This is a genomic window from Streptococcus caledonicus (genome assembly GCF_042656225.1).
Lineage (GTDB): Bacteria > Bacillota > Bacilli > Lactobacillales > Streptococcaceae > Streptococcus > Streptococcus caledonicus.
This window is the reverse complement of record NZ_JBHSOJ010000016.1, coordinates 460871-576213: the sequence shown is the minus strand read 5'-3', so window position 1 is coordinate 576213 and position 115343 is coordinate 460871. Positions and strand designations below refer to the sequence as shown.

Genomic DNA, 115343 nt, shown 5'->3' with positions numbered 1-115343 from the left:
AAACTATCCTAGAATTTCAAAAAGCTCCGGTAGGAGCTTTTTACTTATAAAAACTGTCTCTGTAAAATATCATTCACATCTCGAAGGTAGAACAGTTCAGACGCATTTTTCTCCTCATAGAATTGGATAATATCATCCATAGAGTCTGCCAAATCAATTGTTTTAAAATCAGTTTTTGGAACCCACTTGATTTCTCCTTCTTCAGATGATCTGATGTCCCCTTCAAATTCAGTTGCCTTGTAGAGAAATACAAGATAACGGATACCTTCTCCTCTTGTGTGAAAATGCTTGACACCAATCAATCTTGGATTTTTAATGGTCAATCCTGTCTCTTCATAAACTTCTCGGACAACAGATTCGTGTAAACTTTCGCCTTTCTCAATGTGTCCTCCTGGATATGCTGCGCCATCCCAAGCATAGCGGTCTGGATTTCGGATTTGCATGACAACCTCGCCACGCTCATTTTCAATCATACACATATTCGTTAAAATCACTTCTTCGCTTCTTGGCATAGTCACCCCGATATATTAGTTTTTAATATTATACCATAGAAAAAGGCGCTTAACAACGCCCCTTTTAACTTCCCTTAATAATATTCCCCTTGACGGTAGTTCCATGAGTTAAAGTGGTCTGAGAGGTGCATCATGATTTTATCAATATCAAGCCCTTTACGGATGACCACTGGGCAGTTGTCAATCGAACGGCTACCTGCGCCTTGTTCTGGGATAAGTTTACCATCCTTATCAACCATTGATACCATAACCCCCTGTTCATAGCGCGTTTCTACCGTTTTATCAGGTTGGATAGAAGCGACATAATCATCTGCTTCAATCACAAGGTCAACGGTATTTTCGATACGTTCACCAATACCTTCAACCTTACCACGGTTACCTTTACCAGATGGGTTTGCTGATGAGGCATAAACCATTTTGCCTTCTTTTTCCCACATTTCTTTGGCGATTTGTTCACCAGCCACACCAAACTTAATCACAAAACATGAAGTGCCGCGGACATCAGTCATCAATTCTTCACGACCATCACCGTAAGCCTTTAATTTCTCATAGGCTTCTGGTTTCCAAGGGAGGATACAACCTAGAAGAATGTCTTCATCCCAATGTTTTTGGTAAAAGGCATCAATTTCTGGGGTTAACTGAGCTAGCTCACGGAGCTCTGCCATGCTTCCGCATAAAACAACACCAGGTTTGTTACGGTTACGCTCTTTTGCCTCAAATTTACGCTCAAGGCCAGCACGGTCACTAGTCATGATGATATAGCCGACTTTTGTAGGGGTTACAATACAGCCGCCATCGCCGTTAAGAATATCAAAGCCTTCTTGGTTAAGTTGTCCGTTCCAATGTACGTGTTTAGTCATGATAATTACCTATTTCTTTCTTTTTAATGTGTTGACCATCAGGTTATTCTTACCAATAAGATGGTCGATTTTTTTCATATTCAGCAATAGCATCCGCGTATTCTAGCGTAATGCCAATATCATCCAGTCCCTTGAGTAATTTGTTTTTCCAGTCAGCCTCAATCTCAAAGGAAAACTCACCAACAGGAGATAGGATTTTTTGATCATAGAGGTTAATGGTCACCTCATCTGTCGGTTGCAGCGCTGCTAATTGTTGACGAACCTCCAAGGGCTGCGCAATGGGTAAAATGCCGTTATTGAGGTCATTATTATAGTGAATGTCCCCAAAGGATCCAGCAATGATTACCTTAAAACCATAATCTGCAAGTGCCCAAGCCGCATGTTCACGAGAGGAGCCAGCCCCAAAATTATCTCCTGTGATTAAAATGGTGGCCTTGCGATAAGGTGGTGTATTAAAGATAAACTCAGGATCCTCAGTATAGTTATCGTCTAGATATCGCCACTCATACATGAGGTATTTGCCAAATCCTTTTTTATCAATCAACTTTAGAAACTGCTTGGGAAGGATTTGGTCTGTGTCAATATTATCATTCATCAAAGGGACCGTAGTTCCTGTATAAATGGTAAATGCTTCCATCGTTTAACTCACCTCCAATGTTCTGACGTCTATAAATTTCCCGGCTATTGCGGCTGCAGCTGCCATGGCTGGGCTACAAAGATGTGTTTTAGCTCCTACACCCTGCCGGTCTTCAAAATTACGATTGCTTGTCGAGGCGCAATGTACACCAGCTGGAACCTTGTCTGGATTCATACCCAGACACATGGAACAGCCAGGATCACGCCATTCAAAGCCCGCTTCGATAAAAATGTTATCTAAACCAAGTTGTTCAGCCGCTTGTTTTACAGGTCTAGATCCAGGAACCACAATAGCTGTGACGCCTTTGGCTACTTTTTTCCCAGCGACAATTTTAGCAGCAATTTGCAAGTCACTGAGGCGGGCATTGGTGCAAGAGCCTAGAAAGACATATCCAATGTCTATCCCATCAGCTGTTTGTCCAGGTTTTAAGCCCATGTAGTTATAGGCACGCTCATCATTAAGGTCACGAATGGCTGGAAACGGTTGGTCAAACCGTACCCCCATTGAAGGATTGGTTCCCCAGGTCACCATAGGTGCCAACTCTGATACATCCATCTCAATGACCTTATCATACTGGGCATCTGTATCTGAAATCAATGTCTTCCAGTCAGCTATAGCCACTTCAAAATCTTTAGGTCTATGTTTTTTATCTGCTAGATAATCAAAGGTTGTTTGGTCTGGATTCATAATGCCCATTTTAGAACCAAATTCAATAGACATATTGCAGATGGTCATCCGCTCTTCCATCGTCAATCGGTCAATAGCATCACCCGTGTATTCGACCACATAGCCAACTCCTAGAGCTACACCATATTTGGCGATTAAGGCCAGAATATAATCTTTGGCATAGATGCCTTTAGGTGCTGTTCCTGTAAATCTCACCAATAACTTCTTTGGTTTGACTTGCCAGATGGTTTGGGTAGCAAAAACATGCTCCACTTCTGTCGTTCCAATCCCAAAGGCAATGGCTCCGAAAGCACCATGTGTAGCGGTGTGGCTATCTCCACAAACAATGAATTTTCCAGGCTGGGTTAACCCCATCTCTGGACCAATCATATGGACGATTCCTTGATTTGGGGAGCCATGCGGCGCGTGTGGAATCCCAAATTCCTTCACATTTCGAGCAAGAGCGTCCATTTGGGCTTTGGAAATCACATCCCGAATGTCGTGTATATTAACCGTTGGAACGTTGTGGTCAAAAGTCCCGAAGGTCAAGTCTGGTCTACGAACTTGACGTCCTGCTTCTCTTAAGCCATCAAAAGCTTGCGGGCTTGTTACTTCATGAATGTAATGTTGGTCAACGTACATGAGTTGAGGTTCACCCTCTTTACCCGTAATGACATGACGGTCCCATAATTTATCAAAAATAGATTGTCCACTCATAACTTCCCCTTATCCTTGCTTTACGTACCAAAGTCCATAGCAGATCACTGCCTGAATCAAAATCCCTAGGTACCAAGCAAGTTGAAAATACCACTTTCTAGTCTTATGATGAAACATTTCTCCTCCTAACAAGGCTCCTAATCCACCCGCACATAGGGTCATTAGTAATAGGGATTTTTCAGAAATGCGCCATTTATTTGCAACTGATTTATGTTTGTCAATGCCATAAGTCATGAAAACAATTAAGTTCCATATTAACAAAATAACGATTGCTAGCTTCATTCTAAATTACCTATAATGACTGCAGTCATTTCATCAGTTGTAGTAGCTCCGCCCATATCTTTAGTTAATATACCTTGTGCCAATGTTTTTTCAATAGCTCTTTCAATCATCTCTGCACCTGTTTTTTCATCAAAAGACTCACGAAGCATCATAGCAACGGATAAAATCATAGACATTGGATTTGCAATTCCTTTTCCAGCAATATCTGGAGCCGACCCATGAATAGGTTCATAAAGGCTTGGAGCTGTTGCCGAATGACTAGCTGATGGCATAACACCCAATGTTCCAGGCAAGACCGATGCTTCATCCGATAAAATATCTCCAAAAAGATTTTCTGTAACAATCACATCAAATTGAGCTGGATTTGTTATCATGAGCATAGCTGCGCTATCGACTAATTGATTTTCTAAAATCACATCAGGATAATCTTTTGCGACCTCTTCAGCTACTTTTCGCCATAATTTTGAGGTAGCAAGAACATTTTGTTTATCGATGCTTGTAACCTTTTTGCGCCTTGTCTTAGCTAATTCAAAGGCTTCGACCATGATACGACGAATTTCCTCAGAAGTATAATCGTTGTGGTCACGAGCCCTGTCAGTTTCTAAAATATGCTCACCGAAATAAATTCCGCCAGTCAATTCACGGACAACCACAAAATCTATGTCTTCCAGTCGGTCTGTTTTTAGAGGTGATAGGTGTTTAATAGCATCAAAGATTTTGACAGGTCGAATATTAGCATAGAGACCCAATTCTTTTCGGAGGCTCAAAAGACCTTGTTCTGGTCGAATCGGGCAAGTATCATACTTAGGACTTCCAATTGCTGCAAGTAAAATAGCATCCGCAGCTTTCGCTGCCTCTAATGTCTCACCAGGAAGCGGATGCCCCGTAGCATCAATTCCTGCTCCTCCAAATGGCTGAGCATCTATTTCATAATCAAATCCGATTTTTTCTGCGACAGCTTTTAGAACTTCTAAACCTGCCGCCATGATTTCAGGACCAATTCCGTCCCCTGCTAAGGTTACAATTTTATTTGTCATTCACATACCTTACATTTCTTTTTCTGATAGTCGGTGACCAATCTCACCAGCGTTTTCTTTCTGCACAAAGACATTAGCATTGATATAGGCGATTGCACCAGCTTTCATCACATCAAAATCAATTCCTGACGCATTGAATATCGTACCAGTTTCACTATTTTCAATTGAAACGGTAACACGCGCTTGCGCATCAATCCCATCTGTAACTGCATCCATATTGTAACTGAGCAATTTGACCTCTTGATGAAAGAAGTGGTCAATGGCATTATAGGTGGCTTCTACAGAACCTTTACCTTCAGCTGTAACATTAACAGTTTCTTGATTGTTATTAACCATCGTAACGACTGCTGTCACTGTATCATCAGGATTTGAAGTTAATCTCAAATTGCCAAAATGGAAACCTTCAGGGTTTTCGATTTCATTACCTGCAACAAGAGCAGTAATATCAGCATCCGTAATTTCTTGTTTTTTATCAGCTAAGGCTTTAAATTTAGCAAATAAAACTGAGACTTCATCTTCTTCAAATTCTAAGTCAAGCTCTTTTAATTTCTCAATAAATGCATGACGACCAGATAGTTTTCCAAGTGGAAGTGAATTGCGCTTCACACCAACTAACTCAGGTGTAATAATTTCATAAGTCAATGGATTTTTAAGAACGCCATCCTGATGGATACCAGATTCATGTGAGAAGGCATTACCACCTACAACCGCCTTATTTCGAGGAATTGGAATTCCAGAAAAGCGTGACACCATTTCAGCAGTATTAATGGTTTCTTTTAGAACAATAGCAGAGCTAGCTTGATAATAATCCTCGCGAATACTAAGCGCTACAGCAACTTCCTCAAGAGCTGCATTGCCTGCCCGCTCACCGATTCCATTTAAGGTTCCTTCAATACGACCTGCTCCATTTTTAATAGCAGATAAGGTATTGGCTACTGCCATTCCAAGGTCGTTGTGACAGTGCGGACTAAAAATAATCTCTCTATCTGATTTAACATTTTCAATAAGAAACTTAAAGATATCCCCATATTCTTCAGGTGTTGTAAAACCAACCGTGTCAGGAACATTGATGTAGGTTGCCCCAGCATCAACGGCTGTTTGAACAACCTGAAGAAGAAAATCCAGTTCAGTCCTTGTTGCATCTTCAGGAGAAAATTCAACCACTTCTACCTTAGAACGAGCATAGCTAACATGTTCTTTAATAATGTTTAAAATTTCCTCTTTTGATTTTTTTAATTTAAACTCACGATGTATAGGGCTTGTAGCGATAAAGACATGCATTTGAGGATATTTAGCCTCCTTAATTGCCTCATAACAAGCATCAATATCTGATTTTACAGAACGAGCTAAACCAGATACAGCAGTAGTTTTCATCGTCTTAGCTATTTGCCTAACCGCCTCAAAAGAATCGGGACTAGCTGCTGGGAAACCCGCTTCGATTGCTGAAATTCCCCATTTTTCAAGTTGTTTAGCGATAGCTACTTTTTCCTTTATTGAAAAATTGACTCCTGGAGTTTGTTCTCCGTCTCTTAACGTTGTATCTAAAAATTCTACTTTACGCATCTCAATTACCACTTTCTAAAAACTTAAAAACACCTCACTGGAAACCAAGCGAGGTGTTCACTTCCCGCTTGGTAAGCCAAACAGGACTAATGCTCTTGCACTAGCCCGATATTCTCAATAGCAAAACAGTTGTCATTGTGAATTCCATTTGATTGACTCCTTTGTGTTTCAATTTAATTTAATGAATATTCTATATTTTTCTGATAATTCTGTCAAGTGGAAAATGATAATTATTTTCCTATTTTCTTTAATGAGTACCATACTTTCTCTTTTAAAGCATTATTTCGTTCTAAAAGTGTTATATTCGACTTTCTTTAACATACGAATAGCTAATGTAAAAAGAAGCTGGATTCCAACTTCTTCTACGTTATATCTTATTTACGGTACATTTTGAATTGTAAATAAAGGTCATTGTAAATCCCTAACCATTTTTGACCAAGGTTATCATAAACTTCCAGATTTTCAATGGTTTCTTGGTCTGGGTAGAAGGCCTTATCAGAAGTGATTTCTTCTGGTAAAAGTTCCTTGGCTTTGGTATTAGGTGTCGCATAACCGATATATTCCGCATTCTGTGCAGCGTTTTCAGGAGTTAACATAAAGTTAATAAAAGCATATGCCTCTTTTGGGTGCTTCACAGTCTTAGGAATGACAATATTATCAAACCACAAATTTGACCCTTCGCTTGGAACAACATAGACAAGGTCTTCATTACCATCAAGCATTTCACTAGCTTCTCCAGAGAAGGATACTCCGATGGCTGCGTCTCCCTGAATCATATAATGTTTTAGCTCGTCACCAACGATTGCCTTAACGTTAGGTGTTAATTCGTTCAATTTTGCTTCAACAACAGCCAGTTCCACCTTATCTTTACTATTTAAGCTATAGCCAAAACTATTAAGCCCAAATCCCATGACTTCACGAGCTCCATCAACAAGCAAGATATCATTACGATATTCTTCTCGCCACAGATCTTCCCAGTGTTCAGGAGCTTCTTTTAACATCTTCGTATTGTAAACAATACCTACGGTCCCCCAAAAATAAGGAATCGAATAGTCATTTTTAGGATCAAAACTATGCCCCATAAATTCAGAACCAATATTATCTAATCCCTGTATTTTAGCATGATCCAATTTAACTAACAAGTTCTCTTTGATCATCTTATCAATCATATAGTCAGAAGGAACTGCCAAATCATAAGTAGTCCCACCTTGTTTAATCTTTGTATACATGGCTTCATTGGAATCAAAAGTTTCATATTGCACCTTAATTCCAGTTTCTTTTGTAAATTTATCTAGTAACTCAGGATCAATATAATCTCCCCAATTATAGATGACCAATTTATCTGAGGCACTACCACTACTTTGTTTCATGATAAGGCTAAGGCCGAATAGCAGAGCTACAATAGCTAGAATACCACCGATAAACGAATATAATCTACGCATTCTTATTCTCCCTCTCCTGTGAAATGAAATAGTAACCGATAACTAATAGGATACTAAAGAGAAATACAATAGTGGAAAGAGCATTGATTTCAAGTGAAATGCCTTGACGTGCTCGTGAATAGATTTCGACAGAAAGAGTTGAGAAACCATTTCCAGTCACAAAGAAGGTGACAGCAAAATCATCCAGTGAATAGGTAAAAGCCATGAAATACCCTGCAATAATCCCTGGTGTCAGATAAGGCAACATCACTTCTTTCATCATTTGAAAGCGGGTTGCTCCTAAATCATAGGCCGCATTGACCATATCGTAGTTCATTTCTTTCAGACGTGGCAAGACCATTAAAACCACAATCGGAATAGAAAAGGCCACATGACTAAGTAAAACTGAGAGTTCACCTAATTTAAATCCTATAGTCGTAAAAAGAATTAAGAAACTTGCCCCAATCATAACATCTGGTGCTACCATCAAGACATTGTTAGCTGATAACAAACCATTCTGGAAACGGCGTTGTGTCTGATGGATAAAAATAGCTCCAAAAGTTCCAATAATAGTTGCAATAAGAGCTGATAAGAAGGCAAGAAAGAAAGTTTCTACCAAAATCAACATTAAACGACTATCTCCAAACATTGTTTCATAATGTTCGAGTGTCATTCCTGTAAATGCATTCATATCATCACCTGCATTAAAAGAATAAAAGATCAAGTAGGCGATAGGAATATAGAGGATAAGGAAAACAAGTGCAAGATATAGATTTGCTAATTTTTTCATTGTTGTCTCTCCTTTGTCACCCACATTGTTACAATCATAGCAACAATTAAAATCACACCTATGGTCGCTCCCATTCCCCAGTTTTGAGTGGTTAGGAAATGTTGTTCAATAGCGGTTCCTAAGGTAATGACACGATTTCCTCCAATTAAACGCGTCAACATAAAGAGAGATAAGGATGGAATAAAGACTGCTTGAATACCAGAGCGCACCCCATTAAGCGACAAAGGGAAGGTAACTTTTCGAAATGTTTGAGTATTTGTAGCTCCAAGATCACGACTTGCATTTATCAAATTCTCATCAATATCATCAAGAGCATTAAAAATGGGCAAAATCATAAAAGGTAGTTCAATATATGCCGCTACAAAAATAAATGAAAAATCAGTGAATAAAATTTGCTTTGCACCGATTCCCATAAACTCTAGGAAAGCATTAACTCCACCTTGTTGTCCAAAAATTCCCATAAAGGCGTAAGCTTTTAACAAAAGATTAACCCAAGTTGGTAGAATAACCAGCATTAAAAAAAGCTGTTTATGTTTAAGACGGGTCAAAAAGAGCGCTGTTGGGTAAGCAATCAGAAAGGTCGCTAAGGTGACAATAGCAGCATAAATAATTGAATTGAAACTCATTTTGAGATAAGTCCAACTTGAAAAAAAAGTACCATAGTTTGCTAATGTAAAGTTTCCTTCAATATCAAAAAATGATTTCCAGAGTAGTAAGGCAACAGGAGCTAAAACAAAGAAAATAATCCACAGTAAGTAGGGAATTGAAAATGCAATATTAGAGGTTTTCTTCATGACGTTCCTCCTCAATTGCATTGATAAGTCCGTCTTCTACTTCTTCTACTTCTACGTACTCTTCAATACGAGCATCAAATTCCTCTTCTGTTTCATTGAGACGCATGATATGAATATCTTCTGGCTCAAAATCAAGCCCGATTATTTCTCCAACAATAGCCTTACGTGTTGAATGAATCATCCATTCATTTCCAAGATTGTCATAGGCTATAATTTCATAGTGAACACCACGGAAAAGCTGGGTATCTACGGTAACCTGCAATTTTCCTTCTTCAGGAAGAGTGATACGTAAATCTTCTGGACGAATAACAACTTCAACTGGTTCATTTGGTCTCATACCCCCATCAACAGCTTCAAATCGTTTGCCATTAAATTCAACCAAGTAGTCTTCAATCATGACGCCTGACAAAATATTAGATTCACCGATGAAAGTAGCAACAAAGTGGTTGATTGGCTCATCATAAATATCAACTGGTGTTCCAGACTGAACAATCTCACCGTCATTCATGACAAAAATCCAGTCTGACATAGCAAGAGCTTCTTCTTGATCGTGGGTAACAAAAACAAAGGTAATTCCTAAACGTTGTTGCAATTCACGCAATTCATACTGCATTTCTGTACGCAATTTCAGGTCTAGAGCTGACAGTGGCTCATCCAGAAGCACTACACGAGGTTGATTGATAATGGCACGAGCAATGGCGACACGTTGGCGCTGACCACCAGATAATTTATGAATGGAACGCTTTTCATATCCTTCTAAACGTACCATTTTAAGCGCTTCAGCCACACGTTCAGCAATTTCTTTTTTATCAACTTTTTTAATTACTAAAGGAAATGCCACATTCTCTGCTACTGTCATATGAGGGAAGAGGGCATAGTTCTGAAAGACAGTATGCACATCACGTTTATTCGTTGGCACATCATTGATACGTTTACCATCTAAGTAAACATCACCGCTTGTAGCATCTAATAAACCAGCAATAATGTTTAAAATAGTTGATTTACCAGAACCAGAAGCACCAAGTAGAGTATAAAATTTGCCTTCTTCTAGTTCGAAATTAATATTTTTAAGTACTTGAGTACCACTATCTTCAAATATTTTTGTTACATTTTCAAATGCAATAATCGGATTTGTCAATTAACTTTTCCTCTCTATTTATTTAGCTACGCCAATGATACGAACTTCTGGCTCTAGTGTAACACCCGAGTGTTCTTTTACTTTTTCGACAACAGAAGCAATTAGATTTTCATAATCGGTTGCAGTCCCCTTGTCAACATTTACCATAAATCCTGCATGCTTGGTGGACACCTCAACTCCACCAATACGGTACCCACGAAGCCCTGCATCAGAAATTAAAGCACCAGCAAAGTAGCCGTTAGGACGTTTGAACACAGAACCACAGGATGGCAATTCAAGTGGCTGTTTCAACTCACGTAAGTGAGTCAATCGTGCCATTTCTTGGGTAATTTGAGTGTAGTCTCCAGGTTTTAAAGCAAATTTGGCAGATAGAACTATTGCTCCCGACTCTTGAACGGCAGAATGACGATAACTAAACCTTAAGTCTCTAGCTTCCAAGGTTATAATTTCCCCGTCTTTGGTCAATAACTGAGCTGAAGTTAGCACATGGGCAATTTCACCGCCATAGGCACCAGCATTCATGAAAACAGCTCCGCCTATTGATCCAGGAATACCACAGGCAAACTCAAAGCCTGTCAAGCTATGGCGACTGGCAACTTTAGTTGTCTCAATTAAATTAGCTCCTGCTTCTGCTTCAATAACATATCCAGAAACAGTAATAGTTGCCATTTTTTCTAACATGATAACTATTCCTCGGATACCACCATCACGAACAATTAAATTACTGGCATTTCCTAAAACAGTCCATTCTAAATTATGAGTTTTTGCAAATGTCAACAAGCGTTGCAATTCATATCGTGAACGAGGAAAAGCTAGTAAATCTGCTGGTCCACCAACTTTCGTATAAGTATAATTACTTAAAGGCTCATCAATGCGGACATCAATACCATCTAATTCTTTTTTTATTAAGTTTTTCATCATTTCATCCATACTAAAAAAATCAGCACAAGGCCGATTTTATTATATCAAAATTATGAGTATTTGACGACCAATTGGATGGATAAAATATCTTTAGATAGTTATTGGTAATTTCCTAAAGTAAGTTCCACTGTAGTTTTCGAAGTGATCTTTCTTAGTCTAAAACGGATTTTTATGGTGGAATTAAGTCTGATACGTTTGCGTTAGAAATGATTCTTACTATAACAAAACACAAACACCTTACCCTCTCGGACCGCAATAATATCCAACTTGGATTAGAGCGTGGTGAAACCTTCAAAGCGATTGGACAAACAATCCTAAAAGATCCTACTACCGTTTCCAAAGAGGTCAAACGTAATAGACAAGTCCACTCTGCTACTAGTGATGGGCTTCCTTGCCCTCTCCTTTATAAAGATCCCTTTATCTATAACGAATGTCCTAAGAGAAGATTAAATTGTGGCTATAAGAAAATCTTCTACCTCGCTAAACAGGCTCAAATACAGTACGAACAAATCCTCCTTGAGGCTCGAGAAGGAACATCTCTCAACTCTCAAACGTTCTGGGAAATGGATAAAGTCATCTCCGATGGTGTCAAAAGGGGGCAGCACATCTATCACATCCTTAAAACGCATCACCTTGATGTCAGCTCCTCAACCGTCTATCGACACATCCGTAAAGGATACCTTTCTATCGCGCCTATTGATTTAGCTAGAGCTGTAAAATTTAAACCAAGACGCAAATCTACACTACCTGCTATCCCTAAAGAAGCTAAAAAGGGGCGTTCTTATGACGACTTCCAACAGTATTTGACGCATAACCAACTAACTTCTTGGTTAGAAATGGACACAGTTATGGGACGGATTGGCGGAAAAGTCCTACTCACCTTCACTGTCTCTTTCTGTAACTTTATCTTCGCTAGACTTCTCGACAATAAAACCGCTCTTGAGGTCGCTAAACACTTCTATGTTATCAAGAACACGCTTTATGAGGCTGATAGAGATTTCTTCGAGGTTTTCCCTGTCATTCTAACCGACAATGGCGGGGAGTTTGCCAAAGTTGATGATATCGAAATGGATATTAGAGGCGAGTTAAAACTGTTCTTTTGCGACCCTAATCGCTCTGACCAGAAAGGGAGGATTGAGAAAAATCACACGCTTATTCGCGACATTTTACCCAAGGGAACGTCTTTTGATCACTTAACTCAGGACGATATCAACCTAGTCTGTTCTCATGTCAATAGCGTAAAGCGCGCTGCTTTGAATGGGAAATCTGCTTATGAGCTCTTTACCTTTACCTATGACGAAGAACTAGCGAACCTTCTTGGCGTGTCCTTAATTCCCGCAGAAGACGTCTGCCAGTCGCCCAAATTACTCCAACATAAATTCTAAAAACTAACCTAATAGAATCCACTCAAACGTCTCACACTAACTTCCACCATAGCGGAACTTAATCTGAAACGCTTTCAGATGAGGGGGTTTTGTGCACCCTTTTCGCCAACTTAATTTGCCCAAAAATGCCATGAAATCAGCCATTATAAAAACCAGTGGAACTTACCCTGACACGGATTTCCACTGGTTTTTTCGTTTTTTATCAGGCCAACTTCTACTTTAATAGGTAGTGGAAGTTAGTTTGGGAGTTTAGCCTAGATGGTTATTTTTAAATCAGATAAGCCTAATACCACACCTACTCCATCATATCCATCAAAAAATATATAAAACTCAGAAGGAAACTTATCCACCTGAGTCATCATTTAAAAATTACGGAATTTCAACTTATATTCAAAGTCTTCAATAACCCGATTAACGTTGCGTCGTCCCTTATAAATACCGTATCCAAAGAGTAGCATACCTAACAAACCCAAAATGATTAAAATACCACTTAATATAGTCCATACCAGTGAATCTTTATGGAAAAAATAGAACAAGGTACAACCTATACTAGCTATTAGAAACAATAGATTAAACCATCGTCCTAAATTTTCAATCATATGTTTTTGATAGGCTATTTCAGTTTCATATCCTTTAATCAATTCTTGTTCAGTCATTATACTAGTCTCGCAATCTTGTATTTTTATTAGTAAGAAAGTCCAGGGTTAAAGAAACCAGCTAGTACCCCAACAAACGCAATGACAACCAAGAGAAGCATAACTTTGATGGGTGATAAGTTTTTCTTAGCCATCAACCACCAGCAAAGAACGATGAAGATAGCTGTCAATAAACCAGGATACACAGAATCTAATTGATTTTGAAGAATCAAATATGGTTTTTTAGGATTACCTAATTGGAAAGATGTTTTCACAGATACCCAAGTAGCTGCTACACCACCGATAACCATACCACCAATGATACCAATCGCCTTACGAATGGCTTGACCTTGTGCACCAACAAGAAATTCAACTGCCTTATCTCCAAGTTCATAACCTTTAAAATAAGCAAATTTCATCCCAAAGTAAGCAAGCAAGTTCCAAACTACAGTGTAGAAAATAGCTCCAGCAGGAGAACCATCCGTGGATAGTCCCAAAGCAATGCCCAATAGTACAGGAATTAAAGTACCGACAACAAGTGAGTCACCAATACCTGCTACAGGCCCCATCAAACCAGCACGCATACCATTGATTGTTTCATCATCAACAGATTCACCATTTGCACGAGCTTCTTCAAGACCTGCTGTAATTCCGACAATCAATGTCCCTAATTGTGGCTCAGTATTAAAGAATGCAGTGTAAGTTTGCATTGGTGCTTTTTGATCTTCTTTATTTGGATACAATTCTTCTACGATTGGAAGCATAGAAGTCAAATAACCAAATGTTTGCATGTGTTCTTGAGAGAAACAAGTTAAGTGACCATAGTACCAGTGGTGGAAAGATTTGGTTAAAGTTTTTTTGGAAATTTTACGTTTTTCAGCCATCTTAGATATCCTCCTCTTCATCGTCATCAAATCCAGCACCTGCTACTACTGCTGATGAAGCTTTAATTTTTGCCATATCAATTTCAAAGAAAATAAGTGCAAAGATAAGAGATACTACAGCAGTAGCTACTAGGTTAAGACCAAGTGATGCTGCCAAAGTAAATCCAACAAAGAACGGAACAAAGTCAGTCACTTTATCAACCAATTGTTTTAGCAAGATTGCAATCCCCACACATGGAAGAAGTGCACCAACTGTAAAGAGAGTTTTCATTGCAATACCATCCATAGGAAGAGCTTCCTGCAATGCAGTTACCGCACTCGCACCTAATTTACACATGATCAATGTTGGGATGAATGAGAAGATTACATGTGAAATCCAAGGATAGAGCCAGTCTACTTTATAAAGTTTTTTATAGTTTCCTTCTTCAACAGCTTTCCAACCAATATGTTGCCAAGCCAAGTTCAATGTTGCAGTTCCGTAAAATAGTACAGTACCAATTGTACCTACAAGAGTACCCATTGATTTAGCAAGGTTTGCTGCTTCTTCAGATGAAGCGCTGATACCTTGAGCATGAATGGCAACCATTGCAAGTGGGATACCAATATAAGATACCGCACGTACGTCTGCTGAAACAGTGCCACCAGGGGTAACAAGGGCAATATATACCAACTGCATTGCGACACCACAGATGATACCAGTTTTAACATCACCAAGAATAAGTCCACAGACGAGACCTCCGACAAGCGGACGACCTAAAGTATAGTTACCGATACTTGAGCCACCCAAACCAGGCATTGATGCTAAACAGGCAAACAATCCTAGGAGCGCAGCTTGAAACCAAGAAATAGTCATAAGAATTTCTCCATTCTAAAAATTAAAGCATGTTTTAACCTTGTGTTTAATATTGACTTAGTAGCCAAATTTTGATTTAAAATCTGACCAGTAACCAATTGACACATCTGGTAACAATTGGAATTTTACGCGATATCCAGCTTTTTCAATAGCCTCTATTGCTTCTGCTTCTTCAGGAGTGATTGATTGGTTATTACCAAGTTTAATAGCTCCTGGTCTATCGTTAGCAGGACCAACAATAATTTCTTTAACATCACTTGGAACAAATCCTTGATCAACCAATAATTTCTTCATATCAATTGGGTTTTTAGTGATGACAAAGTAACGTGTATCCGAATCTAAAACTTTTTGTGATTTTTCACCGAAAGTATCAACTGTCCAAACAAAAGTTTTTTTATCAGCTGCAGCTCCTTTATAGGCTTGAGTCAAAACTTTGTTGCTTGCTGCAGCGTCATTAACTGCAATCAATCCATCACATGGATATTCTTTTGCCCAACGTGTTACAGTTTGACCATGAATCATACGGTCGTCAATGCGTACAAATGAAACTACCATTTTTTTACCTCGAATGCTCAGCATTCTTTCCCTTCTTTATTTTTTTATGTCTTAAATATCGTCGTCATCAGATTCTTCTGATTGAATTTTAAATTCTTGTAAAGCTGCTGAAGCTTCTGGCAAAACAGCTTGAACAAAGTCAGTGCCATCCAGAACATCTTTCATCATAACAGATGTTATAGCCATTGGAAGATTCATGCCTCCAAGAATAGTTGCTGAACTCAAAAGACCTTTTTCCTCTAAAATATCACAAGCAGTTGTCAATGGACTACCGCCAACAATATCTGCTAGGACAACAACTTGATCTTCAGCCGTTAAAGCAGAAATTGCTTGACGGAATTCACTTGCAAAATCATCAACAGATTTTCCATTTTGCAAGCCAGTTGCAATAACTGAATCCATCTTATCTTCTGCAAACATTGCCAATGAATTTTTAAGTCCTTTAGCAAAGTCACCATGACTAACAAGTATTAGATACTTCATAAAAGATTCCCTCCTTCTTTCTACACTAGTTTACGCTTTTTGACATCGTTTTCAAAGTGTTCAAAATCATCACTTCCAATGACATTTGTAACACATTTTAGTGACATTTGTCACCGTACCAAAAAAGCCTTATCAGCGAAGCACATTTTACTACCAATAAGACTTTATATTTCATAATAATTTAGATTTTATTTAGTAATTAGCACTTGGCCGAATGTGACGTAGGGAAGAAGCGACCTCCTACAGAGTTCCATCCTTTTTGGCAAACCAACACCTCCTTTGATTTTTAATTTCTAAGCTGAGGCTGCTACTACTCTTCTATTTCTCAGTAACAGACTTTGATAGTCTCTCCCCAGAGTATCAAAGTCTAGTGGACATTTTCACCTCTGTGGAAGGTACTAGTTATGGCGACTTCGTCGCTTGTAATAATTACAAAAAATACCAATAATGGAACATTGTGAAACGAAAGGAAATAAATTGTCACACTGAGACGAGGTTGGGACAAAAATATCTCAAACTTTTTTTTTTGATAGCAATAACAGATTGACGCAGTGGTTGATTGGAAGTCCTAAACCCTTACTGCGCAATCGTTAGCGGCCATCCTATACGAATGTGATGAACGTCGTTCATCTTATTTCTAACCTCCAAAGGTCTCCCAGACCTTCGGAGCTGTGCAGAGGTGGGACAGAAGTCAATTTCTTCGAAATCATGACTTCTGTCCCACTCTCATTTTAAAACGAAATTATAATTATTAGTTCCGAAGCTCTCGGCTGAGTTCCTCTTGAATTTCACCTAAATCACTGTCAATGCTATCTTTTGACAAAGATTGACCAATTAGATAGTCTGCTCTTTCGATTAAATCATTATAGGAGGGAAAATTAGGAGGAGCTTGAGCAGATTCTAAAATATGATTTAAGGTTCTAGACGATAAAGCTGATGTGCCAAAAGTATCGTTTTGTAATATTTCGGAACTTTTCTGACTTGTCATGACAGATTTTAAAACTGAGGCTCCTTGTGACTGGGCGAAAAGATCTTGCTGAGTTTGTTCATCTGCGCTTAACATTTTCAAAAATTCCCATGCTAATTGTGGTTGCTTTGTTTTCGATGAAATACCAAATAGAGACGTCTGCATTTCAGTTGATTTTACAGTAGGCTTACGTGGCATTTCGATACAACTCCATGAAAAGGAAGAATATTTTAAAACATGATAGGGATAAGGTTTATAAGTGCGGTATTCAGCAAGTGTCATAGGCATAAAAGCAACTTTTCCTTTATCAAAATCACTTGGCGCAACCGTATAGTTCCCTGACAATTTTTCCAATTGATGGTACCAAGTAAGAACATCTCGTATCTGAGTTGTATTTATATCCACTTGACTACCATCATTAAGAAATAAAGATATCCCGTTAGCAGCAACCGCATTTTTCCAACTGTAACCGACTGTACCAAATTGATCAATGACCCCGTCTCCATCTGTATCTTTGGTTAATCTCTGACAGAGCTGAAAAAACTCTCCCGTAGTCCAGCCAGGTTGTGGTATCTCAATTCCTTGAGATTCTAATAAATCACGATTGATACACATTAATATTGGATTACTCTCAAATGGAAGAGCATATGAGACATCTCTGTATTGACCCGCTTTGATACTAGCAGTATAATACATGCTAGTATCAATTGTGCGACGAATATTTTTTTCTAAATTAAGAAGCGATCCTGTAGATGCTAAAAGGTTAAAGTCATTCTCAGGTATAATAAAAACATCTGGTTGACTCCCTTGTACAATTCGATCTGAGAGCCAATCTGAATAAGCTTCTTTTGTAATGCCACTCTCATATTTGACCCTTACATTTGGATGACCTTCTTCAAAACGTTTAATAACATCATCCAAAAGAGTATTTTCTTGACCACTAGGAACATCCCAGCTACTGCCTGCATAGATACCAATTGATAAAACTTTTGGAGAGGTCCATTTTAGGTATCCAAAAATTGGTATCGCAATGATAAGAGCGCACAGAAAAATAATAAGTTTAATATGTCTTTTAAATCTAATCATTGTAATTTCTAGTCGTTACTCCAGTTTGAACAGCCCAAATGGCAAGCTGAGTTCTATCTCGTAGTTCAAGTTTTGCCAAACAATGCGATAAATAATTTCGAACAGTTCCCTCAGATAAATACAACTTCACTGCAATTTCTTTATTCGATAAACCATTTCCAATCTGCTGAATAATGCGCCACTCAGCTTTTGACAATGTTTTTATTGCCTCTTCGTTAACTTTTAAACAATTAGAAGTTTGTGGCGTAATTTGAGAAAATAATTTAAAAACTTTACTTGCTATATCCGGATTAAGCATTGCATTCCCACTATTTACCGTCAGTATCGCTTGGTGTAAATCTTTTGTTGAAATTCCTTTTAAAATATAACCTGATGCTCCATATTGCAAAGCACTGAAAATAAATTCATCATCATCAAAAGTCGTCAGAATAATAACTTTAACATCTGGAAAATTCTGTTTAACAAATTTAGTACAAACAACACCATCCATATTTGGCATTCGGATATCCATTAAAATAACATCAACTTCTTGTTTTTTGAGATGTTCTAAAACTTCTAGACCATCACCTGCCGTGGCTACCACTTCAATGTCTGGATAAGCAGACAATACAATACTAATAGAATCACGAATCAGCTCTTGATCATCTGCAACTAAGACTTTTATCATAATTCTTCCCCTTTACGTTTTGGTATAAAAACAGTCGTTTGAAAGCCATTTCGGCTATCAAATTGTATCTGACCACCTATAACTGCTAATCTTTCTTGCATTTGGGTTAAGCCATAGCCATATTTAATGTTTTTACAACCAATACCATCATCATTAATTGTAATAATGAAGTTATTTTCTTTACTATACATACCGATTTCAACATGATCTGCATGGCCATGACGGAGTGAGTTTGTTACAGATTCTTGGATGAGTCTAAATATCAAATCTTCTTTTGCTGTATCTAAATCAACTTTTTGCCAATGATAATCTAGAGTAATAGTCATTTTAGAAAGATTCTCATAGTCTTCAATCAATTTCAAAAGTGCTTCTTTTAAACTACCTCGTTCTAAAGCACCTGGACGGAGTTTTTCTAGCGAACGGCGAACATCTTGGATGCCATCTCTAACAACAGTTGAAACACTAATAAGTTGTCTTTTAGCGTGTTCCTTATCCAAATCTAATAAGACTAGGACTGCGTCAATCCCAGCTGAAATTCCAGTTAGAGCATGCCCCAAAGTATCATGAATTTCCCTAGCAATGCGTTTTCTTTCCCTATCTTCTGCCATTTTCTCTGCTAAAGCAATATAATCTTCTAAATGATTATTGGCACGATCAGCCATCCGTAGTTCTTCTTCGATTTTATGATTTTCAGAAACGGAGTACATGATAAACATGACTAAAGAGAGAATAAACACAACCATATTGATGGTTGTCAAACCATTTTTGATAAACAATAAGATAAATTGATATTGAAAGGGAACGAAACTAATATAAGTATCTAAAGATGGGAGCGGAATAAGAATTGATAGCAAATCAAAATTAGATAACAATAACACGCCAAAACTGATGACAATAAATACTGCCCAATAGCGCTGACTTTTCATACTGTAAAAATCTGTATAACTATAAAAAATATCAGAAAAAACTAATAAAATCAGGCCATTATATGAAAATTGCATGGATGAAATCGTTATAATCAGTAACATTATTTCAACAACTGCCATCCAATCTCTATAATCTGAATCAGCAACCAGTAATTGATGCCGCCAGGTTATAACGACTAATAGCAATCCAAAGAAAACTAATGTATACCAAAACATGGTATCGGGCGAACTAGGGATGACTTCAAGTTTTTCTAAAAGTTGGTGACTCAGTTCTTGCTCTATAATATATCGAGTTGAAAATAGATAGACAGAAACAGTAAAAAGAACAGCCAGAATGTTGATGACAACCAAAATAACATCTAGTATTTTAGCATATCTCTGATAACGTAAACTATTCATCATTGCCACCCAGAAATATTGAATGCTTTAATATTATCTTTAGTCACGAGAGTTACAGGTACAACAATATTGCTCCTAAACGGTAAATGCTCCGCTAACCTATAACTGGCTCTGGCGGCTTCCTCCCCAATAGTATGGGGAGATTGGGCAACTGTCGCTTGAACATCATCAGTAGTTTCTAATAGCATTTTAACATTAGGTGAACCATCTACACCATAAACAGTAATGTTATCTAAATTAGCAACTTCTATTGCCGCCAAAGCTCCCAGGGCACTTTGATCATTCAAAGCCATAACAGTATCAAAAAAAATTCCCGAGTCAATAACTTCCTGTACAGCAGGCATAGCAAGTTCTGTTTGTCCTCTAACTTCTTTAGAAGCTACAATATGGTAATCCTTACGACCACTTAAAGTATCAACAAAGCCTTTTATTCTATCACTACCAGAAACAGTTGTTGCATGCTCTAACAGTAAGATTTCTGCACTAGATTTTATTGCTAAAAGGTTCTCAGCGCACATCACCCCTGCCCGATAGTTATCAGAAAGAATAGTCGTGTTTGCTATGGTAGAATCTGTTAGGCGACTATCTACAGCGACAACTGAAATTCCTTTATGTCTGGCTTCTTTTAATTTGGCAATAATGGAAGCACTACTACTGTCTACAGGATTAATAATGATGACATCACAATTTTCTCTGATAAAGTAATCAAGCTGTTCTACTTGTTTTTCAACATTCAGAGATGGATCACGTAATATTAGGATATCTCCACTCTCATCTACTTCTTTCTTGATTTCAGAATGAAGGGCCTTGTAGAAGTCATTGTTCATGGTCATATAGGTCGCACCAATTTTAACACGTTCATCATTCAAGGGTTGAAATTTATAGAGAATATATAGACTGCTAATACAGCAAAGAAAAATAATTGATAGCAAAACGCCTAACCAATGTTTTCTAACTCGTTTCATACTACACTTTCAACTTTCTATAACAACTCTTCTAAAATCTCTGCTATTCCATCATGATTGTGGTCACTTGTTACTTGTCCAATCATTTCTTGAACTTCTTTAGGACCATTAGCCATGACAAAACCTTTACCTACAGCTTTAAGCATATCTAAATCATTGTAATTATCACCAAAAGCAATCGTATCAGCCATCTCAATTCCATAATGCTGAGCAAATAAGGTGACAGCTCTGCCTTTTTCAATACCTGAAGCCATAACTTCAATATAGTATGGTAAAGAGCGCGCAATGGAAAGCTGAGGAAACAGCTGTTTTAACTTATCTTCAAGAGTAACAATAACTTCAGGTTCTCCCATTAATAGTAATTTATGAACTTCATCTAGATTTTCAATATCTTCTAGAGATACCTCAGTAGAATTTAAAGAAACAACATCTTCTTCACGAGCAATCCAAAAATTACTACGATTTTGAGAAAACCAATAACTTCCACTATAAACATTCCAAGCTACATCTGGAACTTGCTTTTCTAAGAAACGACAAATAGCAACTGCTTCTGACGGTGTCATTACTTTCGAATCAATCACTTTCCCACTAGCATCTTGGACTAAGGCACCATTATAAGAAATAATTGGTGTATCTGGTAAAAAATCTGATATGAGTGGCTTAATGGCCTCTGGCATACGTGCTGAAACTGGTACAAACATATGTCCACTTTTTACTGCCAATATCAGCGCTTTTCGTGTTCTAGGTGTTACGACTAGATCTTTATTGATTAATGTACCGTCAATATCACTAAAAATAATTGTCATTGTGTTTCTCCTAAAAATCACTTACATTTACAATTACCAATATCCTTAATTGACTATAGTATACCATTTTATGAAAAGGTTTTCTATAACTTTCAAAGTAATCCATCCAGCAGCTAGCACATTGTGACATTTGTCATCTTTCTTTTTCTAACGATAAAAGAGAGCAGGACAAAAAACGTTAAATCGTCAAAAAATGACGATTTCGATTTCCCTCGCTCTCTGTTTTATAAGCTCAGGCTGAAACTGTCCAGTGGACAGTTCCACTCCCACATCCGCATAGCTCAAAAGGTTTGGGAACCTTTTGAGGTGGGAATAAGGCGAACGAAGTTCGTCTCAATCGTTAAGGTCTAGGAGACCTTTGGAGGTTGGAAATAAGATGAACGACGTTCATCACATTTGTATAGGATGGCCGATAACGATGCGTGGTCGTCAAATAGTCCATTGGACTATTTGAAGTTCGAGCTTGAAAACGAATGAGAGAGAACAATCCAGTGGATTATTTTAGGTGGACATTGGAAAATAAAGAAGTACCCAGTTACAGACTTACAATCAACCACTGCGTCGATCTGTTATTACTATCAAAAAGAGAAGGTTGAGATATTTTGTCCCAACCTCTATACTAAACAAAAAGCAAAATTAGAATTTTAGAATCTCAAATATTAAAGGACTGACAAATATAGCGAAAATAAAACGTTTCTTTAGTCATAAGCGCCGAACTTTTAAAAAAGAAAACAAAAAGTAATTTTTGAATTTAGTTCAGTATTAGTTTTATCATTTAGTCAGTATTCAGTAGATACGTTCTGACTTGGCTAATAAAATATAAGGAACCTGTGACAACAAAGAGTTCTTCAGTTCTTTCGTTTACTTTGTCTAGCCAATCAGTGAAATGGGGTAATTTCGGATAACACTTAGGGTAATTTTCAAGCGCAACAGCGTTTGGGTAGTCGAAACTTGTTACCGTTAAGCTTTCGAATTCTGATAATTGTTTTAACATACTGTCAATCGGCTTGGTATCAATGGCCGAGAAAAGAATATGAACCCTTTTATCCGCATAATCAGTTTTTAATAAATCAACTAAAACTGCAACACTCTCATCATTGTGTGCTCCGTCAATCATGAGATTATCACGCATCAATTCGGTTCGTCCCAACCAACGTGCTTGAGCTAGAGCTTTCCTTATGACCTCTAGATTGATTTTTGAAAAAGCTGGCGCTAACAAGAAACTCGTCATCATAGCTAGACTAGCGTTAGCCACTTGGTGTTGTCCAGGCATTGCAAGTTGAACTGCTGACAATTGTAGGTCTTCGTAAGAAAAGTCAAAAGCAGAGCTTTTCCCAAAAGCAAAAAAATCTTTATTTAATTGGTAAGTTGGACATGATAGTTTCTCAGAAGTTTCTTTAAAAACCTCCATCACTTCTGCCTTATCCTCAGCAAATATAAAAGGAACCCCTTTTTTGAGAACTCCAACTTTTTGAGTAGCAATTTCTCGATACGTATTGCCAAGAATGTTTTGGTGGTCAAGACCAATCGAGGGGCAAACAACTGCAAGTGGTGTAAACACATTGGTCGAATCGTGGAGCCCACCTAGACCAGCTTCAATAACCGCAATGTCAACAGGGTGCATTTGTCCAAAATAGACAAACATCATCGTTGTAATGATTTCAAACTCAGTTGCAGATTTTAAATCTGTTTCAAGAGGAAGACGATCGACAACAGGTTTTATAATCTCAGCCAATTTGACCAAATCTTCCTTAGAAATCATTTCTCCATTTACAGAAATACGTTCTCTAAAGTCCATGATGTAAGGGGAAGTAAAAGTACCAACTTCATAGCCGGCGGTGGTAAAAATATTTTGGAGATAATTTGTTGTAGAACCTTTGCCATTTGTACCTACAACATGAATACCTTTAAGTTTTTTCTGAGGATTGCCAAGTTCATTGAGCATCCATTCCATACGTTTCACGCCGGGTTTGATTCCAAATTTTAATTGACCGTGAATCCAGTCCAAGGTCTCTTCATAAGTCATATATTTCATAGTTTTAGTATAACAAAAAGACTAGCACTAGGCTAGTCTTCTAAAATTCAATTAGAATTTTTTGCGTTTACGCGCTGCTTCGGATTTACGTTTACGTTTTACAGATGGTTTTTCATAGTGCTCACGTTTACGAGCCTCTTGAAGAGTACCAGCTTTAGTAACCGCACGTTTGAAACGACGAAGTGCATCGTCTAAAGATTCATTTTTACGAACGACTGTTTTTGACATAGATTTCACCTCCTCAAGATAATGTAACGATTGATTTACGTTCTCAATTATTTTAACACAGGGTTATATATGTGTCAAACTTTTTTTACTGCTGCTGCTAATTTTCCATAGAGAATGTAATCAACTTGCTTCAAATCCTTGATTGTCCGACAATCTAAGGAACACATAATGAGACGTAAATCGTCTTTCCATCCGTTAATGATAGCAATCACTTCTTCCACTGAATGCGTCTCAACTAATTCTAAAACGATTCGTGATAGTCCAACCGTTTTAGCCCCTAAGACAAAGCACTTAATCATGTCCAATGGATGTCTAACACCACCTGAAGCCAAAATTTCGACCTCATCTGTTAAGGCTTTCAAATTTAGCAAAGCCCGACCTGTCGTCTGTCCCCACTCATTAAGATAATCTCGATTTCCCCCACGCTGATTTTCAATATAGGCAAAACTTGTCCCGCCACGCCCTGAGATATCAAACGTTTTAATCCCTTTAGATATGGCAAAGCGAACAGTTTTTTCATCCATCCCAAATCCGACTTCTTTGAGAATAATAGGTGCATTTAACTCAGTAGCATAGCTTTCTAAGTTTTTTTTCCAAGAGCGAAACTCTCGCTCCCCTTCTGGCATGAGTAATTCCTGCATGAGATTGACATGAACTTGCAGAAAGAGTGGTTCCATCTGCTCAATGGCTTTTCGCCCAAGTTCAACAGGCTTATCAATTCCAATATTTGTCGCAAGGAGTAAATTTGGAAATTCCTCACGAAAATCAAAGGAATCTGGATGCACATTTTTTAGCGCAGCTGAGTAAGAGCCAGTTACCATGAGAATCCCTGTCGCTGCTGCCACCTGAGCCAGTTTGCGATTGACCTGCCCAGCTTTTGCCGAACCACCTGTCATGGCATTGATATAAAAAGGAAAGTTCCAATCACGACCAGCAAAATGTGTCGTCAAGTCAATCTCAGCTAAATTGTAGCTAGGAAGTGAGCAATGAATCAGCTCAATGTCATCAAAGCTATTATAAGGTGCTTGATACTTTAGGGCATATTTAATATGGTCATCTTTACGATTGGTCATTGGTCACCTCTATCCAGTAGCGTTTTGTCTCTGAGCCAACTGATGGATCGACGTAAGTATTGTCATAGTTTCCACCATTAGCAAGAATCGTTTTTTCTGAGGCTACATTGTTGACATCACAAGTGACAAGCGCTCGCTTGATTCCTAACTTAGCAGCTTTTTTTAAAGCTAGTCTCAACTGTTCCTTAGCATAGCCTTTTCTTCGCTCGCAAGGACGAATAGAATAGCCAATGTGTCCAGCAAAATTGACCAAGAAAGGCTGACTAAGATTGTGTCTGATATTGCAGATACCGACCATTTTGTTATCTGCTTGACGAATACAAAGAAAAGTTGACGAAGGGACACGCCTTTCTTCTAATCCTTCCCCTTTTGCAATAGCCCTGACATGATCTAACCATTCGGTTAAGTCAGCCATTTCTCCTAATCTAGCTCCACCATGCAAGTGTTCATTTGCTTGAAAAAATTCCGACTTATAAGCTGACACTTCTTCTAGCCAGTCTACACTTGGTACGATTAACACTAACTCTTTCATAGGTTCCTTTCTTGATGTAAAAGCTCAATACCGACAGATGCCCATCGTTCAATCAGAAGCTCGCTATCTTTTTTTGAAAAACTGTAAGCAATACCACAATCACCCCCGCCAGAGCCAGAAGATTTGGTGATGGCATCTAATCCATTTTCAGATTCTTTTAGCGCTTTTAATTTGTCAATGTAAATGGCAGAGCTTAGTGACAATAACAGGTCTGAAACGGTTTGTAAACTCATTTTAAGAAGATTGTGATTACCTGTCTGCAAAGCTTCTTTGGTTTTCAGAACAGCAACCTGTGTCTGATTCAGATAATCCAATGTAATGACTGATTTAACTTGGTTAATCATATCTTTTGAAATTGCTGGTTGCCTGGTCCAACCGACTAAAAAATCAGCATGGATGCGTGGCGTCAGCCTCTCGATTGTGTAACCCCAATCCATTGCCATCAGCTCAAAGAGAGATTTGACTGAAATCTGATCTGCTATTTTTTCACGGTTAAAGGATGTATAAGCTACCAAATCATCGTAGGCTATACAGGCAATATCTCCCATAGAACCATTATCACCACGCTTAAGCAAGGTATAGGCTGACAGTTTGAATAGTTCATCTACCGTTAAGGGGATATCAAAATGCTGAGCCAGAGCTTTGATGGTTAATACCGTCACTGAACCACTCGAACCAATTCCAAACTTGAGACTATCTTTTTCCAGTTTACCTGTAATTACCAACGAAAAAGAAGACAATGGCTGACCATGGAACGTTTCAAGCGTTCTCACACTCTCTTGGATGAGGGCGTAATTGTTATCTGGAGACATATTCACTTGATAGTCAAACATGTCTGACATAATTGAAATCTGCTCAGCATCAGTAACTGTTGCTGTCATATAGATGGGAATATTCTTGATGATAGCTGTCTGTCCTGGTGTCAAAACGCTGTATTCACCAGCAATATAAAGTTTTCCGCCAGTTTGAACTGTAGTCATCATAACTCCTTCGTCCGAGAGACAATGATTTGATAGTCTTTAGAAAAATGCTCCGCCAATCGCTCTAAATCTTCTTCTAAGCATAATACCTTGACATTTGGACCAGCATCCATTGTGAAATAGCAGCGCTCCCCTTCTTGGCGAAGCTCCTTGACCCTCCCCATTGCTTGATAAGTTTTTTCTGTTAAGTAGGAAAAGGCAGGGCTAGCAGTTTGTGTCGTTTCGTGCATACGAAGGGCATTGGCTTCCGTTAATTGCCCCACTTTTTCAAAATCATTCTCAGCCAGATAGGTCAGCATATCCTTGTAATCTTGCTCGGATTGCTTAATCCAGTCTGGGAAACTTGTTGAGGTCTCTGTACACAACTTCATCCCTTCTCGGCTAGAAATGGATTTGCGTTGGTCATTAAGAACGAGCATGATCATGGCTAATTTAAGGTCAGTTTTAACACGATAAACATCACCAGAATCCTTGTCCCAAGCAGCAAGTGGTCCAAAGAATGAACGCGATGAAGACCCTGAGGCGAATTTTGCAATCTGTGCCAGCTCAGCTTGTGTTTTCCCAGATTCAAATAGGTCATTTGCTGCTTTGACCAGCGCTGACAAACCTGAGGAACTTGAAGATAGACCTGCTGCTGTAGGCATATTGTTCCAAGTTTCGATTTTGATATATTGAGACTTATCTTTACGAAAGAGGTCTAGAACTTTTGAGACTTTAGTTAATTCTTTTTCCCCTTGCATAACATTGTCAATATACATGACGTCTGCGTCAACATTTTCCAAAAAACTTAACTTGGTCTCCGTATACATATTTTCTAAAGTCAATGAAATACTAGACGTTGAAGGAACCATCTTCTCGGCGTCAGCTTTTCCCCAATATTTTATGATGGCAATATTTGCGTAAGATTTGACGCTTACAGGCTTTCTATCCATGTGTTTATAGCTCCTTCTTCTTCTAATTTTTGTACCAAACTTTTAGCCCGTTCTTTCGTCTCTGCCAAAGCGATGATACAACCACCTAGACCACCACCAGACATCTTAGCACCTAGGGCGCCGTTGTCAATAGCGAAGCTGACTAAGTGATCTGCCTCTGGACTTGATACCGAGAGTTCTTTAAGGTTAACATGTGCTTCTGACATAACAGAGCCCAATTTCATTAGGTCCTTAGATAAGATAGCTGCTTCTGCCTTTTCCACTAAATCGCCTAACCGATGCAAATAAATAAGTGCTTTTTCTTCTAAGGCTTCTACAGCTTGAACAGCCTCCCGCGTATGTCCATGAATGCCGGTATCAGCAATAATTAAGTACGCTCCTAAATCGATTTTAATTTGTGAAAAACCAACATTTCTTATAAATTTAATCGCATGATTGCTCAGACAAGTCTTGGCATCTAGCCCACTCGGATTGGTATGTGCAATAATTTCCGCTTGATTAGCTAACATCTCCAAGACGCTCATGCTCAGAGGTTGATCAAAATAATCAAAAACCGCACGAATTGCTGCAATGGCAACAGCTGCTGAAGACCCCATGCCACGACGCTCTGGCACCATTGACTCAATCTCATAGGTGATTGGCTCATCCTTAATCCCAAGATACCGAAGGGCAGCAAAAATAGCTGTCACAAGCGGGTCTGTGGCATCAAATAAAAGACGTTTGTCGGCTGTTTTAATCCGACAGGTCACTTCAATATTTTTCAAGGGTAAGGCAATTGCTGGGTAGCCATAGACAACTGCATGTTCACCCATCAAAATAATTTTACTGTGAGCCTTACCGACTCCAATTTTACTTTGTTTTATCATACTACTATTTTACCCCAAAACTGCCATTAAGGCGACAAAAAACTATTGCTTCAGACACCTTTAGGCAAGGAAAAACCACTCGACTGAGTGGTTTCATTCTTAAAATTGGCTATCATCAACAGCGTCCAACCAAGCTTTCGTTGCATTAAGTGTTTCTTCAAGCGCACCTTCTTGGAACGGTGATTTGATTCTTGCTGATTCAACCACTTGTAGGAAGGATTGCGTTCCTCCAATTTTACAGATACGCATGTAATCTTCCCAGGCTGTTTCATCATAATCAATCTGCGTGCGTTTCCAAAATTGAAGGGCACAGACTTGAGCTAAAGTGTAGTCAATATAATAGAATGGTGACGCAAAAATGTGTCCCTGACGGTACCAAAAAATACCACGGTCTAACGCCTCTGATTCTGAGTAATCTTTTGAAGGGAGGTACATTTTTTCCAAACGACGCCAAGTGGCTTTACGCTCTGCTGGTGTCATCTTAGGGTTTTCATAAACTTCATGTTGGAAATGGTCAACGAGAACACCATAAGGCAAGAAGAGAAGAGCACCTGATAAGTGACTAAACTTGTACTTCTCTGTTTGTTCCTTGAAGAACAAATCCATCCAAGGCCATGTCATGAACTCCATAGACATTGAGTGAATTTCACAAGTTTCATACGTTGGCCAAATTGCCTCTGGTGTTTCTACCCAACGTGAATTGTAAACTTGGAAAGCATGTCCTGCTTCATGGGTCAAGACATCAACATCCCCACGAGTGCCATTAAAGTTAGAGAAGATAAATGGTGCTTTATAGTCTGGCAAGTAAGTACAGTAGCCACCTGTATCTTTCCCCTCTTTAGCCACCAAGTCTAACAACTCATTTTCAACCATGAAATCAAAGAATTCTCCCGTTTCTGGTGAGAGTTCACGGTACATTTTTTGAGCTTGCTCCACAAGAAACTCTGGTTTGCCTTGAGGCGTTGCATTACCATCAAGGTACTCTAGACCTAAATCATAGTGTTTCAGTTCTTCAACACCGATACGTTTCGCTTGACGTGCACGAAGCTCATCCACAATTGGAACCACATGTTTCAAGATTTCTTGGCGGTAAGTATTGACCATCTCACGATTATAGTCAAAACGGTTCATACTCTTATAGCCATACTCCACATAATCTTTAAAGCCTAGAGTCTTCGCAATCTCATGACGCACTTTGACCAATTCATCATACACGGTATCGAAAGCTTCCTCGTTAGCTTCAAAGAAGGCAGTAACCGTATCATTAGCCTCTTTACGAGTTTCTCGATCTAGCGTTTGTCCAAATGGTCCCATTTGAGAGAGGTTATAAGTTTCCCCACGGAATTCCATTTGTGCCGTGGCCATCAAATTATTGTATCGGTCAACCAATTCATTTTCCTTTTGGAACAATGGAATCGCTTCAGAAGAGAAGGTTGTCAGCTTGTTTTCCGCTAACAGGAAGAAGGTTTCTGGTAAGAAACGTGATAGATCCTCACGGAAGGGACTTTCTAACAAGACACGGTAGTAATTGGTGGTCAGCTCTTCAAAAAGTGGCGAATACTCATTCCAAAAAGCTGTTTCCTCATTATAAAAGGCATCAGTCATGTCAATGGAATGGCGAATGCTCCAAAGTGTTGCCTGAGTGTCAATCGAAAAATTGATGGCTGTAATTTCTTTGGCAACTCTAACGGCTTCTTCTCCAGTTTGAGCATCTGCTAATTGCTGTGTTAAATCTGTTAATTGAACTTTCAACGCCTCATAATCTGGACGAACGTATTTGTAATCTTTAAACGACATCATGTCCTCACTTTCTACATACTCAATCATAGTGCATTTATCATGTTTTTGCAAGGGTTTTCTCATATCAAATCAAAACGAGAGGTCGCCCCTCTCGTTCTAGTATCTAGTTCAAATCGTTGAAAACTGCTTCCATGTGGAGAATAGCTTCCGCTGGAAGTGGATTTTCTTGGTTATCATGGTTAAAGTTAAGAAGATAATTGAGACGAATTTGCATACGGTCACGGAGAAGTTGACGATAAGCATCATCAAAATCAGGAACTTCAAAACCTTCAACGTCTAGGTAATCAAAGCCACGAACATCGCCGAAATCTTTGAATTCACCCGTACCATCAACAACGCTCTCAATAATACCAAGAGTCACTTCTTTTGGAATTTTCTTACCCATATAAGAGCCAGTGTTAATCACATAGCATTGTACACCAGATTCAAAAAGTGATTGGAATTTCTTATAATCTTCAACCAATGGATACACACGGAATGGGTTAGCGTAAGGCTCAATGATGAGACTGTTGAGGCTGTCAGAAGTATTTTCAGCACTCGAACGCATGGTGGTCAAGGTACAACCCATGGTTGCTGCCATAACAGGATCAGATAAACGAACCAATGGTGGTAGCGAATCATCTTTCATAATCCAGAAGATTGATTGAATTGGATCATCAATACGGTCAACACGGTTTGGTGTCGAATAACGTGATTTCACTGTACGACCATTTCCATTTCGCACATCTTCTGTTACAAGGCGGAGCTTACCTTCTTTATCAAGAGCTACACCACAGTTTTGAACCGTCACAAAGTAATCTTGTTCTTTATGTCCAGCGGGATAGTCACTAGTCTTATCAAAGTAAGATGGTTCTAAAGCAATTGATGAGCCATCTTTTTGAGAAATGATGAAGGCATCATCGTGAAGAACATTAATCTCGTACTTGCCATCATGTTTCGCATGAGTGAGGGTAGATTTACCAGAACCTGATAGACCAAAGAATGAAGCAACGTAAGGATCTTGTCCTTTTTTCTTGAAGATTTTAAGACCGCCGTGACAAGAAACATAATTATTACGGGCCGCTGTTCCCCAAGCAAGGGTCAAAGTCGATTTTTTCAATTCACCGAAATAGTGCATCCCAAGAATAACGGCACAGTTATGGTTAGTATCAAAGTAAGCTAGCCCATCAGGATAATCTGGGTGTGACCACTCTGGATCTGAGAAGATATAAATATCTGTTTCTTCATAGCGTGGAGAGTTCTTCAAACGTGCCAAGTAGTCTGCATTCATGATCTGGAAGTTCATCAACCATGAATAAAGGTTGTTGATATCATCTTCTGGCACCATGAGGTGGGCACGAAGCATGAACGCCTCATCAAGACCTACAATAGCATCCGCTTTATAATACTGTCTATGACGACTTTCAAAAATAGCATCACGGACAATTGGCAACAATTTCGCATCTTCCTGTGGGTTATTCCCATAGATGCGACGTGCTTTTGCAGTACGACCAACAATTGCTCCGCCATTTGCCAATAACACTTTCGCATCATCTGGAAGACCAAGTTCTTTAGTATGAGCAACCGGCATATCAAGCACAATAGTATTTGGTGCTTTCAAAGCTAACTGGTAAGCCTCAACTAACGTTTTGATTGGCTTCACATGATTTTCATAAAAAGCAGTCTCAACTGTTGTTTTCAAAGCTGAAAAGTAAGGTGTGTCCTTACGCATAACTTCTTCTGCAAAATGCTGACGTGTAACCATAAGGTTTCCTCCTGAAATTGTAATCGTTTTCTTTAATGCCAGTATACTACTTTTTTTGAGAAAGCGCTACCATTTTTTGGTAAAAAATTTGATTTTCTTGAAAATTATTCTGTCTAACATCATTCGACTTCATTACCGGAGTGAATTGTTACACCCTTTCCATTATAAAAAGAATCATAAAATTCTTGATATTCAGCAACTTTTTCAGCTGAGAATAAATCAGTATCAATAACCTTTACAATTTCCCAACATCCAATAACTGCATTAGGCTCATCTTTCTGTCCCAAGAAAACAGCATCATCTTCAATATAAAACGTAATATTACTCCAGTCATCTGTTTCAAGAGCTTCAAAAATGATTTCTTTCCCTTTAAAAACTTTCCACACCTCTCTGGCAATCTCTCGAAAGCCTTGTTTATCAGTTACGATATCTTCAAGCGTGAGTTTTTGTCCTTTTTCAGTTAAGTAGAGATAATGATTGACTCCTTTTGTCACATATTAATCTGACAAGATACCTGGTTGATCACGTTGAATAGCGACACGGTAAGCCTTGTCACCAATCAAAGGATTAGCCAGTTTTTCTGGATAAATAATTGTAGCCAATTTGACTATTTCTTTCATTTTCGACAACTTCGGTAATGGCTTTGCCAAGTTTTGAAGTGATTACCTTAGGCATTGCGAAAAAGAGATTGCCTGAACCTTCTATGATCAGTTCCTTGTCAAAATCTACAATGGCCACTTCTAAGTAAGTTTTCAAGCGCTGCTCTTTTTCAATACTACTCCAGTAAAAGACACCAACTCCTAGCACAACTAGCAACATCAGAGAAACAATAAATTTCCAGCGTTTAAACATAACATCACATCCTTTCAAGATGATTATATCACTTTGGAATACGTTTACAAAAATAAAAAGACTACTTTCGTAGCCTATTACTATACACCATATAATTCACTCAGAGTTACAAATTGGTAACCTTGATTCACCAGATAATCTAAAATAGTTGGCAGAGCATCTGCTGTTGTTCCGTGGATATCATGCATGAGGATAACAGCACCAGGCCGAACTTGACTTTGGATATTAGCTAAAATGGCTTGTGTGTTGCGATTTTTCCAATCCAAGGTGTCAACATCCCATAAAATTTGCGGATAGCCGACCGTTGCTTGGACTGTTGCATTTGTAGCTCCATAAGGTGGTCTCATGAATTTGACCGGTTTTCCAATTGCCGCTGTAATCACTTTCGTAGTTTCCTCCATCTGCCATTTGATGTCATTAACTGATAAGGATGGTAACGAAGGATGGCTCCAAGTGTGGTTACCTACTTCATGACCTTCAGCAACCTCTCTCTTTAAAATTGCCTCGTTACCAACTACAGAGTTTCCAAGAACAAAAAATGTAGCTTTAGCATTATACTGCTTTAAGGTATCTAAAATACGAGTTGTGCTAGATGGATTTGGCCCATCGTCAAAAGTTAAGGCAACGACTTTACCGGGGAGAACCACTTGTGGATGACCTTGTGCCATAGCAAGCGCTCTTTCTTTTTCTAAACGTGCTTTTTCCTCTTGATATGTACGATAAGCGTTTAAAGCATCACCTTGAAGATATTTAGAATCAAGGTGATCGTATAATTCTTTTAGAGGAAGATAGCAGACTTCGGTACCAGATATTTTTTGTGGCAAATGAATATCTAAAGCATCTGATTTTGGAACAAAAGAGAGTGTTTTCAAATCAATATTTTTAAGTTCTCCCAATTGAGTTTTCGCCGTCTCATCTAGTTTACCTTCATCAGAGAGTTGCTTTTCCATAAAACCAACCCATTTGTTAATGAAAAATGCTGTGTCAGAAACAAGGTCAGTTATTAGAAAAAGTTGACCATCCTCTTTAACATAAAGTTCCTTACCTTCTATCGTTTTTTTTAAGGTTACTTCTTTAGGATTATTAGCATACTCACGACTTTGAAGTTTATACTGTGCTACAGTTGCAAGTTCTGAAGGACTAACTTTACTATCCACAAAAGCGAGTTGCTTAATTTTAGAAGATTTCTCAGAGGAACTGCCATAGTACTCAGCAATGAGAGCTTGCATTTCTTGAGTAACAGCAGGTAGTGGTTCTTTATCTTTACCAATAGGATATGCTGCTAATACATAGGTTTGGTCAATCATCCCAGCTTGAATAGAAACTTTTTGATTTGCTGTCATGGCTTTTTCTTCCTGTGAAATGACTGTTGCAATCCGCTCTTTTTCCCACTCTTTTACCTTTTGCTGATACACCTGATAACCTATAATTACAATAACTAAAACTAGTAATACATTTACAACTCGTAGGATTTTAACCCAGTCTTTCAATGCCTTCCTCCTTGAACTGTATTATACTCATGATACTAAAATCAAGACTATTCGTCAACGAAAAATCTGAACTAATGTGGTTTAAATGTTCACTTTATAACTTAATAGGATAATTAAATTTTAAAACCATAGACTGTTATTAACACGTCTTACTTCCAAACTCAAATGATTGAAATAATAGGCTTTGGATTTTATTTAGTAATTTTTACCCGTTGTGCTAGTGAATCAGGTATAGTCAAGAGAATATTTAGACTCACACCAAATTCACAGTGACTCTCCTCAAGTAAAAGAGAATAGATAAGTAATATGGCCTCTGTTTTAAATTTGAGTGATTGTAAATTTCTGCATCGTAAATCTCCAATTCCAAACTGCTCTAAACTTGAAAATACGGTTTTTATGGGTTTTCTTAAACGGCTTATCCTATGATTTTCAAACCATGAATAGTTCGCTATATTTTTTCGTAGTTGAGAAATTAACTTAATACCATGACGTTCTAGAACTTCTTTTGTTATCTGATCCACATAACCTTTATCACCATAAATGAGTAAAAAAGACTGTTTTCAAGAAGTTCTAAAGCAACATCTCCATCATAAACAGATGCTGGTGTTACAACATAATCAATGGGAAATCCAGTATCACTGACAAGAACAGAAAATTTCAACCCGTAATAATATTGTTTCTTAGTCGCGTTGTAGGCAATGTTTGCGACATCTGATAAGAGAGTTGCTCGTAAGTGACGAATAGGTTGACATAAAGTACAAGGAAAGTTGTCAATTAAACCGAAAGAACAGTTTTGACAACTGTCAGAGACCATAAAGTAGCACATGCGCTGAATGCTTTGAGCAAGATTTTGGCAGATACGACAAAAACGTGAGCGTTCTGGAAAATTATCTGGAAAAAGATTACGACGAATGGCGCGATAAATAGCACTTGCGGTACGACAACCTTCTTGAAAAGCCCAGAGATAGCTGGCGTTAAGAATCACATCGGATTGCTTTTGTAAGTGAACATTCGTCGATTTCTGATGTCATTAGGGACAAAGCGATGATATAAAGTGATAACTTTGGTCAAGATTTTTGAAAAAATGGCTTGTGTTTGAGTGAGATTTGCGAGATAATAATTTTGGCTTTGCATATCATTTCCTCATTTCGTGATTGTTTTGAGTTTATGATATGCAAAGTTTTTTAATTTTACCAGTATTAACTAGCACAACGGGTTATATTATCTAACAATTATCCTAAATGTGGTTTTGGAGTCTTCAAAGGACTAGAAGATCTTTGAAGATGGGAAATAGGTCTGCCGAATTCGGCAGCCATAAGTCTGGTAGACCTTTTTGAATGTCCCTATTTTTTAAGAAAATAACTCAAAAAGTAATTTTTGGGATTTGACTCAATATTTCCAAAAAAATCCCCCAACAATTGTTAGGAGATTAAAAATATTATTTAATATCAAAGACAATAGATTTCACAGTAGTCATTGCTTCAATTGAGTATTTGATACCTTGTGTACCAGCACCAGATTTTTTAGCGCCTAAGAATGGGAAGTTATCTGTACCACGTTGAGTTTTGTTGTTGATGTGAACTGTACCAACTTCTAATTTCTCAGCAATTGAAAAAGCAAGCGGGAAATCATTTGTGAAGACTGAAGCCTGAAGTCCATATTCAGACTTATTAGACAATTCAATAGCTTCTTCAACAGATTTAACACGAATAACTGGAAGGACTGGACCAAATGGTTCTTCCCAAGCAAGACGCATGTCAGATGTTACTCTATCGAAAAGAATTGGACAGATAAGGTTTCCTTCACGAATAATTTCAGTCTTAGCGTCAGCTCCTTTTTCAACAGCATCATTGACAAGACCTTCAACGAAATCAGCAGCACCTGTATCAATAAGTGGTGTGATATCAGCATTATCTTCAGGATTACCGATAGTCAATTTAAGCACTTTTTCACGGATAATTTCAACAAGCTCATCAGCTACTTCTTCTTGAACAAGAACACGTTTCACCGCTGTACAACGTTGACCAGAGTAACCAAAGGCACCATCTACAATATTTTTAGCAGCTAGTTCAAGATCAGCATCTTTCAATACGATAGCTGAGTCCTTACCACCAAGTTCAAGCATGATTGGGCGCATACCAGCCAATTTACCGATACGTTCACCAATTGGAGTTGAACCAGTGAAATTGATAAAGTTTACAGCTTCATGCTCAACAATGTAGTCACCGATAACAGAACCACGACCTGTAATTGTGCTAAACACACCTGCTGGAAGTCCAGCTTCTGCAAAAGCTTCTGCCAAAAGGATTCCTGAAATAGAACCTTGTGTTGGGGGTTTAAGGGCAACCACATTACCTGAAATCAAAGCTGGAGCAATTTTAGAACCAGCAAGATTCACAGGGTAATTAAATGGTGAAATTGCTAGAACAAGTCCCAAAGGTTCGCGACGAACAATAGCAATTTTTTTCTTGCTTGCAGCATCAAAGCTACCGCCTTCAAGAACTTCACCTTCCATACGCACGCCTTCTTCAGCTGCATAGCGGATAATGTCAGCTGTACGAACAACTTCAGAAACTGCTGCTTTGTAACCTTTAGCAACTTCTTGAGATAGAATAGCACCGATTTTTTCAGCATCGCGGACAAGAATATCAGCTGCTTTGTGAAGATAGGCCGCACGTTCAACGTATGAGAGTGCACGCCAAGCTGGTTGAGCAGCCTTAGCTGTTGCATAGACATAATCAACATCCTCTTGACTCATTGCTGGAACAGAACCTAGCTCTTTACCAGTCGCTGGTTCGTAAATTTTAATTTCATTGTCAGAAAGTTTCCATTCACCGTTGACAAGGTTTTTGTATTGTTTAGTCAAAATGATTCTCCTTTAAGTTTAATAGGTATATTGTAGCACATTTTTCAGAATATACAACAATTTCAACACTCAAACTGTACCGATTGGTACAATCTATGTTGTCATTGTAGCACTTTCATTTTTATTGTCAAAAATTTAATACGATATTTAAAAAATTCTTCATAAATACTTATTTTTTAGAAGTAAAAAATTGCAACATAACACTGATTAATTTAACCAGTAAAATCATGACAGTACTTACTAAAACGTAATTAAACAGAATATTTGTCGTATGAATCAGCGGCGTATCTGTCAAGAATCCGTAATTAGCTAAAGTAAGATAATTGACAATAACCAAAGCAAGATTTAAGCCAAGAGTAATGCTGATAACCTGGCACCAACTGAGTTCTTGCTCTCCTTTTTCAAAAAGATAAGCCAGCGACAGGATTAGTAGAGAATAATGTCCGATAAAAAAGAAAGTATTCGTCACATGGACAAGCGGATAGGGGTAAAAAGCAGGGACAGCAACTGCCAAAACGGCGCCAACGACGCCAAGTAACGCAAAGTAATGTTTAAAGATATTTCTAGTTGGAAATAATAAGATAGTAAACATCCCTATGCGACAATGATAAAGAGGTAGCGCTTCGTTTAAGGGAAAGCCAATTCGTACATACCACAAATAGACTAAAAGCATCATGAGGGATAATACACTTCTCACAGCAATGATAAATCGATGAGAACCTCTATAGCGATATCCCAAATAAAAGCAAATCGGAAGACCTAATAGACTCAGTAGGGTTCCAAACAGTGGCAAAGTCAAAACGCTGGTAGGTACGGTACTGAAGAAATCCAAATTACACTCCCTCCAATACTTGAACAACTTGACTTAACTGCATCGAATTAGATCCTTTAAGTAGAATCTGATCATTAGGTTGCAACAATTCAGTAATCTGGACAATCATTTGGGCAAACTGATCTTCTTCTGCTGTTTTCTTAAAATAATAAACATGACCAATCGGGAACATTTGACTGGCTAATTGGGCAAGCTCTGCAATGTCTTCTCCGTAGAAAATGACTGTATCAATCATTTCTGGATTTAAGCTCATGATCATGTGATTATGTAGCATTACAGAATGTTCACCTAATTCTTTCATGTCTGCTAATACAGCAATTTTTTTACCATTTGCATTAGCAGGAACACTTGAAAAAGTTTCTAAAATTAAACGCATAGCTGTTGGATTGGCATTATAGACATCTGATAAAATATCAGCACCATTAGCAGCTTTTTTCCACTCGGTACGATTGCGTGTCAAGTTAAGCTGTGATAAGGCTAAGATAATATTTTCTTCGGTAACCTCTAAAAGTTTTCCGACGTAAGCTGCAACCATAGCATTTGTAGCGTTATACTTTCCTGGTACTGGAAGGGTAATAGCCGAGCTCATGAAATTAGTCTTGAATGTTAAACTTTCTTTTTCTTCTACCAAGTTCAAGACCTTAAGCTCTGCCTTGTCTCCAAAGCGGTGAATGCTTAGACCATCAGGTAGGTAGGTATCTACAATGGTATCTTCTGGTAATAATAAAGTAGCACCGCTTGGCATACCATCTGCTAGCTGCATCTTGCCTTCCGCAATTTTCTCACGCGTTCCAAAGAACTCTAAGTGAGCCTCGCCTATCAACGTAATGACACCAATGCTTGGTTTGGATAACTCAGATAAGAGTTTGATATCGCCAAGGTGATCTTGCCCCATCTCTAAAACGATTTTCTCGGTGTCTTCTGGCATATGAAGAACCGTGTAAGGCAAACCAATTTCATTATTATAGTTGCCCTGTGTCTTATAGGTTTTATAAGTTGTTGCTAGGATATCATGAATCATATCTTTAGTGGTTGTTTTTCCATTAGAGCCTGTGACTGCAATGACTTCAACAGCCATTTTTTCAAGATAATAAGCAGCCAATTCCTGAAATACCTTTAAGCAATCTTCCACTAAAATATGCGGGAAATCAACTTTTCTTTCTGAAAAAGTGACTACAGCACCATTTTCAAAAGCTGTCGCTATAAAATCATGCCCATCACGTGCTCCTTTGAGAGGCAGAAAGATATCTCCTGTCCCTATAAGTCGACTATCAAACTCAATTTTATTCAATGAGAGGTCTTCAAAAATAGACACATCATTTTTTGCTCTCACAACACGCGCAATTTCGTGTAAGGTTAAATCCATATTAGTCCTTTCGTTAACGTACATAGTTCACCATTTTGATGATTGTCTTGACTGAATAGTGCAGCCAGTTTGGCCTATTTTTATCAATCCCGATTACCTAATCTAACCAGTTATATGGTAACTATCATAATACAGCTCCCGTTATTGTTCTAGAAAATTATTGTTATAAAAGATCAAAAAAAGAGCTTAAGCTCTCTCATTATATCATATTTTAAATCAAATGACTTTCTCGCTTGTGAAACATCTCTTGAGCTAGACGAACGAGGGTTTCAATTAAGTCTGGATACTGTAATCCCATATTGTCCCAAAGAAGTGGGTACATTGACCATTGCGTAAAGCCTGGCATGGTATTTAGTTCATTGAGGTAAATTGAACCATCCTCTGTCAAGAAGAAGTCACAACGGGATAGCCCACAACCTCCAATAGCACGGAAAGCTTTTGCAGCATAATCACGCATCTGGTTCATGACTTCTACTGGAATCTCCGCTGGGATAGCCATTGTAATTTTGTTATCAATATATTTGGCTTGATAATCATAAAAGGCAACATCTTTAACTACTTCTCCCGCTTCAGTTGTCTTGACATCAGTATTGCCTAGAAGTCCAACCTCAATTTCACGCGCAACGACTCCCTGTTCGATAAGGATACGGCTGTCATATTTTAGGGCCAGGGAAATAGCAGAGCGAAGACTAGCTTCATCTTCTGCCTTGCTGATTCCTACAGACGACCCCATATTAGCCGGCTTGACAAAAATAGGGAAGGTCAGTTTAACTAAAGTATCAGAAATAACTTTTTCTAAGTCTTCACCTTCGATGAATACCGTATAAGCCACCTGCGGAACACCAGCAGACTCAAGAACACGCTTGGTTGTGATTTTGTCCATCGCAACACTTGATGACAAAATATTAGTCCCTACATAAGGCATTCTCAAAACCTCAAGGAAACCTTGGATGGCACCATCTTCTCCCATTGGACCGTGAAGGACAGGGAAAACAACAGCACCTTCTTCGTAAATATCACTTGGACGAATTTCTTGATCGTCCACAATGGTGTCGTTAGTCATCAACTTTTCGTCAGCACTAGGTGTTTCAGAAAATTCTTGTGTTTTAATGAAACGGCCTGTTTGTGTGATGAAGTAAGTTTTAACAGAAAACTTTTCATAATTAACCGCACGCATAACACTCTCTGCAGAAAGGACCGACACTTCACGCTCCGCAGAACGTCCACCATAAAGCAAAATTAGAGTTTCTTTAGACATTTATTCTCTCTTTTCCATGTATCGTATTTTCTCATTTTATCATAATTTAGCTGTAAATACAAAGTTGATAATAATGTAAGAAATACTGATATTTTTCGTGCAATTTTCCTAAAAAGGAGTATAATATATAAGATATTAAAAGAGAGGTAAAACATATCGACATTCAAGATATGTTTCAGGATGTTTAATCCATGAGAATTATTGTAGTTGGTGCTGGAAAAGTCGGCTCCGCTCTATGCCGCTCATTAGTTGATGAAAAGCATGATGTTACTTTAATTGAAGACAATGAACAAGTTCTTAAACAAATCGTTAAACGTCACGACATGATTGGCATTGTCGGAAATGGAGCTAATTTTAAGATTTTAGAACAGGCTGAGATTAAAAATTGTGATATTTTTGTTGCACTAACAGATAAAGATGAATTGAATATGATTGCAGCTGTACTAGCTAAGAAAATGGGGGCTAAAGAAACTGTCGTTCGTGTTCGGAATCCTGAGTATTCGAATACCTACTTTAAAGATAAGAACTTCTTAGATTTTTCACTCGTAGTCAATCCAGAGCTTTTAACAGCTCGTTATATTGCCAACAGTGTTGAATTCCCAAACGCTAAGTCTGTTGAGCACTTTGTCAATGGACGTGTCATGTTAATGGAATTCAAAATTTCCGACGGTAGCAAGCTTTGTAACCTACAATTAAGCCAATTCCGTAAGAAATTTGGAAATATTCTTGTTTGTGCCATTCAACGTGGACAAGATATTATTATTCCTGATGGAGATGCTACATTACAGACCGGTGATATCATTTTCGTCACAGGAAATCGTGTTGAAATGATTCTTTTTCATAATTTTGTTAAATCAAAGGCAGTGCGTCGCATGCTATTAATTGGTGCAGGTAAGATTTCTTATTACTTGCTCAATATCTTTAGAAATAGCAAAGCACATGTGAATGTTAAGATTATCGAAGTTGATGAAAAACGCGCTCGATGGTTTAGTGAGGAATTCCCTGAAACTCACGTCGTACAGGGAGATGGAACAGCCAAAAGCGTCCTCTTAGAAGAAGGGGTCGAACACTTTGACGCCGTTGCCACACTAACACCGATTGATGAAGAAAACATCATTACATCAATGTTTTTAGAAAAAATTGGTGTCCGCAAAAACATTACCAAAGTTAACCGTACAAGCTTGTTGGAAATTATCGACCGTGAAGAATTTTCAAGTATTGTAACACCAAAACGTATTGCTGTTGACAATATTATGCACTTTATCCGTGGTCGTAAAAATGCTCAAGATGCCTCTAGCCTTGATGCCCTCCACCATGTTGGAGATGGGCGCATAGAGACCCTCCAATTTGAAATCCGTGAAGGTAATCAAATGGTTGGAAAATCACTGGCTGAACTTCGTTTTAAGTCAGATGTGTTGATTGCAGCAATCATTCGTAACGGGAAGCCAATCTATCCAACAGGTGATGACATTTTAGCTATTGATGATAAGCTCGTTGTTATTACGCTTTTGCAGAACATCACAAACTCTTTTGAATTGTTAGCGAGGTAAGTCATGAACCGTTCTATGATTAGATTTCTCCTTGCTAAACTTCTTTTAATTGAGGCTGCGTTACTGTTTGTCCCATTGATTGTAGCAATCATTTATCAAGAAAAGGCAAATATTTTATGGGCAATCTTGGGGACGCAGGCTATTCTACTTATCTTAGGCATGCTAGGCATTATAGCCAAGCCTAAAAATCTTCATATTTACACTAAAGAAGGCTTGCTGATCACAGCCCTAGTCTGGATTCTTTGGTCCTTCTTTGGAGCACTTCCCTTTGTCTTTTCTGGTCAAATTCCAAATATTATTGATGCCTTCTTTGAAGTGTCTTCTGGTTTTACAACAACAGGGGCAACTATTTTACCAAATGTTGCTGTCTTATCTCACTCCTTACTTTTTTGGCGTAGCTTTACCCATTTAATCGGTGGTATGGGGGTACTGGTTTTTGCACTGGCGATTATGGATAATAGTAAAAATGCCCATCTAGAGGTTATGAAAGCCGAAGTTCCTGGACCGGTATTTGGTAAAGTTGTTGCACGATTAAAAAATACTGCCCAAATTTTATATATTATTTATTTGGCAATGTTTGCTATCTTGACACTAATTCTCATCATTTCTGGAATGCCTTTTTACGATAGTTTAGTCACTGCGATGGGGACGGCTGGTACTGGTGGTTTTGCGGTATATAATGATTCGATTGCTCACTATAACAGTTCATTGATTACCAATGTTGTATCCATCGGTATGCTGGTTTTTGGGGTTAATTTCAATCTTTATTATCTCCTTTTAATCCGCAAATTAAAAACCTTTATCGGAGACGAGGAACTTCGTGTTTATCTTGGTATTGTAGCAATGGCGACTGTTATGATTTTTCTAAATGTTAGCCACCTCTATCCAACGGTTCAAAAGGGTTTAGAATTATCATTTTTCCAAGTAACTTCTGTGATTACCACGACTGGTTTTGGAATAACCGATATCACTGCCTGGCCACTTTTTTCACAAGTTATTTTGTTATTATTAATGTTTATTGGTGGCTCTGCTGGGTCAACCGCTGGTGGAATCAAAGTTGCTCGAGCGATGATTATTTCCAAAATTTCGCGACTTCAAGCCCTTTCAAGCCTCTATCCCAACAGAATTATGACCATTCACATCAATCATCAGCCTCTTGATAAAGCAACACAGCATGGTGTCCTTAAATATTTGGGAATCTATGTGCTCATCATGCTAGGCTTGACCCTAAGCCTATCTCTTGATCATGATAATATGATGGTGGTCATTAGCGCTGTAGCCTCAACGTTTAACAATATTGGGCCAATGCTAGGCACCGCAGATACCTTTGCTATCTTTAGCCCATTTTCTAAACTGCTCCTTTCCTTTGCCATGATTGCAGGACGTTTGGAAATCTACCCAATCTTACTTCTATTCATCCCAAAAACCTGGAGCAAATATTAACCCACCAAACCAATTCCAAGCGGAGTTGGTTTTTTGAATGCCAAAAAACACCAGATGATGGTCTGGTGTCACATGTCTATAAAGTCAAATCCTTCAAAAAGGCGTCTAATTCAGCCTGTGCTTCTGGTGTGGTGCCCTTGAGCTGGTGAAGGAGGTCTGTCAGCTGGGCTGACTTGGTCGCAATCTCTTGGTTAGTCTTGTTAATGTTCGCAACAATATCCGTCAATGGTGCTACTTCTTCCTCCTCAAAGGTATCAACGTAGCGAGGGATATTGAGGTTAAAATCATTTTCTTGCAACTCTTCAAAGCTCGCCAGATGGGCAAACTTGTCCATGTCCTCGCGAGACTTGTAAGCCTCTAAGATTTTCTCGATGTGCTTATCTTCCATGAGGTTCTGGTTTTTACCCTTGGTAAATTCTTTAGAGGCATCAATGAAATAAACATCACGAGTGGTTCTATCTTTTTTGAGAACAATAACTGTGGTTGGAATGCTGGTATTGAAGAAAATATTGGCTGGCAGACCAATCACGGTATCAATAGCCCCCTCTTCTAGCAGATGTTGACGGATTTTCCCTTCCGCATTGCCACGGAAAAGAACTCCGTGTGGTAGGACAATGGCCATGACCCCACCATCTTGCTTGAGGTGATAGTAACCGTGCAAGAGAAAGGCAAAGTCCGCTTTTGATTTTGGAGCCAAGGCGCCAAAGGCTGAGAAACGAGGGTCTTGCAAGAAACCACTGTCTGCTGCCCACTTGGCTGAATAAGGTGGGTTCATGAGCACCCCATCAAAGTTGGTTGGCTCCTGTGTTGGCCAGTCTTCATCCAGTGTGTCTGCATTGTGCAAATACTGGTTTTCAATCGGTACACCGTGCAAAATCATGTTCATGCGCGCCAGATTATAGGTCGAGGTATTGAGCTCCTGACCAAAATAAGAAATAGTATTTGGTTCATGGCTATACCGTTTAGCATTCAAGAGCAGAGAACCAGAACCCATTGTGGCATCGTAAAGAGTGAAGCCTTTTTTATCCTCACGACCAAGTAGGGCAATCTGCGTCATTAGCTTAGCCACAGGCTGTGGCGTGTAAAACTCTCCAGCCTTCTTCCCTGAGTCAGTCGCAAATTGACCAATCAGATATTCATAAGCATCTCCAAGCATATCACCAGCGTGACCTGCCACATCCAACACCGCCAATTCTTTCATGACCCCTGAAATAGTTTGGTTTTGTTTTTGAGGCGTCGCCCCTAACTTTTTCGAGTACAAATCAATATCTTCAAAGAGATTTTCAAAGAGCTCATCCGCCTGTTCGATGTTACGGAAACCTTGTGCCAACTCCTCTAGCTGAAAAGTACCGTCATTGACCCGATCCACCAAGGCCGTAAAGGTCAAGTCTGGCTCAATGGCATAGGACATCTCGCCCTTAATCACCGCCAGCAAATCACTATGCGTCTCCTCGTCCTCGTAGTAACCACGATAGAGGCCTAAAGCCTTGTGCAAGTCATCTGTCGGCTCCTCCATGGTCTCAGCCACGTAAAAGAGCATCTTATCCGACAAATACTTGTAAAAGACCATGCCCAAGAGATAGGACTTGTAGTCATTGGCATCCATCTTAGAGCGGAGAATATCCGCCGAATTCCAAAGCGCCTGATACAGCGATTGGGAGGTTTGTAGTTGTTCCATGTTCTTGTCTTTCTAAAGGTTTATTTTTTGAAAATAGCAGAGCTGATAGGAAGTACTCCAAGTAACTTAGATAGTCGTTATTTTACTACTGCTCCAAAGGCACAACAGCTAAGGTCTTTCCAAGACTGGCTAGCACCTTCAAAACCGTATCCAATTGCGGACTGGTTTTTCCAGATTCCATCCGAGCAATCACAGGCTGACTAACACCGCTGAGCTGCTCCAATTTCTTTTGACTGATACCCTTTTCTTGCCTTGCCTTAATTAACTCCAGCATGACAGCCACCCTCAAATCACTTTCACGCAATTCCTCAGGTGTAAAAAGCTTCTCTTGAACATCTTCCCAACGGCTACCAATAGCTGGATTGTTTGTTGTCATACCGTGCCTCGTTTTGTAATAGATATTTGTAGAAATTTTTCTATTTCAATTATAACTCAAAAGTTATCGAACGTAAATACTTTTAAGTTATTGAAACACATTAAGTGCTTATCTTATTATTCGAAAAAGGTATTGATCCGATAAAAGAGTTTTTAAAAATTAGTCCTCTCTTTTATATCTTTCATCTATCTCATATTTGAATTTAAAACCTTCTAGTTCCATTTTATCTAATCGATGTTTCAACATACTTACAGTTTGAGAATTATCTATTTCATTTCCATAATCAAAGCTGTAAGTTTTTTCCCAGACAGTAAATGTTTTATCCGCAGGGATGTAATCAAAATCATCTATATTTTTTCCATTGAAAATAATACCTTGTAAAATCCAAAAAGATATAAATTGAGTATCAGTTAATGAATCAACTACTTCCCAGATGTCATCTGTCCATTCAGAAAATTTTGCCCATAAATTGTTACCGGAAAGGTAAACTGCAAGCACAATATCTTTCCTTTCATCTGAAGAATTCAAAATGTTATCACACTGAATATCAGGGAACAATTCTCCTAGTTCATGAAAACTAAAAATGTGATATTTTTCAAAGAGATATAGCTGTTTAGAAAAATCATAGCCAGCGTTATCTAAAACTTTTTTCCACCCTTCGTAGATTTCATGATTAATTTCATCGTCAGTTTTATTTTCACGCTCTTTAGGAATAGAGTACATCATAGAGTTACCATGCATTCCCATGAATTGTTTAGGAGGCATGATTTCTTTTTGTTTTTCGCGAATAATGTAGGAAATTGTATCACTCGTCTTATAGTCACGTATATACTCTAGAGCCAACTGTAGTAACTTCTCTTTTCTCTCCCTAGTAAAGTTTCCATAATTAGCTGATAAATACTTGTAGAAATCAGTACCACTGCTTGATAATAATTGCTCCTTAAGTAGAACATCACTATTAATTATCTCCTCTAGCTCACTGACTGCTGTGTTTGATACTTGTTCATATAAAAAATATTCACTACGATTATAGGCAAAACACGGTGGATAGCCTTCATTATATTTATATAAGCCATCAATTTGAGAGGTTATTAGAAATTTTGGAACATCTTCTCCCTCATCAATATCTACACCAAAACCATTTATTAAATTTTGATAGAGATTTGAGTGGAATAGATAGGTATAAATTACTAGTAACTGTTGCTCTATTTGAACATGTTCTAACTTACATCGGTCAAAAAATTCCTTGCTAACATAGTCATTGAAATGCTCTCTATCCCTTAAATTTCTCCCCTCATTTATAATGAGTTGTTTAAAATCCTGCGAAAGTATCGTCTCAAATTTTTCTTCTAATGCACCAAAATAGGTCTCCCAAATATTCTTGGGATGCAGTGCAAAAGGCAACGCAATTCTTCTATCAATAATTTTCGAAAGAAAGTTGGTTTTCACTTCGTAGATATTTGAAATATCTCCTACAAACACAATCGGTAATTTCCCTTTAAGAAGACTAAAAATTTTATATGCTTCTTCCTGTTGCCTATCTGTTAAGCGATCAAAATCATCAAAAATTAATACAGATTTATCATGCTTTAATTTATTAAGAAGAAAAATCCAAAAAATATCTGATTTGAATTTAAAAAACTGATAGATAGCTACTAATAAAGCGATAATACCTACAAAGAAAAATAGAAATTTAAATGGGAGTCCAATTTCTTTAATAAGATTTTCAATTCCAAGATTAACAACATTCGTTGACAATATCGAAACTACCACAGATAAAATTGATAAAACTAATATTCCATAATAATATTTGGGATGTAATTTTGAAAAAACAATTTCTAAGGTAGGTCTACTATCATTGATTTTCCATAAGTCAATAAATATCAATTTTTTATTTTTCTTTTCAGAAACCTTATCTAAGAATGTAGTTTTACCAGAACCCCAAGCACCGTTTAAAAAATAGGTCTTATTTTCATCCAATAACTTGGAAAAATTTTCTTCCGCAGTAGAAGTATCAATATTTTCTAACTGTATAACACTATTGTTTTTGCACATAATACCTCACAACATTTAAATAAACATATCCTGTAAAAGTTTTTTCTTCAAGGTTTCCAGTTGCGTGATTTTGTCTTGGTAATTAGAAATAAGCTCATCTAGGTTTGAGAAGAAAGCGCCGATGGCTTGTTGTTCTTCCAATGATGGAAAGAATATTTTAAAATCTCCATACTCTTTACCATTTACTCCTGGTTGACCAGAACGTTGAGAAGTAATTTCAATAAAATTTTTATATTTTCTAGTTAAAGTATTTTGAAAAACAAAATTGGCATCGAATTCTTTAGAAATCCTAATTCTTATTAAAAATCCTGCAAAATAAACTTTGCCATCACTTTCCTTGTAAATATAGCTCTTACCTACGCTAGCACCTGTTCGAGCAAATAGTACATCATTGGGTTCGAGAAGATAATTATCTAAATTAGCTACATCAATATCAGGTGATGTCATGCTCTTTTTTATAAATTTCCTGCTTTCATCATCAATATCAGTAATTCTCAAATACTTATTTTCACCATCAAATTCTTTCGCAGAAGCATTAAGACCATATTCGATACTATCAGAAATATCTTTCAACTTCTTCTCTTCCCACTCACCATCAAATCCATCTAAGCGTATTTCAGGGCTAGTCTGTCCTGCCTTTGGAAACATCTTGGACAGCATGGTCGCCTTAAAAGCTTGATAGTTGGCCAAATTATCCTTATAGGCAGACAAGAGCTCATCAAGTGTTTGGAAGAGAGAGCCGATGGATTGTTGTTCGGGGAGGGAAGAGACAGCTAGAATTCTTTCCTCCATCATGGATTTGGTAACATGAACCATAGTAGATCCATTTGTATTTAGCTTGATTCTCTCTTTATCTTGTTCAAGCAAAGTATAAAAAAATCTTTTATCTATAATTGCTTCGTCTATTAAAACTTTCCAAATGTGATAGTGATAAATAATTTTCTCACCATTCCAAATTTCTGGACCAAAATTAGTTGCCCAGAGATATAGTAGGTCGCCATTGTCAGCATACTTATTCTCTTCTAATTCTAGATTTGAATAATACCATTGTTCATTAGTGTTGAAATTCCCAACACGAAGTACTCGATATTTTCCATTATCTAACAATTCTTCTTGCTTATACGCTCTACCATTTAAAAGTTGAGAAATATCTCCAAGTTGTTTTATCTTCCACTCATCATCAAATTCTTTGAATCTGAGGGTGGGGATAGTTGATTTTGCCATGATTAACTCCAATATATTCTATATGTTTTAAGAAAACTCCCTTGAGTTTCTAAACTCAAGAGAGTCATCAAATCATTAAGTTTACTTCTTCAAAAAAAGTGTTCATATCTATACAACGAACCTCAAGCTCCTTACAAACATCTGGTATTTTAGGATTTTTACTTGGATTTTTACTATTTAAACTAACATTACTAGTTTCGCTAGTAACAACTGTAAGATTTTCAGCTTTTGCAATTGCTATAATCCAAGGATCAGCTATCCTTTCGTGTGCCCATCCTTTATCACCCATTAAAGCTCCGTCAGAATATACATCACTCTCACTAATATAATTTAGCACACTTCCCCAGTCTGCAACGTAATCTTTATGATTGATAATTTCTTTTAAATAGTTTTGTTTTAACCACTCAGAAAGAAAAGACGATTGATAGTTCTCACTTATGACTACATCTGGAATTATGACTTTTGAATTTAGAATAGAAGGTAATTTATTCCAAAAAGATGGAAAAAATTGTACCTTATAGTATCTATCATAAAAATTCAAATAAATGTTAGCATCTAATAAGTACAATATCTATTTAATCCCTTCTACTAATATTTTATAGCCTTTATATTTAACTCCAACGATTTCCATAGCATCAGTCTGAGAAATTTTATTTTGTATAACAGCATTATTTACATACTTAAAGAAAGATTTATCCATTCTAAACTTTAAATTATGATTATAATTTCCCTTTGAAGTTTTCTTATTTATTTTTGAGATTTTTTCAAACTCTACTTCTAATTTCTCAATAATCTCATTATATGCTATGTTACTGATATATTTTAAATCTAGTAGTCTTCTTGCAATAACAAACGGACTCACTTCAAATTTGTTAGAAATTCGATTCAATTGCTCCTCGTAATCTGCCGTTTCTATAAGTAAGGATTTTAATGAATCAGCAGGAACCAAAAACTCACCTGTAATTTTATTGACAAAAGTTTCTAATGGATCTTTAAGGTAAGAATTACTATTTTCCACTAAATCATTATGTCCAAATAATAAGTGAACAAACTCATGTATTATGGTAAACAATTGTCCTGTTTTCGAGTCTTTCTGATTAATAAAAATAATTGGAGCTTTTTTATCTGTTAGTACAAATCCCCGAAATTCCTTCAAATTTAAATTTCTATGTGTATTGTCTTTCACTTTACCATTAAAAAAGACAAAAACACCTAAATTATTCATTTTCTCTCGATAAGACGAAAGTCTATTTTTAACTAATTCTTCACCTAGTAAGCTACGAACTGCATCTAAAACATCCTTTTCTGAAGATTTTATGGAAAAACTACCAATAAAATCTAATTCATCATCAACTTCACTTCTCAAGAAATCTTGTTTTGTTTGAATCTCAGCAATAGTATCTCTTAATTCTGGACTCATATCTGAAATTATGTGAGAGTTAATAGTTCGAAAATTTATCCTTACATCAGCAGTATTTATCTTCTTATTCAGTAGCAACAATCCAGTAGGAATATTTATAATTCTTGCAATGGTAGAAAGTTGATTGAATGTTGGCTGTATTTCCCCAGTCAAAATTTTATCTATTTTGTTCACTTTTGTTCTAATAACATCAAGAGGAGTTTCTGATATCTGAATATAACTTTTTAAATTTTCATAGTTAATATCTATTTTTTTACTCATAAAACACCTCCTTTTACTACGTTTACCAATAGTTTAACAAATTTAACTACTTTTTTCAATTTTTCTAAAAAAATTATGAATACAGTAGACAACAATATATTAAAAATTGAACTTGCCTACGATGCTGTATGTTGTTAATTGAACACGAACCTAATTCCTTCGGAAAAAAAAGATGAATTGTTTTGTCTGTAAACAAACATCGCCAATTCCCTATTTTTCATTTAGGAATTTTCGCTATAGCGAATCGGTTCTTTGTATCTTATGCCTACCTCCTCACTCTCAGTGGTTCTATCACTTCTTCGATGAGTTGGGTGTAGGCTTTTTTGATTTCGATTTTGTATTTGAGGGGGTTGAGCGCTTCTGCGACGTCGGTTTTATAGTCTTGGTAGCGTTGGCTTTGGCTGAGTTCGCTTTCGCCAAGTTGCTTGCTCTCCCCTTTGCGGTAGTTTTTGACGAGATACATGAGTTCGTCTGCGCCGATATACCATTTCTTAGCCAGTTGGGTGACTTCCTTGGTAATCACGGCTTCTATCATTTGGTCGAGGATATTGGTGATGGATTGTCCGCGGTAGCTTTCTGGGTCCATTTGGATTTGGAGCCAGAGGTCGGCGATAACTTGAGCAAGGCCTTGGTTGGTTTTGGCAAGGTCTGCGATATAGGCATCCACGGCTGCAATGTCTTTGGCGGTCAATTCTTTTTGGGCATCATCTGCCTGCGGGATAAAGGCTTGGATGAGTGAAATGATGTACTCGTAGTTAATCTCATCGAGATGGACGGATTCCAACTCATAGAGGATATCGAGTGGTTCATCGTCTGAATCGTCATTATCATCTTTACGTCTCTTGATTTCTTCGAGGACATTTTGGTAGGTGCCCATATAGGTTTCTAGGAGTTCTTCTGTCAATCCTGTTTCTGCAAAGATGGTATCTTGGTCGTATTCGGAATAGACCTTGATAGAGGCAAAATAACGGTCAAATTCTTGATAGGATTTGGCAAATTTCTTGAGTAATTCGGTACTAGCACTGCTGATATCCAGTCCAATCTCGCTGTCTGTCGCTATTTGATTTTGCAGGATGGCTAATTTTTCGTCGAAGACTGCTTTTTCGTCTGCCCATTCAGGGGCTAAAACACTGGTTTCACCGCCGTTGGAATAAAGGCGCAACGCTTTGTCCACGGCTTCTTTAAAAGCATCTGGGGTTTGGAAGGTGATAATCTGACCAAACTTTTTAGCACCATTGAAGATACGGTTGGTTCGGCTAAAGGCCTGAATCAAATCGTGAGGCTGCATGGGCTTGCGGTCGATGAAGAGAGTCGAAAGACAAGGGGCATCAAAACCTGTCAGAAGACGGTTAACCACGATAACCAAGTCCAGTTGCTCTTCACGGAAGAGGTACTTGTCCTTCTTACGAGCCAGGCGATTATTGACATCGGTATTGAAGCCACGCAGGTCTGCTATCGTGTAGTGGGTGCCAAACTCAGCATTGTAATCATAGATAGCTTCCTTCATCTTGTTCTGATTGACCGTTGACTCCTCGTCATTTTCCGTCACGGAGTAAGTGATGGTAAACTTTGGAAAATCTGGGAGGACTTGCTTCACGCGCTCAGAAATCTTCACTCTAGTCTCACCTGCTTTGACGCGTTTTAAGAGGTCATAATATTTCTGCGCCATAGGGATAGACTTCACGGTTAAGATGGCATTAAAGGTCTGTCCGACACCGTTTTGAAAGCCAAGTTGCCCACGGGATTTATTGATGATAGCGTCCAGCACTTCTAGCATGTGCTCCTCGTCCTCATAGGCGCTGTCTGGAATATCTTTTTCAGCGATGTCTTTATTGAGAATGAGGGTGTTTTTATAGTCCACTTTGAAGCCAAGGACAGCCTTGTCATGGATAGCTTCCTTAACGGTGTATTCGTGGAGGCGTTTGCCGTACTGTTCTTCAGTTGTTTGGGCGAGATTCCCGAGTTGTTGGCGTTTGTTTTCTGCAAAGATTGGCGTTCCTGTAAAACCATACCAGAGCGAATGGATAAAGAAGCTTGAGAGTTTAAGCTGAGCCTGTGGGGTCACCGCACGATGGCATTCGTCCACAACAAAGGCGACTTTGAGTTGCTTGATTTTATCTGCTTCCTTGCTGTAGAGCCCGTCTTCAATTTTGCGCATCATGGTTGCCAGTTTTTGAATAGTCGTTACCACCACGCGCTTATCATCTGCCACCAGTCGTTTTACCAACTGATGAGTATTATCCGTCTCGTCAATGTCAATGACATCATTGGCAGCGTAGGAGAGAAAACTTGAGGTCGTCTGCTGATCCAAGTCGCTACGATCCACCACAAAAATGGTCTTGGCAATAGACGGAATCTGTAAAAGATTACGAGCGACCTTATAAGAAGTCAGGGTCTTACCAGAACCAGTTGTGTGCCAGACATAGCCTGACTCTTGCTTACGGCTGGCTTCCTGCACCGCTTCAATGGCATGAACTTGATAAGGACGAAGTAAAATCAAGGCTTTCTTGTCATCGTCAATCACTGAATATTGCATGACCATCTGGTGGGCTCTTGGAATCGAGAGCACCTCTTTGGCAAAGGCAAAAAGATTGAGCACTGGTTGATTGTTGGTATCCACCCACTTGGTCAAGAAAGTATCATTGAGTTTGTTTTCTTTTGCGGCTGCGATATAGCGAGTATCCGTTAGGTTAGACACGACAAACATCTGTAAGCTAGAGTAAATCCCGCGCAGTTTGCCTTCACGGTCGTATTTTTTAATTTGACGAAAAGCATCCATAAACGGATGTTGGGCATTTTTCAGTTCAATCTGAATCAGAGGCAGTCCGTTGATTAACAACGTCACATCGAGTCTTCTGTCTTGGTCTGCTGGTTCTACTTTAGGACGCTCCACTTGATTCACCACTTCATAAGAAGAGGTACCGCCAGCAACATTATCTCGCCAAATGACGGATAAACGGATAGTGCCTAGACTAGCATCCTCACGTTGTACTTGAACTTTGGCAATGCCATTCTCACCCGCCAACCATTTAGCAGCTTCGTAGTAATTGATAAAGTTAAGCTGGTTTTTAACCTGTGCCTTTTCTTGCTCCGTCAAAGGCGTGCCATTTAACACGGCAACGTTATTTTGCTCTAATTTGGCAAAGAAATTGTCCCAGAGGGCATCCTCTGTTTTTAAATCACTCCGATAACTCCATTGACTGTTTCCAGTCGTCAATTGGTCAATGAGTTGTTGTTCAATCGCTAATTCACCTGTGTATGTCATACTGCATTCCTAATCTTAAATAGATACTTCCATTATACCATCGTTCAGCCATTTCCCAAAATCTCTGCCACACGTTTTCGAAGCTCTGGGAGAACGGTTTCTTTAAACCAGGGATTTTTCTTCTGCCAGATATTATTTCTTGGGGATGGATGTACTAGGGGAAAATAGCGGGGCAGGAAATCTTGAAAATGCCTTACTGTATCGGTAAGTTTGGCTGATTTTGGTTGGTTTAGGTAATACTGCTGCGCGTACTTGCCAATGAGAATGACCAGCTCGACTTCAGGCATAAGATCAAACATCGGCGCATGCCATTTTTCTGCAAAGCCCTGTCGTGGTGGAAGGTCACCCGACTTACCTGTGCCTGGGAAATAGAAATCCATAGGCACAACTGCAATCAAGCCTGAGTTGTAAAACATTTCTCTATCAATCCCTAGCCACTCTCTTAGATTGTCCCCAGAGGGGTCGTTAAAGTACATGCCAGTCGCCTCCGCACGACTCCCTGGCGCTTGTCCGACAATGACAATCTTTGCGGTCCTTGGTGCCGCTACCAGAGGAGCAATTCCTCTTTCAGTGAAGTCCTGATTGTCATGGTCAGCCATAATGGCTGAGATAATATCCTCTAGTGTTTTCATTGTATTCTTCCTTTGAGTACGAAAAAAGGTCATAATGACCTTTTTATTTTTAATATTACTTAATCAACTCATAAATTGCTTCGGCATAGATTGCTGCTGAGCGATAAATGTTAGTCAATGGCATGTATTCGTTAGCTTGGTGCATGGTGTTTTCATCTCCTGGGAATTCTGCACCAAAGGCTACACCACGTTTCAAGAGACGCCCAAATGTTCCGCCACCGATTACTTGTTCGTAACCTTCTAAGCCTGTTTGTTTTTCATAAACAGATAGGAGTGTTTGAACGAGTTCATCTTCCATTGGCACATAGTGCGGTGTGTGTTCATGCTCAGAAAGGCTAACAGATGCAACCCCTTCGATTTCTTCCAGTTTCGCTTTGATGGTTTCTTTATCTATTCCTTTTGGATAACGGAAGTTGAGGGCAATTGTATTGTCTTCGCTAGACTTATCAAATGAGAAGACACCTGCGTTCATGCTAAGGGCACCCATTTTGTCATCTGTATGGGCTACGCCAAGTTTTTCACCAGCAAAGTCTTCGTGAAGGATTTCTCCAGCTACTTCAAGATAAGCTTTTGCGCCACCTTCAAAGTCATACACACTCAAGAAACGTGCCAAGTGAGTTGCACCGTTGACACCCGCTTCTGGTGTTGAACCATGGGCTGATTTTCCGTAAATAGTTACAGACAATCGACCTGCTTCTTCAACGACTTCACCACGTAACCCTTCTACTTCAACGTAAGCAGTAAGAGCAGTTTCAACATCATCTTTTGTTAATCCTGAGACAACTGCTGTGGCAGATTCTGGAACCATATTTTCACGCAAACCACCTGCAAAGCTTTCAAGTACTACTTCACCTGCATTGGCACCTGTGAAATGTAGGTACTCGGTGATGTTTCCTTTTTCACCATTGATGATTGGGAATTCGGCGTCTGGCGAGAATCCAAAGTCTGGGTCTTTCAAACCATTGTGGGCAAAGTAGTAATCCATGTCGCCCCATCCAGACTCTTCGTCTGTACCAACGACAAAGCGCACTTTTTTAGAAGTTGGCAAACCAAGTTCTTTGATGATTTTCAAGCCATAGTAACATGCCATTGTTGGCCCTTTGTCATCTGATGACCCACGCGCATAGAGTTTGCCATCTTTGATCACTGGTTTATACGGGTCAGTATCCCAACCACTACCTGCTGGCACTACGTCAAGGTGACCAAAGATACCGAGAACTTCTTCGCCCTCACCAAATTCAAAATCACCAGCGTAGTTGTCAATATTTCGTGTTTTGTAACCGTCACGTTCTGCAATTTCCAAGAATTTTTCCAATGCCTTAACAGGCCCAGGTCCAAATGGATGATCCGCGTCAGCCTTGCTGTCATCACGCTCAGAATTGATTTCCAAAAGGCTAACCAAATCTGCCATCAAATCGTCTTTACGTTTTTCAACTTCTGCTTTAAAATCAATTGTCATTTTTTATTTCTCGTTTCTAATAAAAACTATCTACGTGTGGGGGGCGCCGAACCCCACTGCAATAACTACTTACTTATACTCAATCACTTCATCAACTGGGAGGCGGTAGCTTGGCTCTGGCTTAAGATCAGTGTAACCAACAGTAATCAAGAGTTCTGGACGGAAACGACTGTCAATTTCCAAAACATCATTGACCTTGCTCTTATCAAAACCAAGAATGATGTTTGAGCCAATCTTTTGATCTGTCAAAGCTAGTACAAGATTCATCGCTACCAATCCAGCATTTAGTGCTAAATAATCTGACTTCTGTTGCTCTGTAAACTGAGCAAAGCGTGGTGGCAAGGTTTCCATGTAGTAGCCAATTAAATCATCTGGCAAATTTTTCACACCGACCCGCGCAATTTTGCGTGAACGTTTTACTAAATCAGTATCTGTAAAGAGTGCAATGGTGTATTGAGAAGCTTCAACTTGGTCTTTGTTGGTACTATAAGCCAACTCAGCAAGCTCTGCTTTTTTCTCTTTCACAATGACAAACTTCCACGGCTGAATGTTATTGGCACTTGGCGCCAATGTCGCAATTTCAATAGCTGTGCGCACATCTTTGACATCAACAGGCTGATCATTAAATTGCTTGATTGCATGGCGCTTTTTATTTAATTCTAGGAATTTCATCTGACTTCCTCTTTCTCTTTATAATCACCCTTACATTCTATCATATTTTAAGATTTAGGGAAATGGCGGAACTACACTTTCAAGATTTATCTAGAAACACCATAGCTAGTAAGATAACCAAAGCCACCGAGACAATCATGTAAATCCACCATCCCAAGCGATTTTTCAGATTGATGGTTATCCCAACACCGATACTCCGCTGAACAAACAGAGGATCTGACCAGCTGGTTTTCGACAAGGGATTTAGGAATAAATTTGAAATAACTAAGACCAATAAAAGGACCAAAACAATTAACATAAGGTATGTATTCATCTCAAAATCTCCTCATTAATTCGTCTCTTCTGTCGTATTCAATTTCTCCAAAACAGATTCCGCCACTTTTTCTGGAAGACCAAGTGCTCTAAGATCTTCAATTGTCGCTTTCTGAATGGCTGTGATTGATTTAAAGTGTTTGAGCAGTGCCTGTTTGCGCTTAGGACCCAAACCTTCTATGCCATCTAATTTTGAAGAGAAACTATTCTTACTTCTCACTTGTCTGTGGAAGGTAATAGCAAAGCGGTGAACCTCGTCTTGGATACGATGTAGCAGGAAAAATTCCTGAGAATTTCTTGGAAGGTCAATCGCTTCTAAAGGTTCTCCAAAGAGCAATTCATGCGTTTGGTGCTTGTCATTTTTTTGAAGACCTGCAACAGGAATGACCACATTGAGCTCATTTTTCAGAACATCTTTAGCAATATTGACCTGTCCCTGACCACCATCAATGATAATCAAATCTGGTGGTACCAATCCCTCTCGCTTCACACGGCCATATCGTCTGCGAATAACTTCTCTCATGCTGGCGTAATCATCTGGTCCTTCAACCGTTTGAATCTTATATTTACGGTATTCCTTTTTATTAGGCTTTCCATTTTCAAAAACAACCATGGCAGAAACTGGGCTGGTTCCCATAATGTTGGAGTTATCAAAGGCTTCAATACGGTGTGGGGTTGCAATGCCAAGCAGACTTCCAAGATTTTCAATAGCTCCCTGTGTTTTAACCAAATCTTTTTCCAGTAAACTAAATTTTTGTTCAAGGCTGACGCGGGCATTTTTTGTCGCTAGATTAACCAGTTGTTTTTTCTCACCCTTTTGAGGTTTTGTGACTTTAGCCGTTACCAAGGCTTCAACAGATTCTTGGTCAATATTAGCTGGAATAAAAATCTCGCGAGGCATCAAATGACTACTGTCACTGTAAAACTGCCCCAGATAGGTCAAAAAATCCTCTTCCGGTTCGTTATAGTATGGAAACAGATTGACATCTCGCTGAATAAGCTTTCCTTGACGAACAAAGAAAACTTGTACACACATCCATCCCTTATCGACATAGTAACCGAAAATATCCCTATCCTGCATGTCTTGATTCATAACGCGCTGCTTGGTACGCAGGGTTCCAACTGCTTCTATCAAATCACGGTACTCAGCAGCACGTTCAAATTCCATCTGCTCTGCCATTGCCATCATCTTAGCTTTCAAGTCATTGACAATTTTATCATCATGACCATTTAAGAAGTTTTTAACATCATCTACCAGACCATCCCAGTAGGACTTATCGGTTTTGCAGATGGTATGAGCATTACATTGGCCGATATGATAATAAAAGCAGACTTTATTAGCAGGATTTTTACACTTTTTAAAAGGAAAAATTCGGTCAAGGAGCTTTTTAATCTCATTGGCTGCGCCACTATCAGGATATGGACCAAAATAGAGCCCATCATTTTTCTTGACCTGACGGGTAATTAGCAACCTTGGGTAAAGTTCCTTAGTAATTTTAATAAAAGGGTAAGATTTATCATCTTTGAGTTTGATGTTGTACTTAGGAAGATTTTCTTGAATGAGGTTAATTTCCAAAAGCAGAGCTTCAATATTAGACTCGGTAACAATAAATTCAAAATCTTCGATTTCTGATACCAAAAGCTCTGTCTTGGTATCGTGGCTGCCACGGAAATAGCTACGCACACGATTTTTCAGATTCTTTGCCTTACCCACATAGATAATCACCCCATTTTTATCCTTGTGGAGATAACACCCCGGGCTATCAGGAAGTAATTCTAATTTATGCTTTATCGTATTATTCATAGTCATATTATAACAAAAAAACGAGGAATAACCTCGTTTTTAAGCAGTAAATGAATGTATTACTTTTGGTCGTAACCTAAAGAAATATTAGGATATGTTTGTTCAATCAGAGCAAATAAAGGTTGGAGTTCATCATCTGTTGATTTACCAATATTTTTAAAGAAAACCTTTTGCACTTTCTTCTGATTAACCAAAGTTACCATCAATTGTGAATGGCGTGAGGTCGTAATCAAACCGTAAGCTTTAGTTGAAATGATATGATGATAAAGAGAGGTCACCTGTGTTAGGTCAATGGCGTAGAATTTCACTTTATAAGAAATCAAGTGTGTCTTATAAACCAAGAGCCCTAGACGTTCATCATGGTAAGTAGCTTCCCTAATGATATTGTCCAAGTTGCCATGCAAGTCTGGATAAGCAAGATAAAGCGCCTCATAGTTGCGTTTGTTTTGGCGCACGGTCAATACACCACCTACTAAGCAGGCAATACCAATAAGTCCAGTTACAGCAATGAGGGCATAAGACATCCAGCGTGTACTACTTACTTCACGTAAGGAAGCGTAATAAGTTCGGCTAACACGTCCTTCTAAATCTGTTCCAGCAAATGTCTCCTGAATAAAACTTTCGTAGCCTTCAATACCATTTTCTTGACTAGAGCTTGTCACGAGTTCTACTTCAATGCGTTCTGGTTTTTCAACCAGCTCATCACCTTTAGCAATCAGCTTCTCTAGAACTGGGTCTTTCGCATCTGATTCAAGTCCGATATAACCAAATGTCCCATCCGTATTGTCATATTCTACCAAGTAGAGGTTGCTATTATAGCCTTCAATTGTCGTTAGAGGTTCTGGTATAATCGCTGTCACTACTAGCGCCTTATTACCATTTGATAAGTTACTACTTTGGACTATCTCCCCTTTTCGATAAAGATTATCGACACCTGTCGTTGCCATAAAAGCAACTGTTGAAAGGATTGCAATCCCAAGAAACAAAATCCCTGGGACAAGAGATCTCATTATCCCTTTAAAACGCTTTTCAACCATTTATTTTCTCTTTTTTTATGAGGTACTGTTTCATTGTATCACAAAAGAATACGGGTTTAAAGACATTTTGAAAAATTTGACACAAAATCTCTAAGTGTTACTGCTACTTGATTAGGCCTTTCAAGATAGAGTTGATGGGTGGTGTTTGAAAGAATTTTACTAGTGACATGGTTATTTCCAATTTTACTTAATTGTGTTTGTTTGAAGTCTAAGAATTCAGCTGGGCTATCTGAGAGTATCATCAGTGTTGGAACCGAAAAGTCTGGTTTTGAAATCACAAACTGGCAGTCACGTCTGATTTTTAGGAGATTAAGAATAATTTCTGAATTAAGATTTAACTGGTACTGATTTTCTTTTTTGACATAGGCATAGCGTACTGCTTTTTCCAAGTCCTCACCCCAATAGTCAGTACTTTTCTCCTCTTCGCGCAGTTTTTCTCCCAAATCCGCAAAGGTCTCAGAAGCAAAATAAATCTTAGTGTCCGCCAACTCTTGCTCTAAGGAATACCCAAAAACGTCAAAATCCATAAAGCCACCATCAAGTAAAATGAGATGCGAGACATGAGAAGACTGTTTCGCTAAATAAGCTGCAAAATCCGCTCCTAGAGAAAATCCCATCAAAATAAAAGGAGTCTTTGGAGTCTGCTTGTCAAACCACGCAGTCAAATCTTCTAAGGTTTCTGTAGGGCAATTAAAATTATTAGGATGTCCAGGCAAGGCTAAATAGATCAACTCAAAACCTTGTTCAATCAAAGCCTCCTCCAAACGAGTAACATAATGACGGTTACTACCTAATCCGTCTAAAAAATAAATAGGGGTCATGTATTTCCTCCGAAATTAACGTCATTCTTTTTATGTATTCTTTATTCACCAAATTCCTAATAAGGCTTGCATGTACAAACTGGTAAAGGTTATGATAGTCCAGCAAGTGGCACCAACACCGATAGCTTGACCACCTGTTTTGACTAATGTGACGATGTCTGTATTTAAGCCAATAGCTCCCATGGCCATGACGATAAAGAATTTTGATAAGATTTTAAATTGGTCAAAGAATTCTACTGTCATTCCCAGACTACTAACTAGGGTTGTTAACAGCGAAGCAAATAGGAAATAAAGGAGAAACATCGGAAAAGCTCGCTTAAAGCTAAAAGTTGACTGAGCAGCTCCGCCATTTTTCAAAAACTGATAACTCCGATAAAAGGACAAGCCTAGTGTAATCGGAATAATGGCTAAGGTACGGGTTAATTTGACAATGGTTGCGCCATCTAGGGCGTTGCTACCGTGAATGGCGTCCCAAGCTGTCGCTGTCGCTGTTACAGAAGAGGTATCATTGACTGCCGTTCCCGCAAATAGGGCAAAACCTTCATTAGACAGGCCAAACACCTCTCCCAGCGTTGGAAAAGTAAGCGCAGCTAAGATATTGAACAGGAAGATGACGGAGATTGCCTTAGCAACTTCTTCATCTTTGGCTTCAATAACTGGCGCTGTCGCAGCAATAGCAGAGCCTCCGCAGATAGAAGACCCAACACCGACTAGAGTTGTGGTATTCACATCCAGTTTGAGCCACTTCTGCAAGATATAGGCAGTCAGTAGTGCAGTTACAATAGTGCTGATGATAATCGGTAACGACGTTAATCCAACAGCCCAGACTTGGGAAAGGTTCAAACCAAAGCCTAAGAGTACCACCGCTGTCTGTAACAGGTATTTTGATGTGAAAGTGATTCCTAAACGGGTTTTTTCACGATTTTGATGGAAACGTCCTGCTAACATACCAAGAAAAATCGCAAAAACAGGTGCCCCAACTAAAGGAAGCCACTTCCCAAGCAACCAAGCTGGTATAGCAAGTCCGATACAAAGTAACAAGCCAGGTAATTTTTTCTGTAGTCCAAACATATATTCTCCTTATCTTGTGACCATTATAGACTTTTTTAAAGGCGTTGTAAAACGACAAAAGAATGGAACTAATCCACTCTTTTTGATTGATGTGCCATTGGTGACTAGTGTGTTTTCGCTTCAACAGTTTGTAAAATGTCCACGATTTGGTCATAAGTCTCAACAATATAGGTTGGAATGACTGTACTATCGTTGACTAACCGAAGTGGATTAAACCAAATCGTATCAATCCCAGCATTGCTACCGCCTTGAATATCTGCTGAAAGACTATCTCCAATCATGACGGCTTTTGATACTTCAAACCCTTCCACCTGCTCTGCTATGGTTTCAAAAAACGCTTTGTCAGGTTTATGATGGCCAACTTCATCAGAAATGAAAATCTTCTCAAAGTACGTGGCAAGTCCTGAGTGTGCTAAGCGATCTTTTTGGATAAAGGTCACCCCATTGGTTGCTCCAAAAAGGCGGTAGCCCTGCTGACATAAGATCTCCAAAAACTCTGGAACCCCATCAAACACCTGTCCCTGCTGACTGAGGTGGTGCTGGTAACGTTCTGCCATGTAAGCACCGTCCACCTCTTGATCGAAGTGGGCAAATAACTTAGCAAAGCGCGTGCGGATGAGTTCGGGCTTACTGATTTCCCCAGCAGCCAAATCCTCCCACATGGCCTTATTCATAGGCACATAGTAATCTTTATAAGCTTGAATGTCAGTCACTCCAGCTGCGGCTAATAATGCTTCTAAAGCCACATCCTCAGCCGCATCAAAATCAAGAAGCGTGTGATCAAGGTCGAATAGTAGAAATTTGTAATACAATTTAGGGAGTTTCCTTTCTAGGGTAATACGACAGTCACTTATTAAATAACTTAGCCCAATTTTGCTTAGAACTTAGAATTCTAGCAACGTAGACATTATAGTTCTCAATATAGTAAAAGGCCAAGTAATGCTCAATTGGCATGTAACGATAGCGTTTACCATCATTTGTCAGTTCACCATAGCCTCGTCTAGAAACCAACGGACAGGCTTCTGGAAAAGATTCCAAGGTTTCAAGAGCTGTTAGAACAAGGTCAAGTTTCCCATCAGCCGATTGTTGACTATAAAAATTGAGTAGAATATAGTCGTGAACTTCTCGTAAATCTTTCTTTGCTTGATCTGTAAGAGAAACATGATAACGTTTATGATTAGTCAAGACCAAATTCCTTTCTCACATCCGCTAAAGCAGTCAGCTTACCTTGCTCGATTTCTTGATGACCAATCAGAATCTCCTTTTTCAAATCCTCAAAAGCAACTTGATACTGCGTCTCCTGAGAATCGCTGGTGACGAACTCTTTTGGATCAACTGCTCCAGTCGCAATTTTACGAAGGGCTGCATTGAGCACATCAGACATGGTCACGTTCTCATCCGCCAATATTTGTTTTGTTTGTTGGTAAAAAGCAGAATCTGCTCTGAAATTTACTGGTTGAGTGCTTGCCATAATAATCATCACCTCTTTGTAAAGATATTTCGTAAATACATTTTAACACACACTGTGCTACAAAACAATCAAAACTGACTATGCTATAGTACTAAAGTTCATCACATTACTAAAACAGCAAACGATTTGAAACAATCCAAACGATTACCTATTTCAATCAAAATTGCTAATCTGTCATTATGCTAAGAACTACTTCCTCTAGATATTTATCTTTCAACCATATACGAAAAGCCCTTGAAACCAAGCACTTTCAAGAGTTTTAACTGCTTGGATGTATCGCTTACTTCAACTGATTTCAAAAAAGAGAAGACCAATTTGGTCCTCTCGAGATGTTAGCTAACATCTACCCACTACAGTTGACAATGAGCCGAAATTTCTAAAAATTTCTGTACTCTCAGTCCTGCGCTAGCTTTTTCTTCACAGAAAGTAATAATACACTCACTGCAGCTATTAACGTGTAAAGAATCCACGTAGCTGTTTCATTCCAGACCAGTAGCCCTGATAGGAGGAAGCCTCCAACAGGAATGGCTAATTGAGTAATGGTGGATATAAGCCCCATAACCTGACCAAAGTAATCTTCGGGTATCGCGATTAGCAATTCACTGGTTAGTTTAGGACTTGATTTGGCAAAAATATAGCCGGTCATAAACAAGAGAACCAGCAAAAAATAGCCTTGGTAATTCAAGAGACAGAGAAAACCAAAGAGAGCTACCAAAAGACCATTGCAGATGAGCAAGAAAGGATAGGTTTGCCGGCTAAACCAGTCATTTGGCGTCAAATCACCAGCAACGAGACCTGCTGTTGAGACGAGGTTGAGGGCTATCAAAATCTGCTCATAGCTTAAAATCCCTATGGGATGAGAGAGAAAGTACATGTTAAACATGACATTTTCAGCTCCAGCAAGGGTAAATTGTAAGGTCAAAGCTAAAAGAAGCCGCTTAACTGAAATACCACTGCCTACAGTTTCAAAAGCGCCTTGCAAAACTTTCCAAGCCCCTTTTAGAGACTGTTTCTTAGACTTTTCTGGCTCTTCTTGACTGTTCTGTGCTTCTTTTTCAACTAAGCTATCGTAGTCTTTGAAGATACCGATGAGTAACACTGTTGATAAGAAAAAGGTCAGAGCATTAAGAAAAGCAACCAAGCCATAGTTGTTATGACTAATCGTCAGTAGCCAAACTCCTAGGAATTGCCCTCCGATATTTGAAAGGATTCTAACAAAATGATTGAAAGAAAAGGCTTCGCGTAATTCTTCTTCTCCTAGAAATCGCTTAAAAAGTGGCAGACGTAAATTACTGCTGTAGAGGGCAAGCATATCGCTGATAACATTAATAAGACAGATAAGAGAAAAGGTGACAAAGGTAGCGTTTTGTGTCAACCATGCCACTCCGATAAAAAGCAGAGCTTGGACATAACCTGAAATCAAAAGAGCTCTTGACTTGTTTTTAGTCTTGTCCGATTGAAACCCTACAAAAATCTGGAAATAAATAGGCAACATCATGATGTTGTTAGCGATGAAAAGCATGGTTTTGGAATGGTAGACCTCCGCCACATAGATGACAAAAACCAGATTATAAATGGCACTACCAAGATTGTTTAAAAAGTTAGACATAACCATTCTTCGGAAGAAATGATTTTTTAAGACAAGTTTCATACGCTAGTTTTCTTTCTAAGTCTTTGATACTGATAGATAAAGTCAGCGACTTCCAATTGATCATGAGTTAAATAGATGGAGCAAATCGTCAGTTGCTTCTTGGCAAATTCCAGATACTTAGGATTAGCAGACCATTCATAAACATCTAGTAGTGCATCTATACAGCCAAGCATACCATCTAAAAATCTTGGTCCTTGGGCAAAGTCAAAGCAAAGTGCATCAGCCATCGCCAAGATTTCTTTATCAAATCTCTCACAGTCAATAGTCATCAAAACTTTTATGGCGCCAGCACTGCCATTTATCAGATAGGGTGAGCAGTAACCTGGCTTAAATTGTAAAGATTTTCCTCTATCTACTTCTCTGAGAGCAGCTAGCAATTTTGAAATAGCATACTCGCAGATTCTAACAGTCAGCTAATTAACAAGAAATTGTAACAACATCACATTTTCTTGTTTCAATACTAGAAGTTGTATCAACAGATTTCTTGTTGAGTTCTTCGATAAAATCAGTCATGAGTTTTTCCTCCTTATTTTGATAGTTTAATGATAACAAAAAAGTCCTTTTCAGAACTTTTTTGACTATTTGCAATTTTGAAGAATCTTGTCAATCTCCCTGCGATAATATTGAGCAAAATCGCTAGCGTCAAGCTTAATGAGTGTCTCAATCAAGTCATCAATCTCCTGCTTAGCTTCTGTGCCACCTTGACAATATTCCAAAGTGGCTTGTGCTAATTTAAGGACAATACGCAGATACAATTCTCTATCATCGTCAAAATACTGGTTAATCTGCTTTTCAAAATATTGAGCATCTGAAAATCGTCTTCTTTCAATGCTAATAAATAGGGCAGTCAAAAAAATAGAATGCATGAGTAAACGATTATTGTAATGCTTATCTAAAAAATCCATGCGGTGCAAGAGTTCACGGCAGTAGGTTACCATTAAATCAGATGGGAAAAGGTTGATACTTCTGACAAAAATGTAAAGCTCGTACTGTCCCCAGACACCGTTTTTGAACAGATAATCTTCCACCTCTTTTAACTCTGCCCTCGGCATTTTCTTTCCAAAATCTTCATCCAAAATCGTTGAAATTACCAACTGATTCAAGCGATGGTATTGCTTTTTGCCATCTTTAGTGATAGCCTGCGCTTCTTCCTCCTGAAGTCGGAGAAGAGCATCCATGTCCTTATTATCTCTGTATCTGTTAACTTGCATTTGAAAACGTTGAAAATCAGACATATGAAATCCTCGCAACAGGTGCAAAAATTCCTCGGGATCCAGATAAATATTGTCCAAGGCTTGAAAGAGTTTTTCAGCTGAAATATCCGTCTGCCCATTTTCAAAACGTGATAACATCGAAGTTGAAAATTGATTACCCGTCGCTTCTTTCAACGTAATTCCTCGTTCCTTTCGAAACATGGAAAAAAGTTCTCCAATATGCATGCTCTACTCCTCCATATTGCAAATATCCAATAATGCAAAAATTATTATAACAAAAAAGTACAGAAATTTATAAAAACTTCGAATAGTAGAAATTTATAATACAATTTAAGAATTTTCCTTTCTAGGTGATGAATCATTTAGCGGTTCTGTTCGTTACATTATACCACAATGAAAAAACAACATTAAGATAAGTCATATTTCTCTTTCAGATTATTTCTGTCTCCTTATGTTCCACCACATCTAGTGTAAACTTCTCCTGTATCTTTACGTCTTGTCTTATAGGATAATTTCTGTCCTCAGGGTAGTCACGTGATGAATATAGAGAGACCTTCATCAATACTATTATTTTCATTTTCCCTAACTACGTTCTTTCTGTCACTTCCCAAACCTACACCAACAATTGACTTAGCTCTATCAACGAATCTAGGTAGCCCTGCTCCCCCTGTTCTTTTTACCATATAGTTGGTGCATTTTATGAAACTGAATTTCTAGAATACATTTCATCAGTGATGTCTATCTATTCCTTTTATTGCCTCTTCTCAGATAAACCATGGTAAAGAGTAAAATACCTACCAAGATAGTTGGTATAATAAACCCAGCCGTTGACCCTTGCCCATTTCTAGTTTTCTTTTGGGAAAGTTTTTCGACTCTCTGAGAAACTCCTTGGGTAGATTTGGGTGTTTTCTCAGGTATTTTTTCTATCTGCTCTGTCTTCTTATCTGTCCCTTCCAGATTTTTGTCAATTGTCCTGAGTGTCACCTCTTCTGGCTTATCCTCGACTAAAGCTTGGGTAACAGCCGATTGCTGGCTTGTTATTACTGGCGCCAATAATAAAACTTGAGGCTCTTTTTGCTCACTTTCTGCTGTCAGTCGACTTTCAACATTAGACAGTTCTCTCGCGTTAATGGAGTTTTCTAAGCGATCTATTACTCTATCGCCCTGGCGAGTAAGATTCTCATTTTGAACTTCTTGCAATCCGTTGTCTATTTCAGCTAGTTTCATGGGAGTATGCTTACGATTGACCTTCACTTTGGAGGCTACAGTTTGGTTTCTCTTTGTTTTCTCCTCTTTGGCTTTGCGCTCAGCTTCACGTTGAGCTTCAGCCTGCTTCGCAATTTCTTCTTGCTTGCGTTTGGCTTCTTCTTGACGAGTTTTTTCTTCAGCAAGTGCACGATCGCGTTGGGCTTGCTCTTCTTGCGCTTTGCGCTTAGCTTCGGCTTGACGTTGGGCTTCCACTTGTTTCGCCTTTTCTTCTTGCTCACGCTTCGCTTGTTCTTCAGCAAGTGCACGCTCACGTTTTGCTTGTTCTTCTTGCGCTTTGCGGTCAACTTCAGCCTGACGTTGAGCTTCAGCTTGGCGTTGGGCTTCCACTTGTTTCGCCTTTTCTTCTTGCTCACGCTTCGCTTGTTCTTCAGCAAGTACACGGTCGCGTCTAGCTTGCTCTTCCTGGGCTTTGCGCTCAGCTTCACGTTGAGCTTTAGCCTGCTTCGCAATTTCTTCTTGCTTGCGTTTGGCTTCTTCTTGACGGGCTTTTTCTTCAGCAAGCGCACGGTCGCGTTTAGCTTGCTCCTCCTGGGCTTTGCGCTCAGCTTCGGCACGAAGGATATCCATTTCTGAAAATTCCGGTTTAGCTGGTGCTTCTTCTGGCGCTACTAATTTTCCTGTTTTAGTCTCTTCATCTTTGAAGTACTCTTTCCAGGCTTCCGTACCTTGGGATAAGGTGTTGATGAATCCGATATAGGAACCGAAGCCTTTTTGGTGATGGCTAGTTAATTTGAGTTTTCCTTCATGCTCCTCAACTCTATAGCGCCGGAGACCTACCTGACCGTTTGCTTCTCCTGGCACAGGCTCGCCACCATCATCCGAGTCTGAAACATAGATAGCTATAACTTTTCCAGAATCATCGAAATCTGCTCCCCATGCGGTTACGATATGGCCGGTAGCGTCAGGGTTATGATAATAAGCAACACCTATGGCTTTTCCTTGCTCTAAAGCTGTTTTGATGCTTTGGCTAAATTGGTCGTGGTCATGGATTCTTTCGTAATTTGTCAACGGTGTTCCTCCGAAAACATTTCTGAAGAAATTGATTTGACTTGTTAATTTCTCCTTCTCTACAGGGGGGTTCTGCATGTTAGAGCTTTGGGTATATCCATATCCGTTTATGTATAAATCCAATATTTTATTTGTCCATACAGAACTGTGAGGAAAGGCTTGTTTTACAATGTCAAAGAATCGACTTTGATCCCTATATCCATTATCACCTGTATAGACCTGGCGAGCTTCCCTAAAATCAAACTTTTTATTTTGAATAGTGTATGTGCCGTTGTTATTATTTTCACGCAAATATCGTTCAATATAGTCTTTGTTTTGGTCAACCCACCAATGCAACATATTCGTTGCAACGGCACCGGCACAAAGGTCGCCATCATCATGACCGTTCTTATTGATGTCATACCATCCTTGTCCAGCGGACTGCTTAGTGACAAAGTATTCTACGTCCTTGTCCGTTTCTGTGATCTTAACAAACTCGTGGTCTTCAACATTGACACCCTGTACCCATTTTGTTTCTGTCACTTTTTCGGCAGCTTTTGCTTTAGCTAACTCATTGTTTTGCTTTTGCGCTTCTACTGTCTGTTGTTCAGACTCAGTGTGGCGTTTTTTGCGTGTTCTCTCTGTTTGCTTTGATTTATCTTCTTGAGCAAGATTTTTTTGTTCACGTTTCGCTTGTTGTTCTTCCGCTTTGCGTTGTATTTCCTGAGCTTTGGCTTGTTGTTTGGCTAGTGCTTCTTCTGTTTCAGCCACGCTGTTGGTTAAGTTTACTATCGTGATCTCAGAAGCTAAATAATTGGCATTTGCCTTAGTGCGAATCTCATATTCCCCGTTGACTAAGCCAGTGATACAGTTGCCCTGACAATCAAACCACTGGTTCGTGTTTTTTCGACGGTATTCCATAGATCTGTTAACACCGATTATTTTACCATCTTTTGAGCTTGCTTTAACATTGCTATTTTTTTGAACAATCAAGCGTTGTACAGGAGAGGCGTAGGTGTTTTTAGTTTCTGCAACTCGGACATCAATATCCGCCAATCCAATGTTATTTAATATAACGGAATTGCTGCCTATTTTTTCCCATGCCCCATAGTTCAAGCGATATTCCATGCTAGAGTCAACATGTATTAGCATCCCTTCGTTCTCACCCGTTGCTTTAAATGATGCAGATGGGATTGACGCCCTGTTTACTTGAATTGCCACTTTGGATGGAGCTTGTTTTCTGTGATAGCCACGTTTATTAACAGAGATTTCAACATCTCCTCCGACTACAGTTCTAGGCGTATCTAATTTAAGCCTGTAGACTTTTCCGTCATTATCTACTTTTGTAACCTCAGAGAGTCTGGCACCAGCCACAGTAAAGTTAGATTTATTTAACTCAACAGATGTATTTAAAGTAACTAAAACGCTGGACATCTTTTCTGTATTATCAGGGGACTTAGCTTCTAGACCATCAATTTTGAGTTCTGGTTCGTGCTCTCTATCATTCCAGCTAGGATATAGCTTTACATTAAAACGATAAAATATATAATCGCCATATGAAGTCTTTTGCGTTTCGAACCGGGGGTGAGTCAAGATATTTGCCAGTCTACTATGAATATTAGTCTCTGGTTCACTAGATGGGACCAACAGTTCTAAAACAGCCGATGTCTCCTTGAATACAATTTTATGATATTGCCGCTCTAAAACTTCGGATACTTCTTCAATATTTTTGGCTAAAACCCCTTGTTTAACAACCTTTCCGTCTTTGTCCTTGAGTAACCCTTCGTGTTCAAAACCATAAAATCGATAGTTTTCCCCCATGTTGTCTTCGTGTGATTTGTGATATTTGCGTTTGATAACGGTTGTGGGATTAAAGTCTTTATCACTGATAAGGAAGTACTCGTAGCGATGGTAGTTCAGGTGCGTATGCCCCAAATCATCCCAAGTCGCATCTACGTGGTACCACTTGCCGTCTAATTCAACCATATTCCACAAATGATTCTGGCTACCAACAATTCCACCTTGCTTGGTGTGACATGGGATTCCCATTTTATCCATGAGTAGTTTGAAGGCTTTTGCGTAACCAGCACAAACGGTTTTGTTTTCAACCAAGGCAGAATAAGCACTTTGATCTTTGCCTGGTCGGTCAACATATTGGACGTTATCAACTAGCCAATCATGAGCGGCTTTGGCCTTTTCAACATCTGATAAATTTTCGAATGCTTTGACGATTTCGTCTGCTTTTTTATTAGCCTCCTCATCTTGGCGAATAGCTTCCATCTCCATAGTTCCTGGCAATTTGACTAAGGCACGATACAGATGTTTATTGTGTTCAGCCCAAAGTTCTACTGTCTGTGACTTTTCATGTGTATTAAGTGAAGTGACTGTCCCATCCTTATCAAGACGAAGAAGCTCCTTTTTATCCTCCCCTATAATAGTCTCCTCAGAATTGTAGACCTCTGTTTGTGGATAATCAGTTCGAACATACCAATTGATTTCCTTAACTTCTTCGTTAGTTGTAATATTTGTCAATTTCAACTGTACTTTCTCGTCTTTTTTGACTAGTACTTCAGCCTGAGACAACTGATATCTTTCATCTTCGTAATAGTTCGGAGCAGGAGTTTCTAAAATAGCTTTTTTAACTTCTTCAGGAGATGTGCCAGTTACTTTAGGAGTTTCTTCAGCTGTCATCACACTATCAGCTACAAGAGGCTCATTAGAAACTTTTTCGTCTACTACCACTGGGTTCGTTTGGGGTGTTTCAATAAGCTGATCAATCTCTTCACTAGCCACTGTTTGGCCAAGGCCATCTTGATCTACTGTCGCATTTGAATGTGAGATAAGAGCGACTGTTTCAGGAGCGTTTTCTGCCGCCTGAACAGTCTGCATATTTCCAGCTAAAAAGAAAAAACCAATCAAAACTGATCCAACACAGGCACTCGTTTTTCTAATGGCATAGCGTCTCTGAGGGTCAGCTTTTTGATAAAAATTCATTGAATACTCCTAATCTACTTTCTATATCTTTGAGAATCAAAATTCCTTAATTATTATACCTCTTTTTAGTAAGTCCCAAGCCATCTATATCTATTTTTTATCTATTTTTTCTCCTCATCAAAAAAAAACGATGAATTCAAACTAATCAACCTTTTCCCTTTCTGCCCTATCTTGTTTTTAGAGCAATGAAATTTCCTTAAATGACTCTGGTATTAATTTGTTCTTAGAAAATACTTTTTCCAAAAAACAGAGACACCTCTTAAGGCATCTCTGTGCATATCATTATACTTCTTCCCTCACCCCATACTGATAAGGAATTCCAAGGTTTTCACGGAGGGTCTCCCCTTCATAATCTGTATGAAAAATACCACGCTCTTGAAGGATCGGAACAACTTCCTCAACAAAACGTTTTAAATCTGATTCATAAACGTCTGGCATGACCCAGAAACCATCAGCTGCGCCGCTTTCAAACCATTCTGTCAAGTGATCTGCAATGTCCTCTGGGGTACCGACTGCGGCAGGGTGATAGTCAATAACTGAATGATAGACCACTTCTCGTAAGGTCCAACCTTCACGCGCTACTCGAATGATGTTTTCTGTCCGTGGGTCACTATATGGAGTAATCGTTACGCTGTCAAGAATTTTAGCAGCAATAGGTTTTTCAATATCCGCCATGGTAAATTGAACGCCCAAAGCATAACCGATATGAGCTACCCGTTGATAAAAAGTATCTTCATCGATAAACCTTGCATGGCGCTCTAGGGCGTCCTTTTTACTGTCTCCAATGAGAGGCATGACACCAGCGATAAAGGCAACAGATTCTGGCTGACGACCATTTTTAACAGCTGCTTGGCTAAGTGCTTGGCGCATCTCTTGTCCCTGCTCAATGGTCCAAACTTCACCGACATAGACATCTGCATGCTGACCAGCAAAGGCAACACTATTACCAGAACCACCTGAGTGAAAAATTGGCGGTTGACCTTGTTTTGATGGTGGAATTGGCAAGGTTCCCGATGTTTCAACATACTGGCCTTTTACAGTAACAGACTTGACTTTCCCATAATCCGCAAAAATCTGCTTGTCATGATCTAGTTTAAGCGCATCTTCTTCCCAAGTTGCCCATAAGGCTTGGACTGCTTGTGTAAATTCTGCTGCCTTGCCATAACGGTCAAAGCTAGATGGGAGGTGCACACCATACGCATTAGCACTGACTCCATTAGCACCAGTTACAGCATTCCAAGCCACACGACCTTTACTAATCGCATCTAGCGTCTTGAATTGGCGAGCAACTTCGTAGGGATTGTTCCAAGATGTCGCTCTAGTAATCCCTAAACCAATATGCTTTGTCTGGCTAGCAATGACTGTCGCAATCAATAAAGGATCCAAGCCCATGGTCTGCATATCAGCATCTGCTACTGCTTTTGTTCCTGGAAAATCACCAAAGAACATGAATTGGAATTTTCCTTTTTCAGCTAGTTGTGCCGCTTTGACATCCACTGAAATATCTGGATACTCAGAAAGCCTAACTTCTGGAGCCAACCAAGATTTAAAATTTAAACCAGCGGCTCCAAACATGGCAAGACCGAGTTTCATTTGTTTCTTTTCTGTCATGATAGTTTCCTCATTTTCATCTACTATTAAATAGTTTAGATTAAATCCTCGATACCTGACATGAGTTTGTCCATGATTACTGAGACAGGCTCAATCTTGTCAATCATCGAAATGCCAAGCCCAAATGAAGCAAAGCCCTTGCTGAGATCCCCAAAGAGCATGCCGTTTCTCATACCATTAAATCCAGATTGAGCCTTATGAATTTCCTCAAGACTCGCGCCTTCATTACTAAGTTGCAATAATTTATTTGGCAACTCGCCGGGCAAAGAGCGGTAATAAACAGGTACTGCCCTGTAAAATAAAAGGTCTGAAGCATTTGCTTTAATAGCCTCTTGCTTGATATTTTCTGCCAAAATTGACTCTTGACTCATCAAAAAAGCTGTACCAATAAAAAGACCTTCTGCACCGAGGGCAAAAGCTGCACGGGCAGTTCGTTCATCTGCGATACCACCAGCTGCCATTACAGGGACACGTCCCTTAGCTGCATCGACAATCATAGGGACAATAGAAAACGTTCCTATGATTTTTTCAGGGACAGAACCTCCTTCATCAAATCCAGTCGCTACAATAACATCTGCACCACCTTGGATAGCTTCTTCAGTATTTTCAACAGTTGGGGTATCTGCTCGAAAGACAACCTTTATTCCTTTGGCATGAAATTTCGCAGTCCATTCAGCTGAAAATTTCCCTACCATTATTGCCACTTGAACACCTTCTTCAACCATTAAATCTAGCATTGGTTGCGTAAAACGGTCTGTTTGAGGATGACCAGGTGCTACGTTGATCCCCAGAGGTTTATCCGTAATCTCACGGGCAATTCGGATTTCACGACGCATATTTTCAATGGTATCTTCCACGGTTGTCGCTGCCTCTTTTTGCCCGGCACTAATCCCCAATACACCCAAACCACCAGCAGCGCTAACAGCACCTGCAAAATGCCCATCTGTTAACCACGCCATAGGTCCTTGGATAATTGGTTTCTCGATACCTAAGATTTCTTTTACACGATTTGCCATCTTTTTCTCGCTTTCTTTGTTTCACTATGTTATAGTATTTATATTACAAGTGTCACATAAAATCGTCAATTGACACTTAGCAAACATTTGTCACTTATGTGACACATCAGGAAGGAATGTCATATTGAAACAGGATTTACGTTTTGAAAAAACCGAAAAAGCCCTCCAAGAGGCTTTTCTCAATTTACTACAAACAAAGGAACTGTCAAAAATATCGGTCAAAGAGCTCTGCGAACTGGCTCAGGTATCTCGTAATGCCTTTTACCAACACTACGAGACCAAGGAACACCTTTACGACAACATTCTCAATGAGCTTCTCCTTTCTATAGAAGATGCTTGCCGTCCCTTGGTTAAGGATGTAGCAACTATTACTGAAGTAGAAGGTCGGCTCTTTTTAGATAAAATCCTTTTAGCTGTTGACCAAAACCGCTTTGTCATCAATCAATTATTGACTAGTCAACCAGCTGTGTTCACTGCTGCTTTTCATGATATGCTAGTTTCAGCAAATATCCAATCTAGTCATTCTATTGGCACCACACCTAATATTGCTTATATCCACATTTTCTCCGGTGGGATTGTCGCCTTTGTCAAATACTGGCTGTTAGAGACTAAGTTAACCCTGGAAGAGGCTCAAGATAAGCTTTTTTCCATCGTTGGACAGATGAGGATGGAGTGACTAATTCATTTGGTTAATTTTATTTCTAAAGTGCCTATTGATTGGTAAATGCTGATAAATGGTCAATCACTTCTTGACTCTCCGACCACTCTGGATGTAGCGTTGCAAAAACATGCACCAGTTTGTTATGCTGGTCCTTTTCATAATTTTTCAATTGATAAGGAACATGATTTTCCTTTAACCGTTTTTCTAATTTTAAGGTATCTGATTGGATTAAATCCTCTTCACTTGTAATGAGATAAACGGGTGGCAGCTCTGCTTTTTCAATAATACTCGAAGGATTGAGAAGATAGGCAAGTGATGGACGTTTTTTATCTTCGTCAGTCACAATGTAGTCATTGATAAGAGACATGATATCTTGTCGCTGATTATCTAACATAATGGATATCAATCCAAGCCCCTTGATTGTCAATCTAGTCTGTGGCATATTAAAGGTTTCTTGCAATTCAGGACTACTATTAATAGCTGTTGACATCAGGCTCAGCAAAGCACCAGCTGAATCCCCCACAACATAAACCTGATCTAAGTTAAGATTCAAGCTATCTTGATGTGTCACCAGATAACGATAAGCCGTCATAATGTCATCAATCTGATGCCAAAATGTTGTTTCAGGAATCAAGCGATAGCTGATACTCACTACTGTATGCCCTCTTTTAACAAATTCCAAATTGAACTTAAGATTCGTTTCTTTATAGGAAGCAAATAGTCCTCCTCCATGAATATTGATAATAAGAGGTTTCGTCGTAACCTCTTTTTTAGGACGATAAATATCTAGCAAATGCCCTTGATTTCCTGTTTGACGATAAGGAATATCCCTTTCTACATTGACATGAGAAAAATCAATCTTATTTTGTTCCAATTCTACCAAAGTTTGTCGTTCACTACTTTCAAAAACCCATTTAAAAGCCTGTAATTTTAAAGTAGGTGTAAACCAAATCACCATGACTGATAGACTGATAAGGAGAAGAATACTGACAATCCCTTTCCAAATCCATGTGAACCACCGTTTTTTCATAACTTATTTCCTCTCATCTTTCTTGATTAAAAACATTAACCGTGTTACAGTTGTAACAGCACATTCTATTTTAACAAATCATTTTCTCAACTGTTAATAATAACCTCTTAGCTGTAACATTTTGATATCATCTGTAACAGGAGGCACGATGAACCATACCAATTTATCTAACAAAGAAGCCAATCAACTCACTCGTGAGTGTATCGAGACAGCTCTGCTATTGCTTCTTGAACATAAATCATTTGAATCTATTACCATTACGGAATTAACACAAAAAGCAGGCGTTTCAAGACCTGCTTTCTATCGAAATTATGACTCTAAAGAAGCTATTTTGCAACATATCGCTATCCCCATTTTAGAAGAAATTGTTGCGCTTTTCCAAGTGCCTAATTGCCATCACAATCCTAAACACTATTTACAATTTTTCGATATCATTAAAACGCATCAAACAAAGCTCAGGATTTACTTATCTCACATTGATAAAATCCCATTTTCCTTCTTTAATGAAAATGATGAGACTGTCTCTATCGAAGACTATTACTATTACCGAACAGGGACCATGATCTACTTTTCTATGGCAAAAGATTGGCTTGAAAAAGGCTGTCATCCTGATAGTGCGACCATGAGTCGTATATTGCATGGAATGATTAGGAAATTATTTCCCTAGAAACCTCAATTTTCTACCCCAACCACTTTTCTCATTCACATCTTCTTAGGTGCTATTGTCGCCTTTGTCAAATACTGGCTGCTAGAAAGTAATTTGTCACTTACTGAGGTACAAGATAAGCTTTTTATCATCGTTGTCCCACTCACTCGCATTTTATTCTCTTATTACTCCAACAACCAATCCACCAAATTTTGCTTAATGATGCCTTCATAATTGGCAGTTGGTTGGATGCTGTCTAGCGTTAAAAGGTATTTTGGAAATTGATCCTTGATTGCTTTCAGAGGACGGAGTTCTCTGTCTAAGGTTTTAGGATCAAGGGTGGTTTGACTGACCTGGTAGTACTCATAGGCACCTTGGTCTGTGACAACCACAAAGTCCACCTCGTACTTTCCGATATTGCCGACGTAAACTTTGGAGTAGCGACGACGCAATTCTAGGTAAACTAGATTTTCAATCATGTGCCCTAGATCTTGCGGATGATCTGGTAAAAGGAGCTGACGGAACCCTAAATCAACCGTATAGTACTTTTCTAGTCGTTGCAAGAGTTTTCTTCCTTTTACATCAAATCGAGGGACCGCATAAAATAACAAACTGTCTATCAGTGTATTGAGGTAGCTTTCCAAAGAATGATGGGAAATCGCAACATGTTGACTGACTAGTGTATTGCGTAGCTTATTTGTCGATACTTGACTGCCAATACTGCTTAAGAGTGTACGAATAATACGCTCCAGCATATCTGGATTAGCGACACCGACTCTGGCTACCACATCATTGAGGACAATTGAGTGATAGATCCCTTGCAAATACTCAATCCGTTCTTGATAAGATTGCGTCTGAAGCAAATATGGAAAACCACTAAACAGATAGTCGTTAAAATATTCTAGTCTGGTCTTAGTTTCTGCATCATGCTCCTGCCCTGCTAGAAACTCTTTGAAAGATAAGGGTAAAACCTCAATCTGAACATAGCGCCCAGTCAAATTAGTCGCCAATTGACTACTCATAAAGTAGGCATTGGAACCTGTCAAATACAGGTCAACATTTTCTTTGATGAAAAGACTGTCCGCTACAAGCTCAAACTTGTCGACATGCTGAACCTCATCCAAAAAAATATAGTGTTTATCATTAGAGGTTAGACGTTCTTCGAGATAGGTATTCAAAGCACGAAAATCCCGTAAGTCATAAAATGACAAATCTTCAAAGTTAATAGTTATAATCCGGCTTTCTTCAACACCAGAAGCCAATAATTCCTCACGGAAAAGTTGGAACAAAACAGATTTGCCTGCACGACGAACACCACTAATGACTTTTATTAATGGTTTATCTTTGTGGCGGATCAAAAATTCTAAATAATATGGTCTCGAAATGATTTTCATAGCAATTACCTCATCTTTATTATATCACAAAATCGCCATTTATTTGCACGTTTTTAGAAATAACCACCAAGATAACCATTTATTTGCACAATTTTAAAAATAATCACAAAAGTCGGTAGCTATTTTCAAAAAAATGCAAATAGTAAAACCCCTCAACTACTCTGTAGCAGCTAAGGGGATAAGCTAGTTTACACAATGTCTTGTTAGCACTCTAATCGAGTAGAGTTTTTTAGATTCCACCTTGTTAACTTAGCGACAAATACTTTTTATGCCTTATTCTCCTATTAAGAAAGCATTAAGTTTTGATGTAAAATCTTCTGCATACTGAAAAATTGACCCATGCCCTGCATGAGGATAGATAATCAGTTGGCTATTTATAATCCTATCATGCATGATGTAGGAATTTTCTGTTGGTACCATCATGTCCTTGTCGCCATTAACAATTAGGGTTGGGGGTGTCATAAACTGTAAGTCATCTTCTGGGGCTTTTCCCCAGGTTTTAATGGCTTTTAACTGGCGTAAAAAACTGGGCACAGCCATCTCTTTGTCCGCATAAGCTTTCTTGCGACTGGCTAGGCGACTGAGCACCTTATCTGCTTCTGCTCTGCCATTGTCATCATGACCATAAAAAATATAACGTTTAGGATCCACACGATGTAGAGCAGCCCGTGCCATGTAACGGAAGGTCTTTGCTGTTACCTGATCAATACCAAGTCCGCCACGGTGACCAGTCCCTACTAAAATCAAGCGATTCACCAAAGTTGGAGTCAAACGCACCACTTCTTGAGCAATCATGCCACCCATAGACAGACCAAGAAGGTTGATTTTGCTGTAGCCTAGAGCTTTGATAATATCTATCATCTGCTCTGCCATTTCTGGAATGGTACCTGCTACCTTACCGTCACTGGCCCCAACACCAGGCAAATCAAGCAAAATGACATGCTGTGTTTGAGTCAAAAGGTCAATGAGTTTAGGGTCCCAATGATCCATGGTTGCTGCGAGATGGACTAACATAACCAAAGGATAGTCTGACTTTCCCTTACCAATTTCACGGTAGGCAATGTTTTTCTCTTGAACAGTAAGGTATTGGTTTTTGGTTTCTAAATAAGCCATGTGTTATCCTTTCATGCTGAGAACAGTTTTACCGCGTGAGCGTCCATTTGCTACCTTATCCAGCGCAGCATTGACCTCTTGAAAGGGATAAACCGTATCAATAGATGGCTTAATCTCTAGTTTGGTAAAAGTATCTGCCACTTCTTGGAGTTGTTGACCATTGCTTTCGACAAAGATAAAGTGATAGTGAACGCCATATTTGTCAGCCATTTTGTCGAATTTGCGACCAACCAGTGTAAAGAGGACTTGTTTCCACTTAGGTAAATTCATGCGCTTAGCAAAGGCACCATTTGGCATAGCACGAAGGGAAACCATCTGACCGCCTTTTTTCATGATAGCCATTTGTTTCTCGGTCTCAGTGCCACCTAGAGTGTCCAAGACATAATCAACATTGCTTAGGATCTTGGTGTAATCCTGGGTCTTGTAATCTAGAAACTGATCGACCCCAAGCGCCAAGACTCGGTCACGATTGCTGATGTCCCCATTAGTGATAACGGTTAATCCTTTAGCTTTAGCTAGGGGAATCGCCATGGCACCGACACCACCAGTCCCACCAGAAATAAAGAGGGTCTTGCCAGCTTTAGCATCCATAAGGTCGAACGCCTGCATGATGGTCAGAGCAGTCAGCGGAACACCTGCCGCCTCCTCATCGGTTAAATAGTCGGGAACCTTGGCTAGAGCAGCCACATCCACAGCTACATACTCGGCAAAAGCACCAATACGATCTAACGGCAAGCGACCAAAAACACGATCCCCTACGGCAAACTGGCTCACGCCGGTACCTATCTTTTCCACCAGTCCCACCACTTCGTTTCCAGCGATGAGGGGTGTTTTGTAAGGAACAATCATCTTGACCTCACCACGGGTAATCATATTGTCTAACGGATTGACCCCAGCTGTCAGCACCTTGACCAAGACTTGCTTATCCTGTGGCTCAGGTTTTGGAACATCGACGAGTTTGAGGTTGAGATTGTTTTTGTTGTAGTCATTTAATTGTGCTGCTTTCATGATTTTTCTTCTTTCTTTTTTGGAAATAGCAGAGCTGGTCTGCAAGGTTGGAACTCCAAACAACGTTTAGAGAATGTCGTGATATTTTTTGTATTTGTTTTAGATACAGATACAAGGTTAATAAAGGAAATTACCAAACACTTACTTGGTAACTCCTGCTTGACGGTATAAATTCGCAATGACATCAGCAAGACTTTGCTTGGCAAGCTCTTTTTCCAGATGCTTTTCCGCCTGCTGAAACATCGGATTGATAGCCCCTTCAATATGTTTACCGACAGGACATTCCAAATTGGCATGCTGATGCACTTGAAAGAGTTTTACCTGAGTCACTTCTTGCGTCGCATAGTAAATGTCTAAAAGACTGATTTCTGCTGGTGCTTTCGTTAAGGCATACCCGCTCTTGCCTTGATGTGACATCAATAAATCGGCATTTTTCAAGAGAGCAATGACTTTACGAATATAGCTGGCATTGGTACCCACACTTGTTGCCAATGCCTGAGAAGATAAGGTCTCCTTACTCTCCGAAATCATAGTTAAAATGTGGATGGCTACTGAAAATTTCGTATCCATAAGACTCCTTCTTAAACAAATTTTAAGTAAAATCTTCTAACTTGTTCTTGTTTATGATACAAGTATAAGTTGTCTAAAACGAAAAGTCAAGCAAAATACTTTTTTTATTAACAATAATTTTAACAGTGGGATATTTTAACAGCACAGAAAATAACCCTCGGATGTTTATCCAAGGGACTATTTCTAATCTGCCGGTATAAATTTTTTGAAATTACGCTCCCGTTCTTCCAAGGTCATATTGAAATAGCGGAAGTTTTTATCAAGCGCATTGATTCTTGCCATTTCCTCATCGGTCAAGGCAAAATCAAAGATGGCAATATTCTCTTTTAAATGGTCCGGATTGGTTGTTTTTGGAAAGACAGCATGACCAGACTGAATATGCCAACGTAGGATAATCTGTGCATTAGTCTTGCCATATTTTTCTCCTAGTTCAGTGAAGACTGGCTCATTGATTAAACTAGCGTCCCCGTGTCCAAGTGGATACCAGCTTTCGATGATCGCACCGATCCCTGCAATCCGTTCTTTCAACTGACTTTGTTGGAAATAAGGATGGCATTCCACTTGTAAGGCTGCCGGCTGGACCGTTGCCAGCTCAAGAATTTCTTCCAAACGTTCAGATTCAAAATTACTAAGTCCAATGGAGCGGACCTTCCCAGCTTGAACGGCTGCTTCCAGGTGTTTCCAGCCCGCCTTATAATCGCCAATTTCTTGGTGCAAGAGGACAAGGTCAATGTAGTCCATATCTAGGCGCGCCAACATCTTATCAATCGCCTTTGGATCCGCATAATCGCTCGGCCATAACTTTGAGGTGATAAACAGTTCGCTGCGCTCCAAGCCAGAGGCCTTAACCGCTTGCCCAACTTCACGTTCATTTTGATAAGCATGCGCTGTATCCACATGACGATACCCAAGTGTGAAGGCATCTAGTAAATTTTGCTTCGTTTCTTCCGGCTTTACTAAATAGACACCAATTCCAAATTGGGGCATTTTATAGCCTGAATTGAGCGTTAAATACGTTTGTTCCATGATAGTTTCCTTCCTTTATATTGTAGTCCTTAGACTTCTTTGACGTCTGTGTAAATGAAATGCGACGTACGATTGGCGATCTTCCATTGACCATCCACTTTCACGTACTCATCTTCATAACGAACACCTTGCGTCGTTTGAATACGCTGTCCCTCTTCGTTGGCACCAATCAAAACAACATGGCAGTAAGCTGTGCCTGTTGCTTTATCCCCATCAATTTGGACGACTTGTTGGCCATTGAGATGGTATACTGTGTCAAATAGAGCTAGAAAAGCTGCACAGGCTTCTTCGATAGCGTCTCGACCTTCTTGCTTAAACACTTGGTCTCCATTGTGCGAAGTCAAGGTTGCATTTTCTACAAACAATTGCGCCTGAGTTTTTGTATCCTTGATATCTGCTAAATTAGAAAATGTATCCACTAATTCTTTTAATGCTAATTTTTCCATAAGTGTTTCTGTGTTCATTTTTTTTACCTCTCTTTTTTTATATTTAACCAATTATTTGCCACTTACCATCTCTTTTTTGGAAATAGCGATCACCTGGGACAGACCAAGTCCCCTCACTACCATATATCTTGGCGTGGATTCGCTGTTTAACCTGCATGAGGACACGATCCCCTTCTTGTGAAAAGGTATAGGCTGTATCCAAAAAGTCATAGTAGTTCATCTCCCCATTTTCGATATCCGCTAACCATTCTGCCTTGGTCTGGGTCCTCCCGGTAATATGAACGGCCACATAGTCATCTGGCAAAATGGCATTTAAAGCAGCCATATCTTTATCTATCATGGCCTGACGCATTTGCTCAAAAATGGCTATCATTTCCTCTTTATCAGCTTGTGTCAGCACGGTTTCCTCCTTCTTATCCGATTGGCTCTGCTCTACCCTTAGTTGCTCTGCTTTTTCAAGTTGTCCAGTTTGTTCTTGCTGGCTACCGCACCCCATTAGCAACAAGGCAAGCCAAAAAGGCATCATTCCAAGCTTAGTTTTCATTTGCCGGTTGCCATCTCCCTTCTATCCTTTCAAAGGGCAACTCAAAGTCCATAGTCCAAACCTTTCGAAAACCATAAATGCGAGCATCTGTTTTGGCCTTGGCATGGAGAATGGCTCGCTTATCGTTGATAAAGCGCACCGTCTCAGAAATAGGCACATAGGTGTAATATCGAAAAGTCCCACCTCGGATATAGTCAAAGTATTCCTCCCGTGTCTGGTAATACCCACCAACATGGCGAAACAGGTGGTCTTCTGGATAAAGTTGATGGAGTTGATCAAAATCACGTGCAATAATCGCTTCCCAAATCTCGTGTTGGAGGGCGATAATCTCTCTTTCTGCAGTTTGTGTCATTTAGTCTCCCTTCATCCGAATCAATTTAGCTGGATTGCCGCCCACAATGGCATTAGCCGGAACATCCTTTGTCACGACTGCACCACTGGCAAGAATCGCATGATCACCAATCGTAACCCCTGGCATCACTTTCACCCCTTCACCAATCCAGACCTTCTTTCCAATCACGACAGGCTGGCAACGTAGGACCAGAATATCTTCCATATCATGATTATCGGTCACAATGCTGACGTTAGGCCCAATAAAGGTGCCATCACCAATTGTCACCCCACCGATGGACATAAGGATCAGGCTGTGATTGATGAATACGCCTTCTCCTAGGTGAACAGTTTTTCCAAAATCAATTTGTGATGGAGTCATGATATTGGTCGATGCAGGTAATTTCCTTCCAAGCAAATCACTATAAAGTGCCTGAATCTCTGGGGAAGTTGGCTAGGTTTGATTGATTTGAAATTGTAGGTCTCGACAACGGTTAAACTCTGCTAGCACAATGTCTTGATAAGTCTCTTCCATCATACTGACTGCATCTCCGTCAGCCAAACGGTTCCAAATAGCTTTTGTCATATTGCCTCCTGTTGTTTTTTCTAAGTCCATTATAAAAGCCCACTGTGACAAACACAATGGGCTTTTTTCTAAAAAAGTGGCTTATGCCACACATGGGCCAAAATTGTGGCAAAACATTATTTCAAAAGGGAGTTGACGCCTGCAAGGGTGAGGAGATTGGCTGTTTCAATCACATCTTCAAGAGGTGTACTTTTCCCCTCTTCGACCCACTGACGGTAGATAGCAAGTCCTGTATGTTGAACAAAATTCAGGAGGCTAATCTTTTGAAAATCGCTGAGCTGGTTGACTTTTTCGGCCTTAGACCAAGTGGACGCCATCACCATATCCACCATATCTTGACGAATATCTCTGTAAGAAGATTGGCTGATGGTAATCTTATCATAGGCCTCTCCCTGCTGAGCTGAAAACTCAAAAAAGGCGCGTTGCATTTTTTCCAAATCCTCAGGCAAAGAAAAATCCTTAATCACATCAATATAGGCCTGAGCATACTTCTCCTGCATCTCAGCTAGCAGGTCGTTCAAAGTTGGGTAATAGCGATAAAAGGTCTTCTTATTGATCAGAGCACGCTTGGTCAACTCTGTCACTGTGATGTTGTCATAATCCAACTCACAAATTAACTCCTCAAAAGCTTGATAAATAGCTGTAATCGTACGTTTCACACGTAAGTCTTCAAAACCTGTTAATTTCATGATAGCTCCTCCGCTTGTATTTTATCAAGAAACTGAACGAAGTACAAGTCAACTCCTCATGCCTTCCCGTTATACCTCCACTACTTCAAATTCTCAGTAAAGAAGGCCACCAGCTTATCAAATGGAATTTTATCTTTTTGATCGTATAGATCAACATGGTCTGCATTAGGAACGATGAGCAATTCCTTGGGTTCATTGGCCGCTTCATAAGCTTCTTCTGAATGGTAACGAGAATGGGCATTTTCACCAGTAACAAATAGAACGGGGCGTGGTGAAATGTCTTTGATGTTATGACACAGTGGGAATTCATAGAAAGACATTGGGGTTGTTGCCGTCCATGCTGCTGTTGAGTTGATGGAGCGCTCATGATAGCCACGTGGTGTGCAATAGTAATCAAAAAAGGCTTTTGATACTGGGTCTGCATCTTCTGGGAGTTTTTCTGGAAATAGGCTCTCACCCGTCACAATACAACCGTCTGCGTTAAAGCCAAGCTCATGATAGCCTGAAGAATAATGACCTGTTTCTGAAGCACCATTATCTACATCTACCCAACGCTGTTGACTGACATGTTCACGCAATTTAGCCCTTTGCTCATCTGTATAACCATTCCTGTAGCCTAGATACATGGATTTGGACATGTCATACATAGAAGTTGTCGCAACTGCTTTAATCCGAGTATCAGCTCCTGCTGCCGTCAAAGCCATACCTGACAAACCACAAATGGCTTGGGCTCCAATACGTTCACGGTCAACGTACGGTAAGGTTCCAAAATAATCAACGGCTGCGCTGTAGTCTTCGGTAAACATCACTGGCTCAGCAACATTACGCACTGCTCCACCTGATTCACCCGTAAACGAAGGATCAAAAGCTAGCGCTACAAAGCCATTCTTAGCAAATTCTTGCGCGTAGAGCCCTGAGACTTGTTCTTTGACCGCACCAAATGGCCCAGAAACTACGATGGCAGGATTTTTTTGCGTTTCATAGCCTACGGGCAGATACAGGTCTCCAGCAACTTCGATACCAAAACGATTCCTAAAACGAATGTTTTGGGATTGAATATTTGAGTAAGTTTCAAATGTTTTGGTCATACTGATCCTTCTTTCTAGTCTTCGATAATCTTGATTACTTTTGCTGGAACACCTGCAACGACAGTATTGGCTGGGACATCCTTTGAAACGATGGCTCCTGCTGCTACAACAGCATTTTCCCCTACAGTTACACCAGGTAAAATCGTTGCATCTGCTCCAATCCATGCATTTTTCTTGATCCTGACCGACTTTAACTCTAATTTATGGCGATCCCTTGATGTTAGGGGGTGATTCACGGAAATTAATTTTGCTCTTGGACCAATCAGCACATCATCCTCAATAAAAATCCCCCCTAAATCAACCAGAAAAACATCTTTATTCACATAAATATTTTTCCCAAACTGGATATGTCGACCAAAATCTGTTTGAAAAGGAACGTTGATGATAACCGTCTCATCAAGAACCTCTTTTGTCAGAGCCTCAATGAGGTTTCTAGTACTCTCAATTGTCTGAATTTGTGTATTTAACTCCTGAACCAACGGCTGATTTTCTATCTGAATAGCAGTAATCAGCTGACGCAGGCCATCTTGCTCTGGTATTAGCTTACCAGTATTTAAATAAGGTTCAAAACGTTTATCTATCATATTTTCCTCCTTCATGGCACACTGATATTACACTTGTAACCGATGGGACGACTCAACGTATCAGAGGCCTTTCAATATCCATAGAATAGACCTTTTTTCTAAAAATAGCAAATACTTATTTTAAATGATATTATATACCTAAAAAGTATGTTATGATAATTAAAAAGGAGGCATCTTATGGACATTCGAGTACTTCGCTATTTTTTGGCAATTATAAAAGAAGGAGGCATCACACAAGCTGCGAATAGCCTCCACCTGACACAGCCAACCATCTCACGACAAATCAAAGAACTAGAAGAAGAGTTGGGAAAACAACTATTCATACGTCATAAAAAAGGACAAATCGAGCTAACCCAAGAAGGGCGACTATTACAAAATCGTGCCGAAGAGATTATTGCTATGGTCGATAAAACTGAAAATGACTTTCGCTATCTGACTGATAAGATTGAAGGGGATATCTACATCGGTGGCGCCGAATCATATATTTTTAGCCATATTGCGACAATCGCTAAACAACTGCAAAAAGAGTATCCCAAAATCCGTTATCACCTCTCTTCAGGTAATGCAGAAGATATGACAGCCCTACTTGATAAAGGCTTATTGGACTTTGCCTTGGTGGTCCATCCTCGGCAACTACCACACTATCACTACCAAAAACTACCTTCTCAGGATATATGGGGAATCATTTTACCAAAAACAGATAAACTTGCTCAAAAAACGAGTATCAGACTGGAGGACATTCAGACGCTTCCTCTCATTGTTTCCCGTCAGGCATTGACCAAGACCCATTCAGATAACCAACTCATCACTTGGTTAGGTGATCTAAACCAACTAACTATTATCACCACATTTAATCTCAGTTACAATGCCCTCTTTATGGTGGAAGCGGGCTTAGGTTACATGATTGGCTTTAATCATTTAACCTATAATCCTAATCTTACCTTTCGACCACTTGACCCCTTATTAACCTCTGACCACTACCTCGTTTGGAAAAAAGATAAAGTCTTCTCAGCTGCAGCTCAATTGTTTTTGGAAAAATTGCAAGGTTAAACCATCAAAAAGACTCTCCTATTTTGGGAGAGTTTTTGCATTAATGTTGGGGCATATTTTTCAGGTTAAAGCGGACTGCAAGAATCGCGATAAGTAATGTAACAATCGCACTGATACCAATCAACAGTGCACTATTCGTCAAAAAGAAACAGCTTATCAGTATACCGCCTAACCAAATAACGACACAACCAGTCACTAAACTTTTTGTAAACCGATGGGTCGGTTTATTCATGGATTTGAATTGGTAAATCCCTGATAAAATCAAGAAAACACCTAGGTAAAAGAGGGCTACTGCAAAGCCATTGTGTGCTTCTGCATTTCCTAAAAACCCGATTGCTACGGTGACAAAACTTAGTCCAAAAATGATGGGATAATGCCAGTAGATAAAGTGGTTTTCGTTGGGATTGGGTGTATTCGGATCAATCAAATGATCTATTTCAACAATATAGGTCATAAAGAGACTAACTACGATCAAAAATATCAAAACAGACAAAACACTGAGCCTATCCGGATTAAAGTAATCAGCAACCCCAATAATCATCTCTCCAAAGGTAATAATAACCAGTAAAGAAAGTCGCTCCACTAGATGAGGAAAATTCATGGGCTTTAAATCAGGAGATATGGCCTTCCTTTTTACCAAAACGCCCGGGAGCAACCACGTTATGAGAACACTTGCAGCCGCTACTATTAACCCTATTCTATTGGATAAGGAAGAAATAGAGACAGCAAGAGTCCTGACGTTCTAGCGCCTAGAATAGAAAAGAAGCGCCTGATAAAGAGTTTATCTGCTGGGTTTTCTGTCCGAGCATACTCTAATAGATACTGCACCAAGAGGAGAAAGGAGATCCTTGCAAAAGGTCCATAAAAATATAAAAAATGATCAGCGTCACTATTACCATCAATAGACGTTAAAGCAACCAGCAAGAAAATCATCTGGCCAAACATCATGGCAATATTGGTCAAAGAATTTCGCCCAAACCGATTGGTAAACACCGTCTGCACCATCCAAGAATTTAGCATAATGAGCATTCCAATCGCAAAAGCAAAAAAGGACATGATCGGAATGACACCGTGGTGAATATGGTGAATCAGTGAGGTAGTCTGGCTAAAACCATAAACGTAAACCAAATCGTAAAATAGCTCTGTTAATTCAACTTTCTTATGTTTAATCATTGCCAAAATATGTGATTTTTCCTATCAATAAAAGTAACTTGGAGGTTCGCAAATATTAATTAACATTCTAGTTTGTGCAAAATAGGTCGCCCTCCCACCTGGCTGATACCCTGTTGGGGGAACGACCCATTATTGTTATATCCACGAGCACCTGTCGTATCTCATTCTCCCCAAACGTCCTTCGCTAAACCAAAGGCAGACCAAGCTTTTGGCCACCCGACATAAAAGGCAATGTGAGTGATGATTTCTGAAATTTCTGCTTTCGTCACCCCATTCTTTTTAGCGGTGTTTAGGTGGTATTTGAGCTGCTCCCAATTGCCACCAGTAATGAGAGCTGAAACAGTGACGATAGAGCGAAGTTTAGGGGAAAGCTCTTCTTCACGCGCCCATACCTGTCCAAAAAGCACATCGTCATTAATTTCTGCAAACGTTGGTGCAAATTCGCCTAATTGATCACGCCCTGCTGTTTGTTTAATAGCCATATTATTCCCCTCCTCATGAGCTGCCTGATAGTCTTCGTCTGTCACGGGTTCATAAAATTCACTTACGCCAGCTGTGATAGCAACATGACTGAACCAAGAATCTTTGGTGGCACCATGCCAGTGTTTCACTCCTTTGTCGGTCACAACGACATCACCTGCTTTTAGGTGTCGAGCAGATTTCCCAGCTTCCTGATAGAGACCCTCACCTCCTGTTACAAGAAGGATTTGATACCCATCCAAATGCATATGCCAATTGTTACGGCAGCCAGCCTCAAAGGTCACATTTCCAACACTGGTGTTACCATCTGGCGCTTGTGCCAGCATTGCTAGATAGGATTGTCCAGTAAAACTAGCACCGTAAGGATTTTCTTCTCCAAAGGCAAATAAGGGATTATTTTTTACATCTTCATGTTTAAACATGAGTTATCACTTCTTTCTATCTATAAATTACCACTATATATTAAAGCACTAAACTTTAATACAATTGACTATTATTTTTTAAAGGTTACTTGTTTTCCTACGAGTTCAGCCTGCGTTATTGGAATAACAAAAGTATCCAATGGCATTGGTTCCCGCCTGTTTATCATCGCAATACTACAAATTGAATACTCTTTGTTCTGTATACAAGCTCTTCCTCCTATCCTTAAATCTGAAAAATCTGGATTATCTACCGTAATAATGGATATTTCCTTATCTTTTAAGTTAAATACATCAATCACTCTATTCTTCATAATATTTCACTTATGGTACTGATTTCTATACATTAAAAAGATCATATCAGGTATACAGGACTTCAATAAACAATTTTTACAGATAGTCACTTTTCGAACAATTATTAACGATTCACCAACATATCCCCATGCAAAGTCTGAAGTTGTTTATCTAGGACCAATTTTGCACTTCGTTCAATATAGTCTTTAAAATGCGGTGTTTCTCTATGTTGCTCATAGGCCGCTTCATTTTGATAGACCTCAAAGAAATACCAGATACCAGGATTATCCACATCTATACCGGCATACATGACCAAAACGCCCTCTTCTTTTTCCATACTGGTCTGCATCTCAGGTAAAACAATCTCTGAAAAGGCATTGTTATCACTAACCGTCACTGTAGCTAGTCGTACAGCTAGCTGGTCATCATCAAAAATCTGCAAGGCGGTTGTTTTTTGAAGTAATAGCTGTGGCACCAAGGTCACCACTTTACGACTAGTCAGTGCTTTTTGTGCTAAACTTACAAAAGTCTTAAAATGAGAGGATTGAATATGCTTCTGATAAGCCTCTTCATTAGCATAGCGTTCCACAACAATCTGTTGGCTGTAATCTTCTGGAAGGTGACAACCGTACATAGCCAACGTCCCTGGTTCTAATGCCATTGACTGGGTAAAATTCGTATAGCCAATTTGCTTATATTCTTCTTCATAATCTAAGTTCAGTCCAAGATGAAAAAGTCTAAATATTTCTGTCATTTTCAACCTCCTAATCCAAAGAGCCTATTGGCATTCTCACGAAAAATCTTTTCCTTATCATTATCCGTCAAAGGTAATGCTTCAATAGCATGACTGATCACTTCTGTCGCTCCAGCTGGAAGAATCCCAAGCGGTGCATCAGTCCCAAAAAGAACGTGGTCAACACCGTAATAGTCCACACAGAGTTCCAGAGCTTTGCTATTACCTAAAAGGGCTGTATCCACATAGAATTTCTTGAAATCACTCGCCTGCTCCTCTGGTAAAATATGCTCAATCCTCCCTGCAAAGTAAGGAACCATAGCCCCACCATGATGAACCAAGATGTTGAGATTTGGAAATTCTTGAAAATAACCAGCCTGCACAATGTCTAGCATAGCTTGAGTCAATTCGTACTCCCAGCTAAAAATAATATTATTGTCTGGCTTTCGTGCATCAAAAACTGGGTGGAGCCAGATGGGAACATCTGCCTTAGATGCTGCTGCAAATACTGGCTTGAAACTCTCATCTGCTAGAGATTTTCCTAGGTGGCGTGTGAATAATTGAATCCCAAGTATTTCAGGATGGCTAGTACTAAAACTTTCTATCACGCGCACCGCTTCTGGAATATTGTTCATAGCCACCATGGCTACACCACCCGCAAAGATATCCGTATTCGCTTTAACTGTCACTAGCAATTCCTCATTAGCAAGTTCTACCAATTGAGCAGCTCCAGCACTGTCCAGATAATCTTCTGGGTTGGCATTGACATAAGAAATAATTTGTTTAGTGTTAGCTGGCATCGTCTCGCGACGTTTTGTCATATCCGTCAAGACAGGGTTTTGGATAAAGGGCATTTTTGAGACTAAATTCTTATCCAGCGCTAGCATTTTTCCAAAAAACTCAGGGAGTAAGACATGGGCAAAGGCATCAATTTTCAAAGTCATCTAATCGCTCCTTCCAGCTGCCATCTTCATCAAAGATAATGCCATATTCCTCATAGTAAGTGTCCTTATTTAAAATCTCTCCAGATTCATAAAGACTAATTTTGCGTGTCAAGCGATCAATGGAACGTTGGAGATTTTTTTGTTTGTTTTCTAGCACTGCTAGTTGCTCACGCAACAAGGCTTCACGCGCTTCCACCGTTTGGTCACCCTGCATGAGTAGCTGACAATAATCAATCAAGGCTTCGATTGGAATGCCAGAATGACGTAGGCAAATAATCATTTCAAGCCACTTATTAAGATCATCTGTAAAATAGCGATTGCCATTAGACTGACGAGGAATCTCTGGTAAAAGTCCTATCCGTTCATAATAACGCAGGGTATTGGGATTGATATCATATTTTTGTGACACTTCCGTAATGGTGTATTTTTGTGTTTCTGTCATTAGTATTACCTTCTATCTAAACGTATCTTTTAACTCTAGTATACTAAAATTTCAAGCTTGACTCAAACGGGCAATATACGAGTTAGCAGCGTCACTTAAAGCTTCCTCAGATAGATTCAGCACTCCTGATACAACAAACGGTTCCTCAAAGACCAATCCTGTATGGTATTTTATGGTTTCAAGCGGTTTGAGCAATTCCTGAGTGGTCACATGAAAACGACCATCAGCTGTGTAATCTTCTGCACCAGCTCCCTGCGTCACCGCAAGAATAACTTTTTTCCCTTGAAGAGCATTCCCAGTCGAGCCATAGGCCCAGCCATATTCAAGAACTTGGTCTAACCATTCTTTCATCAAAGATGGCGTCGCATACCAGTACATTGGAAATTGAAAAACAATTCGATCTGTTGTTTCAAGAACGGCTTGCTCTTTCTTCACATCAATCTGCCCAGCTGGATATTGACTATAAATATCACGTACTTCAATTCCTGCTGCCTGAGCTGCTTTGGCTAAGACTTTATTGGCCCGAGAAGCATGTAAATCTGGGTGAAACAGTAAAATAGTTGTTTTCATTTTAATCTCCTGTGATATCATTTGCCACTAAGTTCGCCTTGAATTCAGCGACATCGTATCTAGCTAGGTCTGGATAATAAGCGTCTTGTGCAATGATTTCATCTAAAGCTTCTCGTGACGCTACCTTAGCAATGACAATCCCTGCCATACCTTTGTCTTTCAAAGGGCCAACGATTTTAAAATGCCCTGCTTCAAATTGAGACGTAAACCATGCTCTGTGATTGGCAAGCAGTTCCTCAGCTTGCTCTGTTGGTACTTGTCCAGAATTAATGGTAATTGTGATTAAAAACATAAAAACCTCCTTAAGCTTGTCCTTCCCAGCCACCACGGGTATTAACACCAGCTCTAGCAGCTAATTTTTCTAAAGTTGCCATCTCATCAGCACTAAGAACTAGGTCGCTAGCTTTAGCCGCATCTAGGACTTGTTCGACTTTAGTAACACCTAAAATTGGTGTGGTCCCACGTCCAATTGCCCAAGCTGTCGCAATTTGTGCTGGACTGACCTTGTACTTGTCTGCCAAAACTTTCAATTCAGAAAGTAAGTCGCCTAAGGCTGGAAACATAGGATTATAGGTTTTACCTCGATTGGAATCAGCTGGCATGGGATGTTGGCTATCATATTTACCAGACAAAGCGCCTTGCTCTAGAACCATGTAAGAGAAAAATTGGATATTATTTTCCTTGCAATAGTCAAGCAATCCATCCTCAATAGAATTGCGGTAAAGCAAGCTAAAATGGTTTTGAACAGCCGAAATTTGTACCCCAGCAGGTTTCAAGATTTCTTGAACACGTTTCACTTGTTCAAGACTGTGGTTCGATACACCTATCCGTTTCACACGCCCTGATTTGACTAAGTCTGTTAAAAATGGTGTCCAACGTTCAACGTCAGCTGCGTTATGAATCCAATAAATGTCAATATCGTCTGTTCCCAGACGCTTAAGACTACCTTCTAACATATCTGCTACTGGATTTTCTTTGGTATCATCCTGCATTCCCGGTGTAAATTTGTCAGATATGATGACTTCTGACCGATCATATTGGCTCACTAACTCACCCAAAATTCTCTCAGATTCTCCATTAGCATAGGCAAAGGCAGTGTCAAAGGTGTTGAGACCATTTTCCATAGCAACCGAAAAAACGTCTTTCAAGTCAGTCGTATCAAGATGATTGCCAAAAACCACATTACCACCAGCAAATCCGCCAGTTCCCCAAGACCATGTTCCAAGTACGATTGATGCTGTATGTTTTGTCATTTTCTTTCTCCTTTTTTGTTGATGGTGATAGTGTACCACTTATAGTCAACTATAGGTCAAGTGTTTTTTTCATTTTTTCTTTTTATAATGAATTGAAAATAAATTAGGACAAATCATAGAATAACTAATAGTATTGGCATCTATCAAAATGATTCATCTATGTCCTATTCTTAATTCAAATAACTATGCATGTAAAAATCCCTCCATGCAAAAATAAGAAAGTATCACCAATGAACTCCAATCCTTTTCCGTCTAGATTTTCATCAGTGGTAATACGCCATTTCTGCATGGGCTCAAGCAAAGTCATACCGGCATTCTGTAGACCATCTATTAAAGCTAGAGGAGCTGCTTATAAAAATCTAATGGATGTGTGTGCATACGGTGATGTTCTCCAGCAATCAAGATAACTTTAATATCTGTTACTTACCAAGTATAAAGACCCTATTTGAGAGCCCGTGGTAATTCCCCGTAATGTGGGATTAGTATTTATAAGTCAAATCATCTGATACAATTGATTCAAACACAATTCCAGAACCTATTGGTAGAGGTTCAATTTTCAAATTAACAATAGCCAACAAGGTTTTGGCACGGTGGAGGCTTCATGGCCATAACCAATTCCTGTATCATGAATAGAAAAAGCACGCTCAACTTCAGATACGAAATCAACATATCCAGACGTATCCAACAAATTGAGACGAACATCATTATGAATAAAACTAATCGATGGCGCTTTGACAGAGATTTCTCTTTCTTTTTCCATTTGTAAATTATCAGTCAAGTCAGTATCTTCAGCAACTTTTCCTAATTGTCGATTTACACCTGCATGATATAAGAGACTTTCAGTTAAGATTATCTAACCCGCATCGACGTGAGCATCTAGACCAACATTCAAAATAGAGTCTGAATTGGGCAGTGAACTCCACCTTTATTTTAGTTTGATTTCCACAGACGTGTTTGATACAACGTTTTGCTTTTAACTTCTTTTGGGAATATGTTAGTCATTTCTCGTTAAATTTTCTTTGAGTATTAAATAGTCGTATTTAGCACAAAACTATCATCATGACTAATTCCAAAATACAGAAAAATTACTATCGCACCCTATCGGTTCAAAGGTAATTGATTTTTCCTTAGAAATAAGAAGTTAAATGACTGTTCCATCAACAACCTGAATTTGCACAGCTAAATGCACAATTGTTTCCTGTCAGCAAAATCATAGACATCATTCAACATTAAATCAGCAGAATTTTTATCTAAAGCTTTACTCACCCAAACTCAGTAAATGAGCGTTCATCATGACCATTAGTATCTGATTTCTTTACAACCAACTATCTCTCATCATACCAAAATCCTACGTTGTATATCTAATACCATCCTAAAAAATGATGCAAGGTACGTTCAATTTCTGGAAACATCTTTATAGCCGTAAGCACTAATAAAGCCACTGTTAACAACGTTAATAATATTTTTTTCATAATGGTATTATTGCCAAAAAATAACTGGGATACAATTAACAGCTTTATTAGATTTCTTATCATTTACCAAACCAAAACTTCATATCATAATCAAAACGGATACACACAATGTTATAAAACCTAACATGCAAAAGAAAAGAAATTTGCTTTCACTGCCCTTTTTTGATATAATAAATCTTAATTTATAAAAAAGGAGTTCTCTGTATGATAAAAAAACTGCAAATAATGATGGCAACTTTTCTGTCATCGTTCATTCTATTCGGAAGAACAAACACCTCTGCAGATACTATTGATATAGTATCTGATACTGCCTATGCCCCATTTGAGTTCCGAGATTCTGATCAAGTTTACAAGGGAATTGATGTTGATATCATTACCGAAGTTGCCAGACGCTCAAATTGGGATTTTAATATATCCTATCCAGGATTTGATGCTGCGGTAAATGCAGTTCAAGCTGGTCAAGCTGACGCGTTAATGGCTGGTACAACAATTACCGAGGCACGGCAAAAAGTGTTTACTTTCTCTGATCCTTACTATGACACTAAAATTGTTGTTTATACACGCGCCGACCAAAAAGTTTCTTCTTATAAGGAGCTTTCAGGAAAAGTCGTTGGGGTTAAGAATGGCACTGCAGCGCAAGCTTTTCTTGAAAAAAATAAAGATAAGTACAACTTCACCACTAAAACCTTTGATACCAGTGATTTAATGAACAACAGCCTTGATACTGGCTTTATAGTCGCAGCAATGGATGATCAGCCAGTCGTTGAATATGCCATTAAGCAAGGTAAAAACTATGCTATTAATATCGCTGGTGAACCTATCGGTTCCTTTGGTTTTGCGGTAAAAAAAGGCTCTGAGTATGAGTATCTCATTAAAGATTTCAATACTGCTCTTGCTGAAATGAAAAAAGATGGTACTTACGATAATATTATGAGTAAATGGCTAGGAGCTGACACTTCTAAATTATCATCAACAGGTGACAGTTCTGCCAAAGCAACTCCTGTGAAATCATCTTATAAAATTGTTGCCGATTCTTCCTTTGCTCCATTTGAATTTCAAGATGATTCTGGAAAATATGTCGGTATTGACATGGAACTCATCAAAGCTATCGCGAAAGTGCAAAATTTCAACATCAAAATTTCTAATCCTGGTTTTGACGCTGCCTTAAATGCTGTTCAAGCTGGACAAGCTGACGCAGTTATTGCTGGCATGTCTATTACTGAAGAACGTCAAAAAATCTTTGACTTCTCAGATCCCTACTACACTTCTAATATTCTTCTTGCCGTTAAAAAAGGAACGAATGTGACAGATTATTCCGATCTAGCAGGAAAAACTGTTGCTGCCAAAAATGGAACAGCCTCTTACAGTTTCTTAGAGGAACATGAGAAACAATATGGCTACACTCTAAAAGCCTTTGATGAAGCCTCAACCATGTATGATAGCTTGAATTCTGGTTCAATTGATGCTCTCATGGATGATGAAGCTGTGCTCAAATATGCCATCCAACAAGGACGCCAATTTGAAACTCCTATTGCGGGAGAAAAATCTGGTGAATATGGTTTTGCTGTCAAAGCTGGAACAAATCCAGAACTAATCACCATGTTTAATAACGGCCTTGCTGCTCTAAAAGAATCTGGTGAGTACGATAACATCGTCAATAAATACCTTGGTTCAACAAATAGCAACACTGCTGTCGATGAGACAACCATCTCAGGTCTCCTCTCAAATAACTATAGCCAGCTGTTGTCTGGACTTTGGACAACCCTTAGTTTAACCCTCATTTCCTTTGCTATCGCTACCCTTATTGGTGTCCTATTTGGTATGATGAGTGTTGCTCCAAGCAAGGTTTTGAGAACCATTGCGAGCATTTTCGTTGATGTCGTCCGCGGTATTCCTCTCATGATTGTGGCTGCCTTCATTTTCTGGGGGATTCCTAACCTTATTCAAAGCCTCACGGGCCAACAATCCCCTATCAATGACTTCTTTGCTGCTACGATTGCCCTTTCGTTAAATGGCGGAGCTTATATTGCCGAAATCGTTCGAGGCGGTATCGAAGCCGTTGATAAAGGTCAAATGGAGGCCAGCCGAAGCCTTGGTATTCCATATAAAACAACCATGCGTAAAGTCATTTTACCTCAAGCTGTCAAATTGATGTTACCAAACTTCATCAACCAGTTTGTTATCTCACTCAAAGATACTACTATTGTCTCTGCAATCGGGCTTGTTGAACTCTTCCAAACAGGTAAAATTATCATCGCTAGAAACTACCAATCTTTCCGTATGTATGCTATCCTAGCAGTAATGTATCTAGTGATCATTACACTGCTCACCCGCTTAGCAAAACACTTAGAAAAGAGGACTAAATAATGGCTGAATTAAAAATTGATGTACAAGACCTCCACAAATATTATGGGAAAAATGAGGTTCTAAAAGGCATTGATGCCAAATTCTATGAAGGCGATGTGGTTTGCATCATTGGTCCTTCTGGTTCTGGTAAATCAACTTTCTTACGGACACTAAACCTACTTGAAACGATTACATCAGGGAAAGTTGTTGTAGACGGATTCGAACTATCTGATCCTAAAACAAATATTGACCGTGCACGTGAAAATATCGGAATGGTATTCCAACACTTTAACCTCTTCCCGCACATGACTGTTCTAGAAAATATTACTTTCGCTCCTGTTGAATTAGGGAAGCAAACAAAGACAGATGCTGAAAAACTAGGAATGGAACTCTTAGAAAAAGTCGGCTTAGCCGATAAAGCTAATGCCATGCCCACTAGTTTATCTGGTGGTCAAAAACAACGTGTTGCGATTGCTCGTTCCCTCGCTATGAATCCAGATATCATGCTCTTTGATGAACCAACGTCTGCCCTTGACCCAGAGATGGTTGGGGACGTTTTAAATGTTATGAAAGACCTCGCTGAACAAGGAATGACCATGCTCATCGTAACTCACGAAATGGGATTTGCTCGTAAAGTTGCTAACCGCGTCATCTTTACCGACGGTGGTCAATTCCTAGAAGATGGGACACCAGAAGAAATCTTCGACAATCCAAAACACCCACGACTTATCGAATTTTTGGATAAAGTCTTGAATGTATAACATAATATATCAAACATACTAAGATTAGTAGTGAGGAAATCTCCGACGGGAGAAAGTCCTCACTACTTTTTCATTATGTTAAAGTAGAGGTGTCCTGTTAAGTCGTACTCTTTTTAGGCGCTAGACGTCGCATATCAAACTGGCAAGACACCTGTTTTAGGGAGAATTTTATCAAGGTATGTGGGACGCTTGACGTCGTGTATTGAAAATGAAATCACTAAAACAAGGAATCATTGAAGACAAAGAGGTAATATCATGCGAGTTGTATTTGGGATTGATGTGAGTAAAGCAAGTTCGGAAGTGGCTATTTTAGTCAATGGTGATAAGGTTCATGGCTACACTATACCTAATGATTCTATCGGATTCAATAGGCTACTTGGTGACTTGAAAACCGTTCAAAATCCTGAGATTGTCTTCGACTATTCTCGTCGCCTTCAAGCCTTTCTTGAGGACAATGGCTAGGCTTATACACGGCTAAATCCTCTCGAAGCTAAAAAGCAACTAGACAGCTTACGTGTCCGTAAAACTGACAAAATTGACGCTGAAAAATTGGCTCAGTCTCAGTTTGTGCAATCGTAAACCAACTTACGTCCAAGAGGAAGTCTATCAAGAGTTACGTGATTTAAGCCGATTCTATCAGAACCTGACAGAAGATATCGTTCGAACTAAGAATCGTCTCCACAAGGTCTTGCAAGTCACTTTCCCTGAGATAGAACATATCTCATCAGCGCCAACTGGTGAACAATACTGGAACTTAGTTACTGCTTTTCCTTGTAAGGAAATGGTGCTTGAGTTGAGTAGTGATGAGTTATCACATGTCATTTGAAACTCGACATCAAAACGTATCTCTGACAAGCGTGTGACTTATTTGGCTGAGAAGCTTACCGAACTCGCTAAACAGTCCTACTGTGCTGTCAAGAAAACCTCTCCTGTCATTGAAGAGGTTCGTTATTATGCGCAAGAACTGCTAAGATTATCTGGACGCAGACAAGTGGTTTTAGACATTAGGGTATCCCTAGCTCAGCCTTTACCTGAATACGATATCTTACTGTATATCCCTGGTATCGCAGAAACAACAGCGACTTCTATCATTGGCGAATTGGGAGGGGAGATATTCGTCGATTTCAGTCTGCCAATCAAATCAATGCTTTTATCGGGATTGATCTCAGACACTATGAATCTGGGAACTTCCTTGCCAAGGAACACATCACCAAACGAGGGAATCCTTATGCCAGAAAGATTCTCTTCAAGTGTATTCACAACATCACTTCAGCTAGCCACACTAATCCTTGTCACATCGCAGACTTCTATGAGAAACGAAAAAGACAATCGCAAATAGCTTCAACTAAGCCACATACGATTGCCTCTATACATCGCATCATAAGGACAATGTATTACCTCATAACGCATAACAAACTTTACGATTACGCTTCAACCCAAAATCAATAAAGTTGTTTATGCCATACTATTCTAACACCTTATTTTAAAAAAAGCTAGATAAGGTGTTCCTTTTGTGTACACTTTTATCGCTGCTTAGCACAGAAAAAGAGGACAATAACTGATCGTTAGTTGCTGCTCTCAAATTATTTTTGCTTTAAACCCTTGGTAGGCTGGGCAAATGGTAGAAAAAGAGGTTGGGAAATTAACGTCATTAAAAAACGTTGATTCTAAGCCATTTTATATTGTTCAATGTTTAAGAGAAAGGTTAAAATTTGAGTTTTTTCCCAACCTCTTTTTGACTACTATTCTTATAATTCTGTACGGTTTTCAATTGCCCTAAGAAGGGTTACTTCGTCTGCATATTCAATATCTGATCCTACTGCAAGGCCTCGTGCTAGTCGTGTCACTTTGATACCTGCTGGTTTTAGCACTCGTGAAATATACATTGATGTCGCTTCCCCATCTGCTGTGGCACTGGTTGCAATAATGACCTCTGTCACCTCTCCATCCATTAAACGCGTAATCAAAGTCTTCAGATTGATATCATCAGGACTAACTCCGTTCATTGGAGAAATTAAACCATGTAACACATGATATTTTCCTCGATACTCTTGAATTTTCTCCATAGCAGAGACATCTTTGGACTCTTCAACTACAAGAATAACAGACGAATCTCTTGTCTCATCTTGACAAATACTGCATGGATCGTCATCTGTGAGATTACCACAAATGCTACAATAAGTTAAATCTCTCTTTGCAGATAATAAATTTTTAGCAAATTCATTGACGTCTTCGTCACTCATACCAATCGTATAAAATGCCAGCCTCGTTGCTGTTTTTATACCGATACCTGGTAATTTCGAAAAGCTATCAATCAATTTTGCTATGGGAGTTGGATAAAGCACTTCAAACCTCTCTTAATTCATTGGATATAAATTGTGATATAAATTGATAATGTCACGTGTCATTAAGTGACTTGCCTTACTATTAAAATTCGTCTCATGCGGTAACACAACTGCAACTGCAATTTTGGGATTGTGACTTGGAGCGTAAGCAACAACATTCATATTAGTGGTGTAAATTGAGTCGCCAGACTTATTAGTGACATAAGATTCGGCCGTACCTGTCTTAGCAGAAATAGAAACTGCAGCTCCCTCACCAATTGCTTTACCAGTAGCATAGCCTGAGCTACTATTAACCACATCATAAAAACCTTCTTGAATGATTTCCAACTCGTCAGTAGAAATCTTAATCGTATTCAAGGTATTTGGCCCTTTCTCTTCAATCATATTTCCCAGATTTCCAGATTCATCAGTATCATAAAAACCTTGTACCAAACGTGGTGCAATACGATTGCCTCCATTAGCGACTGTCGCAACGTATTGAGCCAATTGCATTGTTGTGTAATTATCAAACTGACCGAAAGATTCTGTTAATATGGCTGCAGAATCAAATTTTTCTGGAATATATCCTGTTGATTCTCCTGGAACGTCTAAGCCAGTTGATACTCCCAAGCCGAAATCAGCATAGGTAGCTCGTAATTTAGCCATTGCTGAGTCTAAACCACTTGTGCTTAAAATCATTCCTGGACTATATTCTTGCCCCATCATTTTCATGGCAATTTGAACCATATAGGTATTGGAAGAGTATGCCAATGCTTGAGTAGCTGTAATAGGCAGACTACCTAAAGTAAACCAAGATTTAATTGGACTTGAACCTGCAAATTGAATCGCTTGATCATATAAAATCTGATTTCCTGAAATAATGCCATTTTCATATCCAGAAGCAATTGTAGCTCCCTTTATAACAGAACCAGGAGTAAATACTAACGTCATCGCTCCAAGAGCATTTTGAACAATTTCTCCTGTCTCCGTATCATGGGAGAGGCCCGCCATTGCAAGAACAGCTCCTGTATGAGGATTAAGAGCTACAGCGTAAGCTCCTTCTGAAAGTTCGACATTTCCCTCAGCTTTCTCCGCAAGAAAGTACTGGTTAATAATCTTTTCAACACCTTCTTGAAACTTTAAATCAATGGTTAATTTTATATTTTTTCCTCTGCTACCAGATTGTGTTTCATTATCATCAACAATAGTTCCTTTTTTGTCAACTGTGATTTGACGTACTTTAGGAGTTCCTTTTAAAGTATCTTCATAGGCTTTTTCTAAATAACTCGTTCCAACGCGGTCATTTAAAGAATACCCCTTAGCAAGATACTCCTTAACCTCCTCTGCTGGCAGCCCTGCTTTTTCACTTGAAACTTTTCCGATAATTGGTGATAAAGATTGGGCAATATTTTTCCGTTCCCAATCAGAACGTACAGAAATACCAGGTAAGTCTTTATTCGCTGAAATAATGGCAATCTGTTCAGCCGTTAGCTCAACTGTTTTTAAAGAAGTCGTTCCAAATGTTGGTGTAGCATTCATTTGACTAAAAATATAAGCTACTTTTAGCTCTTCATCTGAAAAATTAATTTGCTCATCCGTTACAGCTTCAACTGCATTCGCATAGACATCGCTCTCAGCCAAGCGATTGCCAAACTTGTCAAACTTCTTGCTCTTGTCAAGCCTATCTAAAACAGCTTGATAATTCGCACTATCAGCCAAATAATAATCTTTCTTTTCTCGCGTTGTAACATTCGTCTCTGTATAAGAAACAAGTGCAGAAAGTGCCCAGGCTGTTTTCTTCATTTCTTCAGCGGTAGCAAAATTGCTGCGCGTAAAAGAAACAACTTCCTTGATGTCATTATCAACTAATAATGTCCCTTGAGCATCATAAATTTTACCTCTCGGACTTGAATTCTTTACCGTATAACTCGTGGTTGCAGTTAATTTCTCAGTATAGAACGTTTTATCAAGAAGTTGCATTTGAGCTAATCGCAATAATAATATAATAAAAAGTACAACAATAACAGCAAAAATCAAATTGATACGGCTAGACATCTGATTCCCTAGCCGTTTTTGTTGCTGTAACTGTTTTCTATTTCTACTCGCCATCTAATCCTCACATTGAAAAACTTTGCTCTTTATTTTATCACAATTACAACAAAAAAACTTGCTAAAATGATAGCAAGTGTAACTTTTTTCTAACGTTTTTTACCATAAACAAGGAAATAAAAGAGTGACACAAATACTGCTCCACCGACAATATTTCCAAGATAAACAAAGGTGAAATTATGTAGAAAATCAAACCAAGTAGCACCACCTTCAAATATGGCTGCTGGAATGATAAAAGCATTGGCAACACTATGCTGAAATCCAATCGCGACGAAGGTCATGACTGGAAACCAAGTCCCTAGAAGCTTTCCTGCACTATCCTTTGCTCCATAGCAGAGCCACAAAGACAAGCCAACAAACCAATTACAACCGATTCCAGAAACAAAAGCTTGTGCTGGACTTGCCGCTAACTTAGCATGCGCAACTTCCAAGGCCTCTTCAAGAAAATGTCCCGAACTTGTTAGACCAACAAAATGCCCAAAAAAATAAGCAACAAAGATAGCACCAATCACATTAAATACAGTTATGACAATCCAGTTTTTTAGCAAATCTACTAAAGAAATTCTCTTTGCAAAAAAACTAGCGGCTACTGCCATCATATTGCCAGTAATCAATTCACCACCAGCTAAGAGAATAACAATCAATCCAATTGGAAAAGCTGCTGCACCTACAACCGAAGCAAAATGGCCTAAAGTCTCCATCCCATTAGCCGTAATTCGGACATAAAGAAGGTAACCTAAACTAATCATGGCACCGCCAACAAAACCTAAAATTGCTTTTTGTAAAAACGTTTTATGAATTTTATGTTCTCCTGTATGAATTGTAATCTCTAATATCTCTTCTGGTGAATGCATGCTTCTCCCTTTCTGCAATCGTTTTCTAACATTAGCATTATAACAAAATAATAAAAGATTGCAATACTTTTCACAAATAAAGCCAATAAAAAAGCAAAAGTTTAATTTCTTCTGCTTCTAAGTTGTCTTAAATACTGTAAAACATCGCAATAGCCAATAAAAATAAAAGAATACTGACTAGCACACTTACAAAAAGCCAGTTCGGGCACTACTAGTTTTAAGAGGACAATCAGCTGACCAAACAATCCATAAAATCAGCCCACAATCGGAAATAGAAAACTGAGAATAGCAATCCCTAAATGTTTACACCATCACGAGTATTCGAAAAGTCACCTCTTTTTCATCTGTTATACACTAGAAACATGAAATACCAAATAAAACAGAGACAAAAGCCTCTGTTTCAGATTTTATTTAACTTCCAAGTAGTATTCTTTAACAATATTCAATTTTTCATCCAATTCGAATACAAGTGGAGGGAAGTTTGGAATTTCAACATCCATGATTTCATCATCAGACAATTGTTTGATGTGTTTAACAAGGGCACGGATTGAGTTACCATGCGCTCCAACGAAAACATTTTTACCATCTTTAAGTGCTGGAGCAATTTTATCTTCCCAGAATGGAAGAGCACGCTCAAGCGTTACTTTCAAGTTTTCAGCATCAGGAATAACTGAACCATCAAGGTGTGCGTAACGACGGTCTGTGTGAGCTGAATGCTCATGATCTTTTGCCATTTCTGGTGGCAATACATCATATGAACGGCGCCAGATATGAACTTGATCATCACCAAATTCAGCAGCAGCTTCTGCTTTGTTCAAACCAGTCAAACCACCGTAGTGACGTTCGTTCAAGCGCCATGATTTTTCAACTGGAACCCAAAGTTGATCAGCTGCTTCAAGCGCAAGGTTAGTTGTTTTGATAGCACGTTTCAAAACTGATGTGAAGGCAAGGTCAAATTCGATACCAGCTTCTTTAATCAATTTACCAGCGTCAATCGCTTGTTGTGTACCTTTATCTGACAAATCAACGTCAGCCCAACCAGTGAAAAGGTTGGCTTTGTTCCATTCTGACTCACCGTGGCGAGCGAAAACCAATTTTACCATTAGTATGTCTCCAATTTATTATTTGGCAAATGCCATTACCCTCTTATTTTACAAAAAAAACAGGAAAAAAGCTAGTCTGAGATTGTAAATTTGTGAATGTTTTACCAATGGTAATTTCCAAAAGTCAGTTCCACCGTAGTTGTCGAAGTAGCCGAGTCTTTAATCCGTATCATCTTTTTATTAACACACTTCTTATGGAGATAAAGGTATCGGAAACTTTTTGAACTGTAAGAATTGAGGCTGTCTGAACTTAAGATGAGGTAGCAAGAAGAAATTAAATCTCTGAAACCATGCCTCTTTCCTTCACTTTTTCACCACTTCGGAAGACTCCAAAAGTGACACTCTTGTTAGCCATAACTATTATACAGTTAGTAACAGTAGTTCCTGATTGAATCATCATACACATTGATAGATGATGGGTAACTGCAACAATACACTCTTTTTAGATAACAGAACTCAGTGAAATATAATATATTAACTAGGCTGAATAATTGCTAAATTCTGTTTTTTAGGAGGTTTTTTAACATCTTGAAACGGTAAAAATCATACCTTAAATATTATTTCATCAAAAATGCTCTTTAATTTACGAACGTTTATTTCTAAATTCCAATTATATCTTGCAAATAACCTATCTCAATGATAAAATGGAAAAAATTTATCTAAAAGGAGTTTTCCAAAATGGTTTCCACTGCGACTAAAATAGGTAACTTTTCATTCACTAATTGCTTGATGAATGCTGCTGGGGTTTATTGTATGACACGTGAGGAATTAGCTAAGATTGACTCTTCTGCTGCTGGTTCATTCGTGACCAAAACGGGTACCCTTGAGGCACGTCCTGGCAATCCAGAGCCTCGCTATGTCGACGTTCCTCTTGGCTCTATTAACTCAATGGGACTGCCTAATAATGGCTTCCAGTATTACCTTGATTATGTGACAGAATTGCAAGAAAATCCAACAAGCAAGCCTCATTTCCTATCATTAGTCGGTTTATCGCCAGAGGAAACTCACCTTATTTTGAAGAAGGTTCAAGAAAGTGATTACGAAGGTCTTGTTGAACTTAATTTATCTTGTCCAAATGTACCAGGGAAACCTCAAATTGCCTACGATTTTGAAACTACTGAAACCATTCTAACAGAGGTCTTTACTCACTTCACAAAACCACTAGGTATCAAATTACCTCCATACTTTGATATTGTCCATTTTGATCAAGCTTCCGCTATTTTCAATCAATTTCCACTTACCTTTGTCAATTGTGTTAATTCGATTGGTAATGGTTTGCTCATTAATGACGAAACTGTCCTAATCAAACCTAAAAATGGATTTGGTGGTATCGGTGGTGACTATATTAAACCAACAGCTCTTGCCAATGTTCACGCCTTCTACCAGCGTTTAAAACCTGAAATTCAGATTATCGGTACTGGTGGCGTTAAAAACGGGCGAGATGCTTTTGAACATATCCTCTGCGGAGCTAGTATGGTCCAAATTGGCACAGCCTTACAACAGGAAGGACCTAACATTTTTGATCGTATCACTAAAGAACTCAAAGCGATTATGACTGAAAAAGGTTATCACACGATTGAAGACTTCCGAGGAAAATTAAACTATATCCATTAATGTTAAACTGTGACTACCTTAAAAAGCATCCAATCGAGTGAAAAAACTCGACCAGATGCTTTTTTCTTTACTCAGTTGTGGTAATTTTCCCACTATAGTAATCAATCGTTAAACCATCTTGAACATTTGGAACAAAGACATTAAACTCTAACTCACCATCTGAGGACTTAGCCTCTAGATGAGTACCTGAAGCAATGAGGTTATCACCTTCATAGATCAAGGTCACACGATAACGAACGCGTTTATTATTATCTAAAGCTTTACGAACTAATGATTCATAATAATTTTGACCTGTTGAATTTTCTAAATTCGCTTGATTTGACCATGCTGTTTGGACAGCGATGTTTTCAGGATTACTTGTTGACGCATCAAATCCTGACAAACCACCGACAAGGGCATACCCAATCAAATGACCTCTATCAATGGCATGATCAAACTCACCTTTCAAATCATGAATTTGATACCAGCCAGCAGGACGAAAGTCCGTCCTTCCCTGCCCTGTCTGCTCTCGATTTTTATATTGACGCGTACTTTTTGCCAAGAGGGCATTACCATTTACTGGTACTACTTTCCCCTGTACACGTTTTGTCTGATTTGTAGCATACGGAAGACTTGATACATCAGCATTAAGTGACGTTTTATTGTCATTTATGATAAATGCTCCCGCACCGTTCCATTCAATCGTGCCAAGCTGTTTTTGGACATCGCCAGATAAAACTGACTCAGCTAAAGTTTGAGAAGGTGTACCAGCTGCTGCAATCGTATTATTTTGATGATGGTCACCTGTTAAGGAAATCCCTAATTGGTCAAAAAGTCCCGTAGAACTACCACCAAATAATCCAACAACTACTGTAGCAATAAGTGCTAAAAGAGATACTACTGTTTTTTCTTGTTTTTTCTTCATATGTTATTTTTAAGAGAAGCATGAGATAAAAGCCGAGAAACTTATTTCTCAGCCTCTACCTTAATGTCCTGTAAATTTACTAATGATACTCTGCCATTTTTCAAGTGAAAGAATAGAAAATGGTTTTGCGCCATCACCAAAAAATCCATAGCCTAAAACCAAACCAAGCCCAAAGCAAACAATACAAAGAACTAGAATGATAAAGATAAGTAAGAACTGCTTACCAATGTATTTCCAACCAATATCCATAGTTTTGATCTAAAGGGAGATGATAAAATAACCAATGTCTAAGACTGTTATTTTTACGCTAAAACAATTCTCAAACTTGATTTGAAATCAACGTTGTTGACTCCCTTCTCCTTTCCTTAAGCATTTACACGACTGATATTTGCACCCAAGTTAGCTAATTTTTCATGGAATTTGTAATAGCCACGGTCTAAGTGAGTTAACTTGCCAACGGTTGTTGTTCCCTCTGCTACCATCCCTGTCAAGATAAGGGCAGCGCTAGCACGAAGGTCGGTTGACATCACAGGAGCCCCTTGAAGTTTTTCACCACCGTGAATCAATGCTGTATCACGCATAATTTCAGAATGAAGCCCCATACGACGCATTTCTTCCAAGTGTTGGAAACGATTTTCAAAAACTGTTTCAATCATCGTAGACTCACCTTTGATAACCGACATCAACGCTGTCATTTGTGCCTGCATATCTGTAGGAAAACCTGGATGTGGTAAGGTTTTAACAGCAACAGGTTTAAGATTTGTCACATCAGAACGCACACGAATACCATTATCTTCCTCAGTGACCTCTACTCCCATTTCCTTGAGTTTTGAAATAAGGGGACGGTTATGCTCCCAAACAGCATCTCTGATAAGCACGTCACCTGATGTCATTGCCGCTGCAACCATAAAGGTACCAGCTTCAATGCGATCTTGAACAACATCGTGTTCTGCACCATGCATTTTATCAACACCATCAATGGTTAGTGTCTCAGTACCTGCTCCTTTTACTTTTGCTCCCATTTTATTCAACAACAAGGCCAAGTCAACAATTTCTGGTTCACGCGCAGCATTTTCAATAACTGTACGACCTTCTGCTAAGGTTGCGGCCATCATCAGATTTTGAGTAGCTCCAACACTTGGGAAATCTAAATAGATATGGGTACCTTTTAATTTTTCAGCAATCGCAGTAATGTCACCACCAACTTGAGTGATTTTTGCTCCCATTGCCTCTAACCCCTTGAGATGAAGGTCAATTGGTCGACTTCCGATTGTGCAGCCACCAGGCATAGAAACCTTAGCATGTCCACAACGTGCCAAGATTGGCCCTAATACAACAATTGAAGCACGCATTTGGCTGACATACTCATATGGCGCAGCATCCAAAATCCAGCCAGTAGCATCAACCGTTACACGATTTTGCTCTTCTTCAAAATTAACGTCAATATCTAGTCCACGCACGACATTATTCATTGTGAAAACATCCGATAAGATAGGCACATTATTAAGAATAGTCTTGCCTTCTTTTGCCAAAATAGTAGCTGCCAAAAGTGGCAAAACTGCATTTTTAGCACCTTCAATAGTGACTTCGCCTTTTAGACGTGTTTTGCCACCTTCAATAATTATTTTATCCATACTAAATCTTAGGGAATCTCTATCAAATATCCCAAATTCAATTAGAAACTCTAATTGAATTATCCTTTCTTTTCATAAAACTGACAATACTTGTCAAAAATAAGTAGGTATATTATACCATAAAAGAGGAGCATAGAAAACAGTTTATAACTTTCTTAAACCGTATTGGAAGGGCGAGGCAAGAAGGTTATAAAAAGTCCAACCTTCAATGTTATACTTTCTATATCTATCTCTGTAAATGATAGGCTATACTTGCTATAAAACAATAATTCAGAACCTTCTGAACGTTTCTTAGCTAGTTAAAACGAATATTTTTAATTTCTTGAGCATCAGAAGATGTTATTCAATCACTTCTGTCAAAACGTACTTTTCAAATGACGAGTAAAGTTTTTCTGGTTTAACCGTATCATTTGGAATCGTTTGAAAAATCTCTCCCTTGGTATTCTGCCAGATGACAATACCGTCAAAGCCTAGTTCCTCAATCACATACATAGACTGCGTATCTGAATGAGTATATTGCCTGTTATCAAGTGTTACGATAACAATATTCAAGAAATTATCAAATTCAACGCCAGTAAATTCATGTGATGATATTTCAAAATTCCCAAAAACTGAGATTAACTGGCGATACTCATCAGCAAATGTTACCTCCAAATCCTTCTCCGCTTCAGTAACTTCAAAACTGTAATCTTCAATTTTATACCCTTGAGAGGTTAAAAATTCAAAAACTGTCATCATTTTCTCCCTATTGTTACTAGGACTACCTATAGCTCACCTTTTAAATCATCTGATTGAAGTCCCAAACTTCTGTCCAGCCTTCATAGAATTCTGGTTCGTGGCAAACCATCAGAATTGTTCCCTTATAGGCTTGGAGAGAGCGTTTTAATTCATCTTTAGCATCAACATCCAAGTGGTTCGTAGGCTCGTCAAGAACAAGAACATTATTTTCACGGTTCATCAGTAAGCAAAAACGCACTTTAGCTTGTTCACCACCTGACAATACTTGAATTTGACTTTCGATGTGTTTGGAAGTTAATCCGCAACGTGCCAAGGCTGCGCGTACTTCTGCCTGATTAAGGGCTGGAAAAGCATCCCATACAGCTTCTAGTGGGGTTTGACGAGAACCAGCTGTCTCTTGTTCAAAATAACCAATTTCAAGGAAATCACCACGTTCCACTTCACCATCAAGCGCTTTGATTTCTCCTAGTAGACTCTTCAAGAGCGTTGTCTTACCAATACCGTTAGCCCCAACGATAGCAACCTTTTGGTTACGTTCAAGTGTCAAATTAAGCGGTGCTTTGGTCAATGGGCGATCGTACCCAATGACTAAATCGGTTGTTTGGAAAATAAAGCGGCCAGGTGTCCGTGATTCTTTAAATTCAAATGATGGTTTTGGTTTTTCAGCTTGGAGTTCAATAATTTCCATTTTGTCCAATTTCTTCTGGCGAGACATGGCCATATTACGTGTTGCGACACGTGCCTTGTTGCGGTTAACAAAATCTTGTAAATCTGCTATCTCTTTCTGCTGGCGCTCATAAGCAGCTTCCAGCTGTGCTTTTTTCATGGCATAAACAGACTGGAAGTTATCGTAATCCCCAACATAACGAACTAAGTCAAGGCTTTCCACATGATAGACAATATTGATAACATCGTTAAGGAATGGAATATCGTGAGAGATAAGGACAAAGGCATTTTCATATTCCTGCAAGTAACGTTTAAGCCAAGCAATATGCTCTGCATCAAGGTGGTTAGTTGGCTCATCGAGAAGAAGAATATCTGGTTTTTCAAGCAAGAGTTTTGCCAATAACACCTTCGTACGTTGGCCACCTGAAAGTTCGGTAACATCAGAATCCATGCCAAATTCCATAACACCAAGGGCACGTGCCACTTCATCAATTTTGGCATCTAAGACATAAAAATCACGAGATTCAAGACGATCTTGAAGTTCACCAACCTCTTCCATGAGGGCATCGATGTCAGCACCTTCTTCAGCCATCGACATGTAAATGTCGTTGATGCGTGCCTCTGTTTTAAAGAGTTCATCAAAAGCTGTGCGCAAGACATCACGAACAGTCATGCCTTTTTCAAGGATAGCATGCTGATCAAGGTAGCCAACACTCACATACTTTGACCACTCTACCTTCCCTTCATCAGGTTGCAAAGCACCTGTTACGATAGACATAAAGGTAGATTTTCCTTCACCATTAGCACCTACAAGTCCAATGTGCTCTCCTTTGAGCAAACGGAAAGAGACATTTTCAAAGATAGCACGGTCTCCAAAACCGTGGCTGAGATTTTTTACTTCTAAGATTGACATTTAAAGTTCCTTTTTTATTCGTTAAAAGAGGCTGGGAAAAGTATCCCAACCTATTAAATTTTTAGTGTAGAGATTATTTAAGGCCGTGGTTGATTGGAAGTCTATAACTAAATTTCTTCATTTTTAAGTTTCCACTTAAAGATAGTCTAGTAGACTGTTTCAACCTAAGCTTAGAAAACAAAGAGCATGAAAAAGTCAAAGCTTCGAAATCATGACTTCAGTTCCACTTTCTGATACTAATTTTATTATCACAGAATATAAGAGAAAAGTCAATCAGCCAATTTCAGGCAGTTCTAATGCAAATCCATAACTCTTCTTTCTAAAACCATAACGTTCATAAAACTGATGTGCCTTTCCTCTCTCATCTGTTATACCGCTATTTAAAGCCAACGCTAAGGCACCTGATTGACAAGCTTCTTCTTTAATCTTATCAATCATGCAACTTGCGATTCCTTGACGACGATAATCTTTTCCAACCACCAAAGCAAGTATACGATAATAAAAACCATCTCGTTCAAAGAAATGTAGTTTTGAACAACCAATAAAACCAACGACCTTTTCATCCAGAACTGCAACTTTCAACTGATAATTGGACTGTGCCAATATGTGAGTTAAACGCTGTTCTAAATCAATCTTATTGGTTGAATACCCTAAATCGGCATACAATGGTAATAGATCGTCAATATCTGTTGTTTGATAATTTCTAATTTCCATAGAATTTTATTCCTTCAACGCTTCAAATTTTGCTTTCATTGTTGGATTTTTACGTGTTAATTTTTGGACGGAGACATCATCTAATTTATTGTTTGCTAGGCGTAATTGGTTCTCCGAAGTGGTTAGAGCTACTTTGACAGCTTCCATTCGCTTGATACTCTTATCAATTTCTTCAATAGCTTTTTTGAAATTATTGCTTGCGGAGTTGTAATTCTTAGCAAAAGCTGACTTGAAAGTTTCCAAGTCTTCCTCAAAATGGGTAATGTCTAGATTTTGTTCCTTAACGAGTTCTAGCTCCTGCTTATATTTAAGGCTATTCAGCGCAGCATTTCTCAAAAGCGTGATAATAGGGATGAAGAATTGAGGTCGAACCACATACATTTTCTCATAGGTATAGGAAACATCGACAATCCCATTGTTGTAAAGCTCATTATCGGCTTCTAAGAGAGACACTAAAATCGCATACTCACACTTCTTCTCACGACGATCCTTGTCTAATTCCTTGAAAAAATGTTCATTCTTTTTCTTTGTCGCTGTTTCATCACCTTCGTTTTTCATTTCAAACATAATGGAGATGATTTCAACACCGTTTTCATCGTACTCGCGATAGATATAATCCCCTTTAGATCCTGACGTCGCATCGTTATCCTTACCAAATTCAGCTCGTGGAAAGGCTGTCATGCGCAAGCGATTAAACTCGTACTCACAGTGTTGCTCTAGGCTCTCCCCAATCATTTTAGTAGATTGTTTAGCCTTGAAATCCTTATAGTAAGCAATCAAATCATCCTTCTGCGCCAACTCGAGCTGATGCTGATTAATCAAGGCTTGGCGGGATAACTCACCTTGCTGCTCTTGCAAGACTAACTGATTTTGAACCGTGTCACGTTCTTTTTCAAGAGCCTGTAACGCCTGCTGCATCTCGTGAGCTTTTTCGAGCTCTAGGCGCTCTAGACGGGCTTTAAGCTCAGCAATTTCCTGATCTTTTGGAGCAATGGCAGAGCGGACTTCAAGTTCTTGTTCTGTTGATTTCGCTGCTAGTTGACCTTGCAGTTTTTCCAACTCCAAGTCTTTTTCAGCTAGCGCCGTTTTCAATTCATGTTGCTTCTCACTCGCTAAACTGTCAAAACGGGCTTGCAACTCCACTAAAGCTTTATCTTTTAAAGCAATTGCAGCATTAACTTCCTGCTCCTGTTCCACTGCTCTGGTTTCGAGTTGGCCTTTCAATTGTTCTAACTCTAAATCTTTTTGAGCAAGGGCTGACTGAAGCTGATTTTTTGACTGTTCTTTTAATAAAGCTGTCTCCTTTTCTAGTCGCTCATTCACTTCTTTCTCAAAGGCGCCACTGCGTACTTGTGCCAGAAGTTGGGCATATTCACTTTCATTGATTGTAAAAACTGTCTGACAATGTGGGCATTTGATTTCGTTCATTAGGTACCTCTTTTCTAAAGCATCATTCTCTATTTGATTATACCAAAAAACGCCTCTTTAGGCGTTAAGAAAGTAGGCAATGTCTGTTGAGACATCTCATTAAGCATTTTTACGATGACAACTATTTTCAAATCTAAAACCTCTTAATGGGTTCGCTACAGTTAAGCAACCTGTTTCCTATACTGATTGTAAAAATCAACTTTGAGTTGAATGAACCGCTCAAGGTCATTTAACAACTGAAAAAGCACTGCTCTGGTCTCAAATTCATCGCGTGTTTGTGGGAGAGGCCGTTTTCGGAATAACTCGCGAAACTCAGCAATATCATCTAAGAGTAAATTAGCTGGATTTTCTTGACTAAGTTGCGCGGCTGTTTCATAGAAAAGATGCGCCAAAATCACACTTTCTCGACTCTCTAATTGGCAAGAGTTGACGTTAACTGCCATCTGGCGAAGAAGTTTGGATTGATCCATCCGCATGTCAAAATAGTGTACCTGATAATTGGTTTGCTGGAAAATCTGATTGTTATGTTCTAAGTAAACCAATCGCTGCGCTTCCAATAAAAGCTGATCTAACTCACCAATGAGAACTGCTTCATTTGTCCCATCTCCTTTCAGTAAAAAGCCATTAAAGCGCATAAGAATAGCTTTGAGTTTCTCTTCAACTTTCAGATGATAGTTCTCAATATCTGCCTGCTTTGATGGCATATAGAGATTGAGGAGCAGTGCCACTCCTGCTCCAATGAGAAAAATGGCCATTTCATTCCACAACCAGCTGATTGCTACGCTTTGTTCCAAATACAAATGCAGAACCAAAACGGTAATTGGTGGAATACCGACGGAAACATCTAACACGTAGGCTAACGGCACATAGAGAGCCATGTATAGGCCAACAACCATAAGATTATAGCCAAATAAAGTGAAGAGGACAATCGCAATGCCTAGTGCTAAAAGCGCTGAGATAAAGCGTTGTCCAGCAATTTTAAAAGAGCTTCGGCGCGTGTCTAAAACACTTAGAATGGCAATAATCCCGGATGATGTGGTGTAGGCTAATCCGAAGCTATCAGCAAGCCAAATGGCAATAACGGTCGCCAAAACGAGCTTTATCGTTCGATGTGCTACAGACATATTATCCCCCTTAGTTAGTGTTCGTTTTGATTGTTCCATTTTATCAAAAAGAATTGAGACTGACCATTCTCAATTCTTCCAAGAAACCTTTTTTAAAGCTAAATAGCCGCAAAGAACAATAAGAACCATTGTTAACCAAACTGAACCTCCCACGCCCAGTTCACCTCCTAACCAGAGACCGGATGGTTTATTTACCTGAAAAAGACTTGCCCATTGCACACCCAAAGGAGCATAGAGGTGATAGATGGTCACAGACCAGATCGCTTGTAACCCCGTTGCTAGCCACAGATTTTTTCGCCAAAGGACTAGGATTCCTGACAAAAGACTAAATAAAAAGTCATTGACTAACAAAGGGATGGGTAAAGTGGGGGAGCGCATCCAACTACCTAGAATTGCTACTAAACAACTCCCTGCCAAGGCAAAGGGGCGGTTGAACCTTGCTAAAACAGGTAAAAGATAACCTTGGTAAATGAGAATATCTCCCATTGCGACTACATGATAAGCTATAAAATAAATGACAAATAATATAACTGGATGATTACTCATAGGTCCAATCACTGAAACCTCAAACCAAATTGACGGTAAAAAACACACCAAACTGATAAGGCCAAAACCTAGTAACCAACCTAAAAGTAGCTCTCTTAATGACTTTTCTTTGAAATAACCCAACGTTTCCACAGATCGATATTCAACAAGTTGAGTAACTAAAGATACTGCTGGAAAAACACCAATATAGGATAAAAGTTGAGCAATTACAGTAACATCAACAGATGGAACATAGTCAATCGTTCCCCAAATAAAAGCAGAAATGAGTATGATAAAAGACTTTAACCAAGCAGCGATCAATTCAGTTAAGAACATCATGCCAAAAGCCACCAAAGGACCTACCCACCAGCGTTTGGACACATGACCAAACTTAACTTCTTCAAACACATCGCGCATCTCACCTTCTCCTTTTCCTAAAATTGCTGATAAAGTTCCTTTAATTTTTGGGCAATGGCAGAGCTGTCAGCTGGAAGGATGACATCAGCATAGGTCACCAAAGGACTGTAATAGCCAACTTGAACTCCGTACAAAGAAGCTTTAAAAAGAGCCATATCATTTTTATCATTTCCAAAAGCGATAAAATCCTTACCAATTAAGTCTGTGACTGCTGTCACCTTAGTTGTCTCATAAGGGTTGATATAGAGGCATTTTTCTTCCTCATGATAGCTAATATCTAAACACTCCAATGTTTCTAAATCACGGCACATATCCTCTACCAAATCTTCATGTCGGCTCATCTCAATCACTACTTTTATGGGATGGCTCAACTCTTCCACTGAAACACGAGTCGCTAGTTCCAAGGGATCAACGTATCTGGCAAAAGGAATTCGTTCCATCTCTTGACTGGCATAATTAAAATCATCATCTACAAAAAAAGGCAGGTTGTAACGGTGACACCAAGACAATACTTCTTGATAGGCAACC

The 115343-nt window shown here is 39.0% G+C and carries 107 protein-coding genes and 6 pseudogenes (2 of these 113 running past the window's edge); 11 read left to right on the top strand and 102 right to left on the bottom strand.

The window, feature by feature from the left end:
• A protein-coding gene (locus tag ACFPQ3_RS06715; RefSeq protein WP_232323166.1) for a tetratricopeptide repeat protein crosses the window boundary here: on the top strand, positions 1 to 12 show its final stretch. 504 nt of this gene lie to the left of the window's left edge; the window shows 12 of its 516 coding nt (coding positions 505–516); its start codon lies off the left edge, out of view; it ends in the stop codon at positions 10 to 12.
• 32 nt (positions 13 to 44) lie between these two features.
• On the opposite strand, the gene ACFPQ3_RS06710 is transcribed toward ACFPQ3_RS06715, so the two are convergent.
• From ACFPQ3_RS06710 to murB, 12 genes are all read right to left on the bottom strand, one after another.
• Positions 45 to 512, bottom strand: coding sequence for an 8-oxo-dGTP diphosphatase (locus ACFPQ3_RS06710; RefSeq protein WP_156805233.1), 468 nt, complete (start codon positions 510 to 512; stop codon positions 45 to 47).
• Positions 513 to 586: 74 nt separating this feature from the next.
• On the bottom strand, positions 587 to 1372 hold the full coding sequence (locus tag ACFPQ3_RS06705) for an L-threonylcarbamoyladenylate synthase (RefSeq protein ID WP_156805234.1): 786 nt from the start codon (positions 1370 to 1372) through the stop codon (positions 587 to 589).
• 49 nt (positions 1373 to 1421) lie between these two features.
• On the bottom strand, positions 1422 to 2009 hold the full coding sequence (gene leuD / locus ACFPQ3_RS06700; RefSeq protein WP_156805235.1) for a 3-isopropylmalate dehydratase small subunit: 588 nt from the start codon (positions 2007 to 2009) through the stop codon (positions 1422 to 1424).
• A gap of 3 nt (positions 2010 to 2012) precedes the next feature.
• Positions 2013 to 3392 carry a 3-isopropylmalate dehydratase large subunit gene (leuC, locus tag ACFPQ3_RS06695; RefSeq protein WP_156805236.1) on the bottom strand — a complete coding sequence of 460 codons (1380 nt, stop codon included), beginning with the start codon at positions 3390 to 3392 and terminating at the stop codon, positions 2013 to 2015.
• A gap of 9 nt (positions 3393 to 3401) precedes the next feature.
• Entirely contained in the window at positions 3402 to 3674 is a 273-nt protein-coding gene (locus ACFPQ3_RS06690) for a DUF1294 domain-containing protein (protein ID WP_156805237.1), read from the bottom strand.
• A complete protein-coding gene (leuB, locus tag ACFPQ3_RS06685; protein ID WP_156805238.1) occupies positions 3671 to 4711 on the bottom strand; it encodes a 3-isopropylmalate dehydrogenase in 1041 nt (346 codons plus the stop codon). Before leuB ends, ACFPQ3_RS06690 begins: the two co-directional genes overlap by 4 nt.
• A 9-nt stretch (positions 4712 to 4720) precedes the next feature.
• Positions 4721 to 6274, bottom strand: a complete 1554-nt coding sequence (locus ACFPQ3_RS06680) for a 2-isopropylmalate synthase (RefSeq protein WP_156805239.1) — start codon at positions 6272 to 6274, stop codon at positions 4721 to 4723.
• A gap of 374 nt (positions 6275 to 6648) precedes the next feature.
• Positions 6649 to 7716: an ABC transporter substrate-binding protein gene (locus ACFPQ3_RS06675; protein ID WP_156805240.1), complete on the bottom strand. Its 1068-nt coding sequence runs from the start codon at positions 7714 to 7716 to the stop codon at positions 6649 to 6651.
• Positions 7709 to 8485: an ABC transporter permease gene (locus tag ACFPQ3_RS06670; RefSeq protein WP_156805241.1), complete on the bottom strand. Its 777-nt coding sequence runs from the start codon at positions 8483 to 8485 to the stop codon at positions 7709 to 7711. The genes ACFPQ3_RS06675 and ACFPQ3_RS06670 overlap by 8 nt, the downstream gene beginning before the upstream one ends.
• Positions 8482 to 9279, bottom strand: a complete 798-nt coding sequence (locus tag ACFPQ3_RS06665) for an ABC transporter permease (protein ID WP_156805242.1) — start codon at positions 9277 to 9279, stop codon at positions 8482 to 8484. Before ACFPQ3_RS06665 ends, ACFPQ3_RS06670 begins: the two co-directional genes overlap by 4 nt.
• Positions 9263 to 10417 carry an ABC transporter ATP-binding protein gene (locus tag ACFPQ3_RS06660; protein WP_156805243.1) on the bottom strand — a complete coding sequence of 385 codons (1155 nt, stop codon included), beginning with the start codon at positions 10415 to 10417 and terminating at the stop codon, positions 9263 to 9265. The genes ACFPQ3_RS06665 and ACFPQ3_RS06660 overlap by 17 nt, the downstream gene beginning before the upstream one ends.
• 18 nt (positions 10418 to 10435) lie before the next feature.
• Positions 10436 to 11338, bottom strand: coding sequence for a UDP-N-acetylmuramate dehydrogenase (gene murB, locus ACFPQ3_RS06655; RefSeq protein ID WP_156805244.1), 903 nt, complete (start codon positions 11336 to 11338; stop codon positions 10436 to 10438).
• A 218-nt stretch (positions 11339 to 11556) separates the two neighbouring features.
• Between murB and ACFPQ3_RS06650 the strand changes: the two genes are divergently transcribed.
• A complete protein-coding gene (locus tag ACFPQ3_RS06650; RefSeq protein ID WP_156805516.1) occupies positions 11557 to 12723 on the top strand; it encodes an IS30 family transposase in 1167 nt (388 codons plus the stop codon).
• A gap of 362 nt (positions 12724 to 13085) precedes the next feature.
• On the opposite strand, the gene ACFPQ3_RS06645 is transcribed toward ACFPQ3_RS06650, so the two are convergent.
• From ACFPQ3_RS06645 to ACFPQ3_RS06510, 27 genes and pseudogenes are all read right to left on the bottom strand, one after another.
• Positions 13086 to 13379, bottom strand: a complete 294-nt coding sequence (locus tag ACFPQ3_RS06645) for a DUF202 domain-containing protein (protein ID WP_156805245.1) — start codon at positions 13377 to 13379, stop codon at positions 13086 to 13088.
• A 29-nt stretch (positions 13380 to 13408) separates the two neighbouring features.
• Complete coding sequence (locus ACFPQ3_RS06640) at positions 13409 to 14242, bottom strand: PTS system mannose/fructose/sorbose family transporter subunit IID (RefSeq protein WP_156805246.1); 834 nt, start codon at positions 14240 to 14242, stop codon at positions 13409 to 13411.
• A gap of 1 nt (position 14243) precedes the next feature.
• Complete coding sequence (locus tag ACFPQ3_RS06635; RefSeq protein ID WP_156805247.1) at positions 14244 to 15095, bottom strand: PTS mannose/fructose/sorbose/N-acetylgalactosamine transporter subunit IIC; 852 nt, start codon at positions 15093 to 15095, stop codon at positions 14244 to 14246.
• A 57-nt stretch (positions 15096 to 15152) separates the two neighbouring features.
• Complete coding sequence (locus ACFPQ3_RS06630) at positions 15153 to 15650, bottom strand: PTS sugar transporter subunit IIB (RefSeq protein ID WP_156805248.1); 498 nt, start codon at positions 15648 to 15650, stop codon at positions 15153 to 15155.
• Between the two features lie 51 nt (positions 15651 to 15701).
• Complete coding sequence (locus tag ACFPQ3_RS06625) at positions 15702 to 16133, bottom strand: PTS sugar transporter subunit IIA (RefSeq protein WP_156805249.1); 432 nt, start codon at positions 16131 to 16133, stop codon at positions 15702 to 15704.
• A 751-nt stretch (positions 16134 to 16884) separates the two neighbouring features.
• Positions 16885 to 18186 carry an ABC transporter substrate-binding protein gene (locus tag ACFPQ3_RS06620; RefSeq protein ID WP_156805250.1) on the bottom strand — a complete coding sequence of 434 codons (1302 nt, stop codon included), beginning with the start codon at positions 18184 to 18186 and terminating at the stop codon, positions 16885 to 16887.
• Entirely contained in the window at positions 18179 to 18853 is a 675-nt protein-coding gene (locus ACFPQ3_RS06615; protein WP_156805251.1) for a response regulator transcription factor, read from the bottom strand. Before ACFPQ3_RS06615 ends, ACFPQ3_RS06620 begins: the two co-directional genes overlap by 8 nt.
• Positions 18850 to 20178, bottom strand: a complete 1329-nt coding sequence (locus ACFPQ3_RS06610; protein ID WP_156805252.1) for a sensor histidine kinase — start codon at positions 20176 to 20178, stop codon at positions 18850 to 18852. The genes ACFPQ3_RS06615 and ACFPQ3_RS06610 overlap by 4 nt, the downstream gene beginning before the upstream one ends.
• Positions 20178 to 21143 carry a substrate-binding domain-containing protein gene (locus ACFPQ3_RS06605; RefSeq protein ID WP_156805253.1) on the bottom strand — a complete coding sequence of 322 codons (966 nt, stop codon included), beginning with the start codon at positions 21141 to 21143 and terminating at the stop codon, positions 20178 to 20180. The genes ACFPQ3_RS06610 and ACFPQ3_RS06605 overlap by 1 nt, the downstream gene beginning before the upstream one ends.
• A 17-nt stretch (positions 21144 to 21160) precedes the next feature.
• Positions 21161 to 21949, bottom strand: coding sequence for a Cof-type HAD-IIB family hydrolase (locus tag ACFPQ3_RS06600; protein ID WP_156805254.1), 789 nt, complete (start codon positions 21947 to 21949; stop codon positions 21161 to 21163).
• A gap of 775 nt (positions 21950 to 22724) precedes the next feature.
• Complete coding sequence (locus ACFPQ3_RS06595; RefSeq protein WP_156805255.1) at positions 22725 to 23975, bottom strand: bifunctional folylpolyglutamate synthase/dihydrofolate synthase; 1251 nt, start codon at positions 23973 to 23975, stop codon at positions 22725 to 22727.
• Between the two features lie 60 nt (positions 23976 to 24035).
• Positions 24036 to 24212, bottom strand: a complete 177-nt coding sequence (gene rpsU / locus ACFPQ3_RS06590; protein WP_027973330.1) for a 30S ribosomal protein S21 — start codon at positions 24210 to 24212, stop codon at positions 24036 to 24038.
• A 74-nt stretch (positions 24213 to 24286) separates the two neighbouring features.
• Complete coding sequence (gene fni / locus ACFPQ3_RS06585; RefSeq protein WP_156805256.1) at positions 24287 to 25285, bottom strand: type 2 isopentenyl-diphosphate Delta-isomerase; 999 nt, start codon at positions 25283 to 25285, stop codon at positions 24287 to 24289.
• A complete protein-coding gene (locus ACFPQ3_RS06580; protein ID WP_156805257.1) occupies positions 25272 to 25817 on the bottom strand; it encodes a GNAT family N-acetyltransferase in 546 nt (181 codons plus the stop codon). Before ACFPQ3_RS06580 ends, fni begins: the two co-directional genes overlap by 14 nt.
• Positions 25814 to 26797 carry a phosphomevalonate kinase gene (locus ACFPQ3_RS06575; RefSeq protein ID WP_156805258.1) on the bottom strand — a complete coding sequence of 328 codons (984 nt, stop codon included), beginning with the start codon at positions 26795 to 26797 and terminating at the stop codon, positions 25814 to 25816. The genes ACFPQ3_RS06580 and ACFPQ3_RS06575 overlap by 4 nt, the downstream gene beginning before the upstream one ends.
• Positions 26797 to 27729, bottom strand: a complete 933-nt coding sequence (gene mvaD, locus ACFPQ3_RS06570) for a diphosphomevalonate decarboxylase (protein WP_156805259.1) — start codon at positions 27727 to 27729, stop codon at positions 26797 to 26799. Before mvaD ends, ACFPQ3_RS06575 begins: the two co-directional genes overlap by 1 nt.
• On the bottom strand, positions 27711 to 28595 hold the full coding sequence (gene mvk / locus ACFPQ3_RS06565; protein WP_332307251.1) for a mevalonate kinase: 885 nt from the start codon (positions 28593 to 28595) through the stop codon (positions 27711 to 27713). Before mvk ends, mvaD begins: the two co-directional genes overlap by 19 nt.
• A gap of 99 nt (positions 28596 to 28694) precedes the next feature.
• On the bottom strand, positions 28695 to 30392 hold the full coding sequence (locus ACFPQ3_RS06560) for a M3 family oligoendopeptidase (RefSeq protein ID WP_156805518.1): 1698 nt from the start codon (positions 30390 to 30392) through the stop codon (positions 28695 to 28697).
• A 106-nt stretch (positions 30393 to 30498) separates the two neighbouring features.
• Positions 30499 to 32139 (bottom strand): phosphoenolpyruvate carboxykinase (ATP), encoded by a 1641-nt coding sequence (locus tag ACFPQ3_RS06555; protein WP_156805260.1) that lies wholly within the window; start codon positions 32137 to 32139, stop codon positions 30499 to 30501.
• Between the two features lie 119 nt (positions 32140 to 32258).
• Entirely contained in the window at positions 32259 to 32633 is a 375-nt protein-coding gene (locus ACFPQ3_RS06550; protein ID WP_156805261.1) for a hypothetical protein, read from the bottom strand.
• A gap of 73 nt (positions 32634 to 32706) precedes the next feature.
• The gene (locus ACFPQ3_RS06545) at positions 32707 to 32991 is read right to left on the bottom strand and encodes a hypothetical protein (protein ID WP_156805262.1); all 285 of its coding nucleotides are present in this window, start codon (positions 32989 to 32991) and stop codon (positions 32707 to 32709) included.
• Positions 32992 to 33071: 80 nt separating this feature from the next.
• Positions 33072 to 34481 carry a polysaccharide deacetylase family protein gene (locus tag ACFPQ3_RS06540; RefSeq protein ID WP_156805263.1) on the bottom strand — a complete coding sequence of 470 codons (1410 nt, stop codon included), beginning with the start codon at positions 34479 to 34481 and terminating at the stop codon, positions 33072 to 33074.
• A gap of 191 nt (positions 34482 to 34672) precedes the next feature.
• Positions 34673 to 35615, bottom strand: a pseudogene (locus ACFPQ3_RS11830) (IS982 family transposase).
• A 304-nt stretch (positions 35616 to 35919) separates the two neighbouring features.
• Positions 35920 to 37347 (bottom strand): NADP-dependent glyceraldehyde-3-phosphate dehydrogenase, encoded by a 1428-nt coding sequence (locus ACFPQ3_RS06525; RefSeq protein ID WP_156805264.1) that lies wholly within the window; start codon positions 37345 to 37347, stop codon positions 35920 to 35922.
• Positions 37348 to 37516: 169 nt separating this feature from the next.
• Entirely contained in the window at positions 37517 to 38179 is a 663-nt protein-coding gene (locus ACFPQ3_RS06520) for a TMEM164-related integral membrane acyltransferase (RefSeq protein ID WP_161980638.1), read from the bottom strand.
• Between the two features lies 1 nt (position 38180).
• Positions 38181 to 39545 (bottom strand): UDP-N-acetylmuramoyl-tripeptide--D-alanyl-D-alanine ligase, encoded by a 1365-nt coding sequence (locus ACFPQ3_RS06515; RefSeq protein WP_156805266.1) that lies wholly within the window; start codon positions 39543 to 39545, stop codon positions 38181 to 38183.
• A gap of 211 nt (positions 39546 to 39756) precedes the next feature.
• A complete protein-coding gene (locus tag ACFPQ3_RS06510; RefSeq protein ID WP_156805267.1) occupies positions 39757 to 40803 on the bottom strand; it encodes a D-alanine--D-alanine ligase in 1047 nt (348 codons plus the stop codon).
• Between the two features lie 191 nt (positions 40804 to 40994).
• Here ACFPQ3_RS06510 and trkA point away from each other — a divergent pair, with 191 nt between their 5' ends.
• Together trkA and ACFPQ3_RS06500 are read left to right on the top strand one after the other, a co-directional pair.
• On the top strand, positions 40995 to 42353 hold the full coding sequence (trkA, locus tag ACFPQ3_RS06505) for a Trk system potassium transporter TrkA (RefSeq protein ID WP_156805268.1): 1359 nt from the start codon (positions 40995 to 40997) through the stop codon (positions 42351 to 42353).
• A gap of 3 nt (positions 42354 to 42356) precedes the next feature.
• The gene (locus ACFPQ3_RS06500) at positions 42357 to 43796 is read left to right on the top strand and encodes a TrkH family potassium uptake protein (RefSeq protein WP_156805269.1); all 1440 of its coding nucleotides are present in this window, start codon (positions 42357 to 42359) and stop codon (positions 43794 to 43796) included.
• 76 nt (positions 43797 to 43872) lie between these two features.
• On the opposite strand, the gene ACFPQ3_RS06495 is transcribed toward ACFPQ3_RS06500, so the two are convergent.
• From ACFPQ3_RS06495 to ACFPQ3_RS06380, 24 genes are all read right to left on the bottom strand, one after another.
• Positions 43873 to 45474, bottom strand: a complete 1602-nt coding sequence (locus ACFPQ3_RS06495) for a type I restriction-modification system subunit M (RefSeq protein WP_156805270.1) — start codon at positions 45472 to 45474, stop codon at positions 43873 to 43875.
• Positions 45475 to 45559: 85 nt separating this feature from the next.
• The gene (locus ACFPQ3_RS06490; RefSeq protein ID WP_156805271.1) at positions 45560 to 45850 is read right to left on the bottom strand and encodes a helix-turn-helix domain-containing protein; all 291 of its coding nucleotides are present in this window, start codon (positions 45848 to 45850) and stop codon (positions 45560 to 45562) included.
• 159 nt (positions 45851 to 46009) lie between these two features.
• Positions 46010 to 47905: a P-loop NTPase family protein gene (locus ACFPQ3_RS06485; protein ID WP_156805272.1), complete on the bottom strand. Its 1896-nt coding sequence runs from the start codon at positions 47903 to 47905 to the stop codon at positions 46010 to 46012.
• Between the two features lie 15 nt (positions 47906 to 47920).
• On the bottom strand, positions 47921 to 49129 hold the full coding sequence (locus ACFPQ3_RS06480; RefSeq protein WP_156805273.1) for a restriction endonuclease subunit S: 1209 nt from the start codon (positions 49127 to 49129) through the stop codon (positions 47921 to 47923).
• A 67-nt stretch (positions 49130 to 49196) separates the two neighbouring features.
• Positions 49197 to 49697, bottom strand: a complete 501-nt coding sequence (locus ACFPQ3_RS06475) for a DUF4411 family protein (RefSeq protein WP_156805274.1) — start codon at positions 49695 to 49697, stop codon at positions 49197 to 49199.
• 3 nt (positions 49698 to 49700) lie between these two features.
• Complete coding sequence (locus ACFPQ3_RS06470) at positions 49701 to 50810, bottom strand: ImmA/IrrE family metallo-endopeptidase (RefSeq protein WP_156805275.1); 1110 nt, start codon at positions 50808 to 50810, stop codon at positions 49701 to 49703.
• 265 nt (positions 50811 to 51075) lie between these two features.
• Complete coding sequence (locus tag ACFPQ3_RS06465) at positions 51076 to 54075, bottom strand: type I restriction endonuclease subunit R (RefSeq protein WP_156805276.1); 3000 nt, start codon at positions 54073 to 54075, stop codon at positions 51076 to 51078.
• 44 nt (positions 54076 to 54119) lie between these two features.
• Positions 54120 to 54707 carry a uracil-DNA glycosylase family protein gene (locus ACFPQ3_RS06460; RefSeq protein ID WP_156805277.1) on the bottom strand — a complete coding sequence of 196 codons (588 nt, stop codon included), beginning with the start codon at positions 54705 to 54707 and terminating at the stop codon, positions 54120 to 54122.
• 55 nt (positions 54708 to 54762) lie between these two features.
• Positions 54763 to 56118 carry a dipeptidase PepV gene (gene pepV / locus ACFPQ3_RS06455; RefSeq protein WP_380433852.1) on the bottom strand — a complete coding sequence of 452 codons (1356 nt, stop codon included), beginning with the start codon at positions 56116 to 56118 and terminating at the stop codon, positions 54763 to 54765.
• Positions 56119 to 56235: 117 nt separating this feature from the next.
• Positions 56236 to 56838, bottom strand: a complete 603-nt coding sequence (locus ACFPQ3_RS06450) for a nitroreductase family protein (RefSeq protein WP_156805279.1) — start codon at positions 56836 to 56838, stop codon at positions 56236 to 56238.
• A gap of 79 nt (positions 56839 to 56917) precedes the next feature.
• Positions 56918 to 57151 carry a hypothetical protein gene (locus tag ACFPQ3_RS06445; protein ID WP_156805280.1) on the bottom strand — a complete coding sequence of 78 codons (234 nt, stop codon included), beginning with the start codon at positions 57149 to 57151 and terminating at the stop codon, positions 56918 to 56920.
• Between the two features lie 15 nt (positions 57152 to 57166).
• Positions 57167 to 58954: an excinuclease ABC subunit UvrC gene (gene uvrC, locus ACFPQ3_RS06440; RefSeq protein ID WP_156805281.1), complete on the bottom strand. Its 1788-nt coding sequence runs from the start codon at positions 58952 to 58954 to the stop codon at positions 57167 to 57169.
• Positions 58955 to 59013: 59 nt separating this feature from the next.
• Positions 59014 to 59991 (bottom strand): hypothetical protein, encoded by a 978-nt coding sequence (locus ACFPQ3_RS06435; protein ID WP_156805282.1) that lies wholly within the window; start codon positions 59989 to 59991, stop codon positions 59014 to 59016.
• A gap of 56 nt (positions 59992 to 60047) precedes the next feature.
• Positions 60048 to 60812 carry an alpha/beta fold hydrolase gene (locus ACFPQ3_RS06430; RefSeq protein ID WP_156805283.1) on the bottom strand — a complete coding sequence of 255 codons (765 nt, stop codon included), beginning with the start codon at positions 60810 to 60812 and terminating at the stop codon, positions 60048 to 60050.
• Between the two features lie 45 nt (positions 60813 to 60857).
• The gene (locus ACFPQ3_RS06425) at positions 60858 to 61883 is read right to left on the bottom strand and encodes a YeiH family protein (protein WP_156805284.1); all 1026 of its coding nucleotides are present in this window, start codon (positions 61881 to 61883) and stop codon (positions 60858 to 60860) included.
• 104 nt (positions 61884 to 61987) lie between these two features.
• The gene (gene pynA / locus ACFPQ3_RS06420) at positions 61988 to 62695 is read right to left on the bottom strand and encodes a pyrimidine 5'-nucleotidase PynA (RefSeq protein WP_156805285.1); all 708 of its coding nucleotides are present in this window, start codon (positions 62693 to 62695) and stop codon (positions 61988 to 61990) included.
• 34 nt (positions 62696 to 62729) lie between these two features.
• The gene (locus tag ACFPQ3_RS06415) at positions 62730 to 63068 is read right to left on the bottom strand and encodes a type II toxin-antitoxin system RelE/ParE family toxin (RefSeq protein ID WP_156805286.1); all 339 of its coding nucleotides are present in this window, start codon (positions 63066 to 63068) and stop codon (positions 62730 to 62732) included.
• The gene (gene relB / locus ACFPQ3_RS06410) at positions 63061 to 63354 is read right to left on the bottom strand and encodes a type II toxin-antitoxin system RelB/ParD family antitoxin (RefSeq protein ID WP_156805287.1); all 294 of its coding nucleotides are present in this window, start codon (positions 63352 to 63354) and stop codon (positions 63061 to 63063) included. Before relB ends, ACFPQ3_RS06415 begins: the two co-directional genes overlap by 8 nt.
• 394 nt (positions 63355 to 63748) lie before the next feature.
• Entirely contained in the window at positions 63749 to 64963 is a 1215-nt protein-coding gene (locus ACFPQ3_RS06405) for an MFS transporter (RefSeq protein ID WP_161980655.1), read from the bottom strand.
• A gap of 38 nt (positions 64964 to 65001) precedes the next feature.
• Positions 65002 to 65274: a hypothetical protein gene (locus tag ACFPQ3_RS06400; protein WP_156805289.1), complete on the bottom strand. Its 273-nt coding sequence runs from the start codon at positions 65272 to 65274 to the stop codon at positions 65002 to 65004.
• A gap of 309 nt (positions 65275 to 65583) precedes the next feature.
• Positions 65584 to 66444 carry an Rgg/GadR/MutR family transcriptional regulator gene (locus ACFPQ3_RS06395; RefSeq protein ID WP_156805290.1) on the bottom strand — a complete coding sequence of 287 codons (861 nt, stop codon included), beginning with the start codon at positions 66442 to 66444 and terminating at the stop codon, positions 65584 to 65586.
• 513 nt (positions 66445 to 66957) lie between these two features.
• Positions 66958 to 71469 (bottom strand): IdeS/Mac family cysteine endopeptidase, encoded by a 4512-nt coding sequence (locus ACFPQ3_RS06390; protein ID WP_156805291.1) that lies wholly within the window; start codon positions 71467 to 71469, stop codon positions 66958 to 66960.
• 282 nt (positions 71470 to 71751) lie between these two features.
• Positions 71752 to 73080 carry an NtaA/DmoA family FMN-dependent monooxygenase gene (locus tag ACFPQ3_RS06385; protein ID WP_156805292.1) on the bottom strand — a complete coding sequence of 443 codons (1329 nt, stop codon included), beginning with the start codon at positions 73078 to 73080 and terminating at the stop codon, positions 71752 to 71754.
• A 35-nt stretch (positions 73081 to 73115) separates the two neighbouring features.
• Positions 73116 to 74096, bottom strand: coding sequence for an NAD(P)H-dependent flavin oxidoreductase (locus ACFPQ3_RS06380; RefSeq protein WP_156805293.1), 981 nt, complete (start codon positions 74094 to 74096; stop codon positions 73116 to 73118).
• Between the two features lie 124 nt (positions 74097 to 74220).
• On the opposite strand from ACFPQ3_RS06380, the gene ACFPQ3_RS06375 reads away from it, so the two are divergent.
• Positions 74221 to 74772: a TetR/AcrR family transcriptional regulator gene (locus ACFPQ3_RS06375; protein WP_198039875.1), complete on the top strand. Its 552-nt coding sequence runs from the start codon at positions 74221 to 74223 to the stop codon at positions 74770 to 74772.
• Positions 74773 to 74806: 34 nt separating this feature from the next.
• On the opposite strand, the gene ACFPQ3_RS06370 is transcribed toward ACFPQ3_RS06375, so the two are convergent.
• Positions 74807 to 75787, bottom strand: a complete 981-nt coding sequence (locus tag ACFPQ3_RS06370) for an alpha/beta hydrolase (protein ID WP_156805295.1) — start codon at positions 75785 to 75787, stop codon at positions 74807 to 74809.
• Positions 75788 to 75935: 148 nt separating this feature from the next.
• Here ACFPQ3_RS06370 and ACFPQ3_RS06365 point away from each other — a divergent pair, with 148 nt between their 5' ends.
• Positions 75936 to 76454, top strand: a complete 519-nt coding sequence (locus ACFPQ3_RS06365; RefSeq protein WP_156805296.1) for a TetR/AcrR family transcriptional regulator — start codon at positions 75936 to 75938, stop codon at positions 76452 to 76454.
• A 164-nt stretch (positions 76455 to 76618) separates the two neighbouring features.
• On the opposite strand, the gene ACFPQ3_RS06360 is transcribed toward ACFPQ3_RS06365, so the two are convergent.
• From ACFPQ3_RS06360 to ACFPQ3_RS06300, 13 genes and pseudogenes are all read right to left on the bottom strand, one after another.
• Positions 76619 to 77827 carry an ATP-binding protein gene (locus ACFPQ3_RS06360; protein WP_156805297.1) on the bottom strand — a complete coding sequence of 403 codons (1209 nt, stop codon included), beginning with the start codon at positions 77825 to 77827 and terminating at the stop codon, positions 76619 to 76621.
• A gap of 273 nt (positions 77828 to 78100) precedes the next feature.
• Positions 78101 to 78940, bottom strand: coding sequence for an alpha/beta fold hydrolase (locus tag ACFPQ3_RS06355; protein WP_156805298.1), 840 nt, complete (start codon positions 78938 to 78940; stop codon positions 78101 to 78103).
• 3 nt (positions 78941 to 78943) lie between these two features.
• Positions 78944 to 79948: an NADP-dependent oxidoreductase gene (locus tag ACFPQ3_RS06350; RefSeq protein WP_156805299.1), complete on the bottom strand. Its 1005-nt coding sequence runs from the start codon at positions 79946 to 79948 to the stop codon at positions 78944 to 78946.
• Between the two features lie 141 nt (positions 79949 to 80089).
• Positions 80090 to 80518, bottom strand: a complete 429-nt coding sequence (locus ACFPQ3_RS06345; RefSeq protein ID WP_156805300.1) for an Rrf2 family transcriptional regulator — start codon at positions 80516 to 80518, stop codon at positions 80090 to 80092.
• A 183-nt stretch (positions 80519 to 80701) separates the two neighbouring features.
• Positions 80702 to 81544 carry an aldo/keto reductase gene (locus ACFPQ3_RS06340; RefSeq protein ID WP_156805301.1) on the bottom strand — a complete coding sequence of 281 codons (843 nt, stop codon included), beginning with the start codon at positions 81542 to 81544 and terminating at the stop codon, positions 80702 to 80704.
• A 29-nt stretch (positions 81545 to 81573) separates the two neighbouring features.
• Positions 81574 to 82008 (bottom strand): nuclear transport factor 2 family protein, encoded by a 435-nt coding sequence (locus ACFPQ3_RS06335; RefSeq protein ID WP_156805302.1) that lies wholly within the window; start codon positions 82006 to 82008, stop codon positions 81574 to 81576.
• Positions 82009 to 82033: 25 nt separating this feature from the next.
• A complete protein-coding gene (locus tag ACFPQ3_RS06330) occupies positions 82034 to 82534 on the bottom strand; it encodes a nuclear transport factor 2 family protein (protein WP_156805303.1) in 501 nt (166 codons plus the stop codon).
• Positions 82524 to 82886 carry a nuclear transport factor 2 family protein gene (locus tag ACFPQ3_RS06325; protein ID WP_156805304.1) on the bottom strand — a complete coding sequence of 121 codons (363 nt, stop codon included), beginning with the start codon at positions 82884 to 82886 and terminating at the stop codon, positions 82524 to 82526. The genes ACFPQ3_RS06330 and ACFPQ3_RS06325 overlap by 11 nt, the downstream gene beginning before the upstream one ends.
• Positions 82887 to 82901: 15 nt before the next feature.
• Positions 82902 to 83051, bottom strand: a pseudogene (locus ACFPQ3_RS06320) (sugar O-acetyltransferase); the annotation flags it as partial.
• 267 nt (positions 83052 to 83318) lie between these two features.
• Positions 83319 to 83450, bottom strand: coding sequence for a hypothetical protein (locus ACFPQ3_RS06315; protein ID WP_269747704.1), 132 nt, complete (start codon positions 83448 to 83450; stop codon positions 83319 to 83321).
• Between the two features lie 116 nt (positions 83451 to 83566).
• A complete protein-coding gene (locus ACFPQ3_RS06310) occupies positions 83567 to 84139 on the bottom strand; it encodes a TetR/AcrR family transcriptional regulator (protein ID WP_156805306.1) in 573 nt (190 codons plus the stop codon).
• Between the two features lie 80 nt (positions 84140 to 84219).
• A complete protein-coding gene (locus ACFPQ3_RS06305; RefSeq protein WP_156805307.1) occupies positions 84220 to 85227 on the bottom strand; it encodes an alpha/beta hydrolase in 1008 nt (335 codons plus the stop codon).
• A 14-nt stretch (positions 85228 to 85241) separates the two neighbouring features.
• Positions 85242 to 85811: a DapH/DapD/GlmU-related protein gene (locus tag ACFPQ3_RS06300; protein ID WP_156805308.1), complete on the bottom strand. Its 570-nt coding sequence runs from the start codon at positions 85809 to 85811 to the stop codon at positions 85242 to 85244.
• A 177-nt stretch (positions 85812 to 85988) separates the two neighbouring features.
• On the opposite strand from ACFPQ3_RS06300, the gene ACFPQ3_RS06295 reads away from it, so the two are divergent.
• Complete coding sequence (locus ACFPQ3_RS06295) at positions 85989 to 86861, top strand: LysR family transcriptional regulator (protein ID WP_156805309.1); 873 nt, start codon at positions 85989 to 85991, stop codon at positions 86859 to 86861.
• A 40-nt stretch (positions 86862 to 86901) separates the two neighbouring features.
• Here the strand turns inward: ACFPQ3_RS06295 and ACFPQ3_RS06290 are convergent.
• The 11 genes and pseudogenes from ACFPQ3_RS06290 to ACFPQ3_RS06240 all read right to left on the bottom strand — a co-directional run bounded on the left by ACFPQ3_RS06290 (position 86902) and on the right by ACFPQ3_RS06240 (position 94019).
• Positions 86902 to 88034, bottom strand: a pseudogene (locus tag ACFPQ3_RS06290) (low temperature requirement protein A).
• Positions 88035 to 88195: 161 nt separating this feature from the next.
• Positions 88196 to 88456: pseudogene (locus ACFPQ3_RS06285) on the bottom strand (carboxymuconolactone decarboxylase family protein); the annotation flags it as partial.
• 87 nt (positions 88457 to 88543) lie between these two features.
• Positions 88544 to 88936: pseudogene (locus ACFPQ3_RS06280) on the bottom strand (cupin domain-containing protein); the annotation flags it as partial.
• 71 nt (positions 88937 to 89007) lie between these two features.
• Complete coding sequence (locus tag ACFPQ3_RS06275) at positions 89008 to 89247, bottom strand: hypothetical protein (RefSeq protein ID WP_156805310.1); 240 nt, start codon at positions 89245 to 89247, stop codon at positions 89008 to 89010.
• A 104-nt stretch (positions 89248 to 89351) separates the two neighbouring features.
• Positions 89352 to 89981: a putative quinol monooxygenase gene (locus tag ACFPQ3_RS06270; protein ID WP_156805311.1), complete on the bottom strand. Its 630-nt coding sequence runs from the start codon at positions 89979 to 89981 to the stop codon at positions 89352 to 89354.
• A gap of 2 nt (positions 89982 to 89983) precedes the next feature.
• Positions 89984 to 90904, bottom strand: a complete 921-nt coding sequence (locus ACFPQ3_RS06265; protein ID WP_156805312.1) for an amidohydrolase family protein — start codon at positions 90902 to 90904, stop codon at positions 89984 to 89986.
• Positions 90888 to 91346, bottom strand: a complete 459-nt coding sequence (locus ACFPQ3_RS06260; protein ID WP_156805313.1) for a MerR family transcriptional regulator — start codon at positions 91344 to 91346, stop codon at positions 90888 to 90890. Before ACFPQ3_RS06260 ends, ACFPQ3_RS06265 begins: the two co-directional genes overlap by 17 nt.
• 51 nt (positions 91347 to 91397) lie before the next feature.
• Positions 91398 to 91916, bottom strand: coding sequence for an NAD(P)H-dependent oxidoreductase (locus tag ACFPQ3_RS06255; protein WP_156805314.1), 519 nt, complete (start codon positions 91914 to 91916; stop codon positions 91398 to 91400).
• Between the two features lies 1 nt (position 91917).
• On the bottom strand, positions 91918 to 92208 hold the full coding sequence (locus tag ACFPQ3_RS06250) for a YciI family protein (RefSeq protein ID WP_156805315.1): 291 nt from the start codon (positions 92206 to 92208) through the stop codon (positions 91918 to 91920).
• Between the two features lie 10 nt (positions 92209 to 92218).
• Positions 92219 to 93169, bottom strand: a complete 951-nt coding sequence (locus tag ACFPQ3_RS06245; protein ID WP_156805316.1) for an aldo/keto reductase — start codon at positions 93167 to 93169, stop codon at positions 92219 to 92221.
• Positions 93170 to 93725: 556 nt separating this feature from the next.
• A complete protein-coding gene (locus ACFPQ3_RS06240) occupies positions 93726 to 94019 on the bottom strand; it encodes a GTP-binding protein (RefSeq protein ID WP_161980738.1) in 294 nt (97 codons plus the stop codon).
• 826 nt (positions 94020 to 94845) lie between these two features.
• On the opposite strand from ACFPQ3_RS06240, the gene ACFPQ3_RS06235 reads away from it, so the two are divergent.
• The 3 genes and pseudogenes from ACFPQ3_RS06235 to ACFPQ3_RS06225 all read left to right on the top strand — a co-directional run bounded on the left by ACFPQ3_RS06235 (position 94846) and on the right by ACFPQ3_RS06225 (position 99197).
• Complete coding sequence (locus ACFPQ3_RS06235; RefSeq protein WP_156805318.1) at positions 94846 to 97008, top strand: ABC transporter substrate-binding protein/permease; 2163 nt, start codon at positions 94846 to 94848, stop codon at positions 97006 to 97008.
• Positions 97008 to 97748, top strand: coding sequence for an amino acid ABC transporter ATP-binding protein (locus ACFPQ3_RS06230; protein ID WP_156805319.1), 741 nt, complete (start codon positions 97008 to 97010; stop codon positions 97746 to 97748). Before ACFPQ3_RS06235 ends, ACFPQ3_RS06230 begins: the two co-directional genes overlap by 1 nt.
• A gap of 255 nt (positions 97749 to 98003) precedes the next feature.
• A pseudogene (locus tag ACFPQ3_RS06225) lies at positions 98004 to 99197 on the top strand (IS110 family RNA-guided transposase).
• 299 nt (positions 99198 to 99496) lie between these two features.
• On the opposite strand, the gene recR reads toward ACFPQ3_RS06225, so the two are convergent.
• The 4 genes from recR to ACFPQ3_RS06205 all read right to left on the bottom strand — a co-directional run bounded on the left by recR (position 99497) and on the right by ACFPQ3_RS06205 (position 104138).
• Positions 99497 to 100093, bottom strand: a complete 597-nt coding sequence (recR, locus tag ACFPQ3_RS06220) for a recombination mediator RecR (protein WP_156805320.1) — start codon at positions 100091 to 100093, stop codon at positions 99497 to 99499.
• 12 nt (positions 100094 to 100105) lie between these two features.
• Entirely contained in the window at positions 100106 to 102181 is a 2076-nt protein-coding gene (gene pbp2b / locus ACFPQ3_RS06215; protein WP_156805321.1) for a penicillin-binding protein PBP2B, read from the bottom strand.
• Between the two features lie 89 nt (positions 102182 to 102270).
• Positions 102271 to 103035 (bottom strand): formate/nitrite transporter family protein, encoded by a 765-nt coding sequence (locus tag ACFPQ3_RS06210; protein ID WP_156805322.1) that lies wholly within the window; start codon positions 103033 to 103035, stop codon positions 102271 to 102273.
• A gap of 407 nt (positions 103036 to 103442) precedes the next feature.
• Positions 103443 to 104138, bottom strand: coding sequence for a phosphoglycerate mutase (locus tag ACFPQ3_RS06205; protein WP_156805323.1), 696 nt, complete (start codon positions 104136 to 104138; stop codon positions 103443 to 103445).
• Between the two features lie 678 nt (positions 104139 to 104816).
• Between ACFPQ3_RS06205 and ACFPQ3_RS06200 the strand changes: the two genes are divergently transcribed.
• Positions 104817 to 105752, top strand: a complete 936-nt coding sequence (locus tag ACFPQ3_RS06200) for a dihydroorotate oxidase (RefSeq protein WP_156805324.1) — start codon at positions 104817 to 104819, stop codon at positions 105750 to 105752.
• 67 nt (positions 105753 to 105819) lie between these two features.
• Here the strand turns inward: ACFPQ3_RS06200 and ACFPQ3_RS06195 are convergent, their stop codons facing one another.
• The 10 genes from ACFPQ3_RS06195 to ACFPQ3_RS06150 form a co-directional block, all read right to left on the bottom strand.
• Positions 105820 to 106656 (bottom strand): DNA/RNA non-specific endonuclease, encoded by an 837-nt coding sequence (locus ACFPQ3_RS06195; RefSeq protein ID WP_156805325.1) that lies wholly within the window; start codon positions 106654 to 106656, stop codon positions 105820 to 105822.
• A 60-nt stretch (positions 106657 to 106716) separates the two neighbouring features.
• A complete protein-coding gene (locus ACFPQ3_RS06190) occupies positions 106717 to 106905 on the bottom strand; it encodes a DNA-directed RNA polymerase subunit beta (RefSeq protein ID WP_156805326.1) in 189 nt (62 codons plus the stop codon).
• A 116-nt stretch (positions 106906 to 107021) separates the two neighbouring features.
• The gene (gene murA / locus ACFPQ3_RS06185) at positions 107022 to 108290 is read right to left on the bottom strand and encodes a UDP-N-acetylglucosamine 1-carboxyvinyltransferase (RefSeq protein ID WP_156805327.1); all 1269 of its coding nucleotides are present in this window, start codon (positions 108288 to 108290) and stop codon (positions 107022 to 107024) included.
• A gap of 339 nt (positions 108291 to 108629) precedes the next feature.
• Positions 108630 to 109025 carry an SMI1/KNR4 family protein gene (locus tag ACFPQ3_RS06180; RefSeq protein WP_156805328.1) on the bottom strand — a complete coding sequence of 132 codons (396 nt, stop codon included), beginning with the start codon at positions 109023 to 109025 and terminating at the stop codon, positions 108630 to 108632.
• A gap of 43 nt (positions 109026 to 109068) precedes the next feature.
• Positions 109069 to 110607, bottom strand: a complete 1539-nt coding sequence (locus ACFPQ3_RS06175; RefSeq protein WP_156805329.1) for an ABC-F family ATP-binding cassette domain-containing protein — start codon at positions 110605 to 110607, stop codon at positions 109069 to 109071.
• Between the two features lie 273 nt (positions 110608 to 110880).
• Positions 110881 to 111321 (bottom strand): GNAT family N-acetyltransferase, encoded by a 441-nt coding sequence (locus tag ACFPQ3_RS06170; RefSeq protein WP_156805330.1) that lies wholly within the window; start codon positions 111319 to 111321, stop codon positions 110881 to 110883.
• A 6-nt stretch (positions 111322 to 111327) separates the two neighbouring features.
• Entirely contained in the window at positions 111328 to 112749 is a 1422-nt protein-coding gene (locus ACFPQ3_RS06165) for a DUF2130 domain-containing protein (RefSeq protein WP_156805331.1), read from the bottom strand.
• A gap of 161 nt (positions 112750 to 112910) precedes the next feature.
• Positions 112911 to 113873: an aromatic acid exporter family protein gene (locus ACFPQ3_RS06160; protein WP_156805332.1), complete on the bottom strand. Its 963-nt coding sequence runs from the start codon at positions 113871 to 113873 to the stop codon at positions 112911 to 112913.
• A 69-nt stretch (positions 113874 to 113942) separates the two neighbouring features.
• The gene (locus ACFPQ3_RS06155) at positions 113943 to 114815 is read right to left on the bottom strand and encodes a hypothetical protein (protein WP_156805333.1); all 873 of its coding nucleotides are present in this window, start codon (positions 114813 to 114815) and stop codon (positions 113943 to 113945) included.
• 17 nt (positions 114816 to 114832) lie between these two features.
• On the bottom strand, positions 114833 to 115343 hold the 3' portion of the coding sequence (locus ACFPQ3_RS06150; RefSeq protein WP_156805334.1) for an HAD hydrolase family protein. 245 nt of this gene lie beyond the right edge of the window; 511 of the gene's 756 nt are visible here — the last part of the coding sequence; its start codon lies beyond the right edge, outside the window; it ends in the stop codon at positions 114833 to 114835.

Coding starts and splice junctions, on each gene's coding strand:
- ACFPQ3_RS06710 (WP_156805233.1), bottom strand. CDS start 512: ATGCCAAGAAGCGAAGAAGTGATTTTAACGAATATGTGTATGATTGAA.
- ACFPQ3_RS06705 (WP_156805234.1), bottom strand. CDS start 1,372: ATGACTAAACACGTACATTGGAACGGACAACTTAACCAAGAAGGCTTT.
- leuD (WP_156805235.1), bottom strand. CDS start 2,009: ATGGAAGCATTTACCATTTATACAGGAACTACGGTCCCTTTGATGAAT.
- leuC (WP_156805236.1), bottom strand. CDS start 3,392: ATGAGTGGACAATCTATTTTTGATAAATTATGGGACCGTCATGTCATT.
- ACFPQ3_RS06690 (WP_156805237.1), bottom strand. CDS start 3,674: ATGAAGCTAGCAATCGTTATTTTGTTAATATGGAACTTAATTGTTTTC.
- leuB (WP_156805238.1), bottom strand. CDS start 4,711: ATGACAAATAAAATTGTAACCTTAGCAGGGGACGGAATTGGTCCTGAA.
- ACFPQ3_RS06680 (WP_156805239.1), bottom strand. CDS start 6,274: ATGCGTAAAGTAGAATTTTTAGATACAACGTTAAGAGACGGAGAACAA.
- ACFPQ3_RS06675 (WP_156805240.1), bottom strand. CDS start 7,716: ATGCGTAGATTATATTCGTTTATCGGTGGTATTCTAGCTATTGTAGCT.
- ACFPQ3_RS06670 (WP_156805241.1), bottom strand. CDS start 8,485: ATGAAAAAATTAGCAAATCTATATCTTGCACTTGTTTTCCTTATCCTC.
- ACFPQ3_RS06665 (WP_156805242.1), bottom strand. CDS start 9,279: ATGAAGAAAACCTCTAATATTGCATTTTCAATTCCCTACTTACTGTGG.
- murB (WP_156805244.1), bottom strand. CDS start 11,338: ATGATGAAAAACTTAATAAAAAAAGAATTAGATGGTATTGATGTCCGC.
- ACFPQ3_RS06645 (WP_156805245.1), bottom strand. CDS start 13,379: ATGACTGAACAAGAATTGATTAAAGGATATGAAACTGAAATAGCCTAT.
- ACFPQ3_RS06640 (WP_156805246.1), bottom strand. CDS start 14,242: ATGGCTGAAAAACGTAAAATTTCCAAAAAAACTTTAACCAAATCTTTC.
- ACFPQ3_RS06635 (WP_156805247.1), bottom strand. CDS start 15,095: ATGACTATTTCTTGGTTTCAAGCTGCGCTCCTAGGATTGTTTGCCTGT.
- ACFPQ3_RS06630 (WP_156805248.1), bottom strand. CDS start 15,650: ATGGTAGTTTCATTTGTACGCATTGACGACCGTATGATTCATGGTCAA.
- ACFPQ3_RS06625 (WP_156805249.1), bottom strand. CDS start 16,133: ATGAAGTATCTAATACTTGTTAGTCATGGTGACTTTGCTAAAGGACTT.
- ACFPQ3_RS06620 (WP_156805250.1), bottom strand. CDS start 18,186: ATGATTAGATTTAAAAGACATATTAAACTTATTATTTTTCTGTGCGCT.
- ACFPQ3_RS06615 (WP_156805251.1), bottom strand. CDS start 18,853: ATGATAAAAGTCTTAGTTGCAGATGATCAAGAGCTGATTCGTGATTCT.
- ACFPQ3_RS06610 (WP_156805252.1), bottom strand. CDS start 20,178: ATGAATAGTTTACGTTATCAGAGATATGCTAAAATACTAGATGTTATT.
- ACFPQ3_RS06605 (WP_156805253.1), bottom strand. CDS start 21,143: ATGAAACGAGTTAGAAAACATTGGTTAGGCGTTTTGCTATCAATTATT.
- ACFPQ3_RS06600 (WP_156805254.1), bottom strand. CDS start 21,949: ATGACAATTATTTTTAGTGATATTGACGGTACATTAATCAATAAAGAT.
- ACFPQ3_RS06595 (WP_156805255.1), bottom strand. CDS start 23,975: ATGACTTATGAAGAGACCTTGGACTGGATTCACGGTCAATTAAAATTT.
- rpsU (WP_027973330.1), bottom strand. CDS start 24,212: ATGTCAAAAACAGTCGTTCGTAAAAATGAATCTTTAGACGATGCACTT.
- fni (WP_156805256.1), bottom strand. CDS start 25,285: ATGACCAATCGTAAAGATGACCATATTAAATATGCCCTAAAGTATCAA.
- ACFPQ3_RS06580 (WP_156805257.1), bottom strand. CDS start 25,817: ATGAAAGAGTTAGTGTTAATCGTACCAAGTGTAGACTGGCTAGAAGAA.
- ACFPQ3_RS06575 (WP_156805258.1), bottom strand. CDS start 26,797: ATGACTACAGTTCAAACTGGCGGAAAACTTTATATTGCTGGTGAATAC.
- mvaD (WP_156805259.1), bottom strand. CDS start 27,729: ATGGATAGAAAGCCTGTAAGCGTCAAATCTTACGCAAATATTGCCATC.
- mvk (WP_332307251.1), bottom strand. CDS start 28,595: ATGATAAAACAAAGTAAAATTGGAGTCGGTAAGGCTCACAGTAAAATT.
- ACFPQ3_RS06560 (WP_156805518.1), bottom strand. CDS start 30,392: ATGTCGTTTAAAGATTACAAATACGTTCGTCCAGATTATGAGGCGTTG.
- ACFPQ3_RS06555 (WP_156805260.1), bottom strand. CDS start 32,139: ATGGTTACACGTCAGCATTTTGCAGAAGAAGTTATGCGTAAGGACACA.
- ACFPQ3_RS06545 (WP_156805262.1), bottom strand. CDS start 32,991: ATGTTTAAACGCTGGAAATTTATTGTTTCTCTGATGTTGCTAGTTGTG.
- ACFPQ3_RS06515 (WP_156805266.1), bottom strand. CDS start 39,545: ATGGATTTAACCTTACACGAAATTGCGCGTGTTGTGAGAGCAAAAAAT.
- ACFPQ3_RS06510 (WP_156805267.1), bottom strand. CDS start 40,803: ATGTCTAAAGAAACTCTAATTTTGCTTTATGGTGGACGTTCTGCGGAG.
- trkA (WP_156805268.1), top strand. CDS start 40,995: ATGAGAATTATTGTAGTTGGTGCTGGAAAAGTCGGCTCCGCTCTATGC.
- ACFPQ3_RS06500 (WP_156805269.1), top strand. CDS start 42,357: ATGAACCGTTCTATGATTAGATTTCTCCTTGCTAAACTTCTTTTAATT.
- ACFPQ3_RS06495 (WP_156805270.1), bottom strand. CDS start 45,474: ATGGAACAACTACAAACCTCCCAATCGCTGTATCAGGCGCTTTGGAAT.
- ACFPQ3_RS06490 (WP_156805271.1), bottom strand. CDS start 45,850: ATGACAACAAACAATCCAGCTATTGGTAGCCGTTGGGAAGATGTTCAA.
- ACFPQ3_RS06485 (WP_156805272.1), bottom strand. CDS start 47,905: ATGTGCAAAAACAATAGTGTTATACAGTTAGAAAATATTGATACTTCT.
- ACFPQ3_RS06480 (WP_156805273.1), bottom strand. CDS start 49,129: ATGGCAAAATCAACTATCCCCACCCTCAGATTCAAAGAATTTGATGAT.
- ACFPQ3_RS06470 (WP_156805275.1), bottom strand. CDS start 50,810: ATGAGTAAAAAAATAGATATTAACTATGAAAATTTAAAAAGTTATATT.
- ACFPQ3_RS06465 (WP_156805276.1), bottom strand. CDS start 54,075: ATGACATACACAGGTGAATTAGCGATTGAACAACAACTCATTGACCAA.
- ACFPQ3_RS06460 (WP_156805277.1), bottom strand. CDS start 54,707: ATGAAAACACTAGAGGATATTATCTCAGCCATTATGGCTGACCATGAC.
- pepV (WP_380433852.1), bottom strand. CDS start 56,118: ATGGCAGATTTGGTTAGCCTTTTGGAAATCAATTCTGAGCGTGATGAC.
- ACFPQ3_RS06450 (WP_156805279.1), bottom strand. CDS start 56,838: ATGAAATTCCTAGAATTAAATAAAAAGCGCCATGCAATCAAGCAATTT.
- ACFPQ3_RS06445 (WP_156805280.1), bottom strand. CDS start 57,151: ATGAATACATACCTTATGTTAATTGTTTTGGTCCTTTTATTGGTCTTA.
- uvrC (WP_156805281.1), bottom strand. CDS start 58,954: ATGAATAATACGATAAAGCATAAATTAGAATTACTTCCTGATAGCCCG.
- ACFPQ3_RS06435 (WP_156805282.1), bottom strand. CDS start 59,991: ATGGTTGAAAAGCGTTTTAAAGGGATAATGAGATCTCTTGTCCCAGGG.
- ACFPQ3_RS06430 (WP_156805283.1), bottom strand. CDS start 60,812: ATGACCCCTATTTATTTTTTAGACGGATTAGGTAGTAACCGTCATTAT.
- ACFPQ3_RS06425 (WP_156805284.1), bottom strand. CDS start 61,883: ATGTTTGGACTACAGAAAAAATTACCTGGCTTGTTACTTTGTATCGGA.
- relB (WP_156805287.1), bottom strand. CDS start 63,354: ATGGCAAGCACTCAACCAGTAAATTTCAGAGCAGATTCTGCTTTTTAC.
- ACFPQ3_RS06405 (WP_161980655.1), bottom strand. CDS start 64,963: ATGTCTAACTTTTTAAACAATCTTGGTAGTGCCATTTATAATCTGGTT.
- ACFPQ3_RS06400 (WP_156805289.1), bottom strand. CDS start 65,274: ATGACTATTGACTGTGAGAGATTTGATAAAGAAATCTTGGCGATGGCT.
- ACFPQ3_RS06395 (WP_156805290.1), bottom strand. CDS start 66,444: ATGCATATTGGAGAACTTTTTTCCATGTTTCGAAAGGAACGAGGAATT.
- ACFPQ3_RS06390 (WP_156805291.1), bottom strand. CDS start 71,469: ATGAATTTTTATCAAAAAGCTGACCCTCAGAGACGCTATGCCATTAGA.
- ACFPQ3_RS06385 (WP_156805292.1), bottom strand. CDS start 73,080: ATGACAGAAAAGAAACAAATGAAACTCGGTCTTGCCATGTTTGGAGCC.
- ACFPQ3_RS06380 (WP_156805293.1), bottom strand. CDS start 74,096: ATGGCAAATCGTGTAAAAGAAATCTTAGGTATCGAGAAACCAATTATC.
- ACFPQ3_RS06370 (WP_156805295.1), bottom strand. CDS start 75,787: ATGAAAAAACGGTGGTTCACATGGATTTGGAAAGGGATTGTCAGTATT.
- ACFPQ3_RS06365 (WP_156805296.1), top strand. CDS start 75,936: ATGAACCATACCAATTTATCTAACAAAGAAGCCAATCAACTCACTCGT.
- ACFPQ3_RS06360 (WP_156805297.1), bottom strand. CDS start 77,827: ATGAAAATCATTTCGAGACCATATTATTTAGAATTTTTGATCCGCCAC.
- ACFPQ3_RS06355 (WP_156805298.1), bottom strand. CDS start 78,940: ATGGCTTATTTAGAAACCAAAAACCAATACCTTACTGTTCAAGAGAAA.
- ACFPQ3_RS06350 (WP_156805299.1), bottom strand. CDS start 79,948: ATGAAAGCAGCACAATTAAATGACTACAACAAAAACAATCTCAACCTC.
- ACFPQ3_RS06345 (WP_156805300.1), bottom strand. CDS start 80,518: ATGGATACGAAATTTTCAGTAGCCATCCACATTTTAACTATGATTTCG.
- ACFPQ3_RS06340 (WP_156805301.1), bottom strand. CDS start 81,544: ATGGAACAAACGTATTTAACGCTCAATTCAGGCTATAAAATGCCCCAA.
- ACFPQ3_RS06335 (WP_156805302.1), bottom strand. CDS start 82,008: ATGAACACAGAAACACTTATGGAAAAATTAGCATTAAAAGAATTAGTG.
- ACFPQ3_RS06330 (WP_156805303.1), bottom strand. CDS start 82,534: ATGAAAACTAAGCTTGGAATGATGCCTTTTTGGCTTGCCTTGTTGCTA.
- ACFPQ3_RS06325 (WP_156805304.1), bottom strand. CDS start 82,886: ATGACACAAACTGCAGAAAGAGAGATTATCGCCCTCCAACACGAGATT.
- ACFPQ3_RS06315 (WP_269747704.1), bottom strand. CDS start 83,450: ATGACAAAAGCTATTTGGAACCGTTTGGCTGACGGAGATGCAGTCAGT.
- ACFPQ3_RS06310 (WP_156805306.1), bottom strand. CDS start 84,139: ATGAAATTAACAGGTTTTGAAGACTTACGTGTGAAACGTACGATTACA.
- ACFPQ3_RS06305 (WP_156805307.1), bottom strand. CDS start 85,227: ATGACCAAAACATTTGAAACTTACTCAAATATTCAATCCCAAAACATT.
- ACFPQ3_RS06300 (WP_156805308.1), bottom strand. CDS start 85,811: ATGATAGATAAACGTTTTGAACCTTATTTAAATACTGGTAAGCTAATA.
- ACFPQ3_RS06295 (WP_156805309.1), top strand. CDS start 85,989: ATGGACATTCGAGTACTTCGCTATTTTTTGGCAATTATAAAAGAAGGA.
- ACFPQ3_RS06275 (WP_156805310.1), bottom strand. CDS start 89,247: ATGAAGAATAGAGTGATTGATGTATTTAACTTAAAAGATAAGGAAATA.
- ACFPQ3_RS06270 (WP_156805311.1), bottom strand. CDS start 89,981: ATGACAGAAATATTTAGACTTTTTCATCTTGGACTGAACTTAGATTAT.
- ACFPQ3_RS06265 (WP_156805312.1), bottom strand. CDS start 90,904: ATGACTTTGAAAATTGATGCCTTTGCCCATGTCTTACTCCCTGAGTTT.
- ACFPQ3_RS06260 (WP_156805313.1), bottom strand. CDS start 91,346: ATGACAGAAACACAAAAATACACCATTACGGAAGTGTCACAAAAATAT.
- ACFPQ3_RS06255 (WP_156805314.1), bottom strand. CDS start 91,916: ATGAAAACAACTATTTTACTGTTTCACCCAGATTTACATGCTTCTCGG.
- ACFPQ3_RS06250 (WP_156805315.1), bottom strand. CDS start 92,208: ATGTTTTTAATCACAATTACCATTAATTCTGGACAAGTACCAACAGAG.
- ACFPQ3_RS06245 (WP_156805316.1), bottom strand. CDS start 93,169: ATGACAAAACATACAGCATCAATCGTACTTGGAACATGGTCTTGGGGA.
- ACFPQ3_RS06235 (WP_156805318.1), top strand. CDS start 94,846: ATGATAAAAAAACTGCAAATAATGATGGCAACTTTTCTGTCATCGTTC.
- ACFPQ3_RS06230 (WP_156805319.1), top strand. CDS start 97,008: ATGGCTGAATTAAAAATTGATGTACAAGACCTCCACAAATATTATGGG.
- pbp2b (WP_156805321.1), bottom strand. CDS start 102,181: ATGGCGAGTAGAAATAGAAAACAGTTACAGCAACAAAAACGGCTAGGG.
- ACFPQ3_RS06210 (WP_156805322.1), bottom strand. CDS start 103,035: ATGCATTCACCAGAAGAGATATTAGAGATTACAATTCATACAGGAGAA.
- ACFPQ3_RS06205 (WP_156805323.1), bottom strand. CDS start 104,138: ATGGTAAAATTGGTTTTCGCTCGCCACGGTGAGTCAGAATGGAACAAA.
- ACFPQ3_RS06200 (WP_156805324.1), top strand. CDS start 104,817: ATGGTTTCCACTGCGACTAAAATAGGTAACTTTTCATTCACTAATTGC.
- ACFPQ3_RS06195 (WP_156805325.1), bottom strand. CDS start 106,656: ATGAAGAAAAAACAAGAAAAAACAGTAGTATCTCTTTTAGCACTTATT.
- ACFPQ3_RS06190 (WP_156805326.1), bottom strand. CDS start 106,905: ATGGATATTGGTTGGAAATACATTGGTAAGCAGTTCTTACTTATCTTT.
- murA (WP_156805327.1), bottom strand. CDS start 108,290: ATGGATAAAATAATTATTGAAGGTGGCAAAACACGTCTAAAAGGCGAA.
- ACFPQ3_RS06180 (WP_156805328.1), bottom strand. CDS start 109,025: ATGACAGTTTTTGAATTTTTAACCTCTCAAGGGTATAAAATTGAAGAT.
- ACFPQ3_RS06175 (WP_156805329.1), bottom strand. CDS start 110,607: ATGTCAATCTTAGAAGTAAAAAATCTCAGCCACGGTTTTGGAGACCGT.
- ACFPQ3_RS06170 (WP_156805330.1), bottom strand. CDS start 111,321: ATGGAAATTAGAAATTATCAAACAACAGATATTGACGATCTATTACCA.
- ACFPQ3_RS06165 (WP_156805331.1), bottom strand. CDS start 112,749: ATGAACGAAATCAAATGCCCACATTGTCAGACAGTTTTTACAATCAAT.
- ACFPQ3_RS06160 (WP_156805332.1), bottom strand. CDS start 113,873: ATGTCTGTAGCACATCGAACGATAAAGCTCGTTTTGGCGACCGTTATT.
- ACFPQ3_RS06155 (WP_156805333.1), bottom strand. CDS start 114,815: ATGCGCGATGTGTTTGAAGAAGTTAAGTTTGGTCATGTGTCCAAACGC.